This window comes from Streptomyces sp. NPDC002057, assembly GCF_040296665.1.
Classification (GTDB): Bacteria; Actinomycetota; Actinomycetes; order Streptomycetales; family Streptomycetaceae; genus Streptomyces.
In genome coordinates this window covers 1-109809 of record NZ_JBEOXR010000020.1, presented here as the reverse complement: position 1 = coordinate 109809, position 109809 = coordinate 1, and the positions used below count along the sequence as shown (strand labels likewise).

The 109809-nt window shown below is 69.9% G+C and carries 127 protein-coding genes and 4 tRNA genes; 52 read left to right on the top strand and 79 right to left on the bottom strand.

Features of this window, described 5'->3' with window-relative positions; translation table 11 throughout:
• Positions 1-10 precede the first annotated feature (10 nt).
• Positions 11-781: a hypothetical protein gene (locus tag ABT129_RS18260; protein WP_351901992.1), complete on the bottom strand. Its 771-nt coding sequence runs from the start codon at positions 779-781 to the stop codon at positions 11-13.
• A gap of 182 nt (positions 782-963) precedes the next feature.
• Between ABT129_RS18260 and coaA the strand changes: the two genes are divergently transcribed.
• A complete protein-coding gene (gene coaA, locus ABT129_RS18255; protein WP_351901990.1) occupies positions 964-2025 on the top strand; it encodes a type I pantothenate kinase in 1062 nt (353 codons plus the stop codon).
• A gap of 2 nt (positions 2026-2027) precedes the next feature.
• Positions 2028-2987 carry a DUF389 domain-containing protein gene (locus ABT129_RS18250; protein ID WP_351901988.1) on the top strand — a complete coding sequence of 320 codons (960 nt, stop codon included), beginning with the start codon at positions 2028-2030 and terminating at the stop codon, positions 2985-2987.
• 67 nt (positions 2988-3054) lie between these two features.
• On the opposite strand, the gene glmM is transcribed toward ABT129_RS18250, so the two are convergent.
• The 4 genes from glmM to ABT129_RS18230 form a co-directional block, all read right to left on the bottom strand.
• Entirely contained in the window at positions 3055-4413 is a 1359-nt protein-coding gene (gene glmM / locus ABT129_RS18245) for a phosphoglucosamine mutase (protein WP_351901986.1), read from the bottom strand.
• A 114-nt stretch (positions 4414-4527) separates the two neighbouring features.
• On the bottom strand, positions 4528-5040 hold the full coding sequence (gene rpsI, locus ABT129_RS18240; protein ID WP_015035601.1) for a 30S ribosomal protein S9: 513 nt from the start codon (positions 5038-5040) through the stop codon (positions 4528-4530).
• A 44-nt stretch (positions 5041-5084) separates the two neighbouring features.
• Positions 5085-5528, bottom strand: coding sequence for a 50S ribosomal protein L13 (gene rplM / locus ABT129_RS18235; protein WP_351901984.1), 444 nt, complete (start codon positions 5526-5528; stop codon positions 5085-5087).
• 298 nt (positions 5529-5826) lie between these two features.
• Entirely contained in the window at positions 5827-7449 is a 1623-nt protein-coding gene (locus ABT129_RS18230; protein WP_351901982.1) for an ABC-F family ATP-binding cassette domain-containing protein, read from the bottom strand.
• A 56-nt stretch (positions 7450-7505) separates the two neighbouring features.
• On the opposite strand from ABT129_RS18230, the gene ABT129_RS18225 reads away from it, so the two are divergent.
• Positions 7506-8465 (top strand): hypothetical protein, encoded by a 960-nt coding sequence (locus ABT129_RS18225; protein ID WP_351901980.1) that lies wholly within the window; start codon positions 7506-7508, stop codon positions 8463-8465.
• Here ABT129_RS18225 and truA read toward each other — a convergent pair.
• From truA to ABT129_RS18065, 32 genes are all read right to left on the bottom strand, one after another.
• Entirely contained in the window at positions 8436-9293 is an 858-nt protein-coding gene (gene truA, locus ABT129_RS18220) for a tRNA pseudouridine(38-40) synthase TruA (RefSeq protein WP_351901978.1), read from the bottom strand. The two genes, ABT129_RS18225 and truA, sit on opposite strands and share 30 nt — an antisense overlap.
• Positions 9294-9386: 93 nt before the next feature.
• Positions 9387-9854 (bottom strand): 50S ribosomal protein L17, encoded by a 468-nt coding sequence (gene rplQ, locus ABT129_RS18215; protein ID WP_351901976.1) that lies wholly within the window; start codon positions 9852-9854, stop codon positions 9387-9389.
• Between the two features lie 149 nt (positions 9855-10003).
• Entirely contained in the window at positions 10004-11026 is a 1023-nt protein-coding gene (locus ABT129_RS18210) for a DNA-directed RNA polymerase subunit alpha (RefSeq protein ID WP_003966937.1), read from the bottom strand.
• A gap of 135 nt (positions 11027-11161) precedes the next feature.
• On the bottom strand, positions 11162-11566 hold the full coding sequence (gene rpsK, locus ABT129_RS18205; RefSeq protein ID WP_003956432.1) for a 30S ribosomal protein S11: 405 nt from the start codon (positions 11564-11566) through the stop codon (positions 11162-11164).
• A gap of 66 nt (positions 11567-11632) precedes the next feature.
• Positions 11633-12013 (bottom strand): 30S ribosomal protein S13, encoded by a 381-nt coding sequence (gene rpsM, locus ABT129_RS18200; protein WP_030214048.1) that lies wholly within the window; start codon positions 12011-12013, stop codon positions 11633-11635.
• Positions 12014-12218: 205 nt separating this feature from the next.
• Positions 12219-12332: a 50S ribosomal protein L36 gene (rpmJ, locus tag ABT129_RS18195; protein ID WP_003956441.1), complete on the bottom strand. Its 114-nt coding sequence runs from the start codon at positions 12330-12332 to the stop codon at positions 12219-12221.
• Between the two features lie 63 nt (positions 12333-12395).
• Positions 12396-12617 (bottom strand): translation initiation factor IF-1, encoded by a 222-nt coding sequence (infA, locus tag ABT129_RS18190; RefSeq protein ID WP_003956442.1) that lies wholly within the window; start codon positions 12615-12617, stop codon positions 12396-12398.
• A 180-nt stretch (positions 12618-12797) separates the two neighbouring features.
• A complete protein-coding gene (gene map / locus ABT129_RS18185) occupies positions 12798-13649 on the bottom strand; it encodes a type I methionyl aminopeptidase (RefSeq protein WP_030318640.1) in 852 nt (283 codons plus the stop codon).
• 96 nt (positions 13650-13745) lie between these two features.
• A complete protein-coding gene (locus ABT129_RS18180) occupies positions 13746-14393 on the bottom strand; it encodes an adenylate kinase (protein ID WP_351901974.1) in 648 nt (215 codons plus the stop codon).
• On the bottom strand, positions 14393-15712 hold the full coding sequence (gene secY, locus ABT129_RS18175; RefSeq protein WP_030318644.1) for a preprotein translocase subunit SecY: 1320 nt from the start codon (positions 15710-15712) through the stop codon (positions 14393-14395). Before secY ends, ABT129_RS18180 begins: the two co-directional genes overlap by 1 nt.
• A gap of 213 nt (positions 15713-15925) precedes the next feature.
• Positions 15926-16381 (bottom strand): 50S ribosomal protein L15, encoded by a 456-nt coding sequence (gene rplO / locus ABT129_RS18170; protein WP_030318646.1) that lies wholly within the window; start codon positions 16379-16381, stop codon positions 15926-15928.
• Position 16382: 1 nt separating this feature from the next.
• On the bottom strand, positions 16383-16565 hold the full coding sequence (rpmD, locus tag ABT129_RS18165) for a 50S ribosomal protein L30 (RefSeq protein ID WP_015035589.1): 183 nt from the start codon (positions 16563-16565) through the stop codon (positions 16383-16385).
• Positions 16565-17167, bottom strand: a complete 603-nt coding sequence (gene rpsE / locus ABT129_RS18160; RefSeq protein ID WP_017239585.1) for a 30S ribosomal protein S5 — start codon at positions 17165-17167, stop codon at positions 16565-16567. Before rpsE ends, rpmD begins: the two co-directional genes overlap by 1 nt.
• A gap of 46 nt (positions 17168-17213) precedes the next feature.
• Positions 17214-17597: a 50S ribosomal protein L18 gene (rplR, locus tag ABT129_RS18155; protein WP_015035587.1), complete on the bottom strand. Its 384-nt coding sequence runs from the start codon at positions 17595-17597 to the stop codon at positions 17214-17216.
• A gap of 3 nt (positions 17598-17600) precedes the next feature.
• Positions 17601-18140, bottom strand: a complete 540-nt coding sequence (rplF, locus tag ABT129_RS18150) for a 50S ribosomal protein L6 (protein WP_024755414.1) — start codon at positions 18138-18140, stop codon at positions 17601-17603.
• 21 nt (positions 18141-18161) lie between these two features.
• Entirely contained in the window at positions 18162-18560 is a 399-nt protein-coding gene (gene rpsH, locus ABT129_RS18145) for a 30S ribosomal protein S8 (RefSeq protein ID WP_015035585.1), read from the bottom strand.
• Positions 18561-18768: 208 nt separating this feature from the next.
• Complete coding sequence (locus ABT129_RS18140) at positions 18769-18954, bottom strand: type Z 30S ribosomal protein S14 (protein WP_003948630.1); 186 nt, start codon at positions 18952-18954, stop codon at positions 18769-18771.
• Positions 18955-18959: 5 nt separating this feature from the next.
• The gene (rplE, locus tag ABT129_RS18135) at positions 18960-19517 is read right to left on the bottom strand and encodes a 50S ribosomal protein L5 (RefSeq protein ID WP_026058276.1); all 558 of its coding nucleotides are present in this window, start codon (positions 19515-19517) and stop codon (positions 18960-18962) included.
• Entirely contained in the window at positions 19514-19825 is a 312-nt protein-coding gene (gene rplX / locus ABT129_RS18130) for a 50S ribosomal protein L24 (RefSeq protein WP_024755412.1), read from the bottom strand. Before rplX ends, rplE begins: the two co-directional genes overlap by 4 nt.
• Before the next feature lie 2 nt (positions 19826-19827).
• Positions 19828-20196 carry a 50S ribosomal protein L14 gene (gene rplN, locus ABT129_RS18125; RefSeq protein WP_003956455.1) on the bottom strand — a complete coding sequence of 123 codons (369 nt, stop codon included), beginning with the start codon at positions 20194-20196 and terminating at the stop codon, positions 19828-19830.
• 100 nt (positions 20197-20296) lie between these two features.
• On the bottom strand, positions 20297-20578 hold the full coding sequence (gene rpsQ / locus ABT129_RS18120; RefSeq protein WP_030318650.1) for a 30S ribosomal protein S17: 282 nt from the start codon (positions 20576-20578) through the stop codon (positions 20297-20299).
• The gene (gene rpmC, locus ABT129_RS18115) at positions 20578-20802 is read right to left on the bottom strand and encodes a 50S ribosomal protein L29 (protein ID WP_017239580.1); all 225 of its coding nucleotides are present in this window, start codon (positions 20800-20802) and stop codon (positions 20578-20580) included. Before rpmC ends, rpsQ begins: the two co-directional genes overlap by 1 nt.
• Positions 20802-21221 carry a 50S ribosomal protein L16 gene (rplP, locus tag ABT129_RS18110; RefSeq protein ID WP_015035580.1) on the bottom strand — a complete coding sequence of 140 codons (420 nt, stop codon included), beginning with the start codon at positions 21219-21221 and terminating at the stop codon, positions 20802-20804. The genes rpmC and rplP overlap by 1 nt, the downstream gene beginning before the upstream one ends.
• Positions 21222-21226: 5 nt before the next feature.
• Positions 21227-22078, bottom strand: a complete 852-nt coding sequence (gene rpsC, locus ABT129_RS18105; RefSeq protein ID WP_030214015.1) for a 30S ribosomal protein S3 — start codon at positions 22076-22078, stop codon at positions 21227-21229.
• On the bottom strand, positions 22078-22425 hold the full coding sequence (gene rplV, locus ABT129_RS18100; protein ID WP_056552397.1) for a 50S ribosomal protein L22: 348 nt from the start codon (positions 22423-22425) through the stop codon (positions 22078-22080). The genes rpsC and rplV overlap by 1 nt, the downstream gene beginning before the upstream one ends.
• A 42-nt stretch (positions 22426-22467) precedes the next feature.
• Positions 22468-22749, bottom strand: a complete 282-nt coding sequence (gene rpsS, locus ABT129_RS18095) for a 30S ribosomal protein S19 (protein ID WP_024755409.1) — start codon at positions 22747-22749, stop codon at positions 22468-22470.
• Positions 22750-22761: 12 nt separating this feature from the next.
• Positions 22762-23598, bottom strand: a complete 837-nt coding sequence (gene rplB / locus ABT129_RS18090) for a 50S ribosomal protein L2 (protein WP_030318653.1) — start codon at positions 23596-23598, stop codon at positions 22762-22764.
• A 40-nt stretch (positions 23599-23638) separates the two neighbouring features.
• On the bottom strand, positions 23639-23962 hold the full coding sequence (gene rplW / locus ABT129_RS18085; RefSeq protein WP_015035575.1) for a 50S ribosomal protein L23: 324 nt from the start codon (positions 23960-23962) through the stop codon (positions 23639-23641).
• Entirely contained in the window at positions 23962-24612 is a 651-nt protein-coding gene (rplD, locus tag ABT129_RS18080) for a 50S ribosomal protein L4 (protein WP_187623357.1), read from the bottom strand. Before rplD ends, rplW begins: the two co-directional genes overlap by 1 nt.
• A gap of 7 nt (positions 24613-24619) precedes the next feature.
• Complete coding sequence (gene rplC / locus ABT129_RS18075) at positions 24620-25264, bottom strand: 50S ribosomal protein L3 (protein WP_024755405.1); 645 nt, start codon at positions 25262-25264, stop codon at positions 24620-24622.
• 11 nt (positions 25265-25275) lie between these two features.
• Positions 25276-25584, bottom strand: a complete 309-nt coding sequence (rpsJ, locus tag ABT129_RS18070; protein ID WP_003948644.1) for a 30S ribosomal protein S10 — start codon at positions 25582-25584, stop codon at positions 25276-25278.
• A gap of 462 nt (positions 25585-26046) precedes the next feature.
• Positions 26047-27285 carry an RNA polymerase sigma factor gene (locus ABT129_RS18065; RefSeq protein ID WP_351901965.1) on the bottom strand — a complete coding sequence of 413 codons (1239 nt, stop codon included), beginning with the start codon at positions 27283-27285 and terminating at the stop codon, positions 26047-26049.
• A gap of 203 nt (positions 27286-27488) precedes the next feature.
• Between ABT129_RS18065 and ABT129_RS18060 the strand changes: the two genes are divergently transcribed.
• Entirely contained in the window at positions 27489-29468 is a 1980-nt protein-coding gene (locus tag ABT129_RS18060) for a PIG-L family deacetylase (protein WP_351901963.1), read from the top strand.
• Positions 29469-29576: 108 nt separating this feature from the next.
• On the opposite strand, the gene tuf is transcribed toward ABT129_RS18060, so the two are convergent.
• The 5 genes from tuf to ABT129_RS18035 all read right to left on the bottom strand — a co-directional run bounded on the left by tuf (position 29577) and on the right by ABT129_RS18035 (position 34678).
• Entirely contained in the window at positions 29577-30770 is a 1194-nt protein-coding gene (tuf, locus tag ABT129_RS18055) for an elongation factor Tu (protein WP_024755402.1), read from the bottom strand.
• Positions 30771-30920: 150 nt separating this feature from the next.
• Entirely contained in the window at positions 30921-33050 is a 2130-nt protein-coding gene (gene fusA, locus ABT129_RS18050) for an elongation factor G (RefSeq protein ID WP_351901961.1), read from the bottom strand.
• A 39-nt stretch (positions 33051-33089) separates the two neighbouring features.
• Positions 33090-33560, bottom strand: a complete 471-nt coding sequence (gene rpsG / locus ABT129_RS18045; protein WP_018101248.1) for a 30S ribosomal protein S7 — start codon at positions 33558-33560, stop codon at positions 33090-33092.
• A gap of 2 nt (positions 33561-33562) precedes the next feature.
• Positions 33563-33934 carry a 30S ribosomal protein S12 gene (gene rpsL / locus ABT129_RS18040; RefSeq protein ID WP_003948652.1) on the bottom strand — a complete coding sequence of 124 codons (372 nt, stop codon included), beginning with the start codon at positions 33932-33934 and terminating at the stop codon, positions 33563-33565.
• A gap of 294 nt (positions 33935-34228) precedes the next feature.
• Positions 34229-34678 (bottom strand): helix-turn-helix domain-containing protein, encoded by a 450-nt coding sequence (locus ABT129_RS18035; protein ID WP_351901959.1) that lies wholly within the window; start codon positions 34676-34678, stop codon positions 34229-34231.
• Positions 34679-34911: 233 nt separating this feature from the next.
• Between ABT129_RS18035 and ABT129_RS18030 the strand changes: the two genes are divergently transcribed.
• The 3 genes from ABT129_RS18030 to ABT129_RS18020 are packed head-to-tail and all read left to right on the top strand — an operon-like array spanning position 34912 to position 36318.
• On the top strand, positions 34912-35211 hold the full coding sequence (locus ABT129_RS18030) for a WhiB family transcriptional regulator (protein WP_351901957.1): 300 nt from the start codon (positions 34912-34914) through the stop codon (positions 35209-35211).
• Positions 35204-36121: a hypothetical protein gene (locus tag ABT129_RS18025; protein WP_351901955.1), complete on the top strand. Its 918-nt coding sequence runs from the start codon at positions 35204-35206 to the stop codon at positions 36119-36121. The genes ABT129_RS18030 and ABT129_RS18025 overlap by 8 nt, the downstream gene beginning before the upstream one ends.
• Positions 36115-36318, top strand: a complete 204-nt coding sequence (locus ABT129_RS18020) for a MerR family transcriptional regulator (protein WP_351901953.1) — start codon at positions 36115-36117, stop codon at positions 36316-36318. The genes ABT129_RS18025 and ABT129_RS18020 overlap by 7 nt, the downstream gene beginning before the upstream one ends.
• A gap of 95 nt (positions 36319-36413) precedes the next feature.
• Here ABT129_RS18020 and ABT129_RS18015 read toward each other — a convergent pair whose 3' ends face one another.
• On the bottom strand, positions 36414-37244 hold the full coding sequence (locus tag ABT129_RS18015) for an ATP-grasp domain-containing protein (RefSeq protein ID WP_351901951.1): 831 nt from the start codon (positions 37242-37244) through the stop codon (positions 36414-36416).
• Positions 37245-37505: 261 nt separating this feature from the next.
• On the opposite strand from ABT129_RS18015, the gene ABT129_RS18010 reads away from it, so the two are divergent.
• The 4 genes from ABT129_RS18010 (at position 37506) to ABT129_RS17995 (ending at position 39462) form a co-directional block, all read left to right on the top strand.
• The gene (locus ABT129_RS18010; protein ID WP_351901949.1) at positions 37506-37916 is read left to right on the top strand and encodes a hypothetical protein; all 411 of its coding nucleotides are present in this window, start codon (positions 37506-37508) and stop codon (positions 37914-37916) included.
• A gap of 132 nt (positions 37917-38048) precedes the next feature.
• Positions 38049-38660 (top strand): phage tail tube protein, encoded by a 612-nt coding sequence (locus ABT129_RS18005; protein ID WP_351901947.1) that lies wholly within the window; start codon positions 38049-38051, stop codon positions 38658-38660.
• An 83-nt stretch (positions 38661-38743) separates the two neighbouring features.
• Positions 38744-39034, top strand: coding sequence for a hypothetical protein (locus ABT129_RS18000; RefSeq protein WP_351901945.1), 291 nt, complete (start codon positions 38744-38746; stop codon positions 39032-39034).
• A gap of 113 nt (positions 39035-39147) precedes the next feature.
• The gene (locus ABT129_RS17995; RefSeq protein ID WP_351902014.1) at positions 39148-39462 is read left to right on the top strand and encodes a hypothetical protein; all 315 of its coding nucleotides are present in this window, start codon (positions 39148-39150) and stop codon (positions 39460-39462) included.
• 27 nt (positions 39463-39489) lie between these two features.
• On the opposite strand, the gene ABT129_RS17990 is transcribed toward ABT129_RS17995, so the two are convergent.
• Positions 39490-40245, bottom strand: a complete 756-nt coding sequence (locus ABT129_RS17990) for a hypothetical protein (protein ID WP_351901943.1) — start codon at positions 40243-40245, stop codon at positions 39490-39492.
• 302 nt (positions 40246-40547) lie between these two features.
• Between ABT129_RS17990 and ABT129_RS17985 the strand changes: the two genes are divergently transcribed.
• The 14 genes from ABT129_RS17985 to ABT129_RS17920 all read left to right on the top strand — a co-directional run bounded on the left by ABT129_RS17985 (position 40548) and on the right by ABT129_RS17920 (position 53099).
• Positions 40548-40760: a hypothetical protein gene (locus ABT129_RS17985; RefSeq protein WP_351901941.1), complete on the top strand. Its 213-nt coding sequence runs from the start codon at positions 40548-40550 to the stop codon at positions 40758-40760.
• A 90-nt stretch (positions 40761-40850) separates the two neighbouring features.
• Positions 40851-41870, top strand: a complete 1020-nt coding sequence (locus tag ABT129_RS17980; RefSeq protein WP_351901939.1) for a thioredoxin domain-containing protein — start codon at positions 40851-40853, stop codon at positions 41868-41870.
• Positions 41871-41898: 28 nt separating this feature from the next.
• On the top strand, positions 41899-43098 hold the full coding sequence (locus ABT129_RS17975; RefSeq protein WP_351901937.1) for a phage tail protein: 1200 nt from the start codon (positions 41899-41901) through the stop codon (positions 43096-43098).
• Positions 43095-44348, top strand: a complete 1254-nt coding sequence (locus ABT129_RS17970; RefSeq protein WP_351901935.1) for a phage tail protein — start codon at positions 43095-43097, stop codon at positions 44346-44348. Before ABT129_RS17975 ends, ABT129_RS17970 begins: the two co-directional genes overlap by 4 nt.
• Positions 44349-44388: 40 nt before the next feature.
• Entirely contained in the window at positions 44389-45312 is a 924-nt protein-coding gene (locus ABT129_RS17965) for a phage distal tail protein (RefSeq protein WP_351901933.1), read from the top strand.
• Positions 45313-45568: 256 nt separating this feature from the next.
• Entirely contained in the window at positions 45569-46756 is a 1188-nt protein-coding gene (locus ABT129_RS17960) for a hypothetical protein (protein WP_351901931.1), read from the top strand.
• A gap of 56 nt (positions 46757-46812) precedes the next feature.
• Positions 46813-47997, top strand: coding sequence for a hypothetical protein (locus tag ABT129_RS17955; protein ID WP_351901929.1), 1185 nt, complete (start codon positions 46813-46815; stop codon positions 47995-47997).
• 34 nt (positions 47998-48031) lie between these two features.
• Positions 48032-49171, top strand: coding sequence for a hypothetical protein (locus tag ABT129_RS17950; RefSeq protein ID WP_351901927.1), 1140 nt, complete (start codon positions 48032-48034; stop codon positions 49169-49171).
• Between the two features lie 12 nt (positions 49172-49183).
• A complete protein-coding gene (locus ABT129_RS17945) occupies positions 49184-50287 on the top strand; it encodes a hypothetical protein (RefSeq protein WP_351901925.1) in 1104 nt (367 codons plus the stop codon).
• Positions 50287-50994, top strand: a complete 708-nt coding sequence (locus tag ABT129_RS17940) for a hypothetical protein (protein WP_351901923.1) — start codon at positions 50287-50289, stop codon at positions 50992-50994. The genes ABT129_RS17945 and ABT129_RS17940 overlap by 1 nt, the downstream gene beginning before the upstream one ends.
• A 31-nt stretch (positions 50995-51025) precedes the next feature.
• Positions 51026-51562 carry an ATP-binding protein gene (locus ABT129_RS17935; protein ID WP_351901921.1) on the top strand — a complete coding sequence of 179 codons (537 nt, stop codon included), beginning with the start codon at positions 51026-51028 and terminating at the stop codon, positions 51560-51562.
• Positions 51563-51653: 91 nt separating this feature from the next.
• The gene (locus ABT129_RS17930; protein ID WP_351901919.1) at positions 51654-52571 is read left to right on the top strand and encodes a peptidoglycan-binding protein; all 918 of its coding nucleotides are present in this window, start codon (positions 51654-51656) and stop codon (positions 52569-52571) included.
• Between the two features lie 38 nt (positions 52572-52609).
• Positions 52610-52849, top strand: a complete 240-nt coding sequence (locus tag ABT129_RS17925; protein ID WP_351901917.1) for a hypothetical protein — start codon at positions 52610-52612, stop codon at positions 52847-52849.
• Positions 52836-53099: a hypothetical protein gene (locus tag ABT129_RS17920; protein WP_351901915.1), complete on the top strand. Its 264-nt coding sequence runs from the start codon at positions 52836-52838 to the stop codon at positions 53097-53099. The genes ABT129_RS17925 and ABT129_RS17920 overlap by 14 nt, the downstream gene beginning before the upstream one ends.
• A 66-nt stretch (positions 53100-53165) precedes the next feature.
• Here ABT129_RS17920 and ABT129_RS17915 read toward each other — a convergent pair whose 3' ends face one another.
• The 10 genes from ABT129_RS17915 to ABT129_RS17870 all read right to left on the bottom strand — a co-directional run bounded on the left by ABT129_RS17915 (position 53166) and on the right by ABT129_RS17870 (position 66369).
• Positions 53166-57065, bottom strand: a complete 3900-nt coding sequence (locus ABT129_RS17915; RefSeq protein WP_148005757.1) for a DNA-directed RNA polymerase subunit beta' — start codon at positions 57063-57065, stop codon at positions 53166-53168.
• Positions 57066-57172: 107 nt separating this feature from the next.
• Positions 57173-60655 carry a DNA-directed RNA polymerase subunit beta gene (gene rpoB, locus ABT129_RS17910; RefSeq protein WP_351901914.1) on the bottom strand — a complete coding sequence of 1161 codons (3483 nt, stop codon included), beginning with the start codon at positions 60653-60655 and terminating at the stop codon, positions 57173-57175.
• Between the two features lie 548 nt (positions 60656-61203).
• Entirely contained in the window at positions 61204-61584 is a 381-nt protein-coding gene (rplL, locus tag ABT129_RS17905) for a 50S ribosomal protein L7/L12 (protein WP_351901912.1), read from the bottom strand.
• Positions 61585-61694: 110 nt separating this feature from the next.
• Positions 61695-62225 (bottom strand): 50S ribosomal protein L10, encoded by a 531-nt coding sequence (gene rplJ / locus ABT129_RS17900; protein ID WP_315891554.1) that lies wholly within the window; start codon positions 62223-62225, stop codon positions 61695-61697.
• 250 nt (positions 62226-62475) lie between these two features.
• The gene (locus tag ABT129_RS17895; protein ID WP_351901910.1) at positions 62476-63426 is read right to left on the bottom strand and encodes an SCO4651 family lipoprotein; all 951 of its coding nucleotides are present in this window, start codon (positions 63424-63426) and stop codon (positions 62476-62478) included.
• Positions 63427-63545: 119 nt separating this feature from the next.
• Positions 63546-64274 (bottom strand): 50S ribosomal protein L1, encoded by a 729-nt coding sequence (gene rplA, locus ABT129_RS17890; protein WP_351901908.1) that lies wholly within the window; start codon positions 64272-64274, stop codon positions 63546-63548.
• A gap of 77 nt (positions 64275-64351) precedes the next feature.
• Positions 64352-64786, bottom strand: a complete 435-nt coding sequence (gene rplK, locus ABT129_RS17885; RefSeq protein WP_015035536.1) for a 50S ribosomal protein L11 — start codon at positions 64784-64786, stop codon at positions 64352-64354.
• Positions 64787-64945: 159 nt separating this feature from the next.
• Positions 64946-65860 (bottom strand): transcription termination/antitermination protein NusG, encoded by a 915-nt coding sequence (gene nusG, locus ABT129_RS17880; protein ID WP_351901905.1) that lies wholly within the window; start codon positions 65858-65860, stop codon positions 64946-64948.
• Between the two features lie 44 nt (positions 65861-65904).
• On the bottom strand, positions 65905-66192 hold the full coding sequence (gene secE / locus ABT129_RS17875) for a preprotein translocase subunit SecE (RefSeq protein ID WP_351901903.1): 288 nt from the start codon (positions 66190-66192) through the stop codon (positions 65905-65907).
• A 104-nt stretch (positions 66193-66296) separates the two neighbouring features.
• Positions 66297-66369, bottom strand: a tRNA-Trp gene (locus tag ABT129_RS17870).
• Positions 66370-66576: 207 nt separating this feature from the next.
• Between ABT129_RS17870 and ABT129_RS17865 the strand changes: the two genes are divergently transcribed.
• Both ABT129_RS17865 and ABT129_RS17860 read left to right on the top strand, forming a co-directional pair.
• The gene (locus ABT129_RS17865) at positions 66577-67803 is read left to right on the top strand and encodes a pyridoxal phosphate-dependent aminotransferase (RefSeq protein ID WP_351901901.1); all 1227 of its coding nucleotides are present in this window, start codon (positions 66577-66579) and stop codon (positions 67801-67803) included.
• A gap of 129 nt (positions 67804-67932) precedes the next feature.
• Entirely contained in the window at positions 67933-68988 is a 1056-nt protein-coding gene (locus ABT129_RS17860) for an adenosine deaminase (protein ID WP_351901899.1), read from the top strand.
• Here ABT129_RS17860 and ABT129_RS17855 read toward each other — a convergent pair.
• Positions 68981-69577, bottom strand: a complete 597-nt coding sequence (locus ABT129_RS17855; protein ID WP_351901897.1) for a TetR/AcrR family transcriptional regulator — start codon at positions 69575-69577, stop codon at positions 68981-68983. The genes ABT129_RS17860 and ABT129_RS17855 overlap by 8 nt on opposite strands.
• 86 nt (positions 69578-69663) lie before the next feature.
• Here ABT129_RS17855 and ABT129_RS17850 point away from each other — a divergent pair, with 86 nt between their 5' ends.
• Entirely contained in the window at positions 69664-70296 is a 633-nt protein-coding gene (locus ABT129_RS17850) for an NAD(P)-dependent oxidoreductase (protein ID WP_351901895.1), read from the top strand.
• A 10-nt stretch (positions 70297-70306) separates the two neighbouring features.
• Here the strand turns inward: ABT129_RS17850 and ABT129_RS17845 are convergent, their stop codons facing one another.
• From ABT129_RS17845 to ABT129_RS17820, 6 genes are all read right to left on the bottom strand, one after another.
• Positions 70307-71383: a UDP-N-acetylmuramate dehydrogenase gene (locus tag ABT129_RS17845; RefSeq protein ID WP_351902012.1), complete on the bottom strand. Its 1077-nt coding sequence runs from the start codon at positions 71381-71383 to the stop codon at positions 70307-70309.
• A gap of 37 nt (positions 71384-71420) precedes the next feature.
• Positions 71421-71849, bottom strand: coding sequence for a MaoC family dehydratase (locus tag ABT129_RS17840; RefSeq protein WP_351901893.1), 429 nt, complete (start codon positions 71847-71849; stop codon positions 71421-71423).
• A 2-nt stretch (positions 71850-71851) separates the two neighbouring features.
• Complete coding sequence (locus ABT129_RS17835; RefSeq protein WP_351901891.1) at positions 71852-72304, bottom strand: FAS1-like dehydratase domain-containing protein; 453 nt, start codon at positions 72302-72304, stop codon at positions 71852-71854.
• A gap of 82 nt (positions 72305-72386) precedes the next feature.
• Positions 72387-72551 (bottom strand): 50S ribosomal protein L33, encoded by a 165-nt coding sequence (gene rpmG, locus ABT129_RS17830; protein WP_003956487.1) that lies wholly within the window; start codon positions 72549-72551, stop codon positions 72387-72389.
• A gap of 89 nt (positions 72552-72640) precedes the next feature.
• Positions 72641-72713, bottom strand: a tRNA-Met gene (locus ABT129_RS17825).
• A gap of 44 nt (positions 72714-72757) precedes the next feature.
• Positions 72758-72830: transfer RNA gene (locus ABT129_RS17820), tRNA-Thr, on the bottom strand.
• Positions 72831-73035: 205 nt separating this feature from the next.
• On the opposite strand from ABT129_RS17820, the gene ABT129_RS17815 reads away from it, so the two are divergent.
• The 4 genes from ABT129_RS17815 to ABT129_RS17800 all read left to right on the top strand — a co-directional run bounded on the left by ABT129_RS17815 (position 73036) and on the right by ABT129_RS17800 (position 77309).
• Complete coding sequence (locus ABT129_RS17815) at positions 73036-74316, top strand: amidohydrolase family protein (RefSeq protein ID WP_351901889.1); 1281 nt, start codon at positions 73036-73038, stop codon at positions 74314-74316.
• 2 nt (positions 74317-74318) lie between these two features.
• Positions 74319-74975, top strand: a complete 657-nt coding sequence (locus ABT129_RS17810) for an NAD(P)H-binding protein (protein WP_351901887.1) — start codon at positions 74319-74321, stop codon at positions 74973-74975.
• A gap of 405 nt (positions 74976-75380) precedes the next feature.
• Positions 75381-76241, top strand: a complete 861-nt coding sequence (locus ABT129_RS17805; protein ID WP_351901885.1) for a DUF4365 domain-containing protein — start codon at positions 75381-75383, stop codon at positions 76239-76241.
• 279 nt (positions 76242-76520) lie between these two features.
• Positions 76521-77309 carry a hypothetical protein gene (locus tag ABT129_RS17800; RefSeq protein WP_351901883.1) on the top strand — a complete coding sequence of 263 codons (789 nt, stop codon included), beginning with the start codon at positions 76521-76523 and terminating at the stop codon, positions 77307-77309.
• 167 nt (positions 77310-77476) lie between these two features.
• Here ABT129_RS17800 and ABT129_RS17795 read toward each other — a convergent pair whose 3' ends face one another.
• Positions 77477-78127, bottom strand: a complete 651-nt coding sequence (locus ABT129_RS17795; RefSeq protein ID WP_351901881.1) for a YdcF family protein — start codon at positions 78125-78127, stop codon at positions 77477-77479.
• Positions 78124-78912 (bottom strand): GntR family transcriptional regulator, encoded by a 789-nt coding sequence (locus ABT129_RS17790; RefSeq protein WP_351901879.1) that lies wholly within the window; start codon positions 78910-78912, stop codon positions 78124-78126. The genes ABT129_RS17795 and ABT129_RS17790 overlap by 4 nt, the downstream gene beginning before the upstream one ends.
• Positions 78913-79539: 627 nt before the next feature.
• Here ABT129_RS17790 and ABT129_RS17785 point away from each other — a divergent pair.
• The 12 genes from ABT129_RS17785 to ABT129_RS17730 all read left to right on the top strand — a co-directional run bounded on the left by ABT129_RS17785 (position 79540) and on the right by ABT129_RS17730 (position 87931).
• On the top strand, positions 79540-79806 hold the full coding sequence (locus ABT129_RS17785) for a DUF6284 family protein (RefSeq protein ID WP_351901877.1): 267 nt from the start codon (positions 79540-79542) through the stop codon (positions 79804-79806).
• On the top strand, positions 79803-79991 hold the full coding sequence (locus tag ABT129_RS17780; RefSeq protein WP_351901875.1) for a hypothetical protein: 189 nt from the start codon (positions 79803-79805) through the stop codon (positions 79989-79991). Before ABT129_RS17785 ends, ABT129_RS17780 begins: the two co-directional genes overlap by 4 nt.
• 40 nt (positions 79992-80031) lie before the next feature.
• Positions 80032-80907: a protein spdB gene (locus tag ABT129_RS17775; RefSeq protein WP_351901873.1), complete on the top strand. Its 876-nt coding sequence runs from the start codon at positions 80032-80034 to the stop codon at positions 80905-80907.
• Positions 80904-81251 carry an RRQRL motif-containing zinc-binding protein gene (locus ABT129_RS17770; RefSeq protein ID WP_351901871.1) on the top strand — a complete coding sequence of 116 codons (348 nt, stop codon included), beginning with the start codon at positions 80904-80906 and terminating at the stop codon, positions 81249-81251. Before ABT129_RS17775 ends, ABT129_RS17770 begins: the two co-directional genes overlap by 4 nt.
• On the top strand, positions 81248-81520 hold the full coding sequence (locus ABT129_RS17765; protein ID WP_351901869.1) for a hypothetical protein: 273 nt from the start codon (positions 81248-81250) through the stop codon (positions 81518-81520). Before ABT129_RS17770 ends, ABT129_RS17765 begins: the two co-directional genes overlap by 4 nt.
• Positions 81517-81900 carry a DUF6251 family protein gene (locus tag ABT129_RS17760; protein ID WP_351901867.1) on the top strand — a complete coding sequence of 128 codons (384 nt, stop codon included), beginning with the start codon at positions 81517-81519 and terminating at the stop codon, positions 81898-81900. The genes ABT129_RS17765 and ABT129_RS17760 overlap by 4 nt, the downstream gene beginning before the upstream one ends.
• Positions 81901-81979: 79 nt before the next feature.
• A complete protein-coding gene (locus ABT129_RS17755) occupies positions 81980-82180 on the top strand; it encodes a DUF6257 family protein (protein ID WP_351901865.1) in 201 nt (66 codons plus the stop codon).
• Positions 82181-82270: 90 nt separating this feature from the next.
• Positions 82271-84394, top strand: coding sequence for an FtsK/SpoIIIE domain-containing protein (locus ABT129_RS17750; protein WP_351901863.1), 2124 nt, complete (start codon positions 82271-82273; stop codon positions 84392-84394).
• A 206-nt stretch (positions 84395-84600) separates the two neighbouring features.
• A complete protein-coding gene (locus ABT129_RS17745) occupies positions 84601-84789 on the top strand; it encodes a hypothetical protein (protein ID WP_351901861.1) in 189 nt (62 codons plus the stop codon).
• 91 nt (positions 84790-84880) lie between these two features.
• Positions 84881-85609 carry a DNA cytosine methyltransferase gene (locus tag ABT129_RS17740; protein WP_351901859.1) on the top strand — a complete coding sequence of 243 codons (729 nt, stop codon included), beginning with the start codon at positions 84881-84883 and terminating at the stop codon, positions 85607-85609.
• On the top strand, positions 85606-86454 hold the full coding sequence (locus ABT129_RS17735) for a bifunctional DNA primase/polymerase (RefSeq protein WP_351901857.1): 849 nt from the start codon (positions 85606-85608) through the stop codon (positions 86452-86454). Before ABT129_RS17740 ends, ABT129_RS17735 begins: the two co-directional genes overlap by 4 nt.
• Position 86455: 1 nt before the next feature.
• Positions 86456-87931 carry an AICE element replication initiation protein gene (locus ABT129_RS17730; RefSeq protein ID WP_351901855.1) on the top strand — a complete coding sequence of 492 codons (1476 nt, stop codon included), beginning with the start codon at positions 86456-86458 and terminating at the stop codon, positions 87929-87931.
• 19 nt (positions 87932-87950) lie between these two features.
• Here the strand turns inward: ABT129_RS17730 and ABT129_RS17725 are convergent, their stop codons facing one another.
• A complete protein-coding gene (locus ABT129_RS17725) occupies positions 87951-88214 on the bottom strand; it encodes a hypothetical protein (protein ID WP_351901853.1) in 264 nt (87 codons plus the stop codon).
• A gap of 538 nt (positions 88215-88752) precedes the next feature.
• Here ABT129_RS17725 and ABT129_RS17720 point away from each other — a divergent pair.
• Both ABT129_RS17720 and ABT129_RS17715 read left to right on the top strand, forming a co-directional pair.
• Positions 88753-88959 carry a helix-turn-helix transcriptional regulator gene (locus ABT129_RS17720; RefSeq protein ID WP_351901851.1) on the top strand — a complete coding sequence of 69 codons (207 nt, stop codon included), beginning with the start codon at positions 88753-88755 and terminating at the stop codon, positions 88957-88959.
• Positions 88956-90320 carry a tyrosine-type recombinase/integrase gene (locus ABT129_RS17715; protein ID WP_351901849.1) on the top strand — a complete coding sequence of 455 codons (1365 nt, stop codon included), beginning with the start codon at positions 88956-88958 and terminating at the stop codon, positions 90318-90320. Before ABT129_RS17720 ends, ABT129_RS17715 begins: the two co-directional genes overlap by 4 nt.
• Positions 90321-90519: 199 nt before the next feature.
• On the opposite strand, the gene ABT129_RS17710 is transcribed toward ABT129_RS17715, so the two are convergent.
• Positions 90520-90601: transfer RNA gene (locus tag ABT129_RS17710), tRNA-Tyr, on the bottom strand.
• A gap of 171 nt (positions 90602-90772) precedes the next feature.
• Between ABT129_RS17710 and ABT129_RS17705 the strand changes: the two genes are divergently transcribed.
• The 4 genes from ABT129_RS17705 to ABT129_RS17690 all read left to right on the top strand — a co-directional run bounded on the left by ABT129_RS17705 (position 90773) and on the right by ABT129_RS17690 (position 93746).
• Positions 90773-91264 carry a YajQ family cyclic di-GMP-binding protein gene (locus ABT129_RS17705; RefSeq protein WP_351901847.1) on the top strand — a complete coding sequence of 164 codons (492 nt, stop codon included), beginning with the start codon at positions 90773-90775 and terminating at the stop codon, positions 91262-91264.
• A gap of 103 nt (positions 91265-91367) precedes the next feature.
• Entirely contained in the window at positions 91368-91865 is a 498-nt protein-coding gene (locus tag ABT129_RS17700; protein ID WP_351901845.1) for a methylated-DNA--[protein]-cysteine S-methyltransferase, read from the top strand.
• Positions 91862-92497 carry an alpha-ketoglutarate-dependent dioxygenase AlkB family protein gene (locus tag ABT129_RS17695; protein WP_351901843.1) on the top strand — a complete coding sequence of 212 codons (636 nt, stop codon included), beginning with the start codon at positions 91862-91864 and terminating at the stop codon, positions 92495-92497. Before ABT129_RS17700 ends, ABT129_RS17695 begins: the two co-directional genes overlap by 4 nt.
• 10 nt (positions 92498-92507) lie before the next feature.
• Positions 92508-93746, top strand: a complete 1239-nt coding sequence (locus ABT129_RS17690) for an APC family permease (protein ID WP_351901841.1) — start codon at positions 92508-92510, stop codon at positions 93744-93746.
• Here the strand turns inward: ABT129_RS17690 and ABT129_RS17685 are convergent.
• From ABT129_RS17685 to ABT129_RS17620, 14 genes are all read right to left on the bottom strand, one after another.
• On the bottom strand, positions 93712-94728 hold the full coding sequence (locus ABT129_RS17685) for a hypothetical protein (RefSeq protein WP_351901837.1): 1017 nt from the start codon (positions 94726-94728) through the stop codon (positions 93712-93714). The genes ABT129_RS17690 and ABT129_RS17685 overlap by 35 nt on opposite strands.
• Positions 94728-95126 carry a YccF domain-containing protein gene (locus tag ABT129_RS17680; protein ID WP_351901835.1) on the bottom strand — a complete coding sequence of 133 codons (399 nt, stop codon included), beginning with the start codon at positions 95124-95126 and terminating at the stop codon, positions 94728-94730. The genes ABT129_RS17685 and ABT129_RS17680 overlap by 1 nt, the downstream gene beginning before the upstream one ends.
• Positions 95123-95986, bottom strand: a complete 864-nt coding sequence (htpX, locus tag ABT129_RS17675; protein ID WP_351901833.1) for a zinc metalloprotease HtpX — start codon at positions 95984-95986, stop codon at positions 95123-95125. The genes ABT129_RS17680 and htpX overlap by 4 nt, the downstream gene beginning before the upstream one ends.
• A gap of 146 nt (positions 95987-96132) precedes the next feature.
• On the bottom strand, positions 96133-96588 hold the full coding sequence (gene mscL, locus ABT129_RS17670) for a large conductance mechanosensitive channel protein MscL (protein ID WP_351901831.1): 456 nt from the start codon (positions 96586-96588) through the stop codon (positions 96133-96135).
• A gap of 35 nt (positions 96589-96623) precedes the next feature.
• Entirely contained in the window at positions 96624-98288 is a 1665-nt protein-coding gene (locus ABT129_RS17665) for an NADH-quinone oxidoreductase subunit N (protein WP_351901829.1), read from the bottom strand.
• Positions 98285-99838, bottom strand: coding sequence for a complex I subunit 4 family protein (locus ABT129_RS17660; RefSeq protein WP_351902010.1), 1554 nt, complete (start codon positions 99836-99838; stop codon positions 98285-98287). The genes ABT129_RS17665 and ABT129_RS17660 overlap by 4 nt, the downstream gene beginning before the upstream one ends.
• 27 nt (positions 99839-99865) lie before the next feature.
• On the bottom strand, positions 99866-101845 hold the full coding sequence (locus ABT129_RS17655; protein ID WP_351901828.1) for an NADH-quinone oxidoreductase subunit 5 family protein: 1980 nt from the start codon (positions 101843-101845) through the stop codon (positions 99866-99868).
• Entirely contained in the window at positions 101842-102228 is a 387-nt protein-coding gene (nuoK, locus tag ABT129_RS17650) for an NADH-quinone oxidoreductase subunit NuoK (protein WP_351901826.1), read from the bottom strand. The genes ABT129_RS17655 and nuoK overlap by 4 nt, the downstream gene beginning before the upstream one ends.
• Positions 102228-102821 carry an NADH-quinone oxidoreductase subunit J family protein gene (locus tag ABT129_RS17645; RefSeq protein ID WP_351901824.1) on the bottom strand — a complete coding sequence of 198 codons (594 nt, stop codon included), beginning with the start codon at positions 102819-102821 and terminating at the stop codon, positions 102228-102230. Before ABT129_RS17645 ends, nuoK begins: the two co-directional genes overlap by 1 nt.
• Entirely contained in the window at positions 102818-103372 is a 555-nt protein-coding gene (locus tag ABT129_RS17640; RefSeq protein WP_351901822.1) for a NuoI/complex I 23 kDa subunit family protein, read from the bottom strand. The genes ABT129_RS17645 and ABT129_RS17640 overlap by 4 nt, the downstream gene beginning before the upstream one ends.
• Positions 103372-104340, bottom strand: coding sequence for a complex I subunit 1/NuoH family protein (locus ABT129_RS17635; protein WP_351901820.1), 969 nt, complete (start codon positions 104338-104340; stop codon positions 103372-103374). The genes ABT129_RS17640 and ABT129_RS17635 overlap by 1 nt, the downstream gene beginning before the upstream one ends.
• Complete coding sequence (locus ABT129_RS17630; protein WP_351901818.1) at positions 104337-105761, bottom strand: NADH-quinone oxidoreductase subunit C; 1425 nt, start codon at positions 105759-105761, stop codon at positions 104337-104339. Before ABT129_RS17630 ends, ABT129_RS17635 begins: the two co-directional genes overlap by 4 nt.
• Positions 105758-106321 carry an NADH-quinone oxidoreductase subunit B gene (locus ABT129_RS17625; RefSeq protein ID WP_351901816.1) on the bottom strand — a complete coding sequence of 188 codons (564 nt, stop codon included), beginning with the start codon at positions 106319-106321 and terminating at the stop codon, positions 105758-105760. Before ABT129_RS17625 ends, ABT129_RS17630 begins: the two co-directional genes overlap by 4 nt.
• The gene (locus ABT129_RS17620) at positions 106312-106740 is read right to left on the bottom strand and encodes an NADH-quinone oxidoreductase subunit A (protein ID WP_351901814.1); all 429 of its coding nucleotides are present in this window, start codon (positions 106738-106740) and stop codon (positions 106312-106314) included. The genes ABT129_RS17625 and ABT129_RS17620 overlap by 10 nt, the downstream gene beginning before the upstream one ends.
• A gap of 169 nt (positions 106741-106909) precedes the next feature.
• On the opposite strand from ABT129_RS17620, the gene ABT129_RS17615 reads away from it, so the two are divergent.
• Both ABT129_RS17615 and ABT129_RS17610 read left to right on the top strand, forming a co-directional pair.
• Positions 106910-108136 (top strand): sensor histidine kinase, encoded by a 1227-nt coding sequence (locus ABT129_RS17615; RefSeq protein ID WP_351901812.1) that lies wholly within the window; start codon positions 106910-106912, stop codon positions 108134-108136.
• 292 nt (positions 108137-108428) lie between these two features.
• Positions 108429-109715: a sensor histidine kinase gene (locus tag ABT129_RS17610; RefSeq protein WP_351901810.1), complete on the top strand. Its 1287-nt coding sequence runs from the start codon at positions 108429-108431 to the stop codon at positions 109713-109715.
• The last annotated feature ends 94 nt before the right edge of the window (positions 109716-109809 follow it).

The following is a 109809-nucleotide window of genomic DNA, read 5'->3' as shown; positions in this document are numbered from 1 at the left end:
CCTGGGGCACTCAGCCCAGCTTCTTCGCCTGCGCGTCGACGATGGTCTTCGGCAGTGTCTTGACCGTGCCGCCGAGGCTGATGCTGGAGAACGTGGCGAGCGTGTTGCCCTGGCGGAAGGCGACGAGCTTGCTGACGAACGGCTCGCCGTCCATGTCGGTCGTGACCGTGTAGGCGAGCGCCTCCTCACCGGCGGACACGGTCTCCGGCGCGACCTTGGTGATCTTCGTCTTCTCGCCGCCGCCGATCAGGGTGAAGCCGGCCGCGCAGTCGGTGCCGGCCGTCTTCAGCGAGGTGAAGGCCTCCTGGGCGCCCTGGCCCTGGTACGAGCCCAACGTCACGCTCGTCACCGGTGCGGCCAGCGCCCCGAGGGCCTCCTCCGGCGAGGCCGTCGCCCCGTCGGTCTTCGGCACCTCGATGGCCTTGCGCTGCGCGCTCACCGCGGGCTTGCCCGTGGCGATGAACGACATGGCGTCGGCGAGCGGCTTGCAGGACGCCTTGTCGGTGGAGACGGCGTCGGCCGGGACGATGTCCGCGGCCGTGGCCTTCTGCACCTGGTGGCCGGGCAGGTCGGCCTGCTCCACGATGAGCTTCTCCAGCTCGGCCGCGGACAGCGCCTCGGCGGCGGGAGCGGCGCTCGTGGCGGAGGCGGCGGGCGCGGACTCCTTGCCCGCGTCCTTGCCGGCGGCCTTGCCCGAGTCGCCGCCGCCGCACGCGGTGGCGAGCAGGGCGAGGGAGACGGCGGTGGCGGCGACGGCGGCACGTCGCACGGAGGTACGCATCAGGTGACTCACAGTTCTCTACGTGGTGACTTCGTGCCGCCCGGTGACGGCTCCCCCCGCGTGAAGTCCGGAAGCCCACGCGGCATGAGCATGATCGCCCCGGGAGCGGGGTATCACAACGCCTTTTGCAGCGTGACCGACCCCACGACCCACGAAGGCCACGGACCCCCGACAATGGCGGGGTGATCACTTCGCCGCCACGAAGCGCCAACGGGGACGGCCCCGCCAACGGAGACCGCCCCGCCGGGGACGGCCCGGCCGCCGGACACAGCCCCAGAAACGGCACCGGCCACCGCCGGACCGGCGAGGCGACCCCGTACGTCGACCTCACCCGCGCCGAGTGGAGCGACCTGCGCGACAAGACGCCGCTGCCCCTGACGGCCGACGAGGTCGAGCGGCTCCGCGGCTTCGGTGACGTCATCGACCTCGACGAGGTGCGGGACATCTACCTCCCGCTCTCCCGGCTGCTCAACCTGTACGTGCAGGCCACCAGCGGCCTGCGCGGCGCCCTCAACACCTTCCTCGGCGAGAGCGCCGAACAGCGCGGCACCCCCTTCGTCATAGGGGTCGCCGGTTCGGTCGCCGTCGGCAAGTCGACCGTCTCCCGCCTCCTCCAGGCGCTCCTGGCCCGCTGGCCGGAGCACCCGCGCGTGGAGCTGGTGACCACGGACGCCTTCCTCTATCCGATGGAGGAGCTGAAGGCACGCGGGCTCATGTCCCGGAAGGGGTTCCCGGAGTCGTACGACCGCCGGGCCCTGACCCGGTTCGTCGCGGACATCAAGGCGGGCAAGGACGAGGTGACCGCCCCGGTCTACTCGCACCTCATCTACGACCGCGTACCGGGCGAACGGCTCGTCGTCCGCCGCCCCGACATCCTCATCGTCGAGGGCCTGAACGTCCTCCAGCCCGCGCTGCCCGGCAAGGACGGCCGCACCCGCGTCGGCCTCGCCGACTACTTCGACTTCTCGGTGTACGTGGACGCGCGCGCCGAGGACATCGAGCGCTGGTACCTCAACCGCTTCCGCAAGCTCCGCGACACCGCCTTCCAGAACCCCTCCTCGTACTTCCAGCGGTACACGCAGGTCTCCGAGGAGGAGGCCCTCGACTACGCCCGCACCATGTGGCGGACCATCAACAAGGTGAACCTCCTGGAGAACGTGGCCCCGACGCGCGGCCGGGCGACGCTCGTGGTCCGCAAGGGTCCCGATCACAAGGTTCAGCGGCTGAGTCTCCGTAAGCTCTGAGGATGCTGCATCTCCGGATGATCGTCCCGCCCGACCGCACCACGGCAGCGGTCGGGGTGATCGAGTCGACGGTCGGCACCACCCATCTGGTGGTGCTGCCCGGCGCGGCCCGGGACCCGACCGGTGACGTGGTCATGTGCGACGTGGCCCGCGAGGCGGGCGACGAACTCCTCAAGGGGCTGCGCGACCTGAGGATCGATCAGGACGGCTCGATCGCGGTCGAGAACATCGACTTCTCCCTCTCCACCCGCGCGGACACCGCCGAGAAGGAGGCCCCGGGCGAGCCGGCGGACGCGGTGCTCTGGGAGCAGCTGGAGGGGGCGACGCACGAGGAGTCGACGCTCTCGATCACGTACTGCGCGTTCATGATCCTGGCGACGATGATCGCGGCCTGCGGCGTCGTCCTGGACAACGCGATCCTGATCGTGGGCGCGATGGCGGTCGGCCCGGAGTTCGGCCCGCTCGCCGGCGTCTGTACGGCGGTGGTGCGGCGCGAGCCGAGGCTGGCGGCACGTTCGCTGATCGCGCTGCTCGTCGGCTTCGCGGCGGCGATCGCGGCGACGACGGTGTTCAGCCTGGGGATGGACGCGCTCGACCTGTTCAGCGAGAGCCGCCTCGACGGGGACCGCCCCAACACCAGCTTCATCTGGCAGCCCGACCCGTTCTCGTTCGTCGTCGCCCTGCTCGCGGGCGTGGCGGGCATACTCTCCCTGACCTCGGCCAAGTCCGGGGCCCTGGTGGGCGTGGCGATCTCGGTGACGACGGTCCCGGCGGGCGCGAACGCGGCCGTGGCGCTCAGCTACGGCGACCTGGGCCAGATGTGGGGCTCGATCGAGCAGCTCGCCCTGAACCTGTTCGGGATCATGCTGGCCGGAGTGCTGACGCTGTACGGCCAGAAGCTGCTCTGGCGCACCCAGCGCGGCCGCTGGCGCCGCGGGCCGGGGGCCCGGAAGGACATCTGAAAAGGGCCCCGCCGCACCCGGTACGGGTACGGCGGGGCCCTCCATGCATGACGGTGCCTCGGAGAGGTTAGCCCAGCGCCGACTTCACGGCGTCCGCGAGTCGCTGCGCCACCGCGCGCGCCTGCTCGATGTCCGCGGCCTCGACCATGACGCGGACCAGCGGCTCGGTGCCGGAGGGGCGCAGCAGGACGCGGCCGGTGGAGCCGAGCTCGGCCTCGGCGGCGGTGACGGCGGCGGCGAGGTCGCCGGAGGTCTTCACCCGGGACTTGTCGACGTCCGGGACGTTGATGAGGATCTGCGGCAGCCGCTCCATCACGCCGGCGAGCTCCGCGAGGGACTTGCCGGTGGCGGCGACCCGGGCGCCCAGCATGAGGCCGGTGAGGGTGCCGTCGCCGGTGGTGGCGTGGTCGAGGACGATGACGTGCCCCGACTGCTCGCCGCCCAGGGCGTAGCCGTGCTCCTTCATGGACTCCAGGACGTAGCGGTCGCCGACCGCCGTCTGGACGAGGTTCAGGCCCTCGCGCTCCATGGCCAGCTTGAAGCCCAGGTTGGACATGACGGTCGCGACGACGGTGTCGCCGCGCAGCGCGCCGGCCTCGCGCATGGCGAGGGCGAGCACGGCGAGGATCTGGTCGCCGTCGACCTCGTTGCCGGCGGCGTCCACCGCGAGGCAGCGGTCGGCGTCGCCGTCGTGGGCGATGCCCAGGTCGGCGCCGTGCTCGACGACGGCGGCCTTGAGCAGGCCGAGGTGGGTGGAGCCGCAGCCGTCGTTGATGTTGAGGCCGTCCGGCTCGGCGCCGATGGTGACGACCTCGGCGCCGGCCCGGGAGAAGGCCTCGGGGGAGACGCGGGCGGCGGCGCCGTGGGCCTCGTCGAGGACGACCTTCAGTCCGTCGAGACGGTTGGGGAGGACGGCGATGAGGTGGGCGACGTAGGTGTCGAAGCCCTCGTCGTAGTCGCGGACGCGGCCGACGCCGGCACCGGTCGGGCGCTCCCAGGGGGCGCCGGTGCGGTGCTCCTCGTAGACGGACTCGATCTTGTCCTCGAGCTCGTCGGCGAGCTTGTGGCCGCCGCGCGCGAAGAACTTGATGCCGTTGTCGGGCATGGCGTTGTGGCTGGCGGAGAGCATCACGCCGAGGTCGGCGCCGAGGACGCCGGTGAGGTGGGCCACGGCCGGGGTGGGCAGGACGCCGACGCGCAGCACGTCGACACCGGCGCTGGCGAGGCCGGCCACGACGGCGGCTTCGAGGAACTCTCCGGACGCGCGGGGGTCACGGCCGACCACGGCGGTGGGCCGATGGCCCTCGAAGGTGCCCGCCTCGGCGAGAACGTGCGCCGCGGCGACCGACAGGCCGAGCGCCAGCTCCGCCGTCAGGTCCGCGTTGGCGACGCCGCGTACGCCGTCCGTGCCGAAGAGTCGTCCCACAGCTGTCCTCCGAGAAATACGTGCCCAAGCTGATGAAAGAGGTTATGAAAAAACGTACGCCCCGACGGCACGGGCAGTGCCGCCGGGGCGTACGAAAGCAGACCGAGCAGGCGATTAACGCTTGCTGTACTGCGGGGCCTTACGGGCCTTCTTGAGACCGGCCTTCTTGCGCTCGACCGCACGGTCGTCGCGGGAGAGGAAGCCGGCCTTCTTCAGCGCCGGGCGGTTGTTCTCGACGTCCGCCTCGTTCAGCGCACGGGCCACGCCGAGGCGCAGGGCGCCGGCCTGACCGGAGACACCGCCACCCGCGATGCGGGCGATGACGTCGTAGCGGTTGTCGAGCTCGAGCACCTTGAAGGGCTCGTTGACTTCCTGCTGGTGCACCTTGTTGGGGAAGTAGTCCTCAAGGGTGCGACCGTTGATCTTCCACTTGCCGGTGCCCGGAACGATCCGGACGCGGGCGATGGCGTTCTTGCGACGGCCCAGGCCGGCGGCCGGCTGCGGGTCGCCGAAGCGGGACGCGAGGGACTCGGAGGTGTACTCACCCTCGACGAGCTCGGTCTCGGTGGTGTACTCCTCGACGCCCTCGAACTCGTCGACGGGGGTCTCGGGGGTGGTCTCGGCCACGATGCTCCTCAGATTTCTTTCGTTCTTAGGGGGTGTGGCCGGAACTACTGCGCGACCTGGGTGATCTCGAACGGGACCGGCTGCTGAGCAGCGTGCGGGTGGTTCTCGCCCGCGTAGACCTTCAGCTTCGAGAGCATCTGACGGCCCAGGGTGTTCTTGGGGATCATGCCCTTGATGGCCTTCTCGACGGCCTTCTCGGGGTTCTTGTCCAGCAGCTCGTCGTAACGGACGGAGCGCAGACCACCCGGGAAGCCGGAGTGGCGGTAAGCCAGCTTCTGGGTCTTCTTGTTGCCGGACAGGTGGACCTTGTCAGCGTTGATGATGATGACGAAGTCGCCCATGTCCATGTGGGGGGCGTACACGGGCTTGTGCTTGCCTCGCAGGAGGTTCGCAGCCGTGGTCGCCAGACGGCCCAGGACGATGTCCCGCGCGTCGATGATGTGCCACTGGCGAGAGACATCGCCGGGCTTGGGGCTGTACGTACGCACTTCGTAGCCTTCGCTTCTTCAGTGGATGGAGTCCAGACACACCTGAAGCGATCATGCAGCTGGGGCCTGCACTGCCGGGACACCGCCCGTATGCGAGCCACTGGTAACTGCTCCAGGGAACCTGCGTAGGGGCTCATCGTGTGAGAACGACGAAGCCGATACGCATAACAAACCGCAACAGTACCCGTGCCTCCCCGGACGGGTCAAAACACACGGCCCCCACCGACCGCCGACCCGAGCCCGACGCCCCCGCCGACCGTCGACCGGAGCCCGGAACCCCGCCGCCGACCGCCCGAGGTCACCGCGCCCGGTCCACCCGCCGCTCGTCCCACACGGGCTCCGTCGTCTCCCGTACGACCCCGTCCGAACCGAAGACCAGGTACCGGTCGAAGCTCTTCGCGAACCACCGGTCGTGGGTCACCGCCAGCACGGTCCCGTCATACGCCTCGAGGCCGTCCTGGAGGGCCTCCGCCGACTCCAGGTCCAGGTTGTCCGTGGGCTCGTCGAGGAGCAGCGCCGTCGTGCCGGCCAGCTCCAGGAGCAGGATCTGGAACCGCGCCTGCTGCCCGCCGGAGAGCTTGTCGAAGGGCTGGTCGCCCTGCCGCTCCAGCTCGTAGCGGCGCAGTACCGACATCGCCCCGCCCCGGTCCTTGGCGTGCTCCGTCCACAGGATGTCGACGAGCGGCCGCCCGGCCAGCTCCGGGTGCGCGTGGGTCTGCGCGAAGTGCCCCGGCACCACGCGCGCGCCGAGCTTCCAGTCACCGGTGTGGGCCACGGACGGGTCCCCGGCGAGGAGGCGCAGGAAGTGCGACTTGCCCGACCCGTTCGAGCCGAGGACGGCGACCCGCTCCCCGTAGAAGACCTCCAGGGAGAACGGCTTCATCAGACCGGTCAGCTCAAGGTTCTCGCAGGTCACGGCACGGACACCGGTCCGCCCGCCGCGCAGCCGCATACGGATGTCCTGCTCGCGCGGCGGCTCCGGCGGCGGCCCGGCCTCCTCGAACTTCCTGAGCCGGGTCTGCGCCGCCGCGTACCGCGAGGCCATCTCGTGGCTGACCGCGGCCGCCTGCCGCAGGTTGACGACGAGCTTCTTCAGCTGGGCGTGCTTCTCCTCCCAGCGCCGCTTCAGCTCCTCGAAGCGCGCGAAGCGCTCCCGCCGCGCGTCGTGGAAGGTGTCGAAGCCGCCACCGTGCACCCAGACGTCCGACCCGGCGGGGCCGGGCTCGACCGCGACGATCTTCTGCGCGCCCCGGGAGAGCAGCTCCCGGTCGTGGGAGATGAACAGCACGGTCTTGCGGGTCTCCCGCAGCCGCTCCTCCAGCCACCGCTTGCCGGGGACGTCGAGGTAGTTGTCCGGCTCGTCCAGGAGGAGGACCTCGTCGGTGCCGCGCAGCAGGGATTCCAGGACCAGCCGCTTCTGCTCACCGCCGGAGAGCGTCCTGACCTGCCGGAACTGCGCCTTCTCGTACGGGATGCCGAGCGCGGCCATGGTGCAGATGTCCCAGAGGGTCTCCGCCTCGTACCCCTGCACCTCGGCCCAGTCGCTGAGGGCCTGCGCGTACTTCATCTGCGCGGCCTCGTCGTCGACGGTCATGATCAGGTGCTCGGCCTCGTCGACGGCCTTCGCGGCCTCCCGGATCCGGGGCTGGGCCACCGAGACCAGCAGGTCACGGACGGTGGACTCGTCCCGTACGGAGCCGACGAACTGCGGCATCACGCCGAGCCCGCCGCTGACGGTGACCGAGCCGCCGTGCGGCTGGAGCTCTCCGGAGATCAACCGGAGCAGTGTGGTCTTGCCGGCGCCGTTGGCCCCGACGAGGGCGACGACGGCGCCCTCCCCCACCCGGAAGGAGGCGTCCCCGAGCAGGACCCTCCCGTCCGGAAGGTAGTACTCAAGATGCGCGGCCTCGACATGTCCCATGAGGTGCATTGTCGCCGCCCGCGTCGCCCGGGCCCAACCGGTTTAGGATGCGCGGCATGAGCTTTGGGGGACCGCAGTGGCCGCAAGAGCCGCAGCAGCAGGGGCAGCAGGGGTACGGACAGCAGCCGCAGCAGGGGTACGGCGCTCCGCAGGGGTACGGGCAGCAGCCCGGGTACGGACAGGAGTCGCCGAACCCCTTCCCCGGCGCGCAGGGCGGCGGGGCGACCCCCGACTGGGGCGCCCTGGCCGACGCCTCGGCCTCCCGCGGCCGGCGCAGGCGCTGGCTGATGATCGGCGGCGGGGCGGTGGCGGCCCTGGTCGTCGGCGCGATCGTCGCCACCGCCGTGGTGGCCTCCGGCAAGAAGAACGACGAGGCCAAGAACGGCGGGGTGCCCACCGGCACGGTCTCCCCCACCGCCGAGCCGACCCCCGAGCCGACCTTCTCCTCGGTGGCGCCGCCGCCCCCGCCGAACCCGAAGGACTACATCTCCGACCCGAAGAAGGACAGGGCCCCGCTCTCCGCGGAGGGCCTCTTCCCGGGCAAGAAGCTGACGATGAACAAGCGCCCGTACAAGAAGGGCGCGACCTCGGCGACGACGAACTGCGCGGCGGTCACCCAGGGCGGCCTCGGCACCGTCCTGAAGAAGAACGGCTGCCAGCGGGTGCTCCGCGCCACCTATGTGCGGGACGGCGTGGCGATCACCGTCGGCGTCGCCGTCTTCCCCTCGGAGGCCGCGGCGCTGAAGGCGAAGAGCCAGGCCACCGGCGGGATCGCCCCGCTGGCCGGCGCGGGCGTGCGCGAGTTCTGCCGCGCCACGGTCTGCCTGCGCCGCTCGAACGCGGTCGGCCGCTACGCGTACTTCACCCAGGCCGGTTTCACCGACGGCAAGAAGGTCACCAAGGCCGACAAGCCGGTCTTCCTGGCCAGCGACGACCTCGGCACCTTCACCTTCAACCAGATCTACGCCCGCGGCCGCGCCCAGGCCTCAGCAGCAGCCGGCGCTCCCGGGGAGTGACCGCTTGTTCCTGGCCTCCCGGTTGCGGGCGGCCAGGAGCTCGTCGGCCGGGTAGCCGACCTCTTCGAGGGTGAGGCCGTGCGGCCGTACGACGTGCACGGCCGAGTCCCGGACCCCGGCGGCCAGCACCTTGCCGGGCCACTCCACGGGCCGGTGCCCGTCGCCGACGAAGAGCAGGGCGCCGACCAGCGAGCGGACCATGTTGTGGCAGAAGGCGTCGGCCTTCACGGTGGCTTCCATCACGCCGTCGGGCCGCCGCTCCCAGCGCAGCTCCTGGAGCGTGCGGATGGTGGTGGCGCCCTCGCGCCGCTTGCAGTACGCGGCGAAGTCGTGTTCGCCGACGAGCGCGGCGGCGGCCTCGTTCATGGCGTCCATGTCGAGGGCCCAGTCGTGCCAGAGCACATGGCCGCGCCGCAGCGGGTCGACCCCGCCGGGGTTGTCGGTGACGCGGTAGGCGTAGCGCCGCCAGATCGCCGAGAAACGCGCGTTGAAGCCGCTGGGGGCCTCGGTGAGGGACCAGACCCTGACGTCGTGCGAGAGGCGCCCCGCGAGCCGCCTGAGCAGCTTGTCGCGGTGCTCGGCCCACAGCTCGACGGGCAGGTCGACGTGCGCGACCTGGCCGCGCGCGTGCACCCCGGAGTCGGTCCGGCCGGCCACGGTCAGTTCGTACGTCTCCGTGGACCGGGTCACGGTCCGCAGGGCGTCCTCGATGTCCCCCTGCACGGTCCGCCGTCCGCCGGCCTGCTTGGCCCAGCCGGAGAAGTCCTTGCCGTCGTACGACAGGTCGAGGCGAACCCGTACGAACCCGTCCTGCACGTCATCGCTCACGCGGAACAATCCTCTCGAAACCATGGATAACGCGGTGCGGGCCCGCACCCCACGGAGGGGGTACGGGCCCGCACACGAGAAACGTCGGAACGCTTACGCGTCCTTCGACTCCTCGGCGGCCTCGGTCGTGGCGGCCTCGTCGGCCTCCTTGACGGCACGCTTGGTGGCGGCCTCGGCCTCGTCGACGGTCGCCTTCTTGGCGATCTCGCCCTCGACCAGCTCGATCACGGCCATCGGGGCGTTGTCGCCACGACGGTTGCCGATCTTGGTGATGCGGGTGTAGCCACCGGGGCGCTCCGTGTAACGCGGGGCGATCTCGGTGAAGAGGGTGTGGACGATGCCCTTGTCGGTGATCGTCTGCAGCACCAGGCGACGGTTGTGGATGTCGCCCTTCTTCGCCTTGGTGATCAGGCGCTCGGCGACCGGACGCAGGCGGCGGGCCTTGGCCTCGGTCGTGGTGATGCGGCCGTGCTCGAAGAGCGACTTCGCCAGGTTGGCGAGGAGCAGCTTCTCGTGGGCGGCGGAACCGCCGAGGCGGGCACCCTTCGCGGGACGCGGCATGGTGTTTCTCCTAGTGATCTGCACCGGCCGTATGAGGTACCGATGTCAGTGTCCGAGCGGGCGGTCACCCGTCGGAGACCCCGCGCCCCGAAAGGGGCGCGGGGAACTGCGCGGCCGGCCGAGGCCGGCCCGCAGCAAAATCGCGACCGTCAGTACTGCTCGGTCTCCACGAACCCGGCATCCGCGTCGTCGTCCGCGCCGAACGCGTCCGCCGCGGCCGTCGGGTCGAATCCGGGCGGCGAGTCCTTCAGCGCGAGGCCCATACCGGCCAGCTTCGCCTTGACCTCGTCGATCGACTTCGCACCGAAGTTGCGGATGTCGAGCAGGTCCGCCTCGGAACGGGCCACGAGCTCACCCACGGAGTGGATGCCCTCGCGCTTGAGGCAGTTGTACGAACGAACGGTGAGCTCGAGCTCCTCGATCGGCAGCGCCAGGTCGGCGGCGAGGGCGGCGTCCGTCGGGGACGGGCCCATGTCGATGCCCTCGGCGTCGATGTTGAGCTCGCGCGCCAGACCGAACAGCTCGACCAGGGTCTTGCCGGCGGACGCCATGGCGTCGCGCGGGCGCATGGCCTGCTTGGTCTCGACGTCGACGATCAGCTTGTCGAAGTCGGTGCGCTGCTCGACACGGGTCGCCTCGACCTTGTACGTGACCTTGAGCACCGGCGAGTAGATGGAGTCGACCGGGATACGGCCGATCTCCTGGCCCACCTGCTTGTTCTGCACGGCGGAGACGTAGCCGCGACCGCGCTCGACGGTCAGCTCCATCTCCAGCTTGCCCTTGCCGTTGAGCGTGGCGAGGACGAGGTCGGGGTTGTGCACCTCGACACCGGCCGGGGGCGCGATGTCGGCGGCGGTGACCAGACCCGGGCCCTGCTTGCGCAGGTACATCACGACGGGCTCGTCGTGCTCCGAGGAGACGACCAGCTGCTTGATGTTGAGGATGAGGTCGGTCACGTCCTCCTTGACGCCCGGCACGGTGGTGAACTCGTGCAGGACACCGTCGATGCGGATGCTGGTGACAGCGGCACCCGGGATCGAGGAGAGGAGGGTACGGCGGAGGGAGTTGCCGAGGGTGTAGCCGAAGCCCGGCTCCAGCGGCTCGATCACGAACCGGGAGCGGAACTCGTCGACGACCTCTTCGGTCAGCGAAGGACGCTGAGCGATCAGCATGTCTGTATTCCTTCAGTCGTGGACGCCCACTATTTGACGCCCGACGGAGTTGGTGCGTACTGCAAGGGTACGGGCGGCACGGCCCGAAGAGCCGTACCGCCCGAAGTCCTGGTCAAGCAGCCGTGCGTCGGAAGATCAGACGCGGCGGCGCTTGGGGGGACGGCAGCCGTTGTGCGGCGTGGGGGTGACGTCCTGGATCGAACCGACCTCGAGGCCCGTGGCCTGGAGGGAGCGGATCGCGGTCTCGCGGCCGGAGCCCGGACCCTTCACGAAGACGTCGACCTTGCGCATGCCGTGCTCCTGCGCGCGACGGGCGGCCGACTCGGCGGCCATCTGCGCGGCGAACGGAGTCGACTTGCGCGAGCCCTTGAAGCCGACGTGGCCGGCGGAGGCCCAGGAGATCACGTTGCCCGAGGGGTCCGTGATCGAGACGATCGTGTTGTTGAACGTGCTCTTGATGTGCGCGTGGCCGTGAGCGACGTTCTTCTTTTCCTTGCGGCGCACCTTCTTGGCAGCGCCCTGACGACCCTTGGGGGGCATCTATTACTCCTACGGGAGGTGGTCGGTCCTACAGCGAAGACCGCTTGGTAAAGCGTCCGCTGAGGACTACTTCTTGCCCGGCTTCTTCTTGCCGGCGATGGCGCGACGCGGGCCCTTGCGGGTACGAGCGTTCGTGCTGGTGCGCTGACCGCGGACGGGCAGGCCACGACGGTGGCGCAGACCCTGGTAGCAGCCGATCTCGACCTTGCGGCGGATGTCGGCGGCGATCTCGCGGCGGAGGTCACCCTCGGTCTGGAGGTTGGCGTCCACGTACTCGCGGATCTTGACGAGGTCTTCCTCGGCAAGCTCGCGGACACGGGTGGACGGGTTCACGCCGGTCGCGGCGAGGATCTCCTCGGACCGGGTACGCCCGATGCCGAAGACGTAGGTGAGTGCGACCACCACACGCTTTTCGCGCGGGATGTCAACACCGGAAACGCGTGCCATTCAATGGCTCCTGTGTTCTCGGGGGTCTGCTGCAGAACCGCTCCCGACCGCCGACCCTTCGAAGTTTCGAAGGGTGGTACGTCCGGGTCCCCGGCCCCCGCCGGAGGTGCCGTCAACCGTGGAACACGGCCCGACGGGCTCTGCGTATGTACGTATTGCTATGCGTCGCGCGAAGAACTGCGAAATGCAGGTCGGTCGGCGTGCGTCAGCCCTGGCGCTGCTTGTGGCGCAGGTTGTCGCAGATGACCATGACCCGGCCGTGACGGCGGATCACCTTGCACTTGTCGCAGATCTTCTTGACGCTCGGCTTGACCTTCATGGGATGTGAGGTTCTCCGGGTCAGTGCCACCACCCGCGCCGTGAAGCGGGGTGCGGGCAAGATCTACTTGTACCGGTAGACGATCCGGCCACGCGTCAGGTCGTACGGAGAGAGCTCCACGACGACCCGGTCGTCCGGGAGGATTCGGATGTAGTGCATCCGCATCTTGCCGGAGATGTGCGCGAGGACCTTGTGACCGTTCTGGAGTTCCACCTTGAACATGGCGTTCGGGAGGGACTCGATCACGGTGCCCTCGATTTCGATGGCACCTTGCTTCTTGGCCACGCTTCGCCTTTCGAATCGGCTACCTTGATCGACTCTCGCCGCCGCATGCGGACACACGGGTACACGAGAGCCGACGCATCAGTCTACGTCAGGGCCCAGGAAAAGACGAATCGGGAAGTCTGCCCACCCGAACTGATCCTTACGCAAGGCGCCACGCCGTAGAAAATTCCGTACCGGGCCCTACGCCAGCGGGTCCGGCGCCGCGGTGACGCCCAGCTCCGCGAGCTTCGCCTTGCCGCCGTCGACCGCGGTGAGGACCAGCGGGCCCTCCTCGGTCAGGGCGATGCTGTGCTCCCAGTGGGAGGACCAGGTGCCGTCGGTCGTGATGACCGTCCAGTCGTCCTTCAGGACCTCCGTCTGCGGGGTGCCCAGGGAGACCATCGGCTCGATCGCCAGGCAGAGGCCGGGGACCAGCTTCGGGCCCTTGCCGCGCTTGCGGGAGACGTAGTTCAGGAGGTGCGGGTCCATGTGCATCTCGGTGCCGATGCCGTGGCCGCCGTAGTCCTCGATGATCCCGTACCGGCCGAGGCTGTGGTCGCCGACCGCCGGCCGCGGCTGCCGCTTGATGTAGGTCTCGATCGCCTTGGAGATGTCGACCAGGCGGTTGCCGAGCCTCATGGCCGCGATGCCGGCCCACATCGACTCCTCCGTGACACGGGAGAGCTCGACGAGCTCGGGCGCGTGCCCGGTGCCCACGAAGGCCGTGTAGGCGGCGTCACCGTGCCAGCCGTCCACGATCGCGCCCGCGTCGATGGAGATGATGTCGCCGTCCTTGAGGACGGTCTTGTCGTCGGGGATGCCGTGGACGACGACCTCGTTCACCGAGGTGCAGATCGTCGCGGGGAAACCGCCGTACCCGAGGAAGTTCGACTTGGCCCCGTGGTCGGCGATGACCTTCCGCGCGACCTCGTCCAGGTCCTTCGTGGTGGCACCCGGCACGGCCGCCTCACGGGTCGCCGCGTGAATGGCGGCGACGACCAGCCCCGCCTCGCGCATTTTCGCGATCTGCTCGGGGGTCTTGATCTGCACCATCGTGGCCGCGGCCTTTCCATCGAGTACGGGGAACAGAACAACGATACGGCCGCGACGCCCCTGAGGGGCACCGCGGCCGTATCGGACGAACCAGGGTTACTTCTTGAGCGCGCTCATCGCCTTGGCGGTGACCTCGTCCACCTTGCCGAGCGCCGAGATCGTCGACACCAGGCTCTGCGCCCGGTAGTAGTCGATGATCGGCTCGGTCTCCGTGTGGTAGACCTCCAGGCGCCGGCGGACGGTCTCCTCGGAGTCGTCGTCGCGCTGGTAGAGCTCGCCACCGCAGGCGTCGCAGACGCCCTCGGTCTTCGGAGCGTTGTACGTCACGTGGAAGACGTGCGCACTGTCGTTGCGGCAGATGCGGCGACCCGCGATCCGCTTCACGACCTCGTCCTCGGGGACCTCCAGGTCCAGGACCGCGTCGAGCTGTACGTGACCCGCCTTGAGGATCTCGTCCAGCGCCTCGGCCTGGGCCACGTTGCGGGGGAAACCGTCGAGCAGGAAGCCGTTGACGGCGTCCGGCTGCTCCATACGGTCCTTGGCCATCCCGATCGTCACGGAGTCCGGTACGAGCTGACCGGCCTTCATGTACGACTGTGCCTCGAGCCCCAGCGCCGTGCCCTGCGAGATGTTGGCACGGAACAGGTCACCCGTGGAGATGTGCGGGATGTCCAGGTTCTTGGCAAGGTACGCGGCCTGCGTGCCCTTGCCCGCACCGGGCGGTCCGACGAGGACGATTCGCATCAGCGGAGGAACCCTTCGTAATTGCGCTGCTGGAGCTGGCTCTCGATCTGCTTCACGGTCTCCAGCCCCACACCCACGATGATGAGGATGCTCGTCCCGCCGAAGGGGAAGTTGGCATTGGCGCCACCGAAGCCTGCCAACGCCATCGTCGGCACAAGAGCGATCAGACCCAAGTACAGCGAGCCCGGCCAAGTGATCCGGTTGAGCACGTAGCTCAGATACTCGGCAGTAGGTCGACCAGCCCGGATACCCGGGATGAAGCCACCATACTTCTTCATGTTGTCGGCGACTTCCTCGGGGTTGAACGAGATCGCCACGTAGAAGAAGGCGAAGAACACGATCAGGAGGAAGTACGTGGCGATGTAGTAGGGGTGGTCACCCTTGACGAAGTGGGCTTCGATCCAGGTCTTCCACCCCGCGGTGGAGTTCGAGAACTGGGCGATCAAGGCCGGGATGTAGAGCAGCGACGAAGCGAAGATGACGGGAATCACACCCGCCTGGTTCACCTTCAGCGGGATGTACGTGGACGTACCGCCGTAGGAGCGCCGGCCGATCATGCGCTTCGCGTACTGCACCGGGATGCGGCGCTGGGCCTGCTCGACGAAGACCACGAGGGCCACCATCACGAAGCCGATGAGGATGACGGTGCCGAACTCGATCCAGCCCTTGGCGAGCTTGCCGCTCTCCTTGATGGCCCACAGGGCACCCGGGAAGCCGGCGGCGATCGAGATGAACATCAGGATGGACATGCCGTTGCCGATGCCGCGGTCGGTGATGAGCTCACCGAGCCACATGACGATGCAGGTACCGGCGGTCATCGTGATGACCATCGTGGCGATGGTGAAGATCGACGGGTCGGGCACGACCTGGTCCGCGACGCGGCAACCGCTGAAGAGCGCGCCGCTCTTGGCGGTGGCGACGAGACCGGTGCCCTGCAGCACGGCGAGGGCGACCGTCAGGTACCGGGTGTACTGCGTGATCTTCGCAGTACCGGACTGGCCCTCCTTCTTGAGGGCTTCGAGTCGCGGGATCACGACGGTCAGCAGCTGCAGGATGATGCTCGCCGTGATGTACGGCATGATGCCGAGCGCGAAGATGGTGATCTGGAGCAGCGCCCCGCCACTGAACATGTTGACCAGGCCGAAGAGGCTGTTGTTGCCCTCGCTGGCCTGCTTGACACACTGCTGGACGGCCTCGTAGCTGACGCCGGGGACCGGGATGTGGGCCCCGAGGCGGTACAGCACGATGATGGCGAGCGTGAAGAGCAGCTTCTTGCGCAGGTCGGGCGTCTTGAACGCCCGGGCGAACGCGGTAAGCACGGTGCCTCCTGCGACCCCCGCGCTATGCGTCAAGGGTGACGGTCTTGAGGTTCGACGAATAGGTATCGGTCATCAATTCCGTGCAGGCATGGCGCACGGAGTCTAGACAGTGCACGCCACCTTACCGGCGACCATGCCCCCCTAGGAACGACCAACCGGGGATGCCCCTTTTGGGAGGCATCCCCGGTCGGATGTTCAAGCCATCGAGTCGTCTCAGACGAGCTCGGTGACGGTGCCGCCAGCGGCAGCGATCTTCTCCTTGGCGGAGCCGGAGACGGCGTCGACCGTCACCTGCAGCGCCACGGTGATCTCGCCGGTGCCGAGCACCTTGACGAGCTGGTTCTTGCGAACCGCACCCTTGGCGACCAGATCGGCCACCGTGACCTCGCCACCCTGCGGGTAGAGCGCGGTCAGCTTGTCCAGGTTCACGACCTGGTACTCGGTGCGGAAGGGGTTCTTGAAGCCCTTCAGCTTCGGCAGACGCATGTGGAGGGGCATCTGCCCACCCTCGAAGCGCTGCGGAACCTGGTAGCGGGCCTTCGTGCCCTTCGTACCACGACCGGCCGTCTTACCCTTCGACGCCTCACCGCGACCCACTCGGGTCTTCGCGGTCTTGGCACCGGGGGCGGGACGGAGGTTGTGGGCCTTCAGCGGGTTGGTCTCCGCCATGTCAGTCAACCTCCTCGACCGTCACGAGGTGGCGGACGGTGTGAACCATTCCGCGGAACTCGGGGCGGTCCTCCTTGACAACCACGTCGTTGACCTTCTTGAGGCCGAGCGAACGCAGGGTGTCGCGGTGGTTCTGCTTGCTGCCGATGTACGACTTCGTCTGCGTGACCTTGAGGCGAGCCATTACGCACCCGCCCCAGCACGCGCACGGAGAAGAGCCGCGGGGGCGACGTCCTCGAGGGGCAGACCACGGCGAGCCGCGATCTCCTCGGGACGCTGCAGGCCCTTGAGGGCCGCCACGGTCGCGTGCACGATGTTGATCGCGTTGTCGGAGCCGAGCGACTTCGACAGGATGTCGTGAACGCCGGCGCACTCGAGCACGGCGCGCACCGGGCCACCGGCGATAACACCGGTACCGGGGGAAGCCGGCTTGAGCAGGACGACGCCCGCGGCCTTCTCGCCCTGGATCGGGTGAGGGATGGTGCCCTGGATGCGCGGAACCTTGAAGAAGTTCTTCTTGGCTTCCTCGACACCCTTGGCGATGGCCGCGGGAACTTCCTTGGCCTTGCCGTAACCGACACCTACGGTGCCGTCACCGTCGCCCACCACGACCAGCGCGGTGAAGCTGAAGCGGCGACCACCCTTGACAACCTTGGCGACGCGGTTGATCGCGACAACGCGCTCAACGTACGCGGTCTTCTCGGCGGCAGCGCCACCGTCGCGGCCCTTCCGGTCCCGCCGCTCGCCGCCACCGGCACCGCTTCCGCGGCGCTGGGGTCCAGCCATTGGATTTACCTCTCTCTGTTACGTCCGTTAGTCCCGGAACCGGGGCTTAGAACTTCAGCCCGGCTTCGCGGGCGGCGTCAGCCAGAGCGGCAATGCGCCCGGCGTACCTGTTGCCACCACGGTCGAACACGACAGCCTCGACGCCAGCGGCCTTGGCGCGCTCGGCGACAAGAGCACCGACCTGCTTGGCCTGCGCGGACTTGTCACCCTCGCCACCGCGGATCGACGCGTCCAGGTTCGACGCGGACGCAAGGGTGTGACCCTTGAGGTCGTCGATGACCTGAGCGGTGATGCCGCGGTTCGAACGCGTCACGACGAGGCGCGGACGCTCCGCCGTACCCGACACGTTCTTGCGGATGCGGATGTGGCGGCGAGCCTTGGCCGCACGCTTGTAAGCGTCGCCCTTGGCGATCTTCACACCGTATGCCATGGCTTACTTACCAGCCTTTCCGACCTTGCGGCGGATGACCTCGCCGGCGTACTTGACGCCCTTGGCCTTGTACGGGTCGGGCTTCCGCAGCTTGCGGATGTTCGCCGCGACCTCGCCGACCTTCTGCTTGTCGATGCCCTCGACCGAGAACTTCGTCGGCGACTCGACCTTGAACGAGATGCCCTCGGGCGCCTCGACCAGGATCGGGTGGCTGTAGCCGAGCTGGAACTCCAGGTTGGAGCCCTTCGCGGCGACGCGGTAACCGACACCGCTGATCTCGAGCGCCTTCACGTAACCCTGGGTCACACCGGTGATCATGTTGGCCACCAGCGTGCGGGACAGGCCGTGAAGGGCCTTGTTCTGACGCTCGTCGTTCGGACGGTTGACGTTGAGCACGCCATCCTCGCCCTTAACGATCTCGATCGGAGCGGCGACGGTGTGGCTCAGGGTGCCCTTGGAACCCTTGACCGTGACCGTGCGGCCATCGATGGTGACGTCCACGCCGGCGGGAACCTGGATAGGCAGCTTGCCAATACGCGACATTAGCTATTCCTCCGTTCCCGACTACCAGACGTAGGCGAGGACTTCCCCACCTACGCCCTTCTTGCCTGCCTGCTGGCCGGTCAGGAGACCGTGGGACGTGGAGATGATCGCCACGCCCAGGCCGCCGAGAACCTTCGGCAGGTTGGTGGACTTCGCGTAAACCCGGAGACCGGGCTTCGAGATCCGCTTGATGCCCGCGATGGAGCGCTCACGGTTCGGACCGAACTTGAGCTCGAGGACGAGGTTCTTGCCGACCTCGGCGTCCTCGACCTTCCAGCCCGTGATGAAGCCCTCCTGCTGGAGGATTTCCGCGATGTGAGACTTGATCTTGCTGTGCGGCATCGTCACGGAGTCGTGGTATGCCGAGTTCGCGTTACGCAGACGAGTCAGCATGTCCGCGATCGGATCAGTCATGGTCATGAATTGGCCTTCGGCCTCTCTCGCCGGGGTTTCCTGTATGCGCCATCCCTCTCCCCACACAGGGGCGGGACGGGTGCGGCGCGGGGACCTACGGCGTAGTAAGTCGTACGGGCGGCGGACGCCCAACCCTCCTAGCCTAAGCCATGGAGGGCTGGGCATCCGACAACCCAGTGCTTACCGAGAGACTCCGGTCATCCCAACTAGGGGATTACCAGGAGCTCTTGGTCACGCCCGGCAGCTCGCCACGGTGAGCCATCTCACGAAGGCACACGCGGCACAGGCCGAACTTGCGGTACACGGAGTGGGGACGACCACAGCGCTGGCAGCGCGTGTAGCCGCGCACGCCGAACTTGGGCTTGCGGGCAGCCTTCGCGATGAGAGCCTTCTTCGCCATCTCGCTTACGCCTCCTTGAACGGGAAGCCGAGGTGACGCAGAAGGGCACGGCCCTCGTCGTCGTTGGTCGCCGTGGTCACCACGGTGATGTCCATACCCCGGACACGGTCGATCTTGTCCTGGTCGATCTCGTGGAACATGACCTGCTCCGTGAGACCGAAGGTGTAGTTGCCACGCCCGTCGAACTGCTTGGGGGACAGACCACGGAAGTCGCGGATGCGCGGAAGCGCGAGCGACAGGGTGCGGTCCAGGAACTCCCACATGCGGTCGCCACGGAGGGTGACGTGCGCGCCGATCGGCTGGCCCTCACGCAGCTTGAACTGCGCGATGGACTTGCGAGCCTTGGTGATCGCCGGCTTCTGGCCGGTGATCGTGGTCAGGTCACGGACGGCACCGTCCATGAGCTTCGAGTCACGGGCGGCGTCGCCGACACCCATGTTGACCACGATCTTCACGAGGCCGGGGATCTGCATGACGTTCTCGTAGGAGAACTCCTCACGCAGCTTGCCCGCGATCTCCTCGCGGTACTTCGTCTTGAGACGCGGAGTGGTGGTAGCCATCAGATGTCCTCACCCGTCCGCTTGGCAACGCGGATCTTGTTGCCCTCGTCGTCGAAGCGGAAACCGACACGCGTGACGACCTTCTTGCCGTCCTTCTCCACGACGAGCTGAACGTTGCTCACGTGGACAGGGGCCTCGGTCGTCACGATGCCGCCGGCCTGCGAGGGGCCGGCCTTCGTGTGCTTCTTGACCCGGTTGACACCCTCGACGAGGACGCGGTTCTCGCGGGGGAAGGCCGTGATGACCTTGCCCTGCTTGCCCTTGTCCTTACCGGTGATGACCTGGACCAGGTCGCCCTTCTTGATCTTCATGCTTACAGCACCTCCGGCGCGAGCGAGATGATCTTCATGAACTTCTTCTCGCGCAGCTCACGGCCGACCGGGCCGAAGATACGGGTGCCACGAGGGTCGCCGTCGTTCTTGAGAATGACAGCGGCGTTCTCGTCGAAGCGGATGTACGAGCCGTCCTGGCGGCGGCGCTCCTTGACGGTGCGAACGATGACCGCCTTGACGACGTCACCCTTCTTCACGTTGCCACCGGGGATCGCGTCCTTGACGGTGGCGACGATGACGTCACCGATGCCCGCGTAGCGGCGACCCGAGCCACCGAGAACACGGATGCAAAGGATCTCCTTGGCACCAGTGTTGTCGGCGACACGCAGTCGCGACTCCTGCTGGATCACGTCTATCTCCTGATTTGTCTGCCGGTTCCCGGCCGGGGCTTCACGAGGAAGCCCCGGCCGAGCCTGGCGGAACGAACTCGAAGGGTTACCCCTTCAAGAATTACTTGGCCTTCTCGAGGATCTCGATGACGCGCCAGTGCTTCGTCGACGACAGCTTCCGGGTCTCCATCAGGAGGACGCGGTCGCCGATGCCGGCAGCGTTCTGCTCGTCGTGAGCCTTGAGCTTGTTGGTACGGCGGATGACCTTGCCGTACAGCGCGTGCTTGACGCGGTCCTCGACAGCGACGACGACGGTCTTGTCCATCTTGTCGCTGACGACCAGGCCCTCGCGGACCTTGCGAGCGTTGCGCTCGGTCTTCTCAGTCACGTTGCTCTCGCTCATCAGGCGTTCTCCACCGTCTCGATGCCCAGCTCGCGCTCACGCATCAGGGTGTAGATCCGGGCGATGTCCTTACGGACGGACTTGAGCCGGCCGTGGTTCTCGAGCTGGCCCGTCGCCGCCTGGAAGCGGAGGTTGAACAGCTCTTCCTTGGCCTCGCGGAGCTTGTTGAGAAGCTCCTCGTTGCCCAGCTCGCGCAGCTCGGACGCCTTGGTACCGGCCGACATCACAGCTCACCTGCTTCGCGCTTCACGATCTTGCACTTCATCGGCAGCTTGTGGGCCGCACGGGTCAGGGCCTCGCGCGCGATCTTCTCGTTCGGGTAGGACAGTTCGAACATCACCCGACCCGGCTTGACGTTCGCGATCCACCACTCGGGAGAACCCTTACCGGAACCCATGCGGGTCTCGGCGGGCTTCTTCGTGAGGGGGCGGTCCGGGTAGATGTTGATCCAGACCTTGCCGCCACGCTTGATGTGGCGGGTCATCGCGATACGAGCCGCCTCGATCTGGCGGTTGGTCACGTACGCCGGCGTGAGGGCCTGAATGCCGTACTCGCCGAACGCAACCTGCGTACCACCCTTGCTCATACCCGAGCGCTTGGGGTGGTGCTGCTTGCGGTGCTTGACCCTACGGGGGATCAGCATTTCGGTCAGGCCTCCGTTCCGGTGCTCTCAGCCGGAGCGGCAGCGGCGGCGGGAGCGTCGGCCTTGGGGGCCTCGGCAGCCGGCGCGGACTGCTGCTGCGGCTTGCGGCCGCGGCCGCCACGCTCGCCACCGCGGCCACCACGGCCGGCGGGACGGTCGCCAGCGCCACCCGCACCACGGGCCGGGCGGTTACCCGCACGGGCCGCGGCGTTCTCGGCGCGGACCTCGGCGATGTTCTTGACGTCGCCCTTGTAGATCCAGACCTTCACGCCGATGCGGCCGAAGGTCGTCTTGGCCTCGAAGAAGCCGTAGTCGACGTTCGCGCGGAGCGTGTGCAGGGGCACACGGCCCTCGCGGTAGAACTCCGAGCGGGACATCTCGGCGCCGCCGAGGCGACCGCCGCACTGGATCTTGATGCCCTTGGCGCCGGCCTTCATCGTGCCCTGCATGCTCTTACGCATGGCGCGACGGAAGGAGACGCGGGAGGAGAGCTGCTCGGCAACGGCCTGAGCAACCAGCTGAGCGTCCATCTCGGGGTTCTTGACCTCGAGGATGTTCAGCTGGACCTGCTTGCCCGTGAGCTTCTCGAGGTCGCCGCGGATGCGGTCGGCCTCGGCGCCACGGCGGCCGATGACGATGCCGGGACGCGCGGTGTGGATGTCCACCCGCACGCGGTCACGGGTGCGCTCGATCTCAACCTTCGAGATGCCGGCGCGCTCCATGCCGGACGTCATCATCCGACGGATGGCGACGTCTTCCTTGACGTAGTCCTTGTACAGCTTGTCGGCGTACCAGCGGGACTTGAAGTCCGTGGTGATGCCGAGCCGGAACCCATGCGGGTTAACCTTCTGGCCCATTACCGGGTTCCTTCCTTGCTGCTGACGACCACGGTGATGTGGCTGGTCCGCTTACGGATCCGGTAGGCACGGCCCTGAGCACGCGGACGGAACCGCTTCAGGGTCGGGCCCTCATCCACAAACGCCTCGCTGATGACCAGCGAAGAGGCGTCCGTGTGGTCGTAGTTGTGTGCAGCGTTGGCAATGGCGCTGTCCAGCACCTTGCCAACCGGCACGCTCGCGGCCTGCGGGGCGAAACGCAGGACCGCCTGAGCCTCCGTGGCGTCCATGCCACGGATAAGGTCCACCACGCGGCGGGCCTTCATGGGCGTGACGCGGATGTACCGCGCCTGGGCCCTGGCTTCCATGGTTGTCCTTCCAGTGTCTGTCATGGTCATTCCACCCCGCTACTAGCGGCGCTTCGACTTCCGGTCGTCCTTCACGTGACCCCGGAAGGTGCGCGTCGGCGAGAACTCGCCGAGCTTGTGGCCGACCATCGACTCGGTGACAAACACCGGAATGTGGGTCTTGCCGTTGTGCACCGCGATCGTGTGGCCGAGCATGGCCGGGATGATCATCGAGCGACGGGACCAGGTCTTGATGACGTTCTTGGTACCGGCTTCGTTCTGTACGTCCACCTTCTTTACGAGGTGTCCGTCGACGAAGGGTCCCTTCTTGAGACTGCGCGGCATCTAAACCCGCTCCTAGCGCTTCTTGTTCGTCTTGCGGCGGCGGACGATGTACTTGCTCGAAGCCTTCTTCGGCGAGCGAGTACGACCCTCCTTCTGACCCCACGGGGAGACCGGGTGGCGACCACCGGAGGTCTTACCCTCACCACCACCGTGCGGGTGGTCCACCGGGTTCATCGCCACACCGCGAACGGTCGGGCGAACGCCCAGCCAGCGCTTACGGCCGGCCTTGCCCCAGTTGATGTTCGACTGCTCGGCGTTGCCGACCTCGCCGATCGTGGCGCGGCAGCGGGCGTCGACGAGACGGATCTCACCGGACGGCATACGAAGGTGGGCCATCGTGCCCTCCTTCGCCAGCAGCTGCACGGACGCACCAGCGGAGCGCGCGAACTTGGCGCCGCCACCGGGACGGAGCTCGATCGCGTGGATCGTGGTACCGACCGGGATGTTGCGGAGCGCCAGGTTGTTGCCGGGCTTGATGTCAGCGCCGGGGCCGTTCTCGACGCGGTCACCCTGCGTCAGACCCTTGGGGGCGATGATGTAGCGCTTCTCGCCGTCCACGTAGTGGAGCAGCGCGATGCGCGCGGTGCGGTTGGGGTCGTACTCGATGTGAGCGACCTTGGCCGGCACGCCGTCCTTGTCGTGACGACGGAAGTCGATCACACGGTAGGCACGCTTGTGTCCGCCACCCTGGTGGCGAACGGTGATCCGACCGGTGTTGTTACGGCCGCCCTTGCTGTGCAGGGGGCGAACCAGCGACTTCTCCGGCGTGGACCGCGTGATCTCGACGAAGTCGGCAACGGAGGAGCCACGGCGGCCCGGCGTTGTCGGCTTGTACTTGCGGATTCCCATTTCTCAGTCCTCGTCCGATTCCGGACGATCCAGACCGCCGTTAGGCGGTCGGACCGCCGAAGATGTCGATACGGTTGCCCTCAGCAAGGGTCACGATGGCGCGCTTGGTGTCCTTGCGCTTACCGAAACCGGCCTTGGTGCGCTTGCGCTTGCCCTGGCGGTTGATCGTGTTGACCCCGGTGACCTTGACCGAGAAGACCGCCTCGACGGCCTGCTTGATCTGGGTCTTGTTGGAGCCAGGCGCGACGATGAACGTGTACTTGTTCTCGTCCAGCAGGGCGTAGCTCTTCTCCGAGACGACCGGCTTGATCAGAATGTCGCGCGGGTCCGAGAAGGTCTTGCTGGTGACGACGGCCTCAGTCATCAGGCGTCGCTCCCTTCGGTCTCAGCGGTCTGGGGGCCAGACACGAAGGACTCGAGGGCGGCCTTGGTGAAGACCACGTCGTCGGAGACGATCACGTCGTACGTGTTGAGCTGGCCCGGCTCCAGGATGTGCACCTGGGGCAGGTTACGAGCGGACAGCCACGCGGCCTCGTCGGAGCGCTCGACGACCAGGAGCAGGTTCTTGCGCTCCGAGATCTTGCCGAACAGCGTCTTCGCGGCCTTGGTGGAGACGTCACCCTCGACCACGCCGGTCACGACGTGGATGCGGGAGTGGGTGGCCCGGTCCGAGAGGGCACCGCGGAGGGCGGCGACCTTCATCTTCTTCGGGGTCCGCTGCGAGTAGTCACGCGGCTGCGGGCCGTGGACGACGCCACCGCCGACGAACTGCGGGGCGCGGGTCGAACCCTGGCGCGCGCGGCCGGTGCCCTTCTGGCGGTAAGGCTTCTTGCCACCACCACGGACCTCGCCACGACGCTTGGTCTTGTGCGTGCCCTGACGGGCCGCGGCCAGCTGCGCGACGACGACCTGGTGGATCAGCGGAACGCTGACCTTGGCGCCGAAGATCTCCTCGGGGAGCTCGACGGTCCCGGTCTTGTCGCCTGCCGGCGAAAGGATGTCAATGGTGCTCATCGGTTCCTCAAACCCCCTTGGCCGCGGTGCGGACCAGGACGAGGCCACCGTTAGGGCCGGGGACGGCGCCCTTGATGAGCAGCAGACCCTTCTCGGCGTCAACGGCGTGGACGGTCAGGTTCTGGGTGGTCACACGCTCGTTGCCCATGCGACCGGCCATCTTCATGCCCTTGAAGACACGACCCGGAGTGGCGCAGCCACCGATGGAGCCGGGCTTGCGGTGCACGCGGTGGGCACCGTGCGACGCCTTGCCACCACGGAAGTTGTGGCGCTTCATGACACCGGCGAAGCCCTTGCCCTTGCTCTTGCCGGTGACGTCGACCTTCACGCCGGCCTCGAAGAGCTCGGCGGTGATCTCCTGGCCGAGCGTGTACTCGGAGGCGTCAGCGGTGCGGAGCTCCACCAGGTGGCGGCGCGGGGTGACGTCAGCCTTGGCGAAGTGACCCTTGAGGGGCTTGTTCACCTTGCGAGGGTCGATCTCGCCGAAGGCGATCTGGACCGACTCGTAGCCGTCGACGTCGTTCGTACGGACCTGGGTCACGACATTCGGGCCGGCCTTGACGACGGTCACCGGGACGACCCGGTTGTTCTCGTCCCAGACCTGCGTCATGCCGAGCTTCTCGCCCAGGATGCCCTTGATGTTCTTAGCCATCTCGCGCGCCCTCAGAGCTTGATCTCGATGTCAACGCCCGCCGGGAGGTCGAGACGCATGAGCGAGTCAACCGTCTTCGGCGTGGGGTCGAGGATGTCGATGAGGCGCTTGTGCGTGCGCATCTCGAAGTGCTCGCGCGAGTCCTTGTACTTGTGCGGCGACTTGATGACGCAGTACACGTTCTTCTCAGTGGGCAGCGGCACCGGGCCTGCGACCGACGCACCAGTGCGGGTCACCGTCTCGACGATCTTCTTCGCCGAGGAGTCGATGACCTCGTGGTCGTAGGCCTTGAGCCGGATGCGGATCTTCTGTCCCGCCATGGCTACTAGTAGTCCTTTGTCTCGTAACGCTCTGGAACCCGATCGGCTTCGCCCTCTGACGAGCGTTGTCCGTGTCTCCGACCCACGCGGTCGGGCGTGTCGCACTCCCTCTACGCAGAAATCCCTGAGGATTTCCCAACCAAGGGGGCACGGTCGCCATGACCGCGGGCCGGGGGCAGAACACCCACCGGGTGCCTGGTCTGCACCCCGCTGACGCTTCCCAGAAGATTCCCGTACGTCCGCCCCGTTCCTCTCACCTGAGAGGGGTGGGGCGACGAGTACTGTGGGACTCGCTTCCGGTCCTCCCGACGGGAGGCGCGCAGCATCGGCACTCAACCGAGCAACCCCGACAGTCTGCCATACGGGACCTTCCGGCCGCCAATCGGGAGCGAAGACTGTACCCCACGTCACGTACGGCCATGCGCCGGGCGCACGCGGCGGACTCGGCCGCGCCCCTCGCTCTCACCCCAAGCGCCGGGCCCGTTCGGTGAGATGGCGGCGTTCCGGCCCGCTGGTCGTCCGGCGCGCCGCCTCCCGGTAGGCCTCGGCGGCCGCCTCCTCGTCGCCGAGGAGTTCGAGCAGATGGGCCCGGGCGGCGTGGAGCCGGTGGTGCCGTGCCGTGCGCCCGTCCTTCGCCGACTCGTCCAGGAGCGCGAGTCCGGCCGCGGGCCCGTGGACCATGGCGACGGCCACCGCGCGGTTGAGGGTGCCCACCGGGTTCGGCCCGGTGCGCTCCAGGAGTTCGTACAGCGCGAGGATCTGCGGCCAGTCGGTGGCACCGGCGGTCTCCGCCTCGTCGTGGACGGCCGCGATCGCCGCCTGGAGCTGGTACGGGCCCACCCGGCCCCGCCGCAGGGTGCGGCCGATCAGCTCGACGCCCTCCGCGACGAGCCCGCCGTCCCACCTCCCCCGGTCCTGCTCCGCGAGCGGCACCAGTTCTCCGTCCGGGCCCGTGCGGGCCGGACGCCGGGCGTCGGTGAGCAGCATCAGGGCGAGCAGACCCGCCGTCTCGGTGTCCTCGGGCAGCAGCCGGTGCAGCAGCCGCGCGAGCCGGATCGCCTCCGTGGACAGCTCGGGCACGGTGAGCTCGTCACCGGCGCTGGCCGTGTAGCCCTCGTTGAAGATCAGGTAGAGCACGTGCCGCACCTCGGCGAGCCGGGCCGTGCGCTCCTCGCCCTCGGGCAGCGCGAGCGATCCGCCGGCCGACCTGATCGTCTGCTTGGCCCGGCTGACGCGCTGCGCCATCGTCGCCTCGGGGACGAGGAAGGCGGCGGCGATCTGCGCGGTGGTGAGACCGCCGACCGCCCGCAGCGTGAGCGCGATCCGGCTGGCCGGTGACAGGTCCGGGTGGCAGCAGAGGAAGAGCAGGGGCAGGGAGTCGTCCCAGCCGGTGGCGGGGGCGTCGGCGGCGCGGGCGACGCGTTCGGAGTCGGGGGTGGCGAGGGCGACGGCGTCCTCGCGGCGCCGCCGCGCGGCCTCGCCGCGGACATGGTCGACGTACCTGCGACGGGCGACCGTAAGCAGCCACGCGCGCGGGTCGTCGGGGACGGTCTCCCGCCCGGGCCACTGCCGCGCCGCGGCGATCAGCGCCTCCTGGACGGCGTCCTCGCAGGCGTCGAAGTCGCCGTGCCGCCGGACGAGGGCGACGAGGACCTGGGGCGCGTACTCCCGCAGCAGGTCCTCGACCTCGCGGGGGCTCACCCGTCCACCGCCCCGGCCGCACCGCGCCGGTCGGGCCGGGCGGCGGCCTCGCGTGCGCGGGTCGTCACGACGTACGTCATCCGAGGTCTCCTCCCTCCCCATCCTCGCAGCGATGAGCGATTCGAACACAACCCCGAGTGCCGGATATCCGTCTTGCAGGGGACAACAGCGAACAGCGGAGACCCTGAGGGACGGACCCGTACGTGACCACACCACCCCGTCGCCGCACGGTTCTCGCCGCCGCCCTCGCCGTCACCTCGGCGGTCGCCGGGTGTTCCGTCCCGGAGCCGCGCAGGACCGCGCCGACCGTCGACCCCGCGCCCGGGAAGCCGATCGCCTCCACGCGGGCGCGACGGGCGCTGCTCCTCCAGGTGGCCGCGCACCCGGACGACGACCTGTACTTCATGAACCCCGACACCCAGCGGCTGCTGGACTCCGGGGTCCCGCTGGTCTCGGTGTACGTGACGGCGGGCGAGCACACCGGCCGGAACCGGATCGCGGGGATGCCCGACACTCCCCCGGACCGGGCCGCCTACTCCTCCGCCCGTCACCAGGGCCTGCGCCAGTCGTACGCCGAGGCGCTCGGCCTGCCGAGGTTCACGCCCTGGCGGCGCGAGGTCCTCACGCTGCCGGGCGGCCGGCGGGCGGGGGTCGACACCCTCACGCACGGCGGCCGCCGGATCGAGCTGGTCTTCCTCAACCTTCCGATGCACACGAACCGGCGCTACATGGCGGTGCCCGCGCTCTGGCACGACCGCGCCCTGGAGCTGCGGACGCACCTGCCGGCCGGTTCGCCCCTCACCCGCTCGGACACCTACGACTACGACCGGCTGATCGACGTCCTCGTCGGGCTGCTCCGCCGCTACCGGCCCACGGTGGTGCACACCCTGGACCCCGATCCGGACATCCAGACCAGCGACGAGGCCACCCGGAGGCGGGACTCCGAGCAGCCCGGCTACTCGGACCACGGGGACCACACGGCGGTCGGCTGCTTCACCTGGGCCGCGCTGAGCCGCTGGGTCTCGGACGCCGTCCGGGACGGCGACCCGATACCGGCGTTCACGACGACGGCCTTCCGCGGCTACTACAACCGCCACTGGCCCAAGAACCTCCCGCCGGGGGTGCTGCGGGAGAAGGCCGCGCGGCTCGTCCCGTACGGCGGGGACCCGTCCTGGCAGTGCGGCAACCCCTCGGGCTGCGGCGACTACGGCGTCGGCGGCGACCGGCCGCTCACCAACCGCAAGGGCTGGGTGCGCTCCACCCACCACCGCTGGCCGTCGGCGGGCCCGGCGCTCGCCGAGGGGCCGGACGGACGCCTCACCGCTTACGGGGTGCTCGGTCTGCGCGCGGTCCGCTGGCGGGAGACGGCACCCGGGGTCTGGGGCGAACCGGCCGACCTGGGCGGCGGCCCGCTGGCGCCCGCGCTCGGTTCGGCCGTGCTCGCCGACGGCCGGGTGCTGCTCTTCGGGGTCCGGTTCGCCGCGCTCGACGGCCACGGCGGGCCGAACCGGCGCGAGCTGGTCCTCCTGGAGCAGCGCTCCCCCGGCGGCCCGTTCCTCGCCTGGCGCGGGCTCGGGAGCCCGGAGCGCGAGGACGACCGGGGGCGCCGGGTCGGCGCGCCCGTGGCGGTCGCGGCCCCGGACGGCCGGGCCCATCTCTTCGTACGGAACGCGGACCGGGGCATAGCGACGCGGGTGCGGACGGCGGACGGGGCCTGGGGCCCGTGGCGGACGCTCCCCGGGGACGCGGAGGTCCAGGACGGTCTCGCCGTCTCGCTGGACGCGGCGGGGAGGGTGCACATCCACGCGGCGGGGAGGGAGTCCGTACGGCACTGGGTGGACGGGGCGGAGCGGTCGGAGCGGCTGCCGCTCTCCGGATCGACGGTGGCGGCGGCCGGGGGCGAGCTGTACTACCGGCGGCCGGCGGCCGGTGAACTCCTCGGCCCGGCGGGCGACGCGGGTCTGGACGGCTACGGGGGCGTGGTCGCCGCGCGCTCGGCGGCGCTCGGGACGGTGCTGCTCGGCACGGACCCGGACGGCCGGGTGGTGCTGCGGGCCGGCGGCCGGCTCCGTACCCGTACGGAGGGGCCGGCGGCGGTGTCGGCGGCGCTGCACCTGGGGGCACGCCGGGCGACCGTGGTGGGCCTCGGCACGGACGGACACCCGTGGAGCTGGCGGCCCTAGCGGCCCGCGGCCGACGGGCCGGGAACGCGAGAAGGCCCCGCACCTTTCGGTGCGGGGCCTTCCCTCACTGCTCAGTAGCTCGCTGGAGCTACCAGGTCAGATCGAAGATCAGGCGGTGATCTTGACGACCTGGCCGGCGCCGACGGTCCGGCCACCCTCACGGATGGCGAACTTGAGGCCCTCCTCCATGGCGATGGGCTGGATCAGCTCAACGCTCATGGCGGTGTTGTCGCCCGGCATGACCATCTCGGTGCCCTCGGGGAGGGTCACGACGCCGGTCACGTCCGTGGTACGGAAGTAGAACTGCGGGCGGTAGTTGTTGAAGAACGGGGTGTGACGGCCACCCTCGTCCTTCGACAGGATGTAGGCCTGGGCCTCGAAGTTCGTGTGCGGCGTGACCGAACCCGGCTTGATGATGACCTGGCCGCGCTCGACGTCCTCGCGCTTGATGCCACGGAGGAGCAGACCGACGTTCTCACCGGCCTGGCCCTCGTCGAGCAGCTTGCGGAACATCTCGATACCGGTGACCGTGGTGGTGGTCTTCTCGGTCTTGATACCGATGATGTCGACGGTCTCGTTGACCTTGAGGATACCGCGCTCGATACGACCGGTGACGACGGTGCCACGACCGGTGATCGTGAAGACGTCCTCGATCGGCATCAGGAACGGCTTGTCGACGTCACGCTCGGGCTGCGGGATCGACTCGTCGACGGCCTTCATGAGACCGAGGAGAGCCTCGCCCCACTCCTTGTCGCCCTCGAGCGCCTTGAGCGCCGAGACGCGGACGACCGGAAGGTCGTCGCCCGGGAACTCGTACTCGGAGAGGAGCTCACGAACCTCGAGCTCGACGAGCTCCAGGATCTCCTCGTCGTCCACCATGTCGGCCTTGTTCAGGGCGACGACGATGTACGGAACGCCGACCTGGCGGGCCAGGAGCACGTGCTCCTTGGTCTGCGGCATCGGGCCGTCGGTGGCGGCGACCACGAGGATGGCGCCGTCCATCTGCGCGGCACCCGTGATCATGTTCTTGATGTAGTCAGCGTGACCCGGGCAGTCGACGTGCGCGTAGTGACGCGACTCCGTCTGGTACTCGACGTGCGCGATCGAGATCGTGATACCGCGCTGGCGCTCCTCGGGAGCCTTGTCGATCTGGTCGAAGGCCGAGGCCTCGTTCAGGTCCGGGTACGCGTCGTGCAGCACCTTGGTAATGGCGGCCGTGAGGGTCGTCTTACCGTGGTCAATGTGACCGATGGTGCCGATGTTGACGTGCGGCTTAGTCCGCTCGAACTTTGCCTTCGCCACTTGATCCTCCTGCGGAGTGGTTCTGTACGCCTTGCTTCATCGGCGCCAGGTGATCTTTGCTGGGATGCCAAGTCGCCGGGGCCCGTTCTCGGGGTTCCGGGGCGGAACCCCGGCGACTGGTGTCAAGCCTAAAGCGTGAACTCGGGAGAGTTACTCGCCCTTGGCCTTCGCGATGATCTCCTCGGCGACGTTCCGCGGAACCTCGGCGTAGGAGTCGAACTGCATCGAGTAGCTTGCGCGACCCGAGGTCTTGCTGCGGAGGTCGCCGACGTAGCCGAACATCTCCGAAAGGGGCACGAGGCCCTTCACGACGCGAGCGCCGCTGCGCTCCTCCATGGCCTGAATCTGACCACGGCGGGAGTTGATGTCGCCGATGACCTCACCCATGTAGTCCTCGGGCGTGGTGACCTCGACGGACATCATGGGCTCGAGGATGACCGGCGAAGCCTTGCGCGCGGCCTCCTTGAAGGCCTGCGAACCGGCGATCTTGAACGCGAGCTCGGAGGAGTCGACCTCGTGGTAGCCACCGTCGAGAAGAATGACGCGGACGCCGGTCATCTCGTAGCCGGCCAGGATGCCGAACTGCATGGCCTCCTGCGCACCCGCGTCGACCGAAGGGATGTACTCCTTCGGGATGCGGCCACCGGTGACCTTGTTCACGAACTCGTACGAGGCGTCGCCGCCCTCGATGGGCTCGATCGCGATCTGCACCTTGGCGAACTGACCGGTACCACCGGTCTGCTTCTTGTGGGTGTAGTCAAGTCGCTCGACGGCCTTGCGGATCGTCTCGCGGTACGCGACCTGCGGCTTGCCGACGTTCGCCTCGACCTTGAACTCGCGACGCATGCGGTCGACGAGGATGTCGAGGTGAAGCTCGCCCATACCACCGATGATGGTCTGGCCGGTCTCCTCGTCCGAGTGCACCTGGAAGGAGGGGTCCTCCTCCGCGAGACGCTGGATGGCGACACCCAGCTTCTCCTGGTCACCCTTGGACTTGGGCTCGATGGCGACCTGAATGACCGGCGCCGGGAAGTCCATGGACTCCAGGATGACCGGGTTCTTCTCGTCGCACAGCGTCTCACCGGTGGTGGTCTGCTTGAGGCCCATGACGGCGACGATGTCGCCGGCGCCCACCGAGTCGATCTCCTCACGCTTGTTCGCGTGCATGCGGTAGATCTTGCCGATGCGCTCCTTCTTGCCCTTGACGGAGTTCAGCACCGCGGTGCCGGCCTCCAGGCGACCGGAGTAGATCCGGACGAAGGTGAGCTTGCCGAGGTGCGGGTCGCTCGCGATCTTGAACGCGAGGGCCGACAGCGGCTCGTCGTCGGACGGCTTGCGCTTGACGACCAGCTCCGCGTCCTTGACGTCGTGGCCCTCGATGGCCTCGACGTCCAGGGGGGAGGGGAGGTAGCGCACGACCGCGTCGAGCAGGGGCTGGACGCCCTTGTTCTTGAACGCGGTGCCACAGAAGACGGGGGTGACCGTCTTCTCGCCGCCACCCTTGCCGGAGGCAATGGTGATGCGACGGACGGCGGCGTAGAGCTGCTCCTCGGTGGGCTCGACGCCCTCGAGGAAGAGCTCCATGAGCTCCTCGTCGTTCTCGGAGACGGCCTCGACCAGCTTGGCGCGGTACTCCTCGGCCAGCTCGACGAGGTCGGCCGGGATGTCGACGACGTCGTACATCTCGCCCTTGGACGCCTCGGCGGACCAGACCAGGGCCTTCATGCGGACGAGGTCCACGACACCCTGGAAGTCCATCTCGGCACCGATGGGCAGCTGCATGACGATCGGGACCGCGCCGAGGCGGTTCACGATCATGTCGACGCAGCGGAGGAAGTCCGCGCCCGTGCGGTCGAGCTTGTTGACGAAGCAGATGCGCGGAACGCCGTAGCGGTCCGCCTGACGCCAGACGGTCTCGGACTGGGGCTCGACGCCGGCCACACCGTCGAACACGGTGACAGCACCGTCGAGCACGCGCAGCGAACGCTCCACCTCGACGGTGAAGTCGACGTGGCCCGGCGTGTCGATGATGTTGATCGTGTGATCGACATTCTCGAGCGGCCAGTGGCAGGTCGTCGCGGCAGACGTGATCGTGATGCCGCGCTCCTGCTCCTGCTCCATCCAGTCCATCGTGGCAGCGCCGTCGTGGACTTCACCGATCTTGTACGAGACGCCGGTGTAGAACAGGATCCGCTCGGTGGTGGTCGTCTTGCCCGCGTCGATGTGCGCCATGATGCCGATGTTGCGCACCTTGGCAAGGTCAAGCGAAGTGGTAGCCATATCGGCTCAGTCTTCTCTCGGTCTCGATGTGGGTTGCGACTACCAGCGGTAGTGCGCGAAGGCCTTGTTGGACTCGGCCATCTTGTGCGTGTCCTCACGCTTCTTGACGGCCGCACCGAGGCCGTTCGAGGCGTCGAGGAGCTCGTTCATGAGGCGCTCGGTCATGGTCTTCTCACGACGGGCGCGGGAGTAACCCACGACCCAGCGGAGGGCCAGGGTCGCGGCGCGGCCCGGCTTGACCTCGATCGGCACCTGGTAGGTGGCGCCACCGACACGGCGGGACTTGACCTCGAGCGACGGCTTGACGTTCTCGAGCGCGCGCTTCAGCGTGATGACCGGGTCAGCGCCGGTCTTCTCGCGGAGGCCTTCCATGGCGCCGTAGACGATGCGCTCGGCGGTGGAGCGCTTGCCGTCCAGCAGGATCTTGTTGATCAGCGAGGTGACAAGAGGAGAGCTGTAGACCGGGTCGATGATGACCGGGCGCTTCGGGGCGGGGCCCTTACGAGGCATTCTTACTTCTCCTTCTTGGCGCCGTAGCGGCTGCGAGCCTGCTTACGGTTCTTGACGCCCTGCGTGTCGAGGGAACCGCGGATGATCTTGTAGCGAACACCCGGCAGGTCCTTCACGCGGCCACCGCGCACGAGCACGATGGAGTGCTCCTGCAGGTTGTGGCCCTCACCCGGGATGTAGGCCGTGACCTCGATGCCGGAGGTCAGACGCACACGCGCGACCTTACGGAGGGCCGAGTTCGGCTTCTTCGGGGTGGTCGTGAACACACGCGTGCAGACGCCGCGACGCTGAGGGGAACCCTCGAGTGCGGGCGTCTTGTTCTTCTCGACCTTGTCCTGCCGGCCCTTCCGGACCAGCTGCTGGATCGTAGGCACTACTTCTCCGGTTTCTGTGTGCCGTCGTAAAACTAACCTGGAACAGTCACCGACCCACGCGGTCGGGTGTGTCGAATCTCGCTGACCCATCCACCAGGGCGGAAGGGGCGCGGATCACGGTGGCCGATATATGACTCGCCTTGCGGTTGAGGACACGCACGCGAGCCCAGGCACACCCCAGGCACAAGGCTTGAGCGTACCTATCGCATGGACTCCGGTCAAAACAAATGGCCACGCACACCCGGTCCCGGCCCGTGGGGGCCGGGACCGGGCGGGATCGGGAGGCGTCGGGGGTCAGTCCCGGGCGCTGCGGCGGGGTTCGACGGCCTCGGCGGGCACCTCCGCCACCACGTCGGGCTCCAGGAACTGGTTCACGACCTTGACGAAGACGCCCATGCGCTCGTCGGGCACCCCGAGCCAGCGGGCGAAGTCCTCCATGGAGGGCTGCCAGTCGCTCGGCGGCAGCAGATCCGCCGCCATCGGGAGCTCCTCGGGCGTCACGCGCCCGGAGCGGATCAGCATGTCGCGGACCGAGACGCCCAGCAGCGGGGCGATCCTGCGCATGGTCTCCAGGTCGGGCATGCTCTGCCGCTGCAGCAGGCGCGTCACGGCGGCGCGGTGCACTCCCGCCTCGTCCGCGATCCGGGACTTGCCGCCGCCGCGCGGGCTGTCGATGTCGTAGCCGCGCTGTCTCATCAGGCCTTCGACCCAGCCTGCGAACTCGTCCAGCCCACGAGTGGTCATGTACAGCTCCTCACTCCACCCCTCCGGACTTCAACTCTAGCGTGCTTGCGCGCACAGAATTACCTGGTTTCGGGTACGCAACGTGTCGAAACGGTGAAGGCGACCCCGGGGCCACCCCCGAAAGTTGTTGCGCGCCCGCACGCAACATGTAACTCTGGCGTGCCGCCGCACTCGTCGGCCCCCTGAGCCCCACCGGCCCCACCGGCCCCACGGAGCCCCGGAGGCCCCGGACCGTGGAGAACCTCTTGCTCCAGACCGACCCCACCCCCTGGCAGGCCGTCGCCGCGTGCGCCGACCTCTCCCCGTCCGTCGTCTTCGCCCGCCGCGCCAAGGAGGCGGCCCCGGCGCTGCGTGCCTGCGCCGGCTGCCCCGTCCGCCGCGAGTGCGAGACGGCGGTGGCCCCCGCGGAAAGCTACTTCGACGGCGTCTGCGCCGGCCGCCTGTGGCGCAACGGGCGCCCGGCGGACGCGGCGCGCGTGGCGAAGGCGGTCGCCCTCACCCCGACGTTCCCCCGGAGCGGCCGCCGTGGCTGACCGCACCGTGACGACCGCCGGGACCGCGCACTCCGCCCCGGCCTCCCGGGACGACCGCACCACCGCCCCGGCCGCGGGCCCCGACGCCACCGTCGCGCTCGTGCTCCGCGACATCGCCCTCTGGACCGCGTCCCTCGTACGGCACTTCCCCGAGCTCGCCGAAGAGCTCGCGCCCGGCCGCCGCGGCCCCGCCGGGAGCGCCCCGGCCCCCTCCCCCGCCGGCCGGGACGAGCAGATCCGCGAGGAGCGCCGCGAGGCGCTGCTCCTCCAGCAGCGCCACGGGCTCGCCGTCCCCGGCCACGGCGCCGCCCCGATCCGGCTGCACGTCTCCGACGCCATCCGCGACATCACCGACGGGGTGGTGGAGCTGGAGGAGGCGGTGTGCGCCCGGCTCTCGCTGCCCCGGCCGCCCCGCGCCGGGGTGATCGACCGGCTCCGCCGGGTGGTGGGACTCCTCGACGCCGTCGCCGCCCACCCCGACCTGGCCCGGCACGTGCGGGACGAGATCCGGCGGATGGCCCGGCGGTGCGCCCGGACGCTCGGCGACTCGGAGACGGTCGTCCGGGTGTCGGGCCGTTGCCCCTGGTGCGACTCGGTGTCGCTGCGGGCGTTCCCGGACCGGCGCGCGGTGCTCTGTGTGAACCCGGCCTGCGTGTGCACGGACGAGGTGTGCGGCTGCCAGGACGATCCCGCCTACCGGCACCTGTGGCCGGAGCGGGAGTGGGCGGAGCTCGCGGCCGCCTCCGGATCCCGCACCGAGGAGATCGAGGCCGCGATGGACACGAACACGGCGGCGGATCCGGCGCCGGACACCCCGCCGGACACGGTCACGGTGGCGGACCGGGCGCCGGACACGAGGACGGCCGCCCCGGACACGACGACGAACGACACGGAGGAGACCACGTGCTGAGCTCACCCGCCCTGCCGGCCCTGATTCCGGGACCGCTCGCCGCCGAGGAGGCGGGGGTCGCCCCCGCGACCATCCGCAAGTGGGTCCAGCTGGGCCACCTGCGGGCGGCCGGCAAGGCGGGCCGGGCGCAGCTCTTCCGCCTGGAGGACGTCTTCGCCGCCGAGCGCACCGCCCGCGGCCGTGCCCGTACCGCCTGACCCGCCCCCGCTCCTTCCCCCGTACGCACAGCGCCCCGCGTCCTTTCCGGACGCGGGGCGCTTTCGCGTGTCGCCGCTCGTGCCGCCAGGAGGGCTCATGCCGCCAGGAAGCGGTGGAGCGAGTCCGCGAAGGCGGTGACGAAGCGGTCGCGGGTCTCCTCGGGGACGCGGTCCAGGGAGAGGTAGGGGTTGAGGTCCTCCAGTTCGACGAGGAGCAGCTCGCCGCCCGGGGCGCGGCAGGCGTCCACGCGCTGGATGCCGTGGTCGAGGGTGTTCCAGTCGATGAAGCGGCGGGCGAAGGCGAGGTCGTCCCCGGTGGGCTCGTACGGCTCCAGGACCCAGCGGCGTTCGGGGTCGGGGGCGTACAGGGCGTACTGGAAGAGGTCGTCGACGTAGAAGAAGGAGACCTCGTACCGGAAGTCGACGCGGGGCTGGACGAGGAGCTCGCCCGCTTCGAGGGCGAGGCCGGCGAGCTGTTCGCGGGGCAGGAAGGTCAGGCCGATGGAGTCGGCGCCCGCCTTGGGCTTGACCGCGTACGCGGCGGCCTCGGGCAGCAGGTGGAGGTCCTCGGCCCGGTCGACGGTGGGGATGACGGGGTACCCGGCGGCCGTCAGGTCGAGCAGGTACTGCTTGCCGGCCATGTCGCCGCGGCCGTGGAGCGGGTTGTAGACGCGGGTGCCGTGGGCGAGGGCCCGCTCGCGGAAGGCCTCGTACTCCTTCTGGTGGCCGAGGACCGGGCCGCTGTTGCGTACGACGACGGCGTCGAAGGCGTCCATGAGGGCCTCGGCGTCGCGCGGGTGACAGAGCGCCAGGTCGACGTTCTCGCGCAGCCGGGCGGTGAGGTGGATGTCCTCGTCGCAGTAGCGCCGCCCGCGGGCGGGGTAGGCGAGGTCGGTGACGTACAGAAGGCGGGGGCGGGCGGGCACGGGGCGGCTCCTCGGTAGGTGCCCGCCAAGGTATCGGGCGGCTGTCCGGGGCTCGCACGAAGGGATGCGCGGAGTCGCCGCTCGAACTAGTTGCGTGCGCGCACGCTCTCTGTCACAGTTGGTGCAGCGGCGGAGCTGCGCCCGAACGAAGGGCGGCGGCTTCGCCGTTCGCCGTCCGGGCGTGGCTCCGCGCCCCGCCCCCTCCCGCCGGAGCCCCCGGGCGGCGCCCCGTCCCGTACCCCTCTCCGAGGAGAAACCGTCATGACCACTCCCCCGAGTGCGTTCCCGGACGTCGAGAAGCTGGTCGTCGACGTCCTCAAGGCCGACCCCGCCCTGGCCGGCGCGACCATCGCGGTCAACGCGCCGGCCGGCTTCGACGGCACGCAGAGCGCGGTCCTGGTGAACCGCCGCGGCGGCGCCTGGATCGGCGACCTGCACGTCGACATGCCGCTGATCGAGTTCGAGGTGTACGGGCCGACCAAGAACGCCGCCCACGTCCTCGCCAACGGCGCCCGCCGGGCCCTGCTCGCCACCATCGGCAAGCAGATCGGCGCCAACAACGTCGTCCACGACGTCGAGGAGCAGGACGGACCGCGCTGGCTGCCCGACTACCTCTACCGGGGCGCCAACCGCTACCTGTGCGTCATCCGCCTCTCCCTGAGCGTGTTCTAGCCGCTCGCCCCCGCGCCGGCGGCCCGCCCGCCGCGCCCACAGACCAGGCCTCGCCGTCCGGCGGGGCCTTTGCCGTACCCGGGACTCACGCCCGGGGCGGCGCCCTCACCCCATCACAAGGAGAAGTCCACCATGGCAGGAAACAACTCGGCCGAGATCCGCGTCGCCGGTACCGGCAAGCTCTACGTCGCCGACGCCGGCACCACGGCCCCGGCCACCTTCGGCACCGACGCCGCGGCCGACTGGACCGGCGCGGGCTGGAAGGACCTCGGCTTCACCTCCGGCGACGGCGTCACCTTCTCCAAGAAGGACAAGCTGGAGGCCATCGACTCGTGGCAGTCGGTCTCCCCGGTCCACTACATCTACTCGGCCCGTGACCTCTCGCTGAAGTTCTCGCTGCTCCAGTTCAACGAGGACACGCTGCCCTTCTTCATGGGCGGTGACGCCGTCAAGGCGGAGCCGACCCCGGCGGTCGACACCTACCGGTACGAGATCGCCGAGCGTCCGTTCGCGGACGTCCGCGCCCTCGGCCTGGAGTTCACCGACGTCAAGGCCGGCGGCACGACCGCGGTGCGGTACCGCTTCATCATCCCGCGCGGCCAGGTCACGGCCACGGACGACATCAAGCTGGCCCGCAAGGCCGCGTCCCAGCTCGGCATCACCTTCAGCGCGATGTCGAAGGGCGACGGCAAGCCGCTGGCGACCTTCCTCATGAAGGACAGCCAGTACGGCGCCGCCGTCTGATCCCTCTCCACCCGGGGCGGGACGGCTGACCGCCGTCCCGCCCCCTCCTCTTCACCTCACCCGAACAAGGAGTACGCATCACCATGGCCCGTTTCGACGTCAACGCCGCCCGCGCCCAGCGCCAGGAGGCACACGGCCGCAAGTGGTCCTTCGAGCTGGACGGCGAGGACTACACCCTTCCGACAGAGCTGAGCCGCGCCACCGCCAAGGCGCTGCGCAAGCTCGACGACAACGACGTGGACGGCCTGCTCGCGCTCCTGATGGGTGAGGAGCAGTTCAGCCGCTTCGAGCAGCACGACATCACCATGCAGGACATCGCCGCCATCCTGGAGGCCTACGGCAAGGAGACCGGGCTCGGCCTGGGGGAAGACTGAGCCTCGTCGAGTTCGTCGAAGAACACGCCGAGGCACTTGAGGCGGATCTCCTCCGCTACTACTCCGTCGATCTCCTCGACTGGCACCGGGGAGAACTCTCCAGCCGGCGGGTGCTGGCCCTGATCAAGCACCTGCCGCAGGACAGCGCCCTCCAGCGGGAGCTCCACGGCGAGGCCGCCGAGTGGTCGGTCACCGATCACCTGCTGGCGGCGACGGTGGACCATCTGGCCGTCTCCAACTGGATGTTCCTGTGCGTCAACGGCGGCGAGGACGGCGACCAGCCCGATCCGCCGAAGCCCGTCCCCCGCCCCGGCCTGCCGGACGGGGACGAGGAGGAAGGCACGGACACCCACGAGAACGGCGGGAGCGCGGGTCCCGAGGAGAGCACCGCGGTGTCTCCCCAGGCCCTCGCCCGGTTCTTCGCGTGACCCCGCGGCCCCCGGAGTCCGTTCCCGTCAGGGACCGGACTCCGGGGGCGCTTCCCGTGCTCGCTCGGAGGACAGCTCCCTCTCCAGGGCCTTGGCCCGGTCGGAGAGCCGCCGTCCCCGGCCCGGTCGCGCCTCCGGACCGTCGGACTCCTGGTCACGGCGGTCGGCCGCCGGGTTCTGTGCGGGTCCCCCGGCCAGCGGTGGCACGATCGGCCGGCCCCCTTTGCCGCGCATCACCTTCCGTACCGGCTGGGCGCTCCTGCGGGCGCGGCTCTCCTGGGCGGTCAGGAGGACGTCCGGTTCCGTGCCGGGTTCGGGGCCCGAGCTGTGCTCGGGTTCGGGCTCGGGGCGCTGTTCGAACAGCTCGCGCTCCCTGCGTACCCGCTCCTCGGCCTCGACCACGGCGGCCGGCGGTTCGAGGAGCCGGGCGAAGGGCAGCGCGATGACCCGGGCGCCGTCCTGGCCGCCCTCGACACGCCGCTCGGGACGGCGGATCCCCCGCGCGTCACCCTGGCCCTGGGTGTAGGCGTCGGCGACGCGCTTCTCGTACTCCCGTCGTATGCGGGGCAGTTCGTCCGCCACCGCTTCGGCCCAGCCCGCGGTGAACGCGGCGGTCTCCCGCCGGTCCACCTCGCTCCGCGGCACCACGACGAGGTCCTCGGTGGCGTACCCGTGGACGAGGACGAGTTCGGAGAGGCGTGCGAAGAGATGGGGCAGATCGGGGTGGGACGCGAGCCAGTCGACGACTCGCTCGCGCCGGTTGGCTCCCGGCTCCGTTTCCATGCGTCAGTACTGCCTTCCAGCCCCCTGGGGTCCCCGCGCGCCCCTCGCGCCCCCGCGCCCCGAGGTGGTCCGGTCCGGAGAGCGTCTTCCAGGTTACCCGGTCGAACAGATGCTCCGATCAGACGCCAACCCGTACGGACGACCCACCAGAAGACACGCCGTCAGACGTTTTCCGCTCGACAAACATAGAACAGATGTTCCACACTCTGTTCGCACAGTTGTTCGAACACGTGGTGCCCCCGCTCCTCACTCCGCGGCGCCGCCACACACGCAAAGGGCAAGCAACCGGAAGGCAGGCGTCCATGACCCAGCAGGCCGAGGCATCACGACCGCACATCCCACTTCAGGACCGCCTCCGCCAGCTCCTCGACGGACCCGTCGCCCTCGACAAGAGAGCGTTGCTCGGCACGCTGTACGCCGAGGTCTCCCGCTGCGAGACCCTCGCGTACGCGGCCGGCTGGAACGACGCCCTCGCGACGACGCGCCGCGCCGCCCGCCGGGGCGAGGACGCCTAGCCGCCCCGCTGCCCCAGACGAACGAGCCCCCGCCGGGACCGGCGGGGGCTCTTCGGCGCTTGGCCGTCACCGGCCGGAAGCGGAGCAAGCATGACAACGAAGGACCAGGAGATCCTCGACAAGATCTCCGAACTCAAGGACGCGCTCCTCAAGGACAGGCCCAACAAGGACCCCAAGGAGGCCAAGCTCTCCGAGCTGAAGGAACACCTCGTCAATCAGGCTCCGAAGCTCGTCACGGAGGACTGGTTCAAGACCCAGTTCACCGCCGAGTACTTCAAGAAGATCGACGACATGCACCAGGAGCTCGTCAAGGCGAAGAAGACCGAGTGGATGGAGGCCATGGGCCTCGAAGGCTTCGCCTCCGCCGTGGAGAAGTTCCACGAGGGCAGCGTCTGGACACCCGTGTACCTCTTGTCGGCCTTCATCGGCCTCGCCATCCCCGCGTTCCTCGTCGTCCTCGCGATGAACCTCAAGGAGTGGCAGCGCAACGCCCAGCAGGCCATAGCCACCCGCCTGTTGGGGCGCGGCCCCGAGCCACGGATCATCGCGACGCGCGAGAACAGTCTCAGGCCCGGCTTCCAGAGCCGCACCGATGTCAACAGGCGGGAACAGGCGGCCGCGGGCGGCATGGCCGCCATCCCTGAGACCGCGAACTTCGAACCCCTGCGCGCGCAGCTCCGGCTGCTCAACCCGCTCCTGGAGACGTTCAACCAGCACGCCCCCGGCTTCATCTCGAACTTCAGGAAGCTGCCGACCGAGAGCAAGGCCACCAAGGCGGCGAAGGGCGTCAAGGCCGTGGCCGAGGCCGTCGCCGGCGTCAACCACCAGGCCATGCCCCTCGTCGCCAGCGGGATGGGCAAGATCAACGGCGCCGTGCGGAACTCCGACCCCAAGAAGACGGACGCGTTCGCCAAGGCCATCGGCAAGCTCAAGATCGCCATGACCGGCCTCGAAGTGGACCGGGTACCCAAGGCCGCGACGCTCGGCCAGGCCGCGGACAACGCCAAGCGGCTCGCCGACAACTCCGTCACCCTCGCCACGAAGATGCGCGAGATGGCGGCAACGATCCGCGAGGTCAACCAGCAGATCAACGGCCCGGCCCCCGCCTGATCCCCCACGCCACGAAAGGAGGTAACCCATGTCCCTCGTCAGAAACCTCAAGAACGCGTCCAGCGCATTCGGCGGCATCAAGACCCAGGCGTCCAACGCCGGCACCTCGATCAAGAAGGTCGGCGACGCCGGCAAGTCGGCCTCGGGCCAGCTGAAGACCCTCCGTACCAACGCCCAGGGCTCCGGAGGCGAGCTCAAGAAGCTCAAGACCGCCTCGGAACAGGCCGAGCGCGCCATGAAGAAGGCCGGCGACACCGCCCAGTCCGCCGGGACCAAGCTCGGCAAGTACGAGTCCGGTGCGGGCAAGGCCGCCAAGGGCCAGGACAAGCTCAACAAGTCCATGAAGGGCAACATCCTCGCCCGGCTGCTCGAACTCTTCATGCCGCTCATCGAGAAGATCGTCGAGATGGCGTCGCGCTCGAAGACGATGCAGACGATCATGAAGAAGGCCTTCGACGCCATCAAGAGCGTCATCAGCTCCGTCATGAAGGCCATCGGGCCGATCATGAAGAAGGCCGGCGACCTGATCAAGACGGTCTGGAACGGCATCAAGAAGGCCGTCTCCACCGTCGTCAAGGCCGTCGCGACGGTCATCAAGACCTACGTGAACATCTGGAAGTCGGTCATCACCACGGTGATGAACGCGATCAAGAGCGTCATCAGCGGGGTCTGGAAGGGCATCAAGGCCGTCATCACGCCGGTCGTCGACTGGATCAAGACCGCGATCCCGAAGGCGTTCACCGCCGTCAAGGACAAGATGTCGTCCGTCTGGAACGGCCTCAAGGACATCGCGTCCCGGGCGTTCGACGGCATCAAGAGCGGCGTGAAGGGCCCGATCAACTCCGTCATCGGCCTGATCAACGGAATGATCAGCAGCCTCAACCGCGTCAAGGTCAGCGTCCCCGGCTGGGTCCCGCTCGTCGGCGGCAAGACCTTCGGCGTCAACCTGCCGACCATCCCCATGCTCGCCACCGGTGGTGTCGTCATGCCCCGCCACGGCGGTGTCCCGGCGATCCTCGCCGAGGCGGGCGAGGCCGAGGCCGTCCTCCCGCTCTCCAAGCTGGACCGGCTGCTCGCCCTCACCGCGCAGCGCGCCCGCGCGGCGGCCGGCACCCAGGTCGGACGGGACGGCGCCGGACTGCACATCGAGCACTACCACGCCGCCCGCGGCAGTGACCCGCAGTCCACGGCCGACGCCCTGATGTACCTGGCGAAGGCCCGCGGATGAGTGCCGTCGCAGCCATGCCCGCCTTCGGGGCCGCCGTCTCGCCGATGGCCTCCCTGCGGCAGGGCGTCGACCAGGCGGGGGCCACGCTGCGACGGTTCAAACAGGACGTCCAGCAGGGTGCCCGCGGCGTCGGCACCTTCGCCACCGGTCTGCGCACGGTCGGCGCCCCGCTCGGCGGCCTCGGCCGCGACGCGTCCGGGGCCGCCACCTCCGTGAGCAGGATCCGCCGGTCCACCGCGCCCGCCGGCGTCAAGCGGATGGGCACCGCGGCGGGCAGGGCCGGCACCGCCGCGGGCAGGATCGGCACCGGCGTCGGCGCGATCCTCGGTCTCCTCCTGCCGATGCTCCCCGTCACCGACGTCATCGCCGGCCTGATGGGCACCTTCGGCACCGTGATGACCGTCGCCTCCGTCGCGATGACCGCCGTCAACGTCGCCATGCGGGCCAACCCGCTCGGTTTCCTCGTCGGCATCCTCGTGCCCGTCGCGGCGTACCTCATCGAGCTGGCGGTCAACTCCGAGACCGGCCAGCGGATCATGAAGCAGGTCTTCGACCAGGCCCTCAGGATCGTCCAGGAGATCTGGACGTTCCTCGCCCCGTTCGTGGAACTGATCGGGACGGCCGTCGGAACCTACTTCCAGGGGTACCTGACCCTGATCACCGAGGTGATCAAGGGCATCGGCACCGTCATCGGCGGGATCTCGAAGCTCGGCACCTCCGTCTCCTCGTCCTGGAACGCGCTGCGCGGGATCGCCTCGGGCGCCATGAACGGCATCAAGGACCGGGTACGGCCGATCGTCTCCTGGATCACCGACTCCGTCCCCGGCTTCTTCCGGACGGCGAAGGACGCGGTCTCCGGGGCCCTGCGCGGCATCGGCGACCTCATCGAGGGCGCGCTGAGCACCGTGATCGGGGTCGTCAAGGGCCCGATCAACGGCCTCATCGCCTTCGTCAACTGGATCATCGACGGGCTCAACAAGCTCAGCTTCGAGATCCCGCTCACCGGCAAGAAGTTCGGCGTCGACCTCGACAAGATCCCGATGCTCGCGGACGGCGGCATCGTCTTCCCCGGCGGCAACCCGGACGAGTACCGCATCGACCCGCTCTCCCAGCTGGAGAACCGCCGCGTCCCGGCCCTCAGCGAGCCGGCCCGACAGCCGTACCGCGTACGGGAGTTCCGTGAGGCCCCCGGCGCCGGCCCCCGGTCGACCGCCGAGGACCTGCTCTTCCTCGCCGCCGCCCACACCTGACCCCCGCCGACCTCCCATCAGAAGTGAGGTGACGGCCCCCATGGCCGAGACCACCACCGCATACGCCGGAAACACCTACATCGCCGACCTCGCGCCCGGCTCACTGATCACCCAGGACGGGCAGATCCAGTGGGCCGGGCTCCTCATCGGGCCCGGCACGCCGTTCGCCGTCGACCGGACCGGCCTCTCGGGCTGGGAGGACCTCCCCGAGTACGACTCCTCCGACGCCGACCGGCCGACCTCGCACGGAGCCTGGCCGGGTTCCCGGTTCGCCAAGCCGCGCAAGGTCGGCGGCACGATCGTGCTGATGCCGGGGTACCAGGAGGTCCCCGAGGCCCTCCGTGCGCTGCGCCAGTCGCTCGCCCTCCTCGACGAGGAGCGCTGGCTCACCGTCCGGCTGCACGGCGAGCTGCTCGCCGTACGGGCCCGGATCGCGCAGCGCGTCGTCCCTGCCGACCAGGGGTTCGCCACCCAGGGCAGCTCCCGCATGTCCGTCCAGTGGCTGGCCTCGGACCCGCGCCGGTACGTCGTCAACGAGCAGACGGTGAGCACCACGGCCCCGCAGCCCGAGTCCGGGCTCGTCTGGCCGCTCACGTTCCCGCTCAGCTGGGGCGAGGCGAAGAGCACGGGTGACGCCGTAGCCGTCAACACGGGTTCCGCGCCCTGCCATCCGGTGATCGTCTTCCGCGGTCCGTGCTCCTCTCCCACCGTCACCGAGCGGACGAGTCGCCGCCGTCTGCGGTACGCGATCGACCTGGCCGCCGGCGACGAGCTCGTCGTCGACACCGGCGCGGGCACGGTCATGCTCAACAACTCCGCGTCCCGTCGGCACACGGCGATGGCCGACTCCAACCCGGAGGAGCTGTTCGCGCTCGAACCGGGCCGCACCGAGCTGTCGTTCCGGCCCGACTGGGCCGCCCCGGAGGCCCAGATGACGATCCACTGGCGCAGCGCCGAGTGGTGACCGGCCCCTCCTGACCTCCCCGGGAACCCGCCGCCGGGGCCCGCGACCGCGCCCGGCAGCACCGCTCACCGGCACCACGGCTCGCGCCCGGCACCACCGGAACCACAGCTCGCACCGCTCGCGCCCCACGCGCCCGGCACCACCGCTAGCGCCCCACGCGCCCCACGCGCCTCCCGCGTAGCCGACGCCTCACGCGTAGCCGAGCCCGCTCTCCCCACCCGATCCCGCCGCCCCGACCCTCACGGAGAGGTGACCCATGACCGTACGCGCCGCTTGGCTCAAGACCACCGGCCAGACCCGCGAGGACACCCGGCTGACACTCGCCGCCCTGCTCACCCCCAGTGGCCAGAGCGCCGAGGAGACCCCGCTGCGCTCGCGGCCGGGCATCGTGCCGGGCGGCTTCGTCCTGACCGCCGGCTCCCCCATGCAGGGCATCGTCGGCACCGGCCGGGCGATCATCCAGGGCAAGGACACCGCCCAGGGCGCCTACCTCGTCGCCGTCACCTCCCCGGAGACCCTCACGCTCGGGGACGGCGACCCGCAGTTCGACCGGATCGACCTCGTCGAACTGGCCGTCGTGGACGACACCTACGACCGCACCGGTGCCACGGACGCGGTGGTGCGCCTGGTCAAGGGCACGCCCGCCGCCACCCCCACCGTGCCGGCGAGCGGCCCGGGGAGCACGATCCCGCTCTACTCGATCCTGGTGCCGAAGGGCACCTCGGCCGGCACCGGCGGCGTCCAGTGGAACACCGCCGCCGTCACCACCCTGCACTGGCCGGTCGTGGCCCTCGGCGGGATCCTGCCCGCGAGCGGCTTCAAGGGCGCGTACGTCGGCCAGTACCGCGACACCGCCGGCCTCCTCCAGCGCTGGGACGGCACGACCTGGGTGTCGTACCCGAAGCCGATCGGCGGCATCGCCCCGTCGACGACGACCACCGGCGGGTACTACGGCCAGTACCGCGACAGCTTCTACGGGCTGCAGCGCTGGGACGGGTACGTCTGGCAGGAGGCCGAGGGCATGGGGTCGATCCTGTTCAGCGCCTCGCAGACGGTGCAGCAGAGCATCCCCTCCGCCACCTGGACCCATGTCATCTTCCAGACCACGGACGTCCAGGACTCGACGGGCTGGAACGGTTCCACCACCTACACCGCCTGGCGCGCCGGCTGGTACCGGATCTCCGCCCACGTCGCCTGGGCCCCCGACTCCTCGGCCGGCATGCGCGGCGCGCGGCTGACGGTCAACGGCGTCGGCGTACCGCGCTGCACCTGGCTCACCCCGGCCGGCGACGGCGCCGTGACGGTCGGCGGCCAGGGCCTGATCAAGCTCGCCAAGGGCAACACCGTCCAGGTCATGGGCTACCAGACCTCGGGCGCCTCGCTGAGGACGCTCGGCGGCTCCGGGTACGCGGGCAACCTCTCCGCCGAGTGGATCAAGGCCTGACCGTTCCGCCCCCTCCACCCCCTCGCCCCACCCTCACATCCGAACGGAGCATCCCCATGAACCTGCGCAGCAGCTGGGTCGCCGAGACCGGCCAGACCCGCGAGGACACCCGCCTCACCCAGACCGGTGCGACGACGCTGACCAACCCCGTCCAGGTCCGCTCCGGCATCCTGCCGGGCTCGTACACCGGCCAGCACCGGCTCTCCGGCTTCTGGACCAAGGGCGCCTCCGCCATGACGGCGACCGTCGCCGAGGGCCGCGCCGTCGTCCAGGGCGAGATCTCCCAGGGCGCGTACCCGGTGGCCCTGCCCGCCTCCCAGGACGTCACCTTCGACCCGGGCGACGCCCAGTACGGCCGCATCGACCTGATCGTCATCCGGGTCTACGACAACCTGTACGACTCCTCGAACCGCAACGAGGCGAAGGTCGAGATCATCAAGGGCGTCGCGGCCCAGGCCCCGCAGCCCCCGGCCGTCCCGGCCCGCTGCCTCGCCCTGTACGAGGTGACCGTCCCGGCCACCGTCAGCGCGGGCAACGGCGGCATCCCGTGGGCCACCTCGCTCAAGGACCTGCGCACCCCGGTCGTCTCCCTGGGCGGCATCCTCCCGGTCGAGGGCCCGGTCTACCCTGGCGCCTTCCCGGGCCAGTACCAGGACTCCGGCGGCGCGCTCCAGCGCTGGGACGGCGGCGCCTGGGTGTCGTACCCGTCCGCGCTCGGCGGCATCGCCCCGGCCGGCGCGGTCACCACCGCCAGCTACACGGGCCAGTACCGGGACACCGCGGGCGGCCAGCTCCAGCGCTGGAACGGTACGGCGTGGACCTCGGCGGTGCCGGGGCCGTACTTCGTCGACAACGGCGACTACGGCGACACCACGTCGACCACCTACACCCCGACGCTCGCGGGGCGCATCACCAACCCCCTGGCGGTCAGCTTCATCGCCCCGCCGTCGCGGGCGATCGTCGTCCACTACGGCTGCAAGATGAAGTCGCGCGACGACCACTACGCCTACATGGCGCTGCGGCTCACCCAGGGCGCCACGGTCGTCAACGACCTGGACGACGAGTACGCGGTCACCGCCGCGAGCACCACCCTGCTCTCGGCCTCCGCCTCGCGCCGGCTGTCCAACCTGACGCCGGGCGCGACCTACACGCTCACCGCCCACTTCCGGATCCTCGCCAACACCCTCGGGCTCAAGGCCGGTTTCGACAACACCTTCATCAAGGTCGACCCGCTTCCGTGACCGCCGCCGCCACCCCACCTCTCCGGGAGACACCATGACCCTGCACACCGGCTGGCTCGCCCCCCAGGGGCAGACCCGCCAAGGCACCCGCCACATCGCGATCGGCGCCACGACCCCCGCCGGTCCGCTCAACGTCCGGTCCGGGATCCTGCCCGGCACCTATGACGGCAAGTACCGGGTCGGCGGCCTGTGGATGAGCGGCAACGGCCCGATGACCGCGACCGTCTACCACGGCCGGGCCGTCGTCCAGGGCCCCGCCGTCCAGGGCGCCTACCCCGTCGTGCTCGACCAGGACACCGTCGTCACCTTCTCCGACGGCGACCCGCTGAACCCCCGGGTCGACCTGGTCGTCCTGCGCGTGTACGACGGCCAGTACGACAGCTCGCAGCGGAGCGAGGCCGCCGTCGAGGTCGTCAAGGGCACCCCGGCGGCCGTCGCGGTGGCCCCGGCCGCGCCCCCGCTCTCGCTGCCCCTGTTCGCCGTCAAGGTGCCGGCGGGCACCTCCGCCGGCTCCGGCGGCATCCTCTGGACGGCGGGCGCCGTCACGGACCTGCGCGTCACCACGACCGGTGTCGGCGGGATCCTGCCCGTCTACAACAACTCGGCCGTGGCCGGCTCGTACCCGGGCCAGTACCAGGACAACGACGACTCGCACATCCTCCAGCGCTGGAACGGCACCGGCTGGGTCGCCTACCCGAGGGAGGTCGGCGGCGTCGCGCCCAACGGCGCGCTCTCCACGGGTGGTTACACCGGACAGTTCCGCGAGGCGAACGGCGTCCTCCAGCGCTGGAACGGCAGCAGCTGGCTGAACTACCACGCCCCGTACGACATCGAGACGATCACCACCGGCGCCACCGCGTCGACCGGCTGGACCCTGTCGTCGTTCGCGGGCCGCCGGGCCCGCTCCGGCGTCGTCACGATACGCGCGAGCATCACCCGCACCGGCGGGGACATCACCGCCAGCGCCATCGGCGGCATCTCCGACACCAACCTGTGCACCCTGCCGGCGGGCTGGGCCCCGAGCGGCACGTTCGAGGCCGTGGCCTCCGACAGCTGGGGCTCCGGCACCGCATCCATCTACAGCTCCGCGCAGATCACGCTGCGCGACTGGACCGGCAACGCCGTCATCCCCAACGGCAGGGTCCTCTACGTCTCCGCCACCTACGTCCTGTAAGGGGGGCCCGCCATGGCACTCGACACTCCCTACCGCGCGATCTTCTGCGACCTGCTGAGCGACCAGACCATCGACATCCTGCCCCTGCGGGACGTCCAGTTCGACGACTACATCGGCAAGGCCGGCTCGCTCTCCGGCACCATCCCGATCCCCGACCGGGCGATCGCCGCCCGCGTCCACCAGGTCGAGGAGGGCCGCACCGCGGTCTACCTGGAGCGCGGCGGCGACCTGTGGTGGGGCGGCATCATCTGGACCAGCACCCTGCAGAGCAACGAGCAGGGGGTGATGTCCCTGTCCATCCAGGCCGCCACCTTCGACTCGTACGCCGGCCGGCGGCGTATCCGCGAGAACATCAGCATCACCACGCCGACGGACCAGCTGGAGATCGCCCGCACCCTCTGGAAGACGCTCCAGAAGAACACCGACGGCAACATCCTGGTCAAGTACGGCGAGGAGCCCCCCTCCCTCGTCAACCGCACCGCGTCCTGGCGCACGGGGGACGAGACCCTCTACTCGGAGGCGCTCGATCAGCTCGCCGCCCTCGACAAGGGCTTCGAGCACCAGATCATGGTCTACCGGGACCCGGTCAGCGGGAAGCGGATCCGCCAGCTCCGGCTCGGCGCCCCCAAGATCCGTACCGGCGCCACCGACCTGGTCTTCGACCGGCCCGGCACGATCCTGTCGTACTCCTTCCCGCGCGACGCGACCCGCGGCGGCACCACCGCCGTGGCGCGCGGCGCGTCCATCAACAACAACGCCGCCGCCGAGTCCCGGCCGCTGTTCTCCGGCGAGAAGGAGTCCCCGCTCCTCGACGCCGGCTGGCCCCGGATCGACCTCTCCTCGGACCACAACGAGATCAGCGACAAGGCCACCCTGGAGAAGCTGGCCGCCAGCGAACTCCTCCAGGCCGCCGGCGCCGTCGTCATCCCCGAGATCACCATCCGGCTCGGCGGGGTGGTGCCGCCGGCGCTGCTCGGCCGCTCCGCGCGGATCCGGATCACCGACGAGTGGCACCCGTCGGGGCTCGACGCCCGCTACCGCATCATCGGTGTCAAGGTACGGCCCCCGGAGCGCGGCCGCCCCGACACCGCCGAGCTCTACCTTGAGGAGGCCTGATGCCCCAGCTGCCCGAGGACATCATCGACCGGCTCACCCAGATGGAGCGCCGCATCCAGGCGCTGTCCACGGCGGTCAACACCCGGCCCGCCATGAACGAGGTCACCGACGGCGCGCTCAACGTCAAGCTGCCGAACGGCACCTCGGTCCTCCAGGTCGGCAAGTGGGACGAGGACGAGGAGAAGCACGAGTACGGGGTGGCGCTCCGCCGCCAGACCGGCGAGCTGGCGCTCGCCCTCTTCAACGGCAGCGGCAGCGCCACCACCCGGCAGGTGCTGCGGCTCTACGACTCGTACCTCCACGAGATCTTCTCCGACGACATCACCGCCGGCGGTCTCGCGCGGCCCTGGCTCGCGATGCTGCCGCCGCAGGACGTCACCCCCGTGCGGTGGCCGCAGACCACCTCCACGGCCTGGACGACGATCGCCCGCTCGTACAACCCGATCTGGCAGCCGCGGATGCGGCTGCAGATGGAGACCCGGGTGGTGGGAACGGGCGCGACCGGCGAGGTCAAGGTCGTCGTCGACAGCGCGACCCAGTTCGGCGCCACCGTCGCCGCGGGCAGCGTCTTCGACGTGACCGACACCCTCGTCAGCGACATGACGACGCGCTTCGGCACCACCGCCAAGATCGAGATCCAGGCCCGGGTCGTCGGCACCGGCACCGTGTTCGCCCAGCCCATGCTCATGTACGGCACCCAGAGTTGAGCCACCCCGCCCACCACGGAGAGGAAACCGCATGATCATCGACCCGGCCCAGCCCTGGGGCGTGGCCATCGACTACGCCGGCCGCGCCACCGTCACCGAAGGCGGCCACACCGTCGACGTCCGCATCTACGACACCACGATGGGCGGCGCGCTGGAGGTGGACCCGATGACCGGCGAGTACCCGCAGGTCTACGTCACCGCCCAGCTCGGCGAGGCCGGCCAGGCCGGTTCCACGCTGCGCGGCAGCGGGCTCGTCATCCTCAACGCGCGGGGCGGTGTCCCGGTCGGCCCCGACCCGGAGGCCGTACGCGACGCCGTGGCGTCCGCGCTCGCCGACTTCGAGACCCGCCGGGCGGCCTACGCCGTGCTCTGCGCCACGTGGGCCCCGACGCCCCCGACGCCGGAGCCGACCCCCGAGCCGGAGCCCACCCCGGAGCCGACCCCCGAACCGGCCCCCGAGCCGGAGCCGACGCCCGCGCCCACGCCCGCCCCGGAGACGGGGCCGGAGACGGGGCCGGAGACGGAGCCGACCCCGAAGCAGGACCCGGACACGGCCCCGGCCCTGTAACCGCCCCGGCCGGCCACCCCGCCGCCGCCCCACCCGTACGCCCGCCCGGCACCTTCGTGCGGGCCTTTTTCATGTCCGGAGGACACCAGAGATGGCCACTCCCCTCCCCGCGGACCGGCTCGTCGCCGCACTCCGCGCCGAAGGCGTCACCGTCGTCGAACACCCCGGCTGGCGCTCCCACAACCGCAACCACACCGGCGCCTGGGGCCCGGTCACCGGCGTGATGATCCACCACACCGTCTCCACCGGCACCGCCTCCTCCGTCGAACTCTGCTTCAACGGCTACGAGGGCCTGCCCGGACCGCTCTGCCACGGCGTCATCGCCAAGGACGGCTCCGTCCACCTCGTCGCCAACGGACGCGCCAACCACGCCGGCGCCGGTGACCCGTCCGTCCTCCAGGCCGTGATCACCGAGACGTACGGCAGCCGGCCCCCGGCCCCCCGCGTCCACCAGGGCAGCCCCGGCGCCGTCGACGGGAACTCCCGCTTCTACGGCTTCGAGTGCGTCAACCTCGGCAACGGCACCGACCCCTGGCCGGCCGCCCAGCTCGACGCCATCGAACGGGTCTCCGCCGCCCTGTGCCGGGCCCACGGCTGGGGCGCCAAGTCGGTCATCGGCCACCTGGAGTGGTCCGACTGGAAGAGCGACCCCAAGGGCTTCGGCATGCCCACCCTCCGCGACCGGGTCCAGGCCCGGCTGGGGAAGGCCCCCGCCAAGAACACCCCCGGCAGCGGCAAGCCCGCCGCACCCCGCCTCCAGCCGTTCCCGGGCACCTCGTTCTTCCGCAGGGAGACGAGCTCCCCGGTCATCACGGCCATGGGCAGGCGGCTCGTCGCCGAGGGCTGCTCCGAGTACACCGTCGGCCCCAGCCCCCGCTGGGGCGAGGCCGACCGGCTCAGCTACGCGAAGTGGCAGCGCAAGCTCGGCTTCCGCGGCTCCGACGCCGACGGCGTCCCCGGCGCCGCGTCCTGGAGCGCCCTGAAGGTCCCGTACACGAAGGCCCCCTGAGCCGGGCCCCGCAACCCCGCAGGAAGGGAGAAGTTCCGATGTCCGATGCCGCCAAGCGCACGGCCCGCACCGTCCTCCAGTCCGCCGTCGGCATCGCCGTCGTGCTCCCCGCGATCGTCGACGCCTCCGGCCTCCCCGAGACCCTCCCCTGGGTCGCCGGGGCCCTGGCCGTCGCCGGCGGACTCACCCGGGTGATGGCCCTCGACGCGGTGCAGAACCTGCTGCCGTCCTGGCTGCGCAGCACCCCGGCCGAGGCAGGTGCCGATGACCGAGCCTGACCCGAACGACCCCGTGGCCGTCGTCCTCGAACTGGAACGGCTCCGCGGCACCCTGGAGGCCGGCTTCGCCAGGGTCGACGGCGCGCTCGCGCTGCTCGTGCAGCGCAGCGACCAGACCGACAAACAGCTGGCCGACCACGAGGCCCGCCTCGACGCCCTCGAACGCGCCCGCTGGCCCCTGACCAGCATCGCCGCGCTCGCCGCGAGCGCCGGAGTGCTCGTCGCGGTCTGGGAACTGGCCGCCCGCTGAGCCGGCGGCCGGACACGCCGAAGGGCGGCCACCCCATGGGGTGACCGCCCTTCGGTTTCGCACTACTTACTGGTTGTACGGACCGTAGTCGTAGTCCTCCAGCGGAACGGCCTGGCCGGAGCCCGAGCCGAACGGCGAGTAGTCGATGTCGTCGTAGCCGACGGCCGAGTACATCGCGGCCTTGGCCTCCTCGGTCGGCTCGACCCGGATGTTGCGGTAGCGGGACAGACCCGTACCGGCCGGGATGAGCTTACCGATGATGACGTTCTCCTTGAGGCCGATGAGGCTGTCGGACTTGGCGTTGATCGCCGCATCCGTCAGCACTCGGGTCGTCTCCTGGAAGGACGCCGCCGACAGCCACGACTCGGTGGCGAGCGAGGCCTTGGTGATACCCATCAGCTGCGGACGGCCGGAGGCGGGGTGACCGCCCTCGGTGACCACACGACGGTTCTCGGTCTCGAACTTCGAGCGCTCGACGAGCTCGCCCGGCAGCAGCTCCGCGTCGCCGGACTCGATGATCGTCACACGGCGCAGCATCTGCCGGATGATGATCTCGATGTGCTTGTCGTGGATCGACACACCCTGCGAGTTGTAGACCTTCTGGACCTCGGCGACCAGGTGGACCTGGACCGCGCGCTGACCGAGGATCCGCAGCACGTCGTGCGGGTTGGTGGCACCCACGGTGAGCTTCTGGCCCACCTCGACGTGGTCGCCCTCGCCCACGAGCAGACGGGCACGCTTCGAGATCGGGAACGCCGTCTCGTCGGTGCCGTCGTCCGGGGTGACGACGATCTTCTTGGTCTTCTCGGTCTCCTCGATACGGACGCGGCCGGCCGCCTCCGAGATCGGGGCGACACCCTTGGGCTGACGAGCCTCGAAGAGCTCGACGACACGGGGCAGACCCTGGGTGATGTCGTCACCGGCCACACCACCGGTGTGGAAGGTACGCATCGTCAGCTGGGTACCGGGCTCACCGATGGACTGGGCGGCGATGATGCCGACCGCCTCACCGATGTCGACCAGCTTGCCGGTGGCGAGCGAACGGCCGTAGCAGAACGCACAGGTGCCGACGGCGGACTCACAGGTCAGGACCGAGCGGGTCTTGACCTCCTCGACACCGGCGCCCACGAGGGCGTCGATGAGCACGTCACCCAGGTCGACGTTGGCCGGCGCGATGACCTTGCCGTCCACGACGACGTCCTCGGCGAGCATCCGCGCGTACACGGAGGTCTCGACGTCGTCCGTCTTGCGCAGCACGTTGTCGGCGCCGCGCTCGGCGATCCGCAGCTTCAGACCGCGCTCGGTGCCACAGTCCTCCTCGCGGATGATCACGTCCTGCGAGACGTCCACCAGACGACGGGTCAGGTAACCCGAGTCGGCGGTACGCAGGGCGGTGTCCGCCAGACCCTTACGGGCACCGTGCGTGGAGATGAAGTACTCCAGAACGGTGAGGCCCTCACGGAAGGACGCCTTGATGGGACGCGGGATCGTCTCGTTCTTGGCGTTCGACACCAGACCACGCATACCCGCGATCTGACGCATCTGCATCATGTTTCCTCGGGCACCCGAGTCGACCATCATGAAGATGGGGTTCGTCTTCGGGAAGTTCGCGTTCATCGCCTCGGCAACCTCGTTGGTCGCCTTGGTCCAGATCGCGATGAGCTCCTGAGTGCGCTCTTCCTTCGTGATGAGACCGCGCTCGTACTGCTTCTGGACCTTCTCGTCCTGCTCCTCGTAGCCCTTGACGATGGCCTTCTTGGCCTCGGGCACGACGACATCGGAGATGGCCACGGTGACACCGGAACGGGTCGCCCAGTAGAAGCCCGACGCCTTCAGGTTGTCGAGCGTCGCCGCCACGATGACCTTGGGGTACCGCTCGGCGAGGTCGTTGACGATCTCGGAGAGCTGCTTCTTGCCGACGGAGTAGTCGACGAACGGGTAGTCCTCGGGCAGCAGCTCGTTGAAGAGCGCGCGGCCCAGCGAGGTCCGCAGGCGGAACGAGTCACCCTGCTGCCACTCCGGCTCGCCCTCCTCCGTGACCGGGGGAACCCAGCCACGCGGAGCGACGGTGCCGACGGGGAAGCGGATGTCGATCTGCGACTGCAGCGCGAGCTCGCCGGCGTCGAACGCCATGATCGCCTCGGCCGTGGAGCCGAACGCGCGGCCCTCGCCCTTGGTGTCACGGAGCTCACCGTCGGTGGTCAGGAAGAACAGACCGAGGACCATGTCCTGGGTCGGCATCGTGACCGGACGGCCGTCGGCGGGCTTCAGGATGTTGTTCGAGGACAGCATCAGGATGCGGGCCTCGGCCTGCGCCTCCGCGGAGAGCGGCAGGTGCACGGCCATCTGGTCACCGTCGAAGTCCGCGTTGAACGCGGTGCAGACGAGCGGGTGGATCTGGATGGCCTTGCCCTCGACCAGCTGGGGCTCGAAGGCCTGGATGCCGAGGCGGTGCAGCGTGGGCGCACGGTTCAGCAGAACCGGGTGCTCGGCGATGACCTCTTCGAGGACGTCGTACACGACCGTGCGGCCGCGCTCGACCATCCGCTTGGCGCTCTTGATGTTCTGCGCGTGGTTCAGGTCGACCAGGCGCTTCATCACGAACGGCTTGAAGAGCTCCAGCGCCATGGCCTTCGGCAGACCGCACTGGTGCAGCTTCAGCTGCGGACCGACGACGATGACGGAACGCGCGGAGTAGTCCACACGCTTGCCGAGCAGGTTCTGACGGAAACGACCCTGCTTGCCCTTCAGCATGTCGCTGAGGGACTTCAGCGGACGGTTGCCGGGGCCCGTGACCGGGCGACCACGACGGCCGTTGTCGAAGAGGGCGTCGACCGCCTCCTGGAGCATCCGCTTCTCGTTGTTCACGATGATCTCGGGGGCACCGAGGTCGAGCAGACGCTTCAGACGGTTGTTGCGGTTGATCACGCGGCGGTACAGGTCGTTCAGGTCGGAGGTCGCGAAGCGGCCACCGTCCAGCTGCACCATCGGACGCAGGTCCGGCGGGATGACCGGCACGCAGTCGAGAACCATGCCCTTGGGGCTGTTCGCGGTCTGCAGGAACGCGGAGACGACCTTGAGGCGCTTGAGCGCACGGGTCTTCTTCTGGCCCTTGCCGGTACGGATGATCTCGCGGAGGCGCTCGGCCTCCTCCTCCAGGTCGAAGGACTCCAGGCGCTTCTGCAGCGCCGCGGCACCCATCGAACCGTCGAAGTACGTGCCGAAGCGGTCACGCAGCTCGCGGTAGAGGAGCTCGTCGCCCTCCAGGTCCTGGACCTTGAGGTTCTTGAAGCGCGACCAGACCTCGTCCAGACGGTCGATCTCGCGCTGCGCACGGTCGCGCAGCTGCTTCATCTCGCGCTCGGCACCCTCGCGCACCTTGCGGCGCACGTCGGCCTTGGCGCCCTCGGCCTCGAGCTCGCCGAGGTCGTTCTCGAGCTTCTTGGCGCGGGCCTCCAGGTCGGAGTCGCGACGGTTCTCGATCTGCTGACGCTCGACGGAGACGTGCGCCTCCAGCGAGGGCAGGTCACGCGTACGACGCTCGTCGTCGACGTACGTGATCATGTACGCCGCGAAGTAGATGACCTTCTCGAGGTCCTTCGGGGCGAGGTCGAGCAGGTAGCCAAGACGCGACGGAACGCCCTTGAAGTACCAGATGTGGGTGACGGGAGCGGCGAGCTCGATGTGGCCCATCCGCTCACGGCGCACCTTCGCGCGGGTGACCTCGACGCCACACCGCTCACAGATGATGCCCTTGAAGCGGACACGCTTGTACTTGCCGCAGTAGCACTCCCAGTCCCGGGTCGGACCGAAGATCTTCTCGCAGAAGAGTCCGTCCTTCTCGGGCTTGAGCGTGCGGTAGTTGATGGTCTCCGGCTTCTTGACCTCGCCGTGGCTCCACTGACGGATGTCGTCAGCGGTGGCCAGACCGATCCGGAGCTCGTCGAAGAAGTTGACGTCGAGCACTATGCGTCAATCCCTCTCAGGGTTGTAAGGCTTGGGGTCTGATACGGGGGTCCTGGGGCCGGCCGGGGACTCAGCGGTGAAACGCCGGGTCCCCGACCGAACTCCCGTCAGACCTCTTCGACGCTGCTCGGCTCGCGCCGGGACAGGTCGATGCCGAGCTCCTCCGCTGCGCGGAAGACGTCCTCGTCGGTGTCGCGCATCTCGATGGACATGCCGTCCGAGGACAGCACCTCCACGTTGAGGCACAGGGACTGCATCTCCTTGATGAGCACCTTGAAGGACTCGGGGATGCCGGGCTCAGGGATGTTCTCGCCCTTGACGATGGCCTCGTAGACCTTCACGCGGCCGGTCACGTCGTCGGACTTGATCGTCAGCAGCTCCTGGAGGGCGTAAGCGGCGCCGTACGCCTCCAGCGCCCACACCTCCATCTCACCGAAGCGCTGGCCACCGAACTGGGCCTTACCACCCAGCGGCTGCTGGGTGATCATCGAGTACGGTCCGGTCGAACGGGCGTGGAGCTTGTCGTCGACCAGGTGGTGGAGCTTGAGGATGTACATGTAACCGACCGAGACCGGGTCGGGGAACGGCTCGCCGGAGCGGCCGTCGAACAGCCTCGCCTTACCGGTCGGGAGCACCATGCGCTCGCCGTCGCGGTTCGGGATGGTGTGGTTCAGCAGACCCGCGAGCTCGTCCTCACGCGCACCGTCGAAGACCGGGGTGGCGACGTTGGTGCCGGGGGCGACCTTGTCGGCGCCGATCACCTGGAGGCGCTGCGCCCACTCGTCCGCGAGACCGGAGACGTCCCAGCCGCGGCTGGCGAGCCAGCCGAGGTGGATCTCCAGGACCTGTCCCGGGTTCATTCGGGACGGGACACCCAGCGGGTTGAGGATGATGTCGACCGGGGTGCCGTCCTCCAGGAACGGCATGTCCTCGATCGGCAGGATCTTCGAGATGACGCCCTTGTTGCCGTGACGGCCGGCGAGCTTGTCACCATCGGTGATCTTGCGCTTCTGGGCGACGTAGACGCGGACCAGCTGGTTCACGCCCGGGGGAAGCTCGTCGCCCTCCTCGCGGTCGAAGACGCGGACGCCGATGATCTTGCCGATCTCGCCGTGCGGCACCTTCAGCGAGGTGTCACGGACCTCACGGGCCTTCTCACCGAAGATCGCGCGGAGCAGGCGCTCCTCCGGCGTCAGCTCGGTCTCGCCCTTGGGCGTGACCTTGCCGACGAGGATGTCGCCGGCGACGACCTCGGCACCGATACGGATGATGCCGCGCTCGTCGAGGTCCGCGAGGACCTCCTCGGAGACGTTCGGGATGTCCCGGGTGATCTCCTCCGGGCCGAGCTTGGTGTCACGGGCGTCGACCTCGTGCTCCTCGATGTGGATCGAGGAGAGGACGTCGTCCTGCACGAGGCGCTGCGACAGGATGATCGCGTCCTCGTAGTTGTGACCCTCCCACGGCATGAACGCCACGAGCAGGTTCTTGCCGAGCGCCATCTCGCCGTCTTCGGTGGCGGGACCGTCGGCGAGGACCTGGCCCTCGATCACACGGTCGCCCTCGTCGACGACGACCTTCTGGTTGACCGAGGTGCCCTGGTTCGAGCGCGAGAACTTGTGCAGGCGGTACGTGATGTACGTGCCGTCGTCGTTGGCGACGGTGACGTAGTCCGCGGAGAGCTCCTGGACGACACCGTCCTTCTCGGCCTTGAGCACGTCGCCGGCGTCGGTGGCGCAGCGGTACTCCATGCCGGTGCCGACGAGCGGGGCCTCGGACTTGATCAGCGGAACGGCCTGACGCATCATGTTCGCGCCCATGAGGGCACGGTTGGCGTCGTCGTGCTCCAGGAACGGGATCATGGCGGTCGCGACCGACACCATCTGGCGCGGCGAGACGTCCATGTAGTCCACGTCCGACGGCTCGACGTAGTCGACCTCGCCACCACGCTTGCGGACCAGGACGCGGTTCTCGGTGAGGCGCAGTTCGTCGTCGAGCGCGGCGTTGGCCTGCGCGATGACGAAGCGGTCCTCCTCGTCGGCGGTGACGTAGTCGACCTCGTCGGTGACCGTACCGTCGATGACCTTGCGGTACGGCGTCTCGATGAAGCCGAACGCGTTGACGCGGCCGTACGAGGCGAGCGAACCGATCAGACCGATGTTCGGGCCTTCGGGGGTCTCGATCGGGCACATGCGTCCGTAGTGGGACGGGTGCACGTCTCGGACCTCGAAGCCGGCCCGCTCACGGGACAGACCACCAGGGCCCAGCGCCGAGAGACGACGCTTGTGCGTCAGACCCGACAGCGGGTTGTTCTGGTCCATGAACTGCGACAGCTGGCTGGTGCCGAAGAACTCCTTGATGGAGGCGACGACCGGCCGGATGTTGATCAGGGTCTGCGGCGTGATCGCCTCGACGTCCTGGGTGGTCATGCGCTCACGCACGACGCGCTCCATACGAGCCAGACCCGTGCGGACCTGGTTCTGGATGAGCTCGCCGACGTTGCGCAGACGACGGTTGCCGAAGTGGTCGATGTCGTCGGTCTCGACGACGATCTCGTTGCCGTTCTCACCGATCGTCTCGGTCTCGCCCGCGTGGAGCTTGACCAGGTACTTGATCGTGGCGATGACGTCGTCGGTGGTGAGCACGCCGGCGTCCAGCGGCTCGTCGGCGCCGAGCTTCTTGTTCACCTTGTAGCGGCCGACCTTGGCGAGGTCGTAGCGCTTCGGGTTGAAGTAGAGGTTCTCGAGCAGCGTCTGAGCGGCCTCGCGGGTCGGCGGCTCTCCCGGACGCAGCTTGCGGTAGATGTCGAGCAGCGCGTCGTCCTGGCCCTGGGTGTGGTCCTTCTCCAGGGTGGCGCGCATGGACTCGTACTCGCCGAACTCCTGGAGGATCTGCTCGGTGGTCCAGCCGAGAGCCTTGAGGAGGACGGTGACGGACTGCTTGCGCTTGCGGTCGATGCGGACACCGACCAGGTCGCGCTTGTCGATCTCCATCTCCAGCCAGGCACCCCGGGACGGGATGATCTTGGCCGAGAAGATGTCCTTGTCGGACGTCTTGTCGATGGAGGAGTCGAAGTAGACACCCGGCGAACGGACCAGCTGCGACACCACGACACGCTCGGTGCCGTTGATGACGAAGGTGCCCTTGTTCGTCATGAGCGGGAAGTCGCCCATGAAGACCGTCTGGGACTTGATCTCGCCGGTCTCGTTGTTGGTGAACTCGGCGGTGACGAAGAGCGGGGCGCCGTACGTGAAGTCACGGTCCTTGCACTCGTCGATCGAGTTCTTCGGCGGCTCGAAGCGGTGGTCGCGGAAGGTCAGCGACATCGACCCGGAGAAGTCCTCGATCGGCGAGATCTCCTCGAAGATCTCTTCCAGGCCGGACTTCCTGGGGACGTCCTGTCCCGACTCAAGGGCAGCCTCGACGCGAGCCTTCCAGGCGGCGTTGCCGAGCAGCCAGTCAAAGCTCTCGGTCTGCAGCGCGAGGAGGTTCGGAACCTCGAGGGGCTCCCTGATCTTTGCAAAAGAGATGCGCAGCGGGGCGGTGCTTGCGCCGTTGTTCGTATTGGTCGAGGCGTTGCGCGAGGCGGCCAAGAGGGGGTCCTTCCGAGGGCTCGGACTCACTACGCGCGTACCGGTCCCCAGCAATGCTTCACGGCAGACTTTTCCTGAGATGACCGAATGGCCAGGTCAGACGGGGTCGGTCCGAGAAGCGGATGCGAAGGTATGCCCCTGGTGACGGGCAGGGGGCAGCTAACAGGCAGCGCAAAGGGTCAGTGTAGCCACTTGGCTCACTGATGTCCAGGGCGAATAATTCGCGACCCTCGTTGCTCTCAACTCCGCGGTACCTCGCGCCGTGCGGCGCACCTCGATACTGCCCGTTCAGTCGTCGATCCATGCCTCGGAAACGGATCGTTGTGACGACGCGTCCTGAGAATTGCGCGCTGCGTGCGGTTCGTCAAGGCCCCCCGGTCTGCGGGGCGCACGGCGAAGATCACCATACTCCGCTCCCGGCGGCCCTCGGGCCCCCCGCCACGCCCTTCCCGGGGAACGCCGAAAGGCGACCACCCACAAGGGTGATCGCCTTTCGGTGCTCCCGCGTTACACGGGGGCAGGAGTCAGCTCAGCGAGCCGAAACGGCCTTACTTGACCGTGACGGAGGCGCCGGCGGCCTTGAGGGACTCGGCAGCCTTCTCGGCGGCCTCCTTCGCGACCTTCTCGAGGACCGGCTTCGGGGTGCCGTCGACGAGGTCCTTGGCCTCCTTGAGGCCCAGGGAGGTGAGCTCGCGCACGACCTTGATGACCTGGATCTTCTTGTCGCCCGCACCCTCGAGGATGACGTCGAACTCGTCCTGCTCCTCGACGGCCTCGGCGGCGGCCGGGGCGCCCGGGCCGGCAACGGCGACGGCCGCGGCGGCGGTGACGTCGAACTTCTCCTCGAAGGCCTTCACGAACTCGGAGAGCTCGATGAGGGTGAGCTCCTCGAACTGGGCGAGGAGTTCGTCCTGGGTGAGCTTCGCCATGATGGGCGATCCTTCCACTAATTCGGCAGGTGCCGGATGTATAGAGAGGCGGGCGTAACGGCCCGCTGCGACCCGCGCACTAGGCGGCGCGGATCAATGCGCGAGCCGAATTACTCGGCACCGCCCTGCTCGGCGAGCTTGACGCGAAGCGCCTCCGCGGTGCGGACGAACTTCGACGGCAGCGCCTGGAAGAGCGAGGCAGCCTGAGACTGCTTGCCCTTGAACGCGCCGGCCAGCTTGCTGAGCAGAACCTCGCGGGACTCGAGGTCCGCGAGCTTCTTGATCTCATCGGCGGAGAGCGCCTTACCATCAAGGACACCGCCCTTGATGATGAGGTTCGGGTTGTCCTTGGCGAAGTCACGCAGGCTCTTCGCCGACTCCACCGGGTCACCGGTGATGAAGGCGACCGCGGTCGGACCAGCGAAGTGCTCGTCCAGCGCGGTGATCCCGGCCTGGTTGGCCGCAATCTTGGTCAGCGTGTTCTTCACCACGGCGTACTGGGCGTTCTCACCGAGCGAACGACGCAGCGTCTTGAGCTGCGCGACGGTGAGACCCCGGTACTCGGTCAGCACGGCGGCGTTCGAGCTGCGGAACTGGTCCTCAAGCTCGGCTACCGCGGCAGCCTTGTCGGGCCTTGCCATAGAGCGTCGGCCTCCTTCCGGGTGATGAGGACCGCTCAGAAGGGGCTGCCACAACAAAAACGCCCCAAGCGCAGGCGCTCGGGGCTCAGCTCAACCGTGTCACAAGGACCAGGGAACTCTTCCACGATCACCTACGCGGGTCGTTCGCGTCTCAGCGAATCCTTCGGCCACCGCACCTTGACGGCACAGTGACGACCAGCGGTCTTTGGCTTCGTCGGAAGAGTACGTGACCGGGTCGCCCCGGGGCAAATCAGCCCTGACCGAGGCCTGCGTCGGCGCCGTCCCCGAGGCCCTCACCGATGCCCTTCAGCATCTCCATGAAGTCGAAGGTGTCCTTGGCCGGCGGTGCCTCGACCGCGGTCTCGGTGCCGTAGTCCGAGTAGAACGCGGTCATGTTCATCGAGCCCTCGGGCATCTTCATGCCGACGACCATCTTGACCGGGTAGCCGTCCCCGTCGACCCAGAGCTCGGTGTCGTAGCCCTTGATCCCGGAGTCCTTCATGGTCGCGACGAGCTTGTCGCGGTCCGCCTCGGGCAGGCCTTCCAGGCCCTTGTTGGCGTCCAGCATGTCCTCGAAGGCGATCGAGCCCTTGTAGTGCTGGGCCTCGACGCCCTCGACCTTCTCCGGGCCTACGTGCTTGATGCCCGGGGCCTCCAGGAGGAGCGCGAGCTGCTGGGCCGGGTCCTGGTTCATGCCGCCCAGGCCCTGGGTCATCTGCTTCTGCAGGGCGGCGTCGCCGGACTCCTTCGCCATCCCGGCGAAGTCCATCTTCATCCAGCGCTTGCCGTCCATCTCGGCGGCCTGCTCGGCGCCCATGTCCATGTACATGACGTTGTCACGCATGATCATGCGGATCTTCTCGGGCATTCCGGCCGCGCCCGCGTCGGCGAACATGCCGCCGGACATGGTCACGTCCATCGCGGCCGGGTTCCAGGCCTGCACCCCGGTCATCGTCGTGGTGCCGGAGCCGAGGCCGGCGCCCTTCATCTCGATCGTCATCCGGATCTTCGCGGCCTTGGCCTCGGAGGTCTTCGCGTACGCGGCCCGGATGACCTTCGTGGCGGCCTCCAGGCTCTGCGTCTGCGGCTTGGCGGGCGATTCGGCCGCCTTCCCGTCGCCGTCCTGACAGCCCGCGACCCCCGTCGCCACGGCCAGGGCCGTCAGGGCGACGCCCGTGCGCTTCCACGTGGACATGTTCATGAGTGTTCCCCACCCCTTGATCAACGTCTTCGTCGTCCCTCGAACCGTAACAAAGAACAGGCCCCCGCCTCTCCGAGGAGAGGCGGGGGCCTGTCGACCACTCAGTGAACCGATGGGGTTCAGACCGCGGCCGGGTCCTCCTCGACGAGGAGGTTGCGGGTGCGGTTGGAGTCCAGCGGGATGCCGGGGCCCATCGTCGTCGTCAGGGTCGCCTTCTTGATGTAGCGGCCCTTGGCGGCGGACGGCTTCAGACGGAGGATCTCCTCCAGAGCCGCGGCGTAGTTCTCGACCAGCTTCGTCTCGTCGAAGGAGACCTTGCCGATGATGAAGTGCAGGTTCGAGTGCTTGTCGACGCGGAACTCGATCTTGCCGCCCTTGATCTCGTTGACGGCCTTCGCGACGTCGGGGGTCACGGTGCCGACCTTGGGGTTCGGCATCAGACCACGCGGGCCGAGGACGCGGCCGAGGCGGCCGACCTTGCCCATGAGGTCCGGGGTGGCCACCACGGCGTCGAACTCGTTCAGGCGGTTGCCCTTGGAGATCTCGTCGATGAGCTCGTCGGAGCCGACGATGTCGGCGCCCGCGGCGATCGCGGCCTCGGCACGGTCACCGGTCGCGAAGACCAGGACCCGGGCGGTCTTGCCGGTGCCGTGCGGAAGGTTCACGGTGCCACGGACCATCTGGTCGGCCTTGCGCGGGTCGACACCCAGGCGGAAGGCGACCTCGACGGTGCCGTCGAACTTCGTGGTGGCGGTGTCCTTGGCGATGCGGACGGCCTCGAGGGGGGCGTAGTTCCGCTCCCGGTCGATCTTGGCGTCCGCGCCGCGGAGAGCCTTGCTGCGCTTCACTTCTGCTCCTGTTGGTTCAGGTATGGAGTCGTGGTGCGGGCCGCGCCGGCCCTACCACTAGGTCACGAGGGGGGTGATCAGCCCTCGACCGTGATGCCCATGGAACGGGCGGTGCCGGCGATGATCTTCGACGCGGCGTCAAGGTCGTTGGCGTTCAGGTCGGGGAGCTTGACCGTGGCGATCTCGCGGACCTGGGCGGCCGTGAGCTTCGCGACCTTGGTCTTGTGCGGCTCGCCGGAGCCCTTGTCCACACCCGCGGCCTTGAGGATCAGCTTGGCGGCCGGCGGAGTCTTGGTGATGAAGGTGAAGGTGCGGTCTTCGTAGACCGTGATCTCCACCGGCACGACCATGCCACGCTGCGACTCGGTCGCGGCGTTGTAGGCCTTGCAGAACTCCATGATGTTGACGCCGTGCTGGCCCAGCGCGGGACCGACCGGCGGGGCCGGGTTGGCCGCACCAGCGTTGATCTGGAGCTTGATAAGCCCCGTGACCTTCTTCTTCTTGGGAGGCATTGCTCTCTCCGGGTCCTAGTGAGAGTGTTCAGCCCGCCATCCGGTCATCCGGATGGAGGCATACCGCACAACGATAACGGGTATAGACGCGCGGCTAAAAACCGAGCAGGTCAGAGCGGCTGCGAGAGCCACTCTGACCTGGTCGGAAACCTATGAGATTCAGTTCTTCTGGATCTGGTCGAAGCTGAGCTCGACCGGGGTCTCGCGACCGAAGATCTCGACGAGGCCCTTGACCTTCTTCGAGTCGGGGTTGATCTCGTTGATCGTCGCCTGGAGGGTGGCGAAGGGGCCGTCGGTGACGGTGACCGAGTCGCCGACCTCGAAGTCCAGGACCTGGACCTCCAGCTTGCGGGCCGGAGCCGGCTTGCCCTCGGCCTCGGCGGCCTCGCGGGCGGCCTTCTCCTCGGCCTCCGGGGCGAGCATCTTGACGATCTCGTCCAGGGTCAGCGGGTACGGGTCGTAGGCGTTGCCCACGAAGCCGGTGACGCCGGGGGTGTTGCGGACGACGCCCCAGGACTCGTTCGTCAGGTCCATGCGGACGAGAACGTAGCCGGGAAGCTTGTTCTGCTTGACGTTCTTCCGCTCGCCGCCCTTGATCTGGACGATCTCTTCCTCGGGGACCTCGGCCTGGTAGATGAAGTCCTCGACGTTGAGCGAGACGGCGCGCTGCTCGAGGTTGGCCTTCACGCGCTTCTCGTAGCCCGCGTAGGTGTGGATGACGTACCACTCGCCGGGGAGGGTGCGCAGCTCCTCGCGGAGCGCGGCGACCGGGTCGACCGGGGCGGCCGGCTCGGCCTCCTCGTCGGTCTCTTCCTCGGCGTCCTCGTCCTCGGCGTCCTCGGTGTCCTCGTCCTCGACGGTCTCGTCGTCGTCGCCCTCGGCGTCGTCGGCGTCCTCGTCGGTCTCCGGCTCGTCCTGGTCCTCGTCCTCGATCTCGAGGGCGGCTTCCTCGGCGGCCTCGCCGGCAGCGTCGTCAGCAGCGTCGGCCTGGTCCTCGTCGGCGGCCTCGACGATGTCCAGCTCGTCCTCGACGGACTCGGACTCGAAGGCGTCGTTCAGGTTCGCGTCAGACACGGTGGCTGCTTCTTCCTGCGATACAGATGGGGTGGAACAAAAAGTCAGCCGAAGACGTACTTGACTGCTTCCTGGAAGCCATAGTCAATCACGGTAACGAGGCCGATCATGATGACGACGAAGATGATCACCACGGTGGTGTACGTCGACAGCTGGCTGCGCGTGGGCCAGACGACCTTGCGGAGCTCTGCGACGATCTGTCGGTAGAAGAGCGCGAGACGGCCCAGGGGGCCCTTCTTTCCGCGCTTGCCGCCCTTACGGGACTTCTTCTTCGACTCGGAGGCCTCGTCATCGGCATCAGGCATGTCGATGGAGCCTACGGCGTCCGTCACGATCTCTCACCTGATTCCGGGTCGGCCGTGCCGCGCCCGGGATGGAGCCGCACGGCGGTGCAATGAAGTACGTACATGCGCACAACACCTGGCGGTGTGTGTAGCAGGGCCGGAGGGACTTGAACCCCCAACCGCCGGTTTTGGAGACCGGTGCTCTACCAATTGAGCTACGACCCTTTGTTGGTGTCCCTCAACCTACCGCATCGTGAGATGTGGTCGGTGCGGGCCAACGAGCAGTGAGCATACGTGGTCGGAGGGCCCCGCGTCGAACAGGAACCGCGACCGACCTGCTGTCGGACGCGCGTACGACCGGGAATGACCGTTCCTGTCCGGTCCGTGAAACCTGTGTGCCGGGCCTTGAAGCGGTCTGGGACGATGGGCCGTATGAGCGCTGCTACCCCTCCCACCGAGCGTCGGGTCTCCGCCCGGATCGGTGCGATCTCCGAGTCCGCCACCCTCGCCGTCGACGCCAAGGCCAAGGCCCTCAAGGCCGCCGGGCGCCCGGTGATCGGTTTCGGCGCCGGTGAGCCCGACTTCCCGACCCCGGACTACATCGTCGACGCGGCCGTCGAGGCCTGCAAGAACCCGAAGTACCACCGCTACACGCCGGCCGGCGGTCTGCCGGAGCTGAAGTCCGCCATCGCCGCCAAGACGCTGCGCGACTCCGGCTACGAGGTGGACGCCTCCCAGGTCCTGGTGACCAACGGCGGCAAGCAGGCCATCTACGAGGCGTTCGCCGCGATCCTCGACCCGGGCGACGAGGTCATCGTCCCGGCGCCGTACTGGACGACGTACCCCGAGTCGATCCGCCTCGCGGGCGGTGTCCCGGTGGAGGTCGTGGCCGACGAGACCACCGGCTACCGGGTCTCCGTCGAGCAGCTGGAGGCGGCCCGCACCGAGCGGACCAAGGTCGTCCTCTTCGTCTCGCCGTCCAACCCGACCGGCGCGGTGTACCCCGAGGCCGACGCCGAGGCGATCGGCCGCTGGGCCGTCGAGCACGGCCTGTGGGTCCTGACCGACGAGATCTACGAGCACCTGGTCTACGGCGACGCGAAGTTCACCTCGCTCCCCGCGATCGTCCCCGAGCTGCGCGACAAGTGCATCGTGGTCAACGGTGTGGCGAAGACGTACGCGATGACGGGCTGGCGCGTCGGGTGGATCGTGGGCCCGAAGGACGTCGTGAAGGCCGCGACGAACCTGCAGTCGCACGCCACGTCCAACGTGAGCAACGTGGCGCAGATCGCCGCCCTCGCCGCCGTCTCGGGGAACCTGGACGCCGTCGCGGAGATGCGCACCGCCTTCGACCGGCGCCGCCAGACCATCGTGCGGATGCTGAACGAGATCGAGGGCGTGTACTGCCCGACGCCGGAGGGCGCGTTCTACGCGTACCCGTCGGTGAAGGGGCTGCTCGGCAAGGAGATCCGCGGCAAGCGTCCGCAGACCTCGGTCGAGCTGGCCGCCCTGATCCTCGACGAGGCCGAGGTCGCGGTCGTCCCGGGCGAGGCCTTCGGCACGCCGGGCTACCTGCGCCTGTCGTACGCGCTGGGCGACGAGGACCTGGTGGAGGGCGTGTCCCGCGTCCAGAAGCTCCTCGCCGAGGCGACCGACTGAGCGGTCCCCGCATCCGGTGACACCGGGCCCCTGGTTCTTCGGAACCGGGGGCCCGTTTTTGCGTTCTAGCAAGGTCCCGATCGGGGAAAGGGGGTGCCCTGGTCCATTCGGGTGCGGCAGGATCGATCGATGCAGGCCTTTTCAGAGGGACACCCCCCGAACCCCCCGAACGACTACCGCGATCTCACCCTGTTGCCCAAGGCCCATCTGCACCTGCACTTCACCGGTTCGATGCGGCCCACGACCCTCATCGAGCTGGCCGACAAGTACGGCGTGCACCTTCCCGAGGCGCTGAGCAGCGGTACGCCTCCCAGACTGCGGGCGACGGACGAGCGCGGCTGGTTCCGCTTCCAGCGGCTGTACGACATCGCCCGCTCCTGCCTCCGCTCCCCCGAGGACATCCAGCGGCTCGTCCGCGAGGCGGCCCAGGAGGACGTCAGGGACGGTTCGGGGTGGCTGGAGATCCAGGTCGACCCCACCTCGTACGCCCCGCACCTGGGCGGGCTCATCCCGGCCCTGGAGATCATCCTGGACGCGGTCGCGGCGGCCTCCCGGGAGACCGGACTCGGGATGCGGGTGCTCGTCGCGGCGAACCGGATGAAGCACCCCCTGGAGGCCCGTACGCTCGCCCGGCTCGCGGTCCGGTTCGCGGACCGGGGCGTGGTCGGCTTCGGGCTCTCCAACGACGAGCGCCGGGGCATGGCGCGGGACTTCGACCGGGCCTTCGCCATCGCCCGCGAGGGCGGACTGCTCGCGGCCCCGCACGGCGGCGAGCTGACGGGCCCCGCCTCGGTACGCGACTGCCTGGACGACCTGCGGGCGGCGCGGGTCGGTCACGGGGTGCGGTCGGCGGAGGACCCGCGGCTCCTCCGCAAGCTCGCGGAGCGCGGGGTGACCTGCGAGGTCTGCCCGGCGTCGAACGTGGCCCTGGGGGTGTACGAGAAGCACGAGGACGTACCGCTGCGGACCCTCTTCGAGGCGGGGGTGCCGATGGCACTCGGCGCGGACGACCCGCTGCTCTTCGGGTCACGGCTCGCGGCGCAGTACGAGATCGCCCGCCGGCACCACGGGTTCACGGACGCGGAGCTGGCGGAGCTGGCCCGGCAGTCGGTGCGGGGCTCGGCCGCGCCGCAGGGCATCCGGGCGAAGCTGCTCGCGGGGATCGACGATTGGATCGCTAACTGATCCCCCGGATCAGCGTGCGGGCGATCGAGCGGGCGAAGTCGTCGAGGGAGTCGGGCGGTCTGCGGTCCGGGCTCGCCTCCCAGACGAAGGCGCGCTGGACGCAGGCGCCGAGGAGCAGGGACGCGGCGGCCAACGGGTCGGCGTCGGCGGCGATGCGGCCGTGCCGCTGCTCGGCGCGCAGATAGGCGGCGAGGCCTTCGACAGGCTTGTGGGGTCCGCTGCCGTAGGTGCGCATGGCCTCCTCGTGGCGCTGCTTGAGCTGCGGCTCCGCGTAGAGGGAGGCGAGGACCGGGAAGGTCTGCTCGTAGAAGAGGGCGGCCCGGCGGGCGATCTCGGTGAGGTTCTCCTCGACGGTACGGCCGCCGGGGTCGGCGACGAGCGTGCCCAGGAGTCCGCCCAGCTGGGGAAGGCGCTCGCCGAGGACGGCGAGGAAGAGCTCCTCCTTGCTGGTGAAGTACTTGTAGAGCGCGGCCTCCGAGCAGCCCGCGGCCCTGGCGATCTCCTTGGTCGTGGTGCGGGCGAGCCCCACGGACCCCATGAGGTCGCGGGCGGCGTCGACGATCCGTACCCGGGTCGGCTTCTGTTCCATGCATCCTCCAGCCACGCTTGACGCGTGAGTGAGTATCCACCCACCCTGGGGTGAGTGAACACTTACCCACCCCGGGAGGGTGCGACATGAAGCTCACAGTCTTCGGTGCGACCGGCGGCATCGGCCGGGAGATCGTCGGCCAGGCGCTGGCCTCGGGCCACGAGGTGACGGCGGTGGTGCGGAACCCGGCGGGGCTCACGGCGTCCGGCGCCCGGCTCACGGTCCTCCGCGCCGATCTGACCGACCCCGAGGAACTGCGCGGGGCGGTCAAGGGCCGGGACGCGGTCCTCTCGGGTCTCGGGGCCCGCGGCCGGCGGGACGCGGGCGTCGCCGCCCGGCTGACCCGCTCGGTGCTCACGGCCATGGAGGCGGAGAAGGTGCGGCGCCTGCTGGTGGTCAGCGCGGCCCCGCTCGGCCCGGTCCCGGACGGTCAGGCCCTGGTCGACAGAGCCGTCCTCGCGATCGTCAACTCCGTCCTGAAGGACACTTACGACGACCTGCGGGTCATGGAGTCGGACCTCGCCGCCAGCACCGCGGACTGGACCTCCGTACGCCCGCCCAAGCTGACGGACCAGCAGGTCACCGGGCGCTACCGCACGGTCGTCGGCGGCACCCCGCCCCGCGGCAGGTCGCTCGCGCGCGCGGACGTGGCCCACGCGATGCTGGCGATGATCGACGACCCGGCGACGGTCAAGCAGGGTGTGGGCGTCGCCTACTAGGGCACGTCCGTCAGAGCGCGACGCCCACCGTGACGGGCTCGTTGACGAGGGTGATCCCGAAGGCCTCGTGGACCCCGGCGACGACCTCGCGGGCGAGCGCGAGCAGGTCCTCGGTGGTCGCCTCGCCCCGGTTGGTCAGGGCGAGCGTGTGCTTGGTGGAGATCCGCGCGGGCCCGGAGCCGTACCCCTTGGTGAACCCGGCCCGGTCGATCAGCCAGGCGGCGGAGGTCTTCACCGCGCCGTCCCCGCCCGCGGGGAAGGCCGGCGGGGTGACGTCCGCGCCGAGCCGCCCGGCCACGCGCGCGAGGAAGTCGTCGTACTCCGCCGCCGTGAGGATCGGGTTGGTGAAGAAGGAGCCCGCGGACCAGGTGTCGTGGTCCTCCGGGTCCAGGACCATGCCCTTGCCGGCGCGCAGCGCGAGGACGGTCTCACGGGCCTTCGCGAGCGGCACCCGCTCGCCGGCCTCGACGCCGAGGGTCCGGGCGGTCTCCGCGTACTTGATCGGGGCGGACAGCCCGTCCGCGTCCTCCAGCTCGAAGCGGACCCGCAGCACCACGTACCGCTCGGGGTGGTCCTTGAAGAGGCTGTGCCGGTACGAGAAGGCGCACTCGGCGTTGGTGAGGGTGACGGTCTCCTCGGTGCGCCGGTCGTAGGCGACGACCTCGGTCACGGTGGCGGAGACGTCCTGGCCGTACGCGCCGACGTTCTGGATCGGTGTCGCACCGGCCGAACCGGGGATGCCGGCCAGGCACTCGATCCCGGCGAGTCCGGCCTCGACGGTCCGGGCGACGGCATCGGTCCAGACCTCGCCGGCGGCGAGCTCCAGCCGGGTCCCGTCGAGGGAGAAGCCGGTGGTGGCGATCCGCAGCGCGGTGCCGTCGAAGCCCTTGTCCCCGATGACGAGGTTGGAGCCGCCGCCGATGATCAGCAGCGGCGTCCCCGCGGCGTCGGCCTCGCGGACGGCCGCGACCACCTCGTCGTCGGTGGTGGCGGTGACCAGCCGGGTGGCGGGACCGCCGAGCCGGAAGGTGGTCAGGGGCGCGAGGGGGGCGTCGTGGAGAGGCTGCACGCGCTCAAGAGTACTTATCCATTGCGCACGCAATGGATAAGTACTCCCGTCGGCGTCAGGCGAGCGCGACCACGGCCCGGCTCATCCCGAGCACCTTCTGCCCGGCGCACATGGCGATGAGGTCGACCCGCACCCGCTGGTCGTCCAGCTTGGCGGCGACCTTGGCGCTGACCTCGACGGTGGCGCCGAGGTCGTCGTTGGGGACGACGACGGGCCTGGTGAAGCGGACGCCGTACTCGACGACGGCGGCGGGGTCGCCGGCCCAGTCGGTGACGACGCGGATCGCCTCGGCCATGGTGAACATGCCGTGGGCGATGACGTCGGGGAGGCCGACCTCCACCGCGAACTTCTCGTTCCAGTGGATGGGGTTGAAGTCCCCGGAGGCGCCGGCGTACCGGACGAGCGTGGCGCGCGTCACGGGAAAGGTCTGCGCGGGCAGCTCGGTGCCGACCTCGACCTCGTCGTAGCTGATCTTCGCGGTCATGGTCAGGCCCCCTCGGGTGCGCGGGAGACGAGCTTGGTCCAGGCGGTCACGACGTGCTCGCCGGAGGCGTCGTGGACCTCGCCGCGGATGTCCAGGATGTCGTTGCCCGCCATGGACTTGATCGCCTCGATGGTGGAGGTGACCGAGAGCCGGTCCCCGGCGCGTACCGGCCGGGTGTAGGCGAACTTCTGGTCGCCGTGGACGACCCGGCTGTAGTCGAGGCCCAGCTGCGGGTCCTCGATCACGGCGCCGGCCGCCTTGAACGTGATGGCGAACACGAAGGTGGGCGGGGCGATCACATCGGAATGCCCGAGCGCCTTGGCCGCCTCGATGTCGGTGTACGCGGGATTGGCGTCGCCGATCGCCTCGGCGAACTCGCGGATCTTCTCGCGGCCGACCTCGTAGGGCGGGGTGGGCGGATAGGTCCGACCCACGAAGGACTGGTCGAGCGCCATGGACTCGATACCTCCTGGATTTGTTGCCGACAAACGACACGAGGCCGCCCCCGGGTGGGGACGGCCTCGTGTACGAGCCTGATTAGCGCGTCTCGCGGTGCGCCGTGTGAGAGTTGCAGCGAGGGCAGTGCTTCTTCATCTCAAGACGGTCCGGGTTGTTACGCCGGTTCTTCTTGGTGATGTAGTTCCGCTCCTTGCACTCCACGCAGGCCAGCGTGATCTTCGGGCGGACGTCGGTGGCAGCCACGTGAGTGCTCCTTGGACGGACGGTGGGACGGATGAACGCATAAAAGGGTAGCCGATCGAAGGACCGACCCCGCAATCGGCTACCGTGTGTAGCGGTGACCGGACTTGAACCGGTGACACAGCGATTATGAGCCGCTTGCTCTACCGACTGAGCTACACCGCTTTGATGATCCGGATCCCACCCGAGGGTGGGTTCCTTCTCACCAGAGCCCCAATACGGAATCGAACCGTAGACCTTCTCCTTACCATGGAGACGCTCTACCGACTGAGCTATTGGGGCGAGCGAGGAAGACATTACACGGTCCCCGGCCCATCGCCCAAATCCGTTTCGCGGGCCCCGCCCGACGGTCCTCACCAGGCGTCACGTACGCCACTCGTGGCCTCATCGGTACGACTATTGCGCTCCTCCTCGAAGCTCGGGGCGAGCGCCCCTAGGCTCGGCCCACGCTGCGTGATCTTGATCTTGAGGAGCCTTGAGGAGCCCCGTGTCAGCCGAAAGCAAGCAGCCCCAGCCGCCCGACGACGGGGCCGCCACCACCGCCGACTCGACCTCGCTGCTGCTCTCCCACGCGCGGCTCACCGACGGACGGACCGTGGACGTCCGGCTCGTCGGCGGCCGCATCGAGGCGGTCGGCACGGCCGGCAGCCTCACCGCCGTGGGCGCGCGCGTGGACCTCACCGGCTATCTGCTGCTGCCCGCCGCCGCCGAACCCCACGCCCACGCCGACACCGCGCTCTCCGCCGACTCCCCCGGGCCCGTCTCGTACGCCCCCGAGGACGTGCAGCGCCGGGCCACCGAGGCGGCGCTGCTCCAGCTCGGCCACGGCTCGACCGCGCAACGCGCGCACGTGCGGATCGGCGACGTGCACGCGCTCGGCCCGCTCGAAGCCGTCCTCCAGGCCCGGCGCTCGCTGCGCGGCCTGGTGGACCTGACCGCGGTCGCGGTGCCCCGGCTGCTCACCGGGGTGGCCGGAGCGGACGGACTGGCGATGTTGCGGGACGCGGTGAAGATGGGCGCCGGAGTGGTCGGCGGCTGTCCGGACCTCGACCCGGACCCGGCCGGATACGTGGAGGCGGTCCTGGAGGTCGCGGCCGAGCACGGCGTCCCGGTCGACCTGCACACGGACGGGGACGACCCGGCCCGGCTGGCCCGGCTCGCGGCGATGGCCGGCGGGCTGCGGCCCGGGGTGACGATCGGACCGTGCGCGGGGCTCGGGCGGCTCCCCGCCGACGCGGCGCGGCGGACGGCGGACGGTCTGGCGGCGGCCGGGGTGACGGTGGTGTGTCTGCCGCAGGGTGGCTGCGGGGGAACCGAGCGGCGCGGGGCGGCGCCGGTGCGGCTGCTGCGGGCGGCCGGGGTGCGGGTCGCGGCCGGCAGCGGGGCGCTGCGGGACGTGGCCAATCCGGTGGGGCGCGGCGATCCGCTGGAGGCGGCGTACCTGCTCGCCTCGCTGGGCGGGCTGCCGCCCGAGGAGGCGTACGCGGCGGTGAGCGCGGAGGCGCGGGCCGCGATGGGGCTGCCGGAGGTGCGGGTGGAGGCCGGTTTCCCGGCGGAGCTGCTCGCGGTGCGGGGTGAGCGCCTGGCGGGCGTGCTGTCCCTGGCGTACAGCCGGATCGTGGTGCACCGGGGCCGGGTGGTGGCCCGAACGAGCGCGGTGCGGGAGTACTGCGACTCGGCGGCGGCGCTCGATCTGCCGCGCCAGGCGCGCCCGGAGCGGCCGCCCGAGCCGGGAAGCCCTCCGGCCGGTCCCGTCGTACGGTCGTGAGTATGCGCATCGTCATCGCTGGAGGACACGGACAGATCGCCCTGCGCCTGGAGAGGCTGCTCTCGGCGGGCGGGCACGAGGTCGCGGGGATCATCCGCAGACCGGAGCAGGCGGGAGACCTGCGGGACGCGGGGGCGGAACCCGTCGTCCTGGACCTGGAGTCGGCGTCGGTGGAGATGGTCGCCGCGGTGCTGCAGGGCGCCGACGCGGCGGTCTTCGCGGCGGGCGCGGGCCCCGGGAGCACCGTGGACCGCAAGGACACGGTGGACCGCGCGGCGGCGGTGCTGTTCGCCGACGCGGCGGTACGGGCGGGCGTGCGCCGCTACCTCGTCGTCTCCTCGATGGGCGCGGACGCGACCCACCCGGGCGACGAGGTCTTCGACGTCTATCTGCGCGCCAAGGGCGCGGCCGACGACGAGGTCCGCTCGCGTACGGCCCTGGACTGGACGATCCTGCGCCCCGGCAGCCTCACGAACGACGCGGGTACCGGTCTGGTCCGCCTGGAGGCCCGCACGGGCCGCGGGCCGGTCCCGCGCGACGACGTGGCCGCGACCCTCGCGGAACTCCTGGACACCCCGGCGACGGCCGGCCTGACGCTGGAACTGATCGCGGGCTCGACGCCGCTCTCGGTGGCGGTGAAGGACGTGGCCGGAAACTGACCCGGACAACGCGAGAAGGTCCCCGGTGCAAGCACCGGGGACCTTCCGTATCGCGTGGCGACGCCAGGATTCGAACCTGGGTAGGCTAAGCCGACGGATTTACAGACTCCTGACGATCGCACCTCAGCACCGCAGTTGACCTGCGCAGGGTCCATATCAGGGGCGCAAGGCCGAGCTCTCCGTCCGCGGCACGTCCAGAGAGTGGCCGCGAGGCGCCAAGCGTCACCACCAACGCCCCAACAGAGTGCCACCCCACCTGGTCGACGCCATGACCACCTCGGCAAGGCGACGCTGACGGGTTCTTGAGTCCCACAGCATGCGGCCCGGTCACCGAGGTAGCGTCTGGGGCACCTGGGAGGGACGGATATGCGGGTAAATCCCACGCACCGCGTCGAGCACTCTGGCATGTCGTGGATTGACCATCTCGTGCATGAAGAATTGGGATGGATTTTCCGCGCCCAGGAAACGTCGGACTTCGGGATTGACGCCCAGATAGAAATCGTCGACACCTCGAATGCTACAGGGCAACTCATTGGCGTCCAGATTAAGGCAGGCCTCAGCTACTTCCAGAAGGCCACCGAGGATGGCTGGTGGTTCACTTGCAGTGCCGACCACACGTCGTACTGGCTGGGGCATTCTCTTCCGGTTGTTGTGATGATCTATCACCCGGAGGAAAAGATCGTCTACTGGCAGCACGTCAGCCGTCAAACTGTGCAGGTAACGGGGAAGGGGGCAAAGATCCACGTACCCCGCAGCCAGAAGCTTCTCGGCGCTTCCAAAAAGGCACTTCAACCGCTAGCCCGATCCGCATCCGAAGCGCCTGCCCTCGAAGACTGGGCAGCCTCACCCCCCGTAGGCCTCCCGCAGCGCGAGGCCTACTTCGAGCACCTTGTCTCCGCCCGCTTGAGCCAGAAGGTACGTGGTGCCGTCGTCGAACGGGACAGGTTCGATGACAACCTTTGGGACATAACTCTCTGGGTGCTCGACGAGACCAGAGGGGGCTACAGAGACCGCGACGCGGGTGTCCATATCGCCCTCCCCGGATCACCAGCCGGAGTCAAGAGGGCCCTAGAGGGCTACCGCGGCAGCATCCTTCCGCTCGTCATTTTCTACACGGGTATCGAACGGCTTCCAGGAAGTCTTCGCCAGACGCATTCTGAAGGAAGACGCGCTCCCGTGTTCGTTGTCGAATGGCTAGGGAGCGGAGCAGGGAGGTCACTGGACTCGGCAGTAACCGAAGCCTTGAGATGGGCGGATCTTCACTAAACTATGCACACCCGCCTCAGGCCTGGCTCCTCCAACTCTCGCCACGAAAAGAGCGGATCCCTCCATCCCGGCAGGAGGAATACGGGACGCCGGTCCACGCCGTCAATACCAAGGCGAACGAGGAGAACTGAGCCGACTTGGTGCGACTCTTCCCATCGGGCTGACCTGGCAGAGTGCACCGGACAACCGAGGAGACAACGAGCCAACAGGACCCCCGAGGCTCACTACGGGACACCTAATAGAAACCCCCTTCGGAAGATGTTGATCGGGAGGATTTTCGTGCAGCTTATCGTCGACACTCAAATTATCTCTTACGCAATCAAAGGCGCCTTGAAGGAGTCGCTACCCTCAGACTTTTCCATCACGTCGACGATCGCCCAGGAGCTTCTCCGCGTGCGCGACATACCGAAAGGGGGTGCCCGATACTTCACTCCCCCTCCACAAGGACTCTCCCCGGAACATCGAGACAGGTACCTCAGCGGACGAGCCATTCACGGCACTGACCGCCCCACCGATAGACCTCTTTTCAAGAATTCAACCGATCGCGTCATGATGGACTTCAACAATGAGTACCCATCATTGATTGAGTATGGGCATGCAGGAATCTCATGGCTCATCAAGACAGCCAATCGGAAAGTTTACGAAGAGTCCATCAGGCATCTACCGAAGGGGGAGCGAAAGACGCTCATTCACAACTTTGAATTCCTGGTGAACTGTAAGGTGAACTGTATCCCGGTGAATACGGAAAGCGTCTCTGGGGCTTTTTCTCTCCTGAGGCGCGCGACCGACGACGGGGTAACCTTCAAATCCGACTTCCGTAACAGCCTTAACGACATGCTAATTCTCGCCACGGCTCGATGCGAGGGGGCGACGATCCGGACCGATGACAAGCTACTTGCACAGTTCGCGAAGGGCAGCGGCCTCTCAGAAGTAGCGAACCAAGGTGAACTCTACGACTTGACCTTCCCCGTCCCGGGCCGCGGGAGGCAGCGGACGTCGCGCGAAAGTAAGGGATACCGCAACACGGGGTGGCGTTTCGCAATTCACCGCGCCCCGTCGAGAGGATAGCGGCAAGAGGTCACATAAAGCCTGGTAGCGGTCAAATTTCAGCTGTCTTGCCGAGCTCCCGTCATTCTGATCGACCTCTCAGAACTTTTCCACAACTTGACCGGGGTGCCGTCGAACTCAACCTCGGCAAGCCGCTCCTACTTGGCCGTCTGCGGCCTCGGGCGCCTTCACTCCGCCATGAGCCGACTGACGAACCCGGCGCAACGTAGCCGCTCGTAGGCCGCAGCAACGACCTCAGGGACGTCTTGAGCAATCGTGAATCCCCGCTCGGGATAGAGGAGCAACCGCTGCTGAGCCCCGACCAACATGTCCAGGACGAGGCGAGGATCACCGATCGAGTCAACGTACTCCTCCAACCGCATGTCCGTGGAGGCGCTTACGACGTCGACGTCGGGCCACAGCTTGCGGGCGGTCGCGTACGCACGCCGCTCCTCGTACGGCTTGCTGATGAGGAGGATCGACGACACCTGAATCCCATGGCTGCCGAGCAAGGACCGGGAGAAGCGGATGTTCTCGCCTGTGTTCCTGGCATTCGGCTCGACAAGGATCGCTGGTGCCGGCACCCCGAGTTCCAGCGCCCGCTCCCGGTAGTGCTCGGCCTCCCCCTTGGGCATCCGCCCTTCGGTGGTGCGGCTCGTGGCACCGGTGAAGACCACCAGCGGGAACATGCCCCGGCGGTAGAGGTCCACGGTCGCGTCAGCCACGCCGAGGTCGTGGCTGCCCAGACCGATGCCCACCGAACAAGGCCGCGGTTCGTGGCCCATCTGCTGGAAGTCCCACAACCTGTGGGCATCGCTCCAGTTCTGCGCAGAGATCACGGACTCTCCTCGGTGGCCGAGTCGGGCACCTTGAAGTCGTAAGCCCACGCGAACCGTGTGGCAGCGTGGACGCCGATGGCGAACTCCACGACAGTTCCGTCCGCCGTGTACGTGGTCCGGTGGAGCTCCACGACCCACTCCCCCGGCATGAGCTTGAGCTGATCGGCCTCCTCAGGCTTGGCCGCTCGGGCGAACAGCTCCTCCCGCATGTGGTCGATCTCGTAGCCAGCGTCGTAGAGGACACGGAATCCGCCGCCCTTGCCGGCAGGCCCTGGGGTCGGGTCGACGATCCTCGTCCCCTCCACATGTTCGGGTCGGTAGTAGCTGGTCAGCGTGTGCGTCGGCTGGTCGCCTTCCTTCACCAGTCGAGCCCGGGCGTATACGTCGGCCCCCTCAGGGAGACCGTGCGCCGCCGCGACAGCGGCCGGCGCCGGCACGCGGCTGACCGACTGGGTCTGCTCGTTGCGCTTGAACGCCCGGCCGGAGGCGACACGGTCGGCGATGAACGCCACCTCGTCTCCGTCACGCCACTTCGCCTTGTCGTAGCGCGTGATACCGAGTCGCTTCAACGGAGCGCGCTCACGCACAACGGTTCCGTGCCCTCGGGATGACGTGACCAGGCCCTCCGCTTCCAGTGCCTTGTAGGCCGCATGAACGGTGGCCTTGGACCCTTCACCCGCCTCCACAAGCTCCCTGATCTGCGGAAGCCGATCGCCCGGAGCGTAGTCACCGTGCTTGATCTGCTCCGCCAGCTTGTCCGCCAGTTCCCGCCACTTCGGTGCCACGCGAACTCCTCTCGACTCTCTCAAGTCAAACACAGTCCTAGGACTGTTGACAGTCCTAGGACTGTGCGCCATGGTCTTCTCAAGCGCCTCGCAGTCCTGGGACAGCGAAGGGTGGGAGGGCCTTCTTTGGGCTGCTCCCGACGCCCGGAGAGCTCGTGAGACGGCTCGAAGGAAGCGACTTGCTGGCTTGAGAACTCAACAGTGGACACACAGAACAACAGGCATCTGCGACAAGCCGCAGGCCCTGCCGCACGAACAGTAAGCACCTTGCTCCGGGTCGCCCTTCGGGCTGACGAGGAGTCGTCCACGTGCGGTGAGACAAGGGCAGAGATCGCGACCACTCCACACCTCCATGTCCGCTCCATTCACGGAGGCCGACGTGAAGCAACGAAGACCCTGGGCGCGACCTCCGACGGACTGACGGCGGAGGTCTCGCCCACTGTGCCACCTGGCTTCCGCAGCCTTCCAGCTGCGGCCGGTTGCCTCCTCCGCCCGTCCGGGCCCCGCTTGCGGGGCCCGGACGGGCGGGGTTGAGGGGAGCCGGATGGTTCCAAACGGCAAGAAGCCCCGGTGCGGGAACACCGGGGCTTCGGTTCGGGCCGTTCCTGTCTGAGAGGAACACACCCCATGCAGCCCATCATCACACTCCCCGCCACGAGCGGGGCCCTGGCGTTCGACGGTGAGCCGTCGGACGCGGAGCTGGACGTAGTTGAGCTGGAGATGCCGCTGATTCTGGCGGAGGTCGACCTGCTCGACGCGGAGATCATGACGCTCGACCGTCCGGCCACCGTGCTGGACGAGCGGCGCATCCGGAGGGCCCGTCACCGGGTCCTCGCAGAGCGCCGCGACCTGACCAACCGCGCCGGCCTGGCGCAGTCGGGCGGTGCCGCGTGAACCGCCTCACCTACTGGCTCCTGATCGCCCTGTGCGCCGCGGTCGAGGTCTGGGGCCAGGTCATCGGCAACCGGGACGTCCTCTTGATCGGTGCGATCGCCGGGTTCGGCGTGATCGCCGTCGCCCGCCTCCTTTACCGCGCCGACCGGTACGAGGAGTTCGCCAAGGCGGGTGAGGAGCGATGACCCGCCCCACCAACCCGCACCTGCCCGAGGCGGTGGCGGGATGAGCAAGCAGGTTGCGACCGCCGCCCCGGCGGTCGCCATGACGGTCGTGTCCATGGTCCTGACCCTGGCCGTGGTGGTGATGTGGCTCGGCGGCTCGATGCCGTGGCAGATCGCCCTCGTGGTCGGGCTCGGGCTCGACGGCGGATGGCTGGCCACCCTCGCCTACGAACGCCGCCTCGCCGCACAGGGCGACCACTCCACCCCCGTCACCGCGGTTGGCTGGGCGTTCGGTCTCGTCGCGACCGGGGTCCTGGTCGCTCACGCGCTCACCGAGGACGCCACCGGCGCGTGGCTCGCGGTTTCCTGGCTCCCGCTCGGGGCCAAGGCGCTGTGGCTCGTGCACGGCATGTGGGAGCGCACCGCGCTCACCCCGGTCGCGCTCGACGCGATCCGGGGCATCCAGCAGGAGGCCCGGGACGAGGCGGCCGTGGCCCGTGCCCGGCTGCGGGCGCAGGCGGGCACGGAGGAGACGCGGCTGACGGCCGTGACGGAGACCGGGTCACGCGTCGCACGCGTCCAGGCACGGACCGCCGAGCGGCTGTCCGGGGCGTGGTCGACGCTGGAGGCGGCCCGGCAGGGCGAGGGCACCGCACGGGCTCTGACCTGCGTGACGGACCGCGTCACACCCGGGGCACAGCCCCGCTGGGAACTCCCCATCTGGGGCCCCTACGAGCCCGTCCCCGCCCTGGACGCTCCGGCCCTGAGCGATGCCGAACTCGACCGCATCGTCTCCGAACTCCACACCAGCCAGACCCCGCCCCTGTCCTACCGCGAACTCTCCCTCCGCTTCCGCGCCGCCGGACACCAGGCAAGCGAGACCCGCCTCCGGGCCGCCTGGCGACGCGTCACCACCAGCACCGCCACCGCCCCGTGAGTGCGCTCCCGGTGTACCGCTGGCGTCTGGCTCCTGAGGGGCTGGCGACGTTCCGGCAGCTCCGGGAACCGGGTCTGCGACCGGCCGGTCAGCCGGTCGTGGCCCAGCTCGAACGCCCCCGCCGCCGATGGGAACCGCTGGTCGCCTTCCTCTACCGGGTCGACCTCGCTCGCCCGGTCCGGCCGATGACCCCGGCCCGGTGGGCGGCCCTGGAACGGGCCAACGCCGCCCGCCGCCTCTGCCCGCAGTGCGGGCGGGACGCCGGATACCGCATCCCGACCTCGCTCGGCATGTGCTCCCCCTTCGCCTACCCCGACACCACCACCGACGGAGGCCATTCATGAACGAGGCCACGCTCCACATCCTGACCCACTTCACCGACAGCGCCACGACCCACGTCGTGGCCCTCGACATCCCCGTCGACCACGCCCTGTGGCACGTCGACTCGTCCCGCAAGGTCGCCAGGGACACGCAGGGCCACCAGACCACCGACCGCGACGGAAACAGCGTCCACGTCTTCTACGCCTACCTCGTGGGCTCCTGGAAGGGCGTCGACCACTCCATCCAGATCGTCAGCATCCCGACCTCCGCACTCATCGGGGAGAGGCCGTGAACCACCCTCCCGAACCGGTCCGGGTCGTGCAGCTCCCGGACGGCACCTACACCTACGCCGACCACCTCCCCGCCCCGATCCAGCCCACCGCGCCGGTGCCGCAGGTGGTCCACCAGCACATCCACCACGCGCCGCCGGACCGCACCGTCCAGCGGATCGCGCTCGGCTCCGGCATCGGCGCCGGCACGGTCGCCGCCGGGGTCTACTTCGGCCCCCTCCTCGTCGGCGCGCTCACCGCGATCGCCGCCAACCTCGCCCTGCTCGCGTTCCTCGCCGCCGTCCTGGCGTGGGGGGTCGTGTCCGTCGTGAAGTCGGTCGGCGGCCCGGACGGCAAGGCCGCCGCCAAGACCCTGGCCAAGACGCGCAAGCGCCGCCGCTGACGGCTGCCCGATCCGCCCGGCCCTGTACCGGGCGGTGAGGGGAGCCGGGACAGTCCCGGCCCCGGAGAGGGACCGCGTCATGGCCAGCAAGAACACCGAGTACGACCCGAAGCACCCCCCGCTCACCACCGGCGAGAAGGCCAAGTTCGCCTGGTACATCGGCCGCATGGCCAAGCGGGGACTCGCCGGAGAGACCGTCTACCAGGGCGACCTGAAGAAGAAGGTCGACCGCCTCTTGGACGGCGCCCGCGAGCGCGCCGAGAAGAACGCCAAGAAGTAGCTGTGCCCCGGGGCGGCCGACAGCCGCCAAGCATCCCGACCGCCCCGGGCCCATCCCTCCACCCTTTCGAGCGGCAGGAGTACCCCCAGCATGACCGACAACGTGGTCCGCCTGTTCAAGGACCCGGCAACCGAAACGCCCACCCCGGCCGTGCCGCTCACGGTGGTGCCGGAACCCTCCCAGCGTCCCCGCCCGGTGCGGGTGTTCGTCCGCACGTCCCGTGCCGTGGTCGGCGCGGTCAAGCACGAGAAGACCCGTCAGGCGGCCCGCCTGACCGTCCGGCACGGCGCCTACGTCCTCGGCGGCACCCGCGTGACCGCCCGCCGGGCGTGGGACGGCCGGACCGGCGCCCGCTACGAACGCCTCCTGCGTGCGGCGGAAGCCGCGGGAAACTACGAGGCGGCCGGAGAGTGGGAGGAGCGGCTGCACCGCTTCCGCACCGAGCGGCACAAGCGGCGCATGGACCTGCTCACCGCCCCGCAGGACGCCGCGAAGAGTGCCGCGATCGGCGCGGCCGGCGGCATCGGCGGACTCATCGCCATCGGGATCGCCCTCGCCATCGCCACCAAGGACCCCGGCGACGTCTTCACCCCGCTCATGGCCCTGATCGAACTCATCCGCCTGCTCGTGGTCATCGTGCAGATGGTGTGGGGCCCGCTGATGGTCGTCGGGCCGTTCCTCGCGCTCGCCGGACTGTGGGCCGTCGGGCGCCAGCGGGCCACCGCCCCGCAGTGGGCCCTCCCCGACCGCCAGCGGACGGACGACGCCGGAGCGCCGATCACCCCGTCCATCGTGGTCACCGCGCTGCGGGACCTCGGCATCGCCCCGCTCCGCAATGCGATCAAGGAGATGGGCGACGCCGGTGCGGCAATGCTCGGCCCGATCCGCATCGCCGGATGCGGGGTCGAGGTCGACGTCACCCTGCCCTCCGGTGTCACCACCGCCGAGGTGCAGACCCGCCGTAAGAAGCTCGCCGAGAACCTGGCCCGCCACGAGCACGAGGTGTTCATCACGATCCCCGAAGCGGCCCGCACGGTCCGCCTCTGGATCGCCGACTCCGGCGCGCTCGACGAACCGATCGGCCCCTCGCCGCTGGTCACGGACACGAGCATGACCGCCGACTACGCCAAGGGCCGCGCCCCGTGGGGCCTGGACCTGCGCGGGGACGCGGCCACCATCAGCCTGTTTCAGCGGCACCTGCTGATCACGGGCCTGTCGAACCAGGGCAAGACCGCCGCCCTGCGCGCGCTCGCCCTCTGGCTCGCTCTCGACCGCCGGGTGGAGTTCCGGATCGCCGACCTCAAGGGCGCCGGTGACTGGGCCATGTTCGACGGCATCGCGACCGTCCTGATCCAGGGCCCGACCGATGAGCACGTCATCGACGCGACCAAGATGGCCGAAGGCCTGGTGGCAGAGATGGAACGCCGTCTCCAGGCCCCGCCCGGGACGAAGTTCGACCCGCTGATCGGCATCGTGGATGAGGCGCAGGTCGCGTTCATGTGCCCCGCCGTCGGCAAGGACAAGCGGCCGTATGGCGGGTCGAAGGCCACGTCCCGGTACTTCATGGCCGCCCGCAAGATTCACAACCAGGGCAGGGCCGTGGACGTGCTGCTGCATGAGGGCACGCAGGACCCGACGGATCAGAACCTGCCCAAGCTGGTCCGCGAAGGCGCCCACACCCGCGTCTCCCTCGCGCTGGGCACCGAGTCGCAGGCCCGCATGGCGCTGGGTGACAAGGCCGTCGACGGCGGCGCCGCCCCGCACCTGCTCCGCCAGGGACTCGACAAAGGCACCGTCGTTGTCGCGTCCGACGGGATCAAGATCCCCGCCGGGCAGGCGTCCATCACGGTCCGCACCCACTTCATCGACACCGACGCCGCCGCCGTCATCGCGCAGCGGGCCAGGGACCTGCGCGACGGGGTCACCACCCTGGCCGCCGTCGAGCCGTCCGCCGAAGCGGCGGACGCGCTCGCCGACATCGCCGCCGTCCTCGGCAACGAGTCGAAGACGCTCACCCAGGAAGTCCTCCGCCGTCTCGCCGCCGCCAACCCGGGCGAGTACCGGGAGTGGACGTTCTCCGACCTCCGCCAGGTCCTCGAAGCGGCCGGCGCCCCGCCCCGCAAGTCCGACGGACGCATGGTCGTCGACGCCGGACGAGTCGCCCAAGCCCTCGCCGAGCGCGCCGAGGACACCCCGGAATCCGCCGCCGAGTAGCAGGGAGGCGACAGGGAGACAGGGAGAACTCCCTGACCACCTCCCTGACCCGCCTCCCTGGCCCCCACCTGCGCAAACACCTGTTCAGGGAGGCAGGGAGGCGCCCCAGCTCAGGGCCCTGAAACCCCCCTCCAGACGCCCCTTCCGGGCCATCCCCTGCCTCCCTCCCTGACCGCCCCACACCAGCCGAACGGAGACCCCTACTCGTGGCCATCACCGTCTCGCTCGTCGCCCTCTTCGGACTCGTCCTGTTCTTCCTGCTCCGCTCCCGCACCCTCGGCGCCGGAGCCGCCTTCATCGCCGCCGGGTTCGGCTTCTTCCTCGCCTCCACCGGCGCCGCCAAGCCCATCAACACCCTGGCGGCCTCGCTCATCGAGACCGTCACCAACCTCTGACCCACGACAGCAAGAAGGGCGGCCCCCGTCTCGGCAAAGCCGGGGCCGCCCTCACATCCAGACCACTCACGATGAACTGGAGACACCCAGCATGACCCAACCCACCCCGATCCCGCGAGAGCGCGCCGCCCGGCCGTTGCTGCTGGACCTGTTCTGCTGCGCCGGCGGCGCGGCGACCGGCTACCAGCGGGCCGGATTCGACGTCGTCGGCGTCGACATCCGCCCCCGCCCCAACTACCCCTTCACCTTCCACCAGGGCGACGCGCTGGAGTACCTCGCCGCCCTGATCGCGTCCGGTGAGATCGAGCGGTTCGCGTTCGTCCACTCCTCGCCGCCCTGCCAGGCCGGATGCGCGCTGACCGTGGGAACCAACCGGTCCCGGGGCTGGGGCGGGACCCACGTCGACCTGGTCCCGCCGACCCGCGAACTGCTCGACGCGACCGGCCTCCCGTACGTCATCGAGCAGCCCAACGGCCGCGCGGAGATCCGCAAGGACCTGACCCTGTGCGGCGAACAGTTCGGATTGGGTGTGCTGAGGCACCGGAACTTCGAACTCGGCCGCTGGACGGTCATCCGACCCGCGCACGTCCCCCATCGGGGCAGGGTGCGGGGGTGGCGGCACGGTGCGTTCTTCGACGGCCCTTACGTCGCCGCCTACGGCAACGGCGGCGGGAAGCCGAGCGTCCCCGAGCTGCAGACCGCGATGGGCATCGACTGGACCGCCGTCCGCGAGGAACTCACCGAGGCCATCCCGCCGGCCTACAGCCAGTGGATCGGCGCCGCGTTCCTCACCCGGAGCCGTCTGGAGGTGGCGGCATGATCCTCGGACGAGACGCCCGGTCCACGGCCCTCGCGCTCGCCGCCGGCGGTCTGCCGGTGATGCCGCTGCGGGCCGACAAGGGCCCGTTCGGCAACTGCCCGGACTGCACCGGCAACGCGTGCGGCGGACGGCCGAACATGAAGACCCCCGGACCGTGCCAGTGCCCGCGTCCCTGCCACGGCTGGGCCGCCGCCACCACCGACCCGGCCGTCCTCTCCTCGGCCCCCTGGGAGGCCGCGTGGCGGCGTGCCGGGGCCGTCGCCTACCACCCCGGCGGTGCCGGGGTGACCGTGGTCGACCTCGACCACGCCGCCGCCGTCGACTGGGCCCGCATCACCCTCCCCCCGACCCGCACCGTCGCCACCACACGCGGCGAGCACTGGATCTACAGCGGCACCACGCGCTCCGTGAACCACGTCCGCGACGGAGTCGACCTTAAGTCCACCCAGTCCTACGTACGGTGGCGCGGACCCGGCACCGGCGACATGACCGCCCTCCCGGACGTCGTCCGCGCCCTGGCCGCGAGGAAGCCCGCCGTGGCCCGCCCGTCGGCGCGTCCCGTCACTGTGCCCGCCCCCGCCGGTGGCGGGAGGTGCCCGCACCGGTCGCCCGCCTACCTGGAGCGTGGAATCGCCATGGCGGAGGACCGCATCGCCAACGCGGCCAGCGCGGTCCACGCGACCGTGTACCGGACGTTCCTCGCGGTGCTCTCCGCGCACGGCCGGTGCGGCTGCCTCACCGAGACGCACATCGGCCGGTTGTTCACCGCCGCGCAGACCCGGGGGGAGTCCTCCCGGCACTGCGCGGACGCCTGGTCCAACGCCGCCACGGCACTGGGGATGTGACATGTCCGAGGACGAGAAGAACCCCGCACGCCAGGTCATCACCGACTACGCGCAGGAGCACTTCCGGTACTTCCGGACCGTCGACGGCACCGTCTACGCGCAGAAGAACGGCCACCCCGTCGCCCGCCCGATCCGCTCGCAGGGGACGACGGGAAGCCACCGGCAGGAACTCATGGTCGGCCTGTTCCGCGACGGGTTCGGCGTATTCAACGGCACGGCCCTGAAGGAGGCGTTGGACTTGATCGAAGCGCTCGCGCTCACCGAGGACGTACAGCCCACCCACATCCGCGTAGCCCCCGGCTTCGACGGCGCCACGTGGCTGGACCTGGGCCGGGACGACGGGAAGTCCGTCCGCATCCACCCCAACGGCTGGGACATCACCATCCCCGACCCGCGAGAGGTCTGCTGGCGGCGCACCCAGCTCACCGGTGAGATGCCGCTGCCGGTCAAGGACACCGACGGCAAGGGCATCGACCTGCTCATGCGGCTGTGCAACTTCGCCAGCGCGCAGGGCGAGAGTCTGGCTCTCGCGTGGCTGGTCGGCTGCCTGGGGCCGTCCGCCCCGGTCCCGGCCCCCTTCCTCACCGGCCCCCAGGGCGCGGGGAAGTCCACCGCCGGCCGGATGCTCGTGCGGATCATCGAGGGCATGAGCGGCGACCTCCGGCGGGCCCCGAAGGACGAGGAAAACCTGATCACCGCCGTCGCCGCCGGATGGGTCACCGCCCTGGACAACCTCTCCCACCTCGGCCCCGACCTCTCCGACCTCATGTGCTGCATCGTCACCGGCGCCGAGACCATCAAGCGCGCCCTGTTCACCGACGGCGACGTCGTCCGTAGCCGATACCGCCGGCCGTTGCTGCTGACCGGGATCGACGTCGGCGTCATCCGCCCCGACCTCGCCGAACGGCTCCTCCCGCTGCGTCTGGAGCGCCCGCGAGTGCGGCGGACGGAAGCGGAGTTGTGGGCGGAGTTCGAGGAGGTCCTGCCCGTCATCCTCGGGTCCCTGCTCGACCTCACGGTCAAGGTCCGCGCCACGGACGCGGACATCCCGACCGACCTGCGCATGGCCGACTTCGCCCACCTGTGCGCGCAGCTCGACGCCGCCACCAGCCTGGGCGCGCTGGACGCCTACCGGGCGAGTCTGGACGACCTCAACGACGACGTCATCGAGGGTGACCTGCTGGCCCAGACCGTCCTCAAGCACGCCGCCGGCGTCGAACCCGGTACCGACGTGCGGATGACGTCGTCCGAGTGGCTGCACGCGCTCACCCAGCTCTACACCGGGGAGGGTGAGTTCCGGCCCCTGCCCAAGGGGTGGCCCACCACCGGAAAGGTCCTCTCCGACCGTCTCAAGCGCCTCCAGCCCGTTCTCGCCGCCCGCGGCGTCCTCGTCGACTGGGGTCGCACCCGCACCGCCCGCTACATCGAGATGACCCGCCCCAAGTCCCCGACCGACGAACAGCAGGAACTGCTCTAGGCCGCGCCCGTCGCCGGAGCTACGACAGGCGGAATCCACCGAGCTGGTAATCAAGGCCAGGCCTGAACTCCAGCCGAGGGACTGCGGCCCGCATGGCCGCGTAGCGCTCAGGCGCGACCGGGTACACGGCGGTGGCGAGGAGCTCGTCCTCCCCACGCTCCGGGAAGAGCGTGTTGAGCCCCAGGATCTCGTCCCACGTCAGCCTGATGACATGGGCCTCGACCTCGTCACCATCCCACCCGATGAGCTCCCAGCCCAAGTCTTCAACACCGTAACTAAACATGCTGCTCACACTACGAGCAGGCCCACGGTGACCTCTCGGCAATATCCACGAGGCAGCCGGCCGCCCACGGGCGTGCCGCGACCCACCCCGGGCGCCTGTATGGCTCACCGCACAGGCAAGAGGAGCACCCCCGCCCCATCGCGCGCGGGTGCTCCTCTTGCTCTTCGGCGGCTCGCCGCCGCCCAAGAGGCGGGCCGCTTCGCGGCTCCCCATTCACGCTCGAAGGCGCGCCCGACAACTGACACAGAGCCCGCCTTTTTCCTAAGTAGGAAGACGCTGCGTCACCTGCGTCACGGCGGCCCAGAAAACCGGGCCTGACCTGCATCAACAAGGGTGACGCAGAGCCCCAAAGTCTGCGTCACCCTTCGTCACTCGCGTCACCAGATGACGGTTGGCTCCGTCACCGGTGACACAGCACTCCGCGCCTTGTGTCACCCAAACCCACAGGTCAACGGCCCAAATGACGCTGATGACGGGGTGACGCAGAGATCACCACCTCGGACACATTCGCTCGCCCGACTCCGTAGAGGGAGACCCGATGGCCCGCCCCGTCCGCCGCCGTCAGCCCGTCGACGAGTGGCTCCCCCTGACCGACGTCCTCGCCGAGATCGGCATCACCCGAGCCACCTACTACCGCTGGCGCAACCGCGGTTACGGCCCCGAGGTGAAGCGCCTCCCCAACGGGCACCTGCGCATCCGGCGCAGCGTGCTCGACGCCTTCCTGAACGAACTGGAGACCGTGTGACCAACTGGAGCTACACCGTGCGGATCTGGAGCATCCGCAAGCGGCCGTACCGCAAGCCGTACCAACTCCGTTGGCAGGTCGACACGAAGCCGCACTCCGAGTCCTTCCTGACGCTCGGACTCGCGGAGAGCCGCCGCGCGCAGTTCATCACCGCGACCCGCGAGGGTGAGCCCTGGGACGTCGACAGCGGCCTGCCGAAGTCCATGGTCCAGAAGGCCAAGGACATCTCCTGGTACCAGCACGCCAGGAACTACGTCGAGATGAAGTGGGACCACTCCCCCGCCTCCACACGCCGGAACCTGGCCGAGGCTATGGCCACCGTGACGCTCGCGCTCCTGAAGGACACGAAGGGCATGGCGGACCACAAGGCCGTGCGCCGCGCGCTCTACACCTGGGGCTTCAACGTGAACCGGTGGAAGGAGGAGACCCCGGAGGACGTGGCCGCACTGCTCGCCTGGGTGGAGCGGAAGTCCGTCCCCACGTCTTCCCTCGCCGATCGGATCCTCGTTCGCCGGGCCCTGGACGCCTGCACCCGGCGCCTGGACGGCAGGACCTCCGCCGGGTCGGTCATCGCCCGCAAGCGGGCCATCTTCCACCAGGCCCTTGGGATCGCCGTCGACGCCGAGCTGCTGGCCGAGAACCCGATCCCGGCGATCAAGTGGAAGGCGCCCGAGAAGGTCGAGGAGGAGGTGGACCCGGAAGCCGTGCCGGACCCCGAGCAGGCCGCTGCCCTCCTCGCCGGCGTGCGGAAGCAGGGCAGCCGCGGGCGACACCTGGAGGCGTTCTTCGGGTGCATGTACTACTCCGCCGGCCGTCCCGGGGAGCTGGTCGGACTACGCCTCCAGGACTGCGACCTCCCCCGGCGCGGTTGGGGTCTCGTCCGACTCCGGGAGAGTCGGGCGCGCTCGGGCAGCTCGTGGACGGACACGGGTGAGGCTCACGACCGGCGCGGCCTGAAGCACCGCACCCGGAAGACGGTCCGCTACGTGCCGATCCCGCCCGAGCTGGTCTCGATGCTCCGGTGGCACGTCACCCTGTACGGCACCCATGCCGACGGCCGACTGTTCCGGACCGCCCGGGGCGGCATGGTCCAGGAGAGTGGATATGGGGAGGTCTGGGCAGGCGCCCGCGAGGACGTCCTGACCCCTTCGGAGCGCGAAACGAAACTGGCCAAGCGGCCGTATGACCTTCGTCACGCGGCCGTCTCCACCTGGCTCAGCTCCGGTGTCGAGCCGCAGCTTGTCGCCCAGCGGGCCGGGCACTCGGTGGGAGTCCTCTTCCGCGTGTACGCGAAGTTCCTCAAGGGGGGCGACGAGGCCGCGAACGCCAAGATCTCCGCCCGGCTGAACCAGCACCGGTGAGCGTCGCCGCCGGCCGTTGACCGGCGCCCCGGTCGCAGCCGCTCAGGGCGGGCCGGATTCCCGTCCACAGCCCGTCCAGACACGCTGGTAGAGAGGGTGATCGGGCGGTACAGGGCGAGACAGTGGGCGCCTTGTCTCACTTACACACGCAAACGGCCCCTGATCGCGTTTCCGCAGATCAGGGGCCGTTCTTATCGCGTGGCGACGCCAGGATTCGAACCTGGGTAGGCTAAGCCGACGGATTTACAGTCCGCTCCCATTGGCCGCTCGGGCACATCGCCATGAGATCGCTGCCGTGGAGCCGCTTTTCGGCGGTGTTCCGTGGCAACGACGTAAACAATACCTGATCCCGGAGGGTGGTTCGCCACCGGATTGATCAGCCGTTCGGGCCGTGGCGCACCCCCTAGGCTTTGGGCTGTACCCCACAGCATCCGAGCAAGGAGCCACGAGTCATGGCCGACTCCAGTTTCGACATCGTCTCCAAGGTCGAGCGGCAGGAGGTCGACAACGCCCTCAACCAGGCCGTCAAGGAGATCTCCCAGCGCTACGACTTCAAGGGGACCAACGCCTCGATCTCCTGGTCGGGCGAGAAGATCCTCATGCAGGCGAGCGGCGAGGAGCGCGTCCTGGCGATCCTCGACATCTTCCAGTCCAAGCTGATCAAGCGCGGCATCTCGCTGAAGTCGCTGGACGTCGAGGGTGAGCCGCAGCTCTCCGGCAAGGAGTACAAGCTCTTCGCCTCGGTCGTCGAGGGCATCTCCCAGGAGAACGCCAAGAAGGTCGCGAAGGCCATCCGGGACGAGGGTCCCAAGGGCGTCAAGGCGCAGGTCCAGGGTGACGAGCTGCGCGTCAGCTCGAAGAGCCGGGACGACCTGCAGGCCGTGCAGGCGCTGCTCAAGGGCAAGGACTTCGACTTCGCGCTCCAGTACGTGAACTACCGCTGACCCGGCTGCCCGGTCGACGCTCGTGTCCGAATTCCGCCAGCCCGAGGCTCGGCGGGCCCCGCACACTGGATCGTGAGAGACCCGTGCGGGAGAGGAACCAGCCATGACCGTGTACGCGTACGCCGACGGCCCCCTGGGCGAGATGCTGCTGGTCGGGCAGCTCGCCGAAGGGGGCCGTGCCGTGCTGCGCTCGCTGTCCCTGCCGGGGCAGAAGGGCGCCGTCGAGGTCGAGGACGGGTGGACGCTCGCGCCCGAGGCGTTCGGGGAGGCCGTCGGGCAGCTCCGTGAGTACTTCGAGGGGCGGCGCGACCGGTTCGACCTGCCGCTCGACGCCGACGCCGGGACGGAGTTCCAGCGGCGCGTCTGGCGGGCCCTGGAGGAGATCCCGTACGGCACGACCGTCTCGTACGGGGAGATCGCCCGGCGCGTCGGTTCCTCCGGTGCCGGGGTGCGGGCCGTGGGGACCGCGATCGGGCGCAATCCGCTGCTCGTGGTGCGGCCCTGTCACCGGGTGATCGGAGCCGACGGGGCCCTGCGTGGATACGCCGCGGGGCTTGAGCGCAAGGAGCGGCTGCTGGGCCTGGAGGGGGCCCTGGCGTGACCGAGGGGCTCTTTCCCCGTGACCGGGTCACCGTCGCGCCCGGTGCCGTGCACGTCCCCGGGTGGCTTCCCCCGGCGCGCCAGCGGGAGTTGGTGGACGCCTGCCGGGAGTGGGGGCGCGGACCGCTGCCGTACCAACAGACCGTGCTGCCCGGCGGGGGCGTCATGTCGGTGCGGTCGCTGTGTCTGGGCCGGCGGTGGGTGCCGTACCGCTATCTCGACACGGTCGGCGTCGAGCTGCCGGGCTGGCTCGTCGCGCTCGGCCGGGAGGCGGTGGCCGAGGCGTACGGGGACGACGGCGGGTTCGCTCCCGACACCGCGCTCGTGAACTTCTACGCGCCGGGAGCGCGGATGGGCATGCACCAGGACCGGGAGGAGCGTTCCGGTGCGCCGGTGGTGTCGCTGAGCCTCGGGGACCGGTGTGTGTTCCGCTTCGGGAACGAGGAGGGCAGGGGGCGGCCGTACCAGGACGTCGACCTGGCCTCCGGGGACCTGTTCGTGTTCGGCGGGGTCTCGCGGTGGGCGCACCACGGGGTGCCGAAGGTGCTGCCGGGGACGGCCGACCCCGCGCTCGGCCTCACCGGGCGGCTCAACATCACACTCCGGGAGACCGGGCTCGGGGGCACGCCCTAGGCTGCGGCGCATGAGTGCTGAGCTGCGCCGGTCCCTCGGTGTCCTCGACGCCGTCGTGGTCGGGCTCGCCGCCATGGTCGGGGCCGGCATCTTCGTCGCGCTCGGGCCCGCCGCGGGGGCCGCGGGGTCCGGGGGCGGGCTGCTCCTGGCGCTCGGGATCGCCGCCGTCGTCGCGTACTGCAACGCGATGGCGTCGGCCCGGCTCGCGGCCCGCCACCCCAGCTCGGGCGGCACCTATGTGTACGGTCGCGAACGTCTCGGCTCGTTCTGGGGGTACCTGGCCGGCTGGGCGTTCGTGGTGGGCAAGACGGCCTCGTGCGCGGCGATGGCGCTGACCGTCGGCTCGTACCTGTGGCCGGGGCAGGCGCACGCGGTCGCGGTGGCCGCGGTCGTGGCCCTGACGGCGGTCGGCTACCGGGGAGTTCAGAAGTCGGCGCTGCTCACGCGGGTGATCGTGGCGCTCGTCCTCGCGGTCCTCGCCGCGGTCGTGGTGGTCTGCCTCGGGAGCGGTTCGGCGGAGCCGGTCGCGCTCGGCGGGGAGCTCACCCCCGGCGGGGTCCTCCAGGCCGCGGGTTTGCTCTTCTTCGCATTCGCGGGGTACGCGCGGATCGCCACGCTCGGCGAGGAGGTCCGCGACCCGGCCCGGACGATCCCCCGGGCCGTCCCGGTCGCGCTCGGGATCGCGCTCGTCGTCTACCTGCTCGTCGCGGTGGGCGTGCTGTCCGTCCTCGGCCCCGGGGCCCTGGCCGACTCCCCCGCGCCGCTCTCGGACGCGGCCCGGGCGGCGGGCGCCGCCCGGCTGGTGCCGGTGGTCGCGGTGGGGGCGGCGGTGGCCGCGCTCGGCTCGCTGCTCTCCCTGATCCTCGGGGTGTCCCGTACGACCCTGGCGATGGCCAGGGACGGGTACCTGCCGACCGCGCTCGCGGCCGTGCACCCCCGGTTCGGCGTGCCGCACCGGGCGGAGCTCGCGGTGGGCGCGGTGGTGGCCGTGGTGGCGGCGACGGCGGACGTGCGGGGCGCGATCGGCTTCTCGTCCTTCGGGGTGCTGGTCTACTACGGGATCGCGAACGCCTCCGCGTGGACGCTGGGGCCCGCCCGGCGCCCGCTCGCCGCGCTCGGTCTCGCCGGGTGCGCGGCGCTGGCGTTCGCGCTGCCGCTCGGCTCCGTCCTCGCCGGTTCGGGGGTCGTCGCGGCGGGTGTGGTGGCGTGGGCGGTCAGTCGAGGACGAGCCGTACCCCCGCGTCCCTGAGGCCGTCGACGAACTCCTGGAAGGTGGCGGGGCGGCGGTCGGGGTAGGGCAGGACGCCCAGGCAGGCGCGGGCCACGTCGGCGTGGTGCCAGACGAGGGTGGTGCCTTCGAGGAGTTCGCCCAGCGCCCGGGGCGCCCCGACGCCGAAGCCCCGGCCGGGGCCCAGCACCGCCTCCCCCAGGGCGCACAGGAACGAGTCCTCGTCGACGACGTCGGTGCCGTCGAGGTCGTACGTGGCGCCCCGGGTGATCTCCGGGGCGCCGTGCGCGTGGTGGGCGGCCCGGGTCAGCCACTCGCCGCGTGCCGCGCCGGTGAAGCGCCGCCAGGTGCCGGGCTCGGCCGGCCGGCCGACGTGCCACAGGTCCCAGACCTCGCGGGAGGGGTGCGGTATCAGGCCCTGCCGGGGGAAGGCCACGGTGAGGTCGACCAGGCCGTGGTGGCGGACGGAGGTGTCCCAGCCGGTGACGCGGCCCGCGTCGGCCTCGTGGTGGACGCTCCCCGTCCGGGTGAGGACCTGGTAGCGGACGGCCTCGAACGCCGTCTCGCCCGCGGCCAGGGCGTCCCGGAGCCCGCCGCGCGGGGAGCAGCCGAGGAAGGTGACCCCGGTGTGGGTGACCTCGGCGGGCGGCTCGGGCGTGACCCGTATCAGGTTGGCGCACCGGGCCGGGTCCTGTCCGTGGTGCAGCCGCCGCGGGCCGCCCGCCGTCTCGACGGTCACGGCGTCGCCGCGCGCGCCGAGGACGCGGACCCCTTCGAGGCGCCAGAGCCCGTCGGGGGTCTCCACGTCCAGGGTGCCGAGCGGCGCCGAGCCCTCCACGAGCGCCTCGGTGACCGCCCGGGCCAGTTCGCCGCGCGGCTCGCAGCCGCGGAGCTGGTAGCGGGCGCGGGGCGGTGGCGTGGGCTCCCCGAAGAGACCGTCGACGTCCGTGCACAGGGCGACCGCGTACAGCCCGGAGACGAGGGCGTACCTGGGGTTCCGCATCAGTGGGCCGGGACCCCGTAGGCCTGCTCCTTGGGGACGATCTCCTTGCCGAGCGGCAGCAGCGAGACCGGGATCAGCTTGAAGTTCGCGATGCCGAGCGGGATGCCGATGATCGTGATGCAGAGCGCGATGCCGGTGGTGATGTGCCCGAGGGCGAGCCACCAGCCGGCGAGGATCAGCCACAGCACGTTGCCGACACAGGACGGCGCGCCCGCGTCGCGGCGGTCGACGACCGTGTACCCGAAGGGCCACAGGGCGTAGACGCCGATGCGGAACGCGGCGAGTCCGAAGGGGATGCCGATGATCGTGATGCAGAGCAGGACGCCCGCGAGCATGTAGCCCAGGAACATCCAGAATCCGCAGAGCACGAGCCAAATGACGTTCAGGAGCGTTTTCACGGGCGTCGACCTGCCATCTGTTCGAGCCGGGCGATCCGCTCGGCCATCGGCGGGTGGGTGGAGAACATCTTGGACAGGCCCTTTCCGGGCCCGAACGGGTTGGCGATCATCATGTGGCTCGCGGTCTCGATCCGCGGCTCGGGGGGCAGCGGCAGCTGCTTGGTGCCCGCCTCCAGCTTCCGCAGGGCCCCGGCGAGCGCGAGCGGGTCGCCGGTGAGCTGGGCGCCGGAGGCGTCGGCCTCGTACTCGCGGGAGCGGGAGATGGCCAGCTGGATGACCGAGGCGGCGATCGGTCCGAGGATGAGGACCAGGAGGTAGCCGAGGATGCCCGGGCCGTCGTCGTCGTTGGAGCGGCCCACCGGGATCAGCCAGGCGAAGTTCACCAGGAACATGATCACGGAGGCGAGCGCTCCGGCGACCGAGGAGATGAGGATGTCCCGGTTGTAGACGTGGCTCAGCTCGTGGCCGATGACTCCGCGCAGCTCGCGTTCGTCGAGGAGCGCGAGGATGCCCTCGGTGCAGCAGACGGCGGCGTTGCGCGGGTTGCGGCCGGTCGCGAAGGCGTTGGGCGCCTGGGTGGGCGAGATGTAGAGCCGGGGCATGGGCTGGCGCGCCTGGGTGGAGAGCTCCCGCACCATCCTGTACAGCGCGGGCGCCTCGAACTCGCTGACCGGACGGGCGCGCATGGCCCGCAGCGCCAGCTTGTCGCTGTTCCAGTACGCGTACGCGTTGGTGCCGAGCGCCACGAACAGCGCGACGATCAGTCCCGTCCGTCCGAAGAAGCTGCCGATGACGATGATGAGGGCGGAGAGCCCTCCGAGGAGTACGGCGGTCCTCAGCCCGTTGTGCCGGCGGTGCACGGTACGCCCTCCAAGTGGTGCGGCAGGGGAACCCTTTGCTTCGTGGTCGTCCACCTGTCCAGTGGACCCTTCCGTACTGGTCAACGCCAGGCGGGAGGTTCGGGTTCCCCCGGCCGCACCGGGGGCGGTGTGGGCCGTTCGGGTGATCAGCGGGACGCCGGGACGGCGAGCTTCTCCAGGCTGGTGGCGACGGGCTCGACCTCGCTGGTGCAGTGGGCGCAGCGGGTGGCGATGGCCGGGATCTCGGTGAAGCAGCGGGGGCAGTCGCGCTTCTCGGCCTTGGGGTCGGCCGCCTCCTCCTTCGCGAACCTGAGCTGGACCTTCGCCAGCGGGGCGACGATCAGGAAGTAGAGGACCGCGGCCGTGATGACGAACGCTATGGCGGCGGAGATCGCCAGGCCGTAGGGGAAGACGGTCTTGCCGACGTGGAACTGCGCGTCGTTGAAGTTGCCGACGGAGCCGGTGGCGAGGCCGATGAGCGGGGTGATGAACGCCTTGCTGAAGCCGGTGACGACGGCCGTGAACGCGGTTCCGACGGCCAGACCGATGGCCATCGAGATGACGTTCCCGCGAAGTATGAAGTCCTTGAATCCGTTCAGCACGGGGTGTTGCTCCTAGGTTCTGCTCTGGTGGGGGGTCAGAAAAGGCTGTCCGAGGCGAAGCGGAGGGCGAACTGCGGGTATCCCGACAGCACGACTCCGGCGGCGGCGGTCAGCGCGATCGCCAGGGTGATCGAGACGGGGGCCGGGTGGGGGACGGGGACCGTCGTCGGCGTCTCCTCCGGTGCGCCTGCCGACGCGCCTTCCGGGGCGCCTGCGGGCGCGCCTTCCGGTGTGCCTTCCGGTGTGCGGAACAGCAGCGCCGTCCAGCGGAGGTAGTAGTACAGCGCGATCACGACGTTGACGCCCATGATCACGGCCAGCCAGCCGAGGCCCGCGTCGACGGCCGCCGAGAAGACGGTCACCTTCGCGAAGAGGCCGATGATACCCGGGGGCAGACCGGCCAGATTCAGGAGGAAGAACGCGAGCGCGAGGGCGGCGGCGGGGCTCGTCGCGTACAGACCGCGGTAGTCCGCGATCCGGTTCCGGGGGTGGCGGCGGGCGACGAGCGCGACGACCGCGAACGCGCCGAGGTTCACGACGGCGTACATCAGGGCGTACGCGACGGTGGCGCCGATCTGGTCGTCGCTGGAGTACGCGGCGGCCGCGATCGGCACGAGCAGGTAGCCCGCCTGGGCGACGGAGGACCAGGCCAGCAGCCGGACCGCGCTCCACGCGCGCGTGGAGCGCTGGCGGAGGGCGGCGACGTTGCCCGCGGTCATGGTGAGCGCGGCGAGGACGGCGAGGGCGGGGCCCCACACGTCCGCGTACGAGGGGAAGGCGACGACCGTCACCAGGATGAGCCCGGTGAAGCCGACGGCCTTGCCGACCACCGAGAGGTAGGCGGCGACGGGCAGGGGCGCGCCGACGTAGGTGTCGGGGACCCAGAAGTGGAAGGGGACGGCGGCCGTCTTGAAGGCGAAGCCGACGAGGGTGAGGGCGACGCCCGCCTCGGCGAGCGTCTGGAGCTGGCCGGGCACGTCGTCGAGGCCCTGGGCGAGCTCCGTGAGATGGAGGGTGCCGGTGGCCGCGTACACGAAGCTGACGCCGAGCAGCGTGACGGCGGTCGCGGTCACGGAGGACAGGAAGAACTTGAGCGCCGCCTCGCCGGACCCGCGGTCGCCGCGCTTGAGGCCGACGAGCGCGAAGGCGGGCAGCGAGGCCACCTCCAGGGCGACGACGAGGGTCGCGAGGTCGCGGGAGGCAGGCAGCAGGGCGGCTCCGGCGGCCGAGGCGAGCAGCAGGAACCAGAACTCGCCGGCCGGGAGCTTCTCTCGGCTCCCGGTGGCCCCGCCGTGCTCCGCGGTCCCGGTGGGCCCGCTCGCCCCGTCGGTCGTGCCGGACCGGGTGCGCCCGCGTGCCCCGAGGGGGTCGCTGGTCTCCGTGAGCGAGAGCAGCGCCGTCAGGAGCGCGCCGCCGAGGACGAGCAGCTGGATGACGAGGGTGAAGTCGTCGGCCGTGTAGCTGCAGGCCCTGACCTGGGTGTCGGCGGTCAGGCAGAAGGTGGAGCGGTCACCGGCCCGCAGCGGGACGAGGAGGGCGAGCGCGGCGACGAGGCCGCCGATCGCGGTCCAGCCGAGGAGCCGCTTGCGCTCCTCGGGGACGAACAGGTCGGCGACGAGCACGACGAGCGCGACCACGGCCGTCAGGGTCGGGGGCGCGATCGTGAGCCAGTCGACGGACTGGACGAGCGACGACGTCACTGGGTGCCTCCGGCGAGGAGCTTCTGGACGGCCGGGTCGGTGAGGCCGAGGAGGACCGCGGGCCAGAGTCCGGCGAGGACGGTGAGGGCGACGAGCGGGGTCCAGGCGGCGAACTCGTACCCCTGGACGTCGGCGATCGGCGTCTCCCCGGCGGGGCGGGGCCCGCCCATGCAGACGCGGCGCACGACGAGGAGGAGGTACGCGGCGGTGAGGAGGGTGCCGAAGGCGCCGATCGCCGTGAAGGTGAGGAAGGCGGGCCGGCTGAGGCCCTCGGCGGGGTCGAAGGCCCCGAACAGGGCCAGCATCTCGCCCCAGAAACCGGCCAGGCCGGGCAGGCCGAGGGAGGCGACGGCCGCGAAGGCGAGGAGGGCGCCCAGACGTGGGGCACGGCCGTAGAGGGCGGCGCCGGTGGCGCCCGCGAGGGTGTCGAGGTCCGCCGTGCCGTACCGGTCCTTGACCGCGCCGACCAGGAAGAACAGCAGGCCGGTGACGAGGCCGTGGGCGACGTTGGCGAAGAGGGCGCCGTTGACCCCGGTGGGGGTCATGGTGGCGATGCCGAGCAGGACGAAGCCCATGTGGCCCACGGAGGAGTACGCGATGAGGCGCTTGAGGTCGCCCTTGTTGCCGGGCCGGGCGAGGGCGAGGCAGGCGAGCGATCCGTAGATGATCCCGACGACGGCGAAGGCGGCGAGGTAGGGGGCGAAGGTCCGCATGCCGTCGGGGGTGATCGGCAGGAGGATGCGGACGAAGCCGTACGTGCCCATCTTGAGCAGCACACCGGCGAGGAGCACCGAGCCGACCGTGGGGGCGGCCGTGTGGGCGTCCGGCAGCCAGCTGTGCAGCGGCCACATCGGGGTCTTCACGGCGAGCCCGAGACCGATCGCGAGAACGGCGATGACCTGCACGGACGTGGTCAGCCCACGGCCGTTGTCAGAGGCCAGTGCCACCATGTCGAACGTGCCCGCCTTCACGCCGATGAGGAGCAGGCCGAGCAGCATGACGACGGAGCCGAGCAGCGTGTAGAGGATGAACTTCCAGGCGGCGGCCCGCCTGCCCTCGCCGCCCCAGCGGGCGATGAGGAAGTACATCGGGATGAGGACCATCTCGAAGGCCAGGAAGAACAGGACGAGGTCGAGGACGGCGAAGGTGGCGAGGGTGCCGGACTCCAGGACGAGCAGCAGCGCGACGAAGCCCTTGGGGGAAGGGCCCGCGGGCATCTTGAAGTAGCTGTACAGCGCGCAGAGGAAGCCGAGCAGCGCGGTCAGGACCAGGAGGGGGAGGGAGATGCCGTCGACACCGAGGTGGATCCGCACGTCCAGTGCCCTGATCCAGCTGATGTCCGTCGTGGCCTGCATCCTCGACGGCCGGTCGTGGTCGAAGCCGAGGGCGAGGACGATCGCGGCCAGCAGGATCACGCCGGTGACGGTCACGCCGTGGCGGAGCACGGCCTGGTCCGGGGACTTCCCCTTCAGCCCCGGCGGGGCCGGGAGGAGGGCGGCGGCCGCGCCGAGGAGCGGCCCGGCGACGATCGCCGCCAGAAGGAACTGCATCACGGATTCGCTGATATCGATCACGGCTCACGCTCCGGCGGCGGCGTTGGCGAGGGCGACGGCGACGATCGCCAGGACGACGGAGCCGGCGAGCAGGGCGCTCAGATAGGTCTGCACGTTGCCGGTCTGGGCGCGGCGGACGAGCCAGCCGAGCCCCTTGGCGGAGTCGCCCGCCGCGCGGACGTAGGTGTCGACGACCTCGCGGTCCAGGAAGCGCACCAGGGAGGCGGCGGCGAGGACGGGGCGGACGAACGCCGCCCGGTAGACGGCGTCCAGGTGGAAGCCGTCGGCGGCGGGTCCGTACAGCGGGCCGAGCAGGGCGCGGCCGGGGTCGGCCGGGTCCTTCGCGGGGTGCGGCAGGTGCAGCGCCTCCGCCTCGACGAGGCCCGCGTCGGCGTCGGGGTGGGCGACGTGGGGGGCGGGAGCCGCCACCGGGGTCCTGACGGCGAGGGTGCGCCAGATCGCGTACGTGATGACGGCTCCGGCGGCGGCGAGGCCGGTCCCGAGGACGGCGGTGGTCAGGGTCGGGGTGAGCGCGTTCCCGTCGAACCAGTCGTCCAGGTGGGTGACGGTCAGGCCGAAACCGAGGGAGGGGATCGCGAGCACCCACAGGACGGTCGTCATGGCGAGGGGCTGGCGGCCGTGGTCGGGGGCCTCGGCGCCCCGGCCGCGGAAGGTCCGCAGCCAGAGGCGGAGCGCGTACGCGGCGGTGAGCAGGGCGGTGAGGAGCCCGGCGACGAGGACGGTCCAGCCGGCCCCCGCGGGCGCGACGTCCCGGTCCCCGAAGGCGGTGTGCTCGGCGGCCACGAGGACGGCTTCCTTGGAGAAGAAGCCGGCGAAGGGCGGGATCGCGGCGAGCGCGAGGAGGGCGACGGTCATCGTCCAGTAGGCGTCCGGGATCCGCTTCGCGAGGCCGCTCATGCGGGACATGGCGGTGAGCGAGTTGGTGCCGGCGGCGTGGATGACCGCACCCGCCGCGAGGAAGAGCAGCGCCTTGAACGCGGCGTGCGAGAGGAGGTGGAACAGGGCGGCCCCGCGGTCGCCGACGGCGAGCGCGCCGGCCATGTAGCCGAGCTGGCCGATCGTCGAGTAGGCGAGGACCCGCTTGATGTCGTCCTGGGCGAGCGCGGCGAGCGCCGAGCCGACCATCGTGATCGCGGCCATCACGGCGAGCACCGTCATCGCGGCGGCGGAGGAGGCGAAGACCGGCAGCAGCCGGGCCGTGAAGTAGATGCCGGCGGCGACCATCGTCGCCGCGTGGATGAGCGCGGAGACGGGGGTGGGGCCGGCCATGGCGTCCGGGAGCCAGGTGTGCAGCGGGAACTGCGCCGACTTGCCCGCCACACCGGCGAGCAGCAGCAGCGCGATCAGGGTGGGGTGGTCGAGGCCGCCGCTCGCGACGGCGCCGAGGACGCCCGTGATCCGGAAGGTGCCGGCGTCCACGGCGAGCGCGAAGAGACCGATGAGGAAGGGGACGTCACCGAGCTTGGTGACGAGGAAGGCCTTCAGGGAGGCGGCCCGCGCCTCGGGCGTCTCCCAGTAGTGGCCGACGAGGAAGTACGAGCAGATGCCCATGATCTCCCAGCCGACCAGGAGCACCATCAGGTCGCCGGAGTAGACGACGAGCAGCATCGCGGAGGTGAAGAGGGAGACGAGCGCCGCGTACGAGGGGTAGCGCGGGTCGTCGCGGAGGTAGCCGGTCGAGTAGACCTGCACACAGGTGGCGACGACGCCGACCAGCACGGCGACGAGCGCGGCGAAGCCGTCGATGTACAGGGCCAGGTCGATCGGGACCGAGCCGGTGGGGGTGAGCTGGGTGGCGGCCTCGATCGTCTTCCCGCCGCCCTGGCGGACGGCGACGAGGACGGCGAGGACGGCGGCGGCCAGCGTCGGCAGCACGGCGAGCGGCCGGACGAAACCGGGCGCGGTACGGCCCAGCAGGAGTCCGGCGACGGAACCGAGGAAGGGCAGGAGGGGGACGAGGACGGCGAGGGTCGTGGTGGTCACGCGGTGGCCTCGGCCTTCTCGCCGGTGGGCGTCTCGTTCGCGGGCGCGTCGTCGGACGTGCCGTCCGGGGAGTCCGGGTGCTCCGCCGTGTCACGGAGGCGGTCGATGTCCGCGGTGCCCTTGTTGCGGTGGACCATCAGGACGATCGCCAGACCGATGCCGATCTCGGCGGCGGCGATGGCGATGGTGAAGAGGGTGAGGGCCTGGCCGGCGTGGAGGGTGTCGCGGAGCCAGACGTCGAAGGCGACCAGGTTGAGGTTGACGGCGTTGAGCATCAGCTCGACGGACATCAGGACCAGGATCGCGTTGCGGCGGGCGAGGACGCCGTACACGCCGATGGAGAAGAGCAGGGCGGCGAGGACGGCCGGGTAGGCGAGGTGCATCAGCGCCGCTCCTCCTTCTTCCTGTCCGAGGAGGGCTTCTTGCGGGAGAGCACGATCGCGCCGACCAGGGCCGCGAGGAGGAGGACGGACAGCGCCTCGAACGGCAGCACCCAGTGCCGGAACAGGATCTGGCCGGTCACCTCGGTGGAGCCCTGCACGGCCCCGTCCAGGTCGATCCAGGTCGTGCGGAACGCGTCGACGACCACCCAGACGAGCGCGACCGCGGCGACCAGGGCGACCGCGGCGGCGACCGGCCTGTTGCGGGAGTCGGCGTCCGGGGAGCGGCCGATGGGGGCCTTGGTGAGCATGAGCCCGAAGAGGAGGAGGACGACGACGGAGCCCACGTAGATCAGGACCTGGACCCAGGCGATGAACTCGGCCGTCAGGAGCAGGTACTCGACGGCGAGGCCGCCGAGCGCCACGACCAGCCAGAGCGCGGCGTGGACGAGCTGACGGGTGGTGACCGTGACCAGGGCGGCGCCGAGGGTCACCAGGCCGACGAGGAGGAAGGCGATCTCGACGCCGGTGGGCGAGAGGAAGCCCTGCCCCTGCGCCGCCTGCGCCGCTTGGGTCGTGTGTGCTGCCAGGATCACTGCTGCTCCCCCTCGGCGGCCGCGGCGGCGGCCTTCTCGGCCGCCTTCTCCGCCGCCTTGCGGGCCGCCGCGATCTCCTTCGGTTCCTCCGCGTGCGGATCGAGCGCGGGCGGTTCGGGAACCGTCCACATCCACTCGCGGAGCTTGTCGCGCTCATGGGTGAGCTCGTGGATGTCGGTCTCCGCGTACTCGAACTCCGGCGACCAGAACAGCGCGTCGAAGGGGCACACCTCGATGCAGATGCCGCAGTACATGCAGAGCGAGAAGTCGATGGCGAACCGGTCCAGGACGTTCCGGCTGCGGTCGCGTCCGCCGGGCGTGGCCGCGGGGACGGTCTCCTTGTGGGAGTCGATGTAGATGCACCAGTCGGGGCACTCGCGGGCGCAGAGCATGCAGACCGTGCAGTTCTCCTCGAACAGCCCGATGACCCCGCGCGTGCGGGGCGGCAGCTCGGGCTGGACGTCCGGGTACTGCGCGGTGACGGTCTTCCTCGTCATCGTGCGGAGGGTGACGGCGAGGCCCTTGGCGAGGCCGGAGCCGGGGATGGGCATTACTGGATCGCCACCTTCACGATGCCGGTGAGCGCGATCTGCGCGAGCGCGAGCGGGACGAGGGTCGTCCAGGCGAGCCTCTGGAGCTGGTCCTCACGGAGCCGGGGGTAGCTCACCCGGAGCCAGATGACGACGAACGCGAGCACCGCGGTCTTGAGGAGGGTCCAGACCCAGCCGAGACCGTCGCCGCCGAACGGGCCGTGCCAGCCGCCGAGGAACAGGACGGTGGTGAGACCGCACAGGACGACGATGCCGGCGTACTCGGCGAGGAGGAAGAGCGCGAAACGGAGGCCGGTGTACTCGGTGTACGCACCGAAGATGATCTCCGAGTCGGCGACCGGCATGTCGAACGGGGGCCGCTGGAGCTCCGCGAGACCGGCCACGAAGAAGACGAGCGCGCCGGCGATCTGCCAGGGCACCCACCACCACTCGAAGGCGTTCAGGATGCCGGGGAGGGAGACCGTGCCGGCGGCCATGGCGACGGAGGCGGCGGCGAGGAGCATCGGAAGCTCGTACGCGAGGAGCTGGGCGGCGGTACGGAGCCCGCCGAGCAGCGAGAACTTGTTCGCGGAGGCCCAGCCGGCCATCAGGCTGCCGAGGACGCCGACGCCCATCACGGCCAGTACGAAGAAGATGCCCGCGTCGACGACCTGACCGACGGCTCCCTCGCTCGGGCCGATCGGGATCGCCACGAGGACGAGGAGGTACGGGAGGAGGGCGACGGCCGGCGCGAGCTGGAAGACCCGCCGGTCGGCGTCCTTGGGGACCACGTCCTCCTTCTGCGCGAACTTCACGCCGTCGGCGACGAGCTGGGCCCACCCGTGGAAACCACCGGCGTACATCGGGCCGAGCCGGCCCTGCATGTGGGCCATGACCTTGTGCTCGGTCTGCCCGACGACGAGCGGCAGGACGAGGAAGACGGCGAAGACGACGAGGAGCCGGAGGGCGACGTCGAGTACGTCGTTCACGCGGGATCGCCTCCGGCGGGGGTGGTGGGGTCGGGGTCCGGGCCGGGATCGGCGGGGTCGGGCTTGTCGGGCCGCGGGCGGGGCCCGGAGTCGGAGCTGGAACCGGAGCTGGAACCGGAGTCGGAGTCGGAGTCGACGTTCGTGTCCCCGTCGGCGTCCGTGTCCGCGTCGGCGGGCGCGCCGGGCTCGGCCGGGGCCGTCGGCTCGGCCGGGGCCGTCGGCTCCGGTGCCGCCTCGGGCGGTGCCGTGGGCTCCTCGCCGAAGGCCGGGCGGGCGTGGTGCCAGGGGGCGTCCGCACTGCGGGTACGCGGAGCCGCCGGGCCGGCGGCCGCCGCGCGCGGCTCGGGGCCGTCCGGGGCCGCCTGGCTCGCGGACCCGTCGGCCGCCGAGCGTGAGCGGCGCGGCGGGCGGGTCGTGGGTGTCGGAGTGTCGGCCGCCGGGGCCGGACCCGGGGTGGGGGCTCCCGGCTCGGGGGCGGTGTCGGGCGGTGCCGTCTGGCTCGCGGACCCGTCGGCCGCCGAGCGTGAGCGGCGCGGCGGGCGGGCCGGCGGCTCCGGGGTGGCGGCGGTCGTCCCGTCCGAGGCCGGGACCCCCTGGCTCGCCGAGCCGTCCGAGGCCGAGCGTGAGCGGCGGGGCGGGGCCGCCGGAGCGTCCGGCGTCGTGGCCGGGGGCGTCGCCGGGGAACCGGTGGCCGGCGCCTCCGGTTGGCTCGCCGAGCCCTCCGTCACCGAGCGGGTCCGGCGGACCGGGCGGTCGCCCGCTGCCGCGCGGGCCGGGCGGGCCGGCGCCGGGGGGAGCTGGCCCTTCAGGGGGCCCCATTCGTTGGGGTCCGGGACGCCCGGGGGAAGCATCTGGCGGCGCTTCGGGCCGCCGCCGTCGTGGGACTCGCCCGGTTCCTTCGCGCCCGGCCACGCCTTGGCGACCCGGGCCGCGAGGACGAAGTCCTTGCGCAGCGGGTGACCCTCGAAGTTCTCGGGGAGGAGCAGCGGCACCAGGTGCGGGTGGCCCGTGAAGTCGACCCCGAACATCTCGTGGGTCTCGCGCTCGTGCCAGCCCGCGCCCGCGTACACCCCCACCGCCGTGGGGAGGACGGGTGCCGCGTGCGGGACCGTCGTACGGACGAGGAGGCGACGGGGTCGGCCCCCCGCCAGCGACACGACGTGCGCGCAGACCCGGAAGCCCGTGCCCGGCTCGTCCACCGCGCTCAGCCAGTCGAAGTAGGTGCACCCGAGCGCGGACCGGGCGGTCTCCAGGGCCGTGATCCAGGACTCCGGCGGGACGTCGACCGTCAGCAGGTCGTACGCCTGCTCCGCCGTCGCCTCCTCGCCGAAGATCTCCGTCACGGCCTCGGGGAGGGAGTCGTAGGCGGAGTCGGGAGCCGGGTCGTGGGAGGGGGTGGGGAGGGAGTCGGGGGCGGTCATTCCTGGCCTCCCGGGCCCTGGACCAGGGGGCTCGTCAGCTGGGAGACCGACGCGGCGGTGGCGTACCGCTCCGCCAGGCTCTCCCGCGCGATCTTCTCCTGGAGCTTGAGGATGCCCTGGAGCAGCGCTTCGGGGCGCGGCGGGCAGCCGGGGACGTACACGTCGACGGGGATGATCTGGTCGACGCCCTTGGTGACGGAGTACGAGTCCCAGTACGGGCCGCCGCAGTTCGAGCAGGCGCCGAAGGAGATGACGTACTTCGGCTCCGGCATCTGCTCGTAGAGCCGCTTCACCGCCGGCGCCATCTTGTCCGTCACCGTGCCCGAGACGATCATCAGGTCGGCCTGGCGCGGGCCGGGCGCGAACGGGATCACACCGAGCCGGATGAAGTCGTGCCGGGCCATCGACGCGGCGATGAACTCGATCGCGCAGCACGCGAGCCCGAAGTTGAAGACCCACAGGCTGTAGCGGCGACCCCAGTTCAGGACCACCTTCATCGGCTCGGGGGCCAGGCGGGCGAGCGGCCCCAGCGTGGGAGCGGGCAGGGGTGTTACGTCCATGACAGGACGCCCTTCTTGTACGCGTAGAGCAGCCCCACGGCCAGGAAGCCGAGGAAGACGAACATCTCGACCAGGGTCGTGGCGCCGTAGCCGGGCGCCGCGAAGATCGTCGCCCAGGGGAAGAGGAAGATCGAGTCGACGGCGAAGACGACGTAGAGGAAGGCGTACACGTAGTAGCGGACCTGGGTGTGGGCCCAGCCCTCTCCCACGGGGTCGACGCCGCACTCGTACGTCATGAGCTTCTCGGGCGTCGGCACGACGGGCCTCAGCAGCCGGCCCGCGCCGAACGCCACGGCGACGAAGAGCACGCCGACGACGGCGAGCAGGCCGACGACGGAGTACGTCTGGAAGTAGTCCGCCGCGTCGGCCGCGACAACGGTCGGTTCCCGCACGTCCGCCCCTCGGTCTCGGTGTCTCATGAGTCACTTCTGTACGGACGCGAGTCTAGGCCCTGCTAAAGGGACCGTAAGCAGTCGCGTACACGGCCCCCGTGCGACCTCGGCGACGTTCCTGGTGGGGCTATCCCCCCTCTCCCTCACCCACCTCCCCCATGGCGTCGCGCGGGCCCCGACCGGCAGTCTGGGAAACATGACCGCTGATCACGACATCGCCGAGTCCGCCGGACCGGTCGGGGCCGCCGGGCCCGCAGTCCCCGCCGGATCCCCCGGCCCCGCCCCCGCCCCGCGTCCGCCCCGGCGCACCGCCTACGGGAAGGAGACCTGGAAGGAGATCGCCTTCCTCCTCTCCAACCTCCTCACCGCGCTGGTCGGCTTCGTCTACGCGGTCACGAGCGTGCTCCTCGGCGTCGGCCTCTCGGTCACCGTGATCGGCCTGCCCCTGCTCGCCCTCGGCCTCGGCGGCGCACGCCTGATCGGCCGGTCGGAGCGGGCCCGGGCCAGGGCGCTGCTCGGGGTCGAGATCGCGGAGCCGTCACCGCTGCCGTCGCGCGGCGGCTTCTTCGGCTGGCTGTGGACGACGCTCAAGGACCCGGTGGCCTGGCGGACCCAGCTGTACGGGCTGATCCGGCTGCCCTGGGGGATCGTGACCTTCGTGGTCGCGCTGGTCTCGCTCATCGTCCTCTGGCCCGTCCTGCCCTTCCTCGCCCGTGGTCTGGGCAACGCCGACCGGGGCATGGTCCGGGGTCTCCTCTCGCCCTCCGACGAACTGGAGCGGCGGATCGCCGAACTGGAGTCCGACCGGGGCGTCGTCGTCGACACCGCCGCAGCCGACCTGCGACGCATCGAACGCGACCTGCACGACGGGGCGCAGGCCCGGCTCGTCGCCCTCGCGATGGGCCTCGGCCTCGCGAAGGAGAAGCTCCTCGACGACCCGGAGACGGCGGCGGCGATGGTCGACGAGGCGCACGGCGAGGTGAAACTCGCCCTCCAGGAGCTGCGGGACCTCGCGCGGGGCATCCACCCGGCGGTCCTCACCGACCGGGGGCTGAGCGCCGCGCTCTCCTCCGTCTCGGCGCGCTGCACGGTGCCGGTGAAGGTGAACGTGGACCTGTCCGAACGCCCCGCGGAGGCGATCGAGGGCATCGCGTACTTCACGGTGTCGGAGCTGCTCCAGAACGTGTCCAAGCACGCTCGCGCCCGGTCCGCGTCCGTGGAGGTGTGGCGGGCGAAGGACCGGCTGCTGCTCCAGGTGCGGGACGACGGCGCGGGCGGTGCGCGCTTCGACGGCGGTACGGGGCTCGCGGGGCTCGCGGAGCGGCTCGGCGCGGTGGACGGCCTCCTCGTCCTGGACTCCCCGGAGGGCGGCCCGACGGTCGTCACGGCGGAGCTGCCGTGGCGGTCCCGCCCGGGCACGTGACCCCCTGACGGGGCCGTGACCGCGTGCGGGGTCATGCCCCCGGCCGGGGCCGTGGCCCCTGACGGTGACGTCGTCCCGTGCGGGGCCGCCGTCCCGTGCGGGGCCGCCGTCCCGTGCGGGGCCGCCGTCCCGTGCGGGGCCGCCGTCCCGTGCGGGGCCGTCGTCCCGGTCCCCTCAGGTAGGGAAAACCCCCCGCCCCAGACGCCCACCCGCCTCATGGTCCGGCGGGCCGTGAGACGGAACCCTGGATCACGTACCGCCCACCCCCCTTGAGCAGAGAAGGACTCCAGCGATGGCCTCCCACCGACTCCCCGCCGCGATCCGCGCGCCGTTCGAGGCCCGCACCTGGCGGGCGCTCCTCCACGTACTGATCGGGCTGCCGCTGAGCGTCGTCTGGTTCGCGCTCTCCGTCTCCTTCGTGTCCGCCGGGGCGGGGCTGCTCATCACCTTCCTCGGGATCCCGATCCTCGCCGGGGCGCTCGCGATGTGCCGGGGCTTCGGCGCGGTCGAGCGGGCGCGGGCGCGCGGGCTGCTCGGGATCGACGTGTCGGCCCCCGAGCCGGTGCGGGGCCGGACCGGCGGGGCGTTCTCCTGGATGGGGGCCATGCTGAAGAGCGGGGCGTCGTGGCGGCACCTGCTGTACGCGGTGGTGCACATGCCGTGGGCGGTGTTCTCGTTCTCCGTGACGGTGGCGTTCTTCGCCTGGGGCTGGAGCCTCTTCACGTATCCGCTGTGGCAGTGGGTCTTCCCCATGTACGCGGGTCAGGCCGGGCTCCAGCTGTACGGCGACGGGACCCACGACCTCTACCTCGACTCCCCCTTCGAGATCGCCTTCACCAGCGCCGTCGGGCTGCTGTTCGTGATGGCCGGGCCGTGGCTGCTGCGCGGGTTCGTCGCCGTCGACCGGCTCCTCGTCTCCGGGCTGCTGGGCCCGTCCCGGCTCGCGTCCCGCGTGACCGAGCTGGAGTCCGACCGGGGCGTCGTCGTCGACACCGCCGCCGCCGACCTGCGGCGCATCGAGCGGGACCTGCACGACGGGGCGCAGGCGCGCCTCGCCGCGCTCGCCATGGACCTGGGGCTCGCCAAGGAGAAGCTGGCGGAGGACCCGCGGGCGGCGGCCGTCCTGGTCGACGAGGCGCACGGCGAGGTGAAGCTCGCCCTCCAGGAGCTGCGGGACCTGGCCCGGGGCATCCACCCGGCGGTCCTCACGGACCGGGGGCTCGACGCGGCGCTCTCGGCGGTGGCCTCGCGGTGCGCGGTCCCGGTGTCGGTGGACGTGGACCTGCCGGCCCGGCCGGTCGCGGCGATCGAGGGCATCGCGTACTTCACGGTGTCGGAGCTGCTCCGGAACGTCACCCAGCACGCGCGGGCCCGGCGGGCGTGGGTGGACGTGTGGCGGGCGGGTGACCGTCTGATGCTCCAGGTGCGGGACGACGGGGTGGGCGGGGCGGAGTCCGTGGCGGGGCGGAGTCTGTCGGGGCTCGCCGAGCGGGTGGGTGCGGTGGACGGGGTGCTGGCGGTGGATTCGCCGGCGGGCGGTCCGACGACGGTGACGGTGGAACTGCCCTGGCGCGCCTAGTCCCGGCCGCGGGGCCGGGGCGGGCCGCCCCCCTCGACCCTGTCGGGTCATGCCTACGCGACTGTGGCGCGCCCCACAAGAGTGTCTCGGGAAC

Excerpts from the sequence above, each read along its gene's own strand:
- ABT129_RS17720 (WP_351901851.1), top strand. The coding sequence starts at position 88,753 with ATGGCCCGCCCCGTCCGCCGCCGTCAGCCCGTCGACGAGTGGCTCCCC.
- ABT129_RS17930 (WP_351901919.1), top strand. The coding sequence starts at position 51,654 with ATGGCCACTCCCCTCCCCGCGGACCGGCTCGTCGCCGCACTCCGCGCC.
- rpsJ (WP_003948644.1), bottom strand. The coding sequence starts at position 25,584 with ATGGCGGGACAGAAGATCCGCATCCGGCTCAAGGCCTACGACCACGAG.
- ABT129_RS17935 (WP_351901921.1), top strand. The coding sequence starts at position 51,026 with ATGATCATCGACCCGGCCCAGCCCTGGGGCGTGGCCATCGACTACGCC.
- rplC (WP_024755405.1), bottom strand. The coding sequence starts at position 25,264 with ATGGCTAAGAACATCAAGGGCATCCTGGGCGAGAAGCTCGGCATGACG.
- ABT129_RS17785 (WP_351901877.1), top strand. The coding sequence starts at position 79,540 with ATGCAGCCCATCATCACACTCCCCGCCACGAGCGGGGCCCTGGCGTTC.
- rpsG (WP_018101248.1), bottom strand. The coding sequence starts at position 33,560 with ATGCCTCGTAAGGGCCCCGCCCCGAAGCGCCCGGTCATCATCGACCCG.
- ABT129_RS17970 (WP_351901935.1), top strand. The coding sequence starts at position 43,095 with ATGAGTGCCGTCGCAGCCATGCCCGCCTTCGGGGCCGCCGTCTCGCCG.
- rplB (WP_030318653.1), bottom strand. The coding sequence starts at position 23,598 with ATGGGAATCCGCAAGTACAAGCCGACAACGCCGGGCCGCCGTGGCTCC.
- rplP (WP_015035580.1), bottom strand. The coding sequence starts at position 21,221 with ATGCTGATCCCCCGTAGGGTCAAGCACCGCAAGCAGCACCACCCCAAG.
- ABT129_RS17895 (WP_351901910.1), bottom strand. The coding sequence starts at position 63,426 with ATGAACATGTCCACGTGGAAGCGCACGGGCGTCGCCCTGACGGCCCTG.
- ABT129_RS18260 (WP_351901992.1), bottom strand. The coding sequence starts at position 781 with ATGCGTACCTCCGTGCGACGTGCCGCCGTCGCCGCCACCGCCGTCTCC.
- ABT129_RS17950 (WP_351901927.1), top strand. The coding sequence starts at position 48,032 with ATGACCCTGCACACCGGCTGGCTCGCCCCCCAGGGGCAGACCCGCCAA.
- ABT129_RS17735 (WP_351901857.1), top strand. The coding sequence starts at position 85,606 with ATGATCCTCGGACGAGACGCCCGGTCCACGGCCCTCGCGCTCGCCGCC.
- ABT129_RS17615 (WP_351901812.1), top strand. The coding sequence starts at position 106,910 with ATGACCGCTGATCACGACATCGCCGAGTCCGCCGGACCGGTCGGGGCC.
- ABT129_RS17810 (WP_351901887.1), top strand. The coding sequence starts at position 74,319 with ATGCGCATCGTCATCGCTGGAGGACACGGACAGATCGCCCTGCGCCTG.
- ABT129_RS17730 (WP_351901855.1), top strand. The coding sequence starts at position 86,456 with ATGTCCGAGGACGAGAAGAACCCCGCACGCCAGGTCATCACCGACTAC.
- rpmJ (WP_003956441.1), bottom strand. The coding sequence starts at position 12,332 with ATGAAGGTCAAGCCGAGCGTCAAGAAGATCTGCGACAAGTGCAAGGTG.
- ABT129_RS18000 (WP_351901945.1), top strand. The coding sequence starts at position 38,744 with ATGGCCCGTTTCGACGTCAACGCCGCCCGCGCCCAGCGCCAGGAGGCA.
- ABT129_RS18005 (WP_351901947.1), top strand. The coding sequence starts at position 38,049 with ATGGCAGGAAACAACTCGGCCGAGATCCGCGTCGCCGGTACCGGCAAG.
- ABT129_RS17840 (WP_351901893.1), bottom strand. The coding sequence starts at position 71,849 with ATGACCGCGAAGATCAGCTACGACGAGGTCGAGGTCGGCACCGAGCTG.
- ABT129_RS17945 (WP_351901925.1), top strand. The coding sequence starts at position 49,184 with ATGGCACTCGACACTCCCTACCGCGCGATCTTCTGCGACCTGCTGAGC.
- ABT129_RS18210 (WP_003966937.1), bottom strand. The coding sequence starts at position 11,026 with ATGCTGATCGCTCAGCGTCCTTCGCTGACCGAAGAGGTCGTCGACGAG.
- rplJ (WP_315891554.1), bottom strand. The coding sequence starts at position 62,225 with ATGGCAAGGCCCGACAAGGCTGCCGCGGTAGCCGAGCTTGAGGACCAG.
- rpsE (WP_017239585.1), bottom strand. The coding sequence starts at position 17,167 with ATGGCTGGACCCCAGCGCCGCGGAAGCGGTGCCGGTGGCGGCGAGCGG.
- rplR (WP_015035587.1), bottom strand. The coding sequence starts at position 17,597 with ATGGCATACGGTGTGAAGATCGCCAAGGGCGACGCTTACAAGCGTGCG.
- ABT129_RS17765 (WP_351901869.1), top strand. The coding sequence starts at position 81,248 with ATGAACGAGGCCACGCTCCACATCCTGACCCACTTCACCGACAGCGCC.
- ABT129_RS17630 (WP_351901818.1), bottom strand. The coding sequence starts at position 105,761 with ATGACCGCCCCCGACTCCCTCCCCACCCCCTCCCACGACCCGGCTCCC.
- ABT129_RS17850 (WP_351901895.1), top strand. The coding sequence starts at position 69,664 with ATGAAGCTCACAGTCTTCGGTGCGACCGGCGGCATCGGCCGGGAGATC.
- rplX (WP_024755412.1), bottom strand. The coding sequence starts at position 19,825 with ATGAAGATCAAGAAGGGCGACCTGGTCCAGGTCATCACCGGTAAGGAC.
- ABT129_RS18140 (WP_003948630.1), bottom strand. The coding sequence starts at position 18,954 with ATGGCGAAGAAGGCTCTCATCGCGAAGGCTGCCCGCAAGCCCAAGTTC.
- rpsS (WP_024755409.1), bottom strand. The coding sequence starts at position 22,749 with ATGCCGCGCAGTCTCAAGAAGGGACCCTTCGTCGACGGACACCTCGTA.
- fusA (WP_351901961.1), bottom strand. The coding sequence starts at position 33,050 with ATGGCTACCACTTCGCTTGACCTTGCCAAGGTGCGCAACATCGGCATC.
- ABT129_RS18250 (WP_351901988.1), top strand. The coding sequence starts at position 2,028 with ATGCTGCATCTCCGGATGATCGTCCCGCCCGACCGCACCACGGCAGCG.
- rplW (WP_015035575.1), bottom strand. The coding sequence starts at position 23,962 with ATGACTGAGGCCGTCGTCACCAGCAAGACCTTCTCGGACCCGCGCGAC.
- ABT129_RS17625 (WP_351901816.1), bottom strand. The coding sequence starts at position 106,321 with ATGGACGTAACACCCCTGCCCGCTCCCACGCTGGGGCCGCTCGCCCGC.
- ABT129_RS17990 (WP_351901943.1), bottom strand. The coding sequence starts at position 40,245 with ATGGAAACGGAGCCGGGAGCCAACCGGCGCGAGCGAGTCGTCGACTGG.
- rplK (WP_015035536.1), bottom strand. The coding sequence starts at position 64,786 with ATGCCTCCCAAGAAGAAGAAGGTCACGGGGCTTATCAAGCTCCAGATC.
- ABT129_RS17805 (WP_351901885.1), top strand. The coding sequence starts at position 75,381 with ATGTCGTGGATTGACCATCTCGTGCATGAAGAATTGGGATGGATTTTC.
- ABT129_RS17960 (WP_351901931.1), top strand. The coding sequence starts at position 45,569 with ATGACCGTACGCGCCGCTTGGCTCAAGACCACCGGCCAGACCCGCGAG.
- rplF (WP_024755414.1), bottom strand. The coding sequence starts at position 18,140 with ATGTCGCGTATTGGCAAGCTGCCTATCCAGGTTCCCGCCGGCGTGGAC.
- ABT129_RS17920 (WP_351901915.1), top strand. The coding sequence starts at position 52,836 with ATGACCGAGCCTGACCCGAACGACCCCGTGGCCGTCGTCCTCGAACTG.
- ABT129_RS17860 (WP_351901899.1), top strand. The coding sequence starts at position 67,933 with ATGCAGGCCTTTTCAGAGGGACACCCCCCGAACCCCCCGAACGACTAC.
- rplQ (WP_351901976.1), bottom strand. The coding sequence starts at position 9,854 with ATGCCGCGTCCCGCGAAGGGTGCCCGCCTCGGCGGTTCCGCCGCCCAC.
- rpsC (WP_030214015.1), bottom strand. The coding sequence starts at position 22,078 with ATGGGCCAGAAGGTTAACCCGCATGGGTTCCGGCTCGGCATCACCACG.
- rpsH (WP_015035585.1), bottom strand. The coding sequence starts at position 18,560 with ATGACCATGACTGATCCGATCGCGGACATGCTGACTCGTCTGCGTAAC.
- rplL (WP_351901912.1), bottom strand. The coding sequence starts at position 61,584 with ATGGCGAAGCTCACCCAGGACGAACTCCTCGCCCAGTTCGAGGAGCTC.
- ABT129_RS17925 (WP_351901917.1), top strand. The coding sequence starts at position 52,610 with ATGTCCGATGCCGCCAAGCGCACGGCCCGCACCGTCCTCCAGTCCGCC.
- ABT129_RS17985 (WP_351901941.1), top strand. The coding sequence starts at position 40,548 with ATGACCCAGCAGGCCGAGGCATCACGACCGCACATCCCACTTCAGGAC.
- ABT129_RS18225 (WP_351901980.1), top strand. The coding sequence starts at position 7,506 with ATGAGCTTTGGGGGACCGCAGTGGCCGCAAGAGCCGCAGCAGCAGGGG.
- ABT129_RS17705 (WP_351901847.1), top strand. The coding sequence starts at position 90,773 with ATGGCCGACTCCAGTTTCGACATCGTCTCCAAGGTCGAGCGGCAGGAG.
- ABT129_RS17620 (WP_351901814.1), bottom strand. The coding sequence starts at position 106,740 with ATGAGACACCGAGACCGAGGGGCGGACGTGCGGGAACCGACCGTTGTC.
- nuoK (WP_351901826.1), bottom strand. The coding sequence starts at position 102,228 with ATGCACCTCGCCTACCCGGCCGTCCTCGCCGCCCTGCTCTTCTCCATC.
- ABT129_RS17750 (WP_351901863.1), top strand. The coding sequence starts at position 82,271 with ATGACCGACAACGTGGTCCGCCTGTTCAAGGACCCGGCAACCGAAACG.
- ABT129_RS17940 (WP_351901923.1), top strand. The coding sequence starts at position 50,287 with ATGCCCCAGCTGCCCGAGGACATCATCGACCGGCTCACCCAGATGGAG.
- ABT129_RS17690 (WP_351901841.1), top strand. The coding sequence starts at position 92,508 with ATGAGTGCTGAGCTGCGCCGGTCCCTCGGTGTCCTCGACGCCGTCGTG.
- ABT129_RS17855 (WP_351901897.1), bottom strand. The coding sequence starts at position 69,577 with ATGGAACAGAAGCCGACCCGGGTACGGATCGTCGACGCCGCCCGCGAC.
- ABT129_RS17955 (WP_351901929.1), top strand. The coding sequence starts at position 46,813 with ATGAACCTGCGCAGCAGCTGGGTCGCCGAGACCGGCCAGACCCGCGAG.
- ABT129_RS18180 (WP_351901974.1), bottom strand. The coding sequence starts at position 14,393 with ATGCGAATCGTCCTCGTCGGACCGCCCGGTGCGGGCAAGGGCACGCAG.
- map (WP_030318640.1), bottom strand. The coding sequence starts at position 13,649 with ATGGTGCAGATCAAGACCCCCGAGCAGATCGCGAAAATGCGCGAGGCG.
- ABT129_RS17865 (WP_351901901.1), top strand. The coding sequence starts at position 66,577 with ATGAGCGCTGCTACCCCTCCCACCGAGCGTCGGGTCTCCGCCCGGATC.
- ABT129_RS18035 (WP_351901959.1), bottom strand. The coding sequence starts at position 34,678 with ATGACCACTCGTGGGCTGGACGAGTTCGCAGGCTGGGTCGAAGGCCTG.
- ABT129_RS17610 (WP_351901810.1), top strand. The coding sequence starts at position 108,429 with ATGGCCTCCCACCGACTCCCCGCCGCGATCCGCGCGCCGTTCGAGGCC.
- ABT129_RS17725 (WP_351901853.1), bottom strand. The coding sequence starts at position 88,214 with ATGTTTAGTTACGGTGTTGAAGACTTGGGCTGGGAGCTCATCGGGTGG.
- rpmC (WP_017239580.1), bottom strand. The coding sequence starts at position 20,802 with ATGTCGGCCGGTACCAAGGCGTCCGAGCTGCGCGAGCTGGGCAACGAG.
- ABT129_RS17640 (WP_351901822.1), bottom strand. The coding sequence starts at position 103,372 with ATGCCCATCCCCGGCTCCGGCCTCGCCAAGGGCCTCGCCGTCACCCTC.
- rplD (WP_187623357.1), bottom strand. The coding sequence starts at position 24,612 with ATGAGCACCATTGACATCCTTTCGCCGGCAGGCGACAAGACCGGGACC.
- ABT129_RS17965 (WP_351901933.1), top strand. The coding sequence starts at position 44,389 with ATGGCCGAGACCACCACCGCATACGCCGGAAACACCTACATCGCCGAC.
- ABT129_RS18230 (WP_351901982.1), bottom strand. The coding sequence starts at position 7,449 with ATGGGACATGTCGAGGCCGCGCATCTTGAGTACTACCTTCCGGACGGG.
- ABT129_RS17975 (WP_351901937.1), top strand. The coding sequence starts at position 41,899 with ATGTCCCTCGTCAGAAACCTCAAGAACGCGTCCAGCGCATTCGGCGGC.
- ABT129_RS17980 (WP_351901939.1), top strand. The coding sequence starts at position 40,851 with ATGACAACGAAGGACCAGGAGATCCTCGACAAGATCTCCGAACTCAAG.
- rpsK (WP_003956432.1), bottom strand. The coding sequence starts at position 11,566 with ATGCCCCCCAAGGGTCGTCAGGGCGCTGCCAAGAAGGTGCGCCGCAAG.
- ABT129_RS17685 (WP_351901837.1), bottom strand. The coding sequence starts at position 94,728 with ATGCGGAACCCCAGGTACGCCCTCGTCTCCGGGCTGTACGCGGTCGCC.
- rpsQ (WP_030318650.1), bottom strand. The coding sequence starts at position 20,578 with ATGAGCGAGAGCAACGTGACTGAGAAGACCGAGCGCAACGCTCGCAAG.
- rpsM (WP_030214048.1), bottom strand. The coding sequence starts at position 12,013 with ATGGCACGCGTTTCCGGTGTTGACATCCCGCGCGAAAAGCGTGTGGTG.
- ABT129_RS17835 (WP_351901891.1), bottom strand. The coding sequence starts at position 72,304 with ATGGCGCTCGACCAGTCCTTCGTGGGTCGGACCTATCCGCCCACCCCG.
- ABT129_RS17775 (WP_351901873.1), top strand. The coding sequence starts at position 80,032 with ATGAGCAAGCAGGTTGCGACCGCCGCCCCGGCGGTCGCCATGACGGTC.
- rplV (WP_056552397.1), bottom strand. The coding sequence starts at position 22,425 with ATGGAAGCCAGGGCCCAGGCGCGGTACATCCGCGTCACGCCCATGAAG.
- ABT129_RS18010 (WP_351901949.1), top strand. The coding sequence starts at position 37,506 with ATGACCACTCCCCCGAGTGCGTTCCCGGACGTCGAGAAGCTGGTCGTC.
- ABT129_RS17755 (WP_351901865.1), top strand. The coding sequence starts at position 81,980 with ATGGCCAGCAAGAACACCGAGTACGACCCGAAGCACCCCCCGCTCACC.
- ABT129_RS17700 (WP_351901845.1), top strand. The coding sequence starts at position 91,368 with ATGACCGTGTACGCGTACGCCGACGGCCCCCTGGGCGAGATGCTGCTG.
- ABT129_RS17660 (WP_351902010.1), bottom strand. The coding sequence starts at position 99,838 with ATGCAGTTCCTTCTGGCGGCGATCGTCGCCGGGCCGCTCCTCGGCGCG.
- rpmD (WP_015035589.1), bottom strand. The coding sequence starts at position 16,565 with ATGGCTCGCCTCAAGGTCACGCAGACGAAGTCGTACATCGGCAGCAAG.
- rplO (WP_030318646.1), bottom strand. The coding sequence starts at position 16,381 with ATGGCGGAGACCAACCCGCTGAAGGCCCACAACCTCCGTCCCGCCCCC.
- ABT129_RS17740 (WP_351901859.1), top strand. The coding sequence starts at position 84,881 with ATGACCCAACCCACCCCGATCCCGCGAGAGCGCGCCGCCCGGCCGTTG.